106 protein-coding genes and 3 tRNA genes (1 of these 109 running past the window's edge) are annotated in these 111,587 nt (G+C 63.9%); 65 read left to right on the top strand and 44 right to left on the bottom strand.

What is annotated here, in order from left to right; all coding sequences use genetic code 11:
* Window positions 1-2,359 carry the 5' portion of an excinuclease ABC subunit UvrB gene (uvrB, locus tag IVB46_RS26515; protein ID WP_247343797.1) on the bottom strand. Its footprint begins 599 nt before the window's first position, so 2,359 of the gene's 2,958 nt are visible here — the first part of the coding sequence; its start codon is at window positions 2,357-2,359; the stop codon falls past the left edge of the window.
* Between the two features lie 245 nt (window positions 2,360-2,604).
* On the opposite strand from uvrB, the gene IVB46_RS26510 reads away from it, so the two are divergent.
* Entirely contained in the window at window positions 2,605-4,164 is a 1,560-nt protein-coding gene (locus IVB46_RS26510) for a hypothetical protein (RefSeq protein WP_247315410.1), read from the top strand.
* Between the two features lie 15 nt (window positions 4,165-4,179).
* Here the strand turns inward: IVB46_RS26510 and IVB46_RS26505 are convergent, their stop codons facing one another.
* The 4 genes from IVB46_RS26505 to IVB46_RS26490 form a co-directional block, all read right to left on the bottom strand.
* Window positions 4,180-5,076 carry an HAD family hydrolase gene (locus IVB46_RS26505; protein WP_166103461.1) on the bottom strand — a complete coding sequence of 299 codons (897 nt, stop codon included), beginning with the start codon at window positions 5,074-5,076 and terminating at the stop codon, window positions 4,180-4,182.
* Window positions 5,077-5,180: 104 nt separating this feature from the next.
* A complete protein-coding gene (locus tag IVB46_RS26500; protein ID WP_063985544.1) occupies window positions 5,181-5,411 on the bottom strand; it encodes a hypothetical protein in 231 nt (76 codons plus the stop codon).
* 54 nt (window positions 5,412-5,465) lie between these two features.
* On the bottom strand, window positions 5,466-5,693 hold the full coding sequence (locus tag IVB46_RS26495) for a hypothetical protein (RefSeq protein ID WP_071909573.1): 228 nt from the start codon (window positions 5,691-5,693) through the stop codon (window positions 5,466-5,468).
* 124 nt (window positions 5,694-5,817) lie between these two features.
* Window positions 5,818-6,735, bottom strand: coding sequence for a LysR substrate-binding domain-containing protein (locus IVB46_RS26490; RefSeq protein WP_028151584.1), 918 nt, complete (start codon window positions 6,733-6,735; stop codon window positions 5,818-5,820).
* Between the two features lie 306 nt (window positions 6,736-7,041).
* On the opposite strand from IVB46_RS26490, the gene IVB46_RS26485 reads away from it, so the two are divergent.
* The 3 genes from IVB46_RS26485 to IVB46_RS26475 all read left to right on the top strand — a co-directional run bounded on the left by IVB46_RS26485 (window position 7,042) and on the right by IVB46_RS26475 (window position 9,029).
* Window positions 7,042-7,821 carry a sulfite exporter TauE/SafE family protein gene (locus IVB46_RS26485; protein ID WP_247315408.1) on the top strand — a complete coding sequence of 260 codons (780 nt, stop codon included), beginning with the start codon at window positions 7,042-7,044 and terminating at the stop codon, window positions 7,819-7,821.
* Window positions 7,818-8,048: a hypothetical protein gene (locus tag IVB46_RS26480; RefSeq protein ID WP_208084552.1), complete on the top strand. Its 231-nt coding sequence runs from the start codon at window positions 7,818-7,820 to the stop codon at window positions 8,046-8,048. The genes IVB46_RS26485 and IVB46_RS26480 overlap by 4 nt, the downstream gene beginning before the upstream one ends.
* 285 nt (window positions 8,049-8,333) lie before the next feature.
* The gene (locus tag IVB46_RS26475) at window positions 8,334-9,029 is read left to right on the top strand and encodes a glutathione S-transferase family protein (RefSeq protein WP_247315405.1); all 696 of its coding nucleotides are present in this window, start codon (window positions 8,334-8,336) and stop codon (window positions 9,027-9,029) included.
* Between the two features lie 62 nt (window positions 9,030-9,091).
* Here the strand turns inward: IVB46_RS26475 and IVB46_RS26470 are convergent, their stop codons facing one another.
* On the bottom strand, window positions 9,092-9,319 hold the full coding sequence (locus tag IVB46_RS26470) for a cysteine-rich CWC family protein (protein ID WP_247315403.1): 228 nt from the start codon (window positions 9,317-9,319) through the stop codon (window positions 9,092-9,094).
* Window positions 9,320-9,433: 114 nt separating this feature from the next.
* On the opposite strand from IVB46_RS26470, the gene IVB46_RS26465 reads away from it, so the two are divergent.
* From IVB46_RS26465 to IVB46_RS26455, 3 genes are all read left to right on the top strand, one after another.
* The gene (locus tag IVB46_RS26465; protein WP_247315401.1) at window positions 9,434-10,990 is read left to right on the top strand and encodes a DUF1800 family protein; all 1,557 of its coding nucleotides are present in this window, start codon (window positions 9,434-9,436) and stop codon (window positions 10,988-10,990) included.
* A gap of 2 nt (window positions 10,991-10,992) precedes the next feature.
* Window positions 10,993-12,210, top strand: a complete 1,218-nt coding sequence (locus IVB46_RS26460; protein WP_247315876.1) for a DUF1501 domain-containing protein — start codon at window positions 10,993-10,995, stop codon at window positions 12,208-12,210.
* Between the two features lie 77 nt (window positions 12,211-12,287).
* Window positions 12,288-12,611: an antibiotic biosynthesis monooxygenase gene (locus IVB46_RS26455; RefSeq protein WP_247315399.1), complete on the top strand. Its 324-nt coding sequence runs from the start codon at window positions 12,288-12,290 to the stop codon at window positions 12,609-12,611.
* A gap of 18 nt (window positions 12,612-12,629) precedes the next feature.
* On the opposite strand, the gene IVB46_RS26450 is transcribed toward IVB46_RS26455, so the two are convergent.
* From IVB46_RS26450 to IVB46_RS26425, 6 genes are all read right to left on the bottom strand, one after another.
* Window positions 12,630-13,571 (bottom strand): aldo/keto reductase, encoded by a 942-nt coding sequence (locus IVB46_RS26450; RefSeq protein WP_166344623.1) that lies wholly within the window; start codon window positions 13,569-13,571, stop codon window positions 12,630-12,632.
* Between the two features lie 262 nt (window positions 13,572-13,833).
* Window positions 13,834-14,289 carry a GNAT family N-acetyltransferase gene (locus IVB46_RS26445; RefSeq protein WP_014492036.1) on the bottom strand — a complete coding sequence of 152 codons (456 nt, stop codon included), beginning with the start codon at window positions 14,287-14,289 and terminating at the stop codon, window positions 13,834-13,836.
* An 87-nt stretch (window positions 14,290-14,376) separates the two neighbouring features.
* Entirely contained in the window at window positions 14,377-15,189 is an 813-nt protein-coding gene (locus IVB46_RS26440) for a PAS-domain containing protein (RefSeq protein WP_071909582.1), read from the bottom strand.
* Window positions 15,190-15,317: 128 nt separating this feature from the next.
* Window positions 15,318-15,464: a hypothetical protein gene (locus IVB46_RS26435; protein ID WP_162137015.1), complete on the bottom strand. Its 147-nt coding sequence runs from the start codon at window positions 15,462-15,464 to the stop codon at window positions 15,318-15,320.
* A gap of 85 nt (window positions 15,465-15,549) precedes the next feature.
* Window positions 15,550-15,726 carry a hypothetical protein gene (locus tag IVB46_RS26430; RefSeq protein WP_014492039.1) on the bottom strand — a complete coding sequence of 59 codons (177 nt, stop codon included), beginning with the start codon at window positions 15,724-15,726 and terminating at the stop codon, window positions 15,550-15,552.
* Window positions 15,727-15,878: 152 nt separating this feature from the next.
* Window positions 15,879-16,529, bottom strand: coding sequence for a glutathione S-transferase family protein (locus IVB46_RS26425; protein ID WP_166103436.1), 651 nt, complete (start codon window positions 16,527-16,529; stop codon window positions 15,879-15,881).
* Window positions 16,530-17,090: 561 nt separating this feature from the next.
* Here IVB46_RS26425 and IVB46_RS26420 point away from each other — a divergent pair.
* From IVB46_RS26420 to IVB46_RS26380, 9 genes are all read left to right on the top strand, one after another.
* The gene (locus IVB46_RS26420) at window positions 17,091-18,293 is read left to right on the top strand and encodes a pyridoxal phosphate-dependent aminotransferase (RefSeq protein ID WP_039157959.1); all 1,203 of its coding nucleotides are present in this window, start codon (window positions 17,091-17,093) and stop codon (window positions 18,291-18,293) included.
* A gap of 172 nt (window positions 18,294-18,465) precedes the next feature.
* Complete coding sequence (locus tag IVB46_RS26415; RefSeq protein WP_166344613.1) at window positions 18,466-18,948, top strand: DUF992 domain-containing protein; 483 nt, start codon at window positions 18,466-18,468, stop codon at window positions 18,946-18,948.
* Between the two features lie 153 nt (window positions 18,949-19,101).
* The gene (locus tag IVB46_RS26410) at window positions 19,102-21,150 is read left to right on the top strand and encodes an elongation factor G (RefSeq protein WP_063985533.1); all 2,049 of its coding nucleotides are present in this window, start codon (window positions 19,102-19,104) and stop codon (window positions 21,148-21,150) included.
* A 307-nt stretch (window positions 21,151-21,457) separates the two neighbouring features.
* Entirely contained in the window at window positions 21,458-21,730 is a 273-nt protein-coding gene (locus IVB46_RS26405; RefSeq protein ID WP_014492044.1) for a helix-turn-helix transcriptional regulator, read from the top strand.
* A gap of 96 nt (window positions 21,731-21,826) precedes the next feature.
* On the top strand, window positions 21,827-23,581 hold the full coding sequence (locus IVB46_RS26400; protein ID WP_247343793.1) for a SulP family inorganic anion transporter: 1,755 nt from the start codon (window positions 21,827-21,829) through the stop codon (window positions 23,579-23,581).
* Between the two features lie 66 nt (window positions 23,582-23,647).
* Window positions 23,648-24,292 (top strand): YoaK family protein, encoded by a 645-nt coding sequence (locus IVB46_RS26395; RefSeq protein ID WP_247315391.1) that lies wholly within the window; start codon window positions 23,648-23,650, stop codon window positions 24,290-24,292.
* Between the two features lie 52 nt (window positions 24,293-24,344).
* Complete coding sequence (locus IVB46_RS26390) at window positions 24,345-25,184, top strand: shikimate dehydrogenase (RefSeq protein ID WP_247315388.1); 840 nt, start codon at window positions 24,345-24,347, stop codon at window positions 25,182-25,184.
* A gap of 67 nt (window positions 25,185-25,251) precedes the next feature.
* Complete coding sequence (locus IVB46_RS26385; RefSeq protein ID WP_028151813.1) at window positions 25,252-25,878, top strand: hypothetical protein; 627 nt, start codon at window positions 25,252-25,254, stop codon at window positions 25,876-25,878.
* A 14-nt stretch (window positions 25,879-25,892) separates the two neighbouring features.
* Complete coding sequence (locus IVB46_RS26380; protein ID WP_247315386.1) at window positions 25,893-26,513, top strand: hypothetical protein; 621 nt, start codon at window positions 25,893-25,895, stop codon at window positions 26,511-26,513.
* Window positions 26,514-26,672: 159 nt separating this feature from the next.
* Here IVB46_RS26380 and IVB46_RS26375 read toward each other — a convergent pair whose 3' ends face one another.
* Window positions 26,673-27,809: an alpha-hydroxy acid oxidase gene (locus IVB46_RS26375; RefSeq protein ID WP_014492050.1), complete on the bottom strand. Its 1,137-nt coding sequence runs from the start codon at window positions 27,807-27,809 to the stop codon at window positions 26,673-26,675.
* Between the two features lie 119 nt (window positions 27,810-27,928).
* On the opposite strand from IVB46_RS26375, the gene IVB46_RS26370 reads away from it, so the two are divergent.
* The 12 genes from IVB46_RS26370 (at window position 27,929) to IVB46_RS26315 (ending at window position 41,117) form a co-directional block, all read left to right on the top strand.
* On the top strand, window positions 27,929-28,096 hold the full coding sequence (locus IVB46_RS26370) for a hypothetical protein (protein WP_166103414.1): 168 nt from the start codon (window positions 27,929-27,931) through the stop codon (window positions 28,094-28,096).
* A 218-nt stretch (window positions 28,097-28,314) separates the two neighbouring features.
* The gene (gene glmM, locus IVB46_RS26365; RefSeq protein WP_071909589.1) at window positions 28,315-29,658 is read left to right on the top strand and encodes a phosphoglucosamine mutase; all 1,344 of its coding nucleotides are present in this window, start codon (window positions 28,315-28,317) and stop codon (window positions 29,656-29,658) included.
* A 296-nt stretch (window positions 29,659-29,954) separates the two neighbouring features.
* A complete protein-coding gene (locus IVB46_RS26360) occupies window positions 29,955-31,205 on the top strand; it encodes an MFS transporter (RefSeq protein ID WP_247315385.1) in 1,251 nt (416 codons plus the stop codon).
* Window positions 31,206-31,433: 228 nt separating this feature from the next.
* Window positions 31,434-32,264 (top strand): outer membrane beta-barrel protein, encoded by an 831-nt coding sequence (locus IVB46_RS26355; RefSeq protein WP_247315384.1) that lies wholly within the window; start codon window positions 31,434-31,436, stop codon window positions 32,262-32,264.
* A 168-nt stretch (window positions 32,265-32,432) separates the two neighbouring features.
* Complete coding sequence (locus tag IVB46_RS26350; protein WP_208084568.1) at window positions 32,433-33,314, top strand: outer membrane beta-barrel protein; 882 nt, start codon at window positions 32,433-32,435, stop codon at window positions 33,312-33,314.
* A gap of 71 nt (window positions 33,315-33,385) precedes the next feature.
* Window positions 33,386-33,976 (top strand): glutathione S-transferase family protein, encoded by a 591-nt coding sequence (locus IVB46_RS26345; protein WP_247315382.1) that lies wholly within the window; start codon window positions 33,386-33,388, stop codon window positions 33,974-33,976.
* Between the two features lie 30 nt (window positions 33,977-34,006).
* Window positions 34,007-34,471 (top strand): GNAT family N-acetyltransferase, encoded by a 465-nt coding sequence (locus tag IVB46_RS26340; protein WP_063985523.1) that lies wholly within the window; start codon window positions 34,007-34,009, stop codon window positions 34,469-34,471.
* A 173-nt stretch (window positions 34,472-34,644) separates the two neighbouring features.
* Window positions 34,645-34,836: a hypothetical protein gene (locus tag IVB46_RS26335; RefSeq protein WP_014492058.1), complete on the top strand. Its 192-nt coding sequence runs from the start codon at window positions 34,645-34,647 to the stop codon at window positions 34,834-34,836.
* A 79-nt stretch (window positions 34,837-34,915) separates the two neighbouring features.
* Window positions 34,916-36,088, top strand: a complete 1,173-nt coding sequence (locus tag IVB46_RS26330) for a phosphoserine transaminase (protein WP_014492059.1) — start codon at window positions 34,916-34,918, stop codon at window positions 36,086-36,088.
* A gap of 237 nt (window positions 36,089-36,325) precedes the next feature.
* Complete coding sequence (gene serA / locus IVB46_RS26325; protein WP_063985521.1) at window positions 36,326-37,915, top strand: phosphoglycerate dehydrogenase; 1,590 nt, start codon at window positions 36,326-36,328, stop codon at window positions 37,913-37,915.
* Window positions 37,916-38,116: 201 nt separating this feature from the next.
* Window positions 38,117-39,289, top strand: a complete 1,173-nt coding sequence (locus tag IVB46_RS26320; protein WP_247343790.1) for an acetyl-CoA C-acyltransferase — start codon at window positions 38,117-38,119, stop codon at window positions 39,287-39,289.
* Between the two features lie 274 nt (window positions 39,290-39,563).
* The gene (locus tag IVB46_RS26315) at window positions 39,564-41,117 is read left to right on the top strand and encodes an FAD-dependent monooxygenase (protein ID WP_247315379.1); all 1,554 of its coding nucleotides are present in this window, start codon (window positions 39,564-39,566) and stop codon (window positions 41,115-41,117) included.
* A gap of 10 nt (window positions 41,118-41,127) precedes the next feature.
* Here the strand turns inward: IVB46_RS26315 and IVB46_RS26310 are convergent, their stop codons facing one another.
* Window positions 41,128-44,580, bottom strand: coding sequence for a PAS domain-containing protein (locus IVB46_RS26310; RefSeq protein WP_247343787.1), 3,453 nt, complete (start codon window positions 44,578-44,580; stop codon window positions 41,128-41,130).
* A gap of 707 nt (window positions 44,581-45,287) precedes the next feature.
* Between IVB46_RS26310 and IVB46_RS26305 the strand changes: the two genes are divergently transcribed.
* The 7 genes from IVB46_RS26305 to IVB46_RS26275 all read left to right on the top strand — a co-directional run bounded on the left by IVB46_RS26305 (window position 45,288) and on the right by IVB46_RS26275 (window position 53,058).
* Window positions 45,288-45,722, top strand: coding sequence for a phasin (locus IVB46_RS26305; RefSeq protein ID WP_063985516.1), 435 nt, complete (start codon window positions 45,288-45,290; stop codon window positions 45,720-45,722).
* A gap of 191 nt (window positions 45,723-45,913) precedes the next feature.
* Window positions 45,914-45,990, top strand: a tRNA-His gene (locus IVB46_RS26300).
* Window positions 45,991-46,086: 96 nt separating this feature from the next.
* Window positions 46,087-46,896, top strand: a complete 810-nt coding sequence (locus IVB46_RS26295; protein ID WP_247343785.1) for a hypothetical protein — start codon at window positions 46,087-46,089, stop codon at window positions 46,894-46,896.
* Window positions 46,897-47,926: 1,030 nt separating this feature from the next.
* On the top strand, window positions 47,927-49,393 hold the full coding sequence (locus tag IVB46_RS26290; RefSeq protein ID WP_144030685.1) for a hypothetical protein: 1,467 nt from the start codon (window positions 47,927-47,929) through the stop codon (window positions 49,391-49,393).
* A gap of 450 nt (window positions 49,394-49,843) precedes the next feature.
* A complete protein-coding gene (locus IVB46_RS26285; protein WP_247315376.1) occupies window positions 49,844-51,385 on the top strand; it encodes a hypothetical protein in 1,542 nt (513 codons plus the stop codon).
* Between the two features lie 4 nt (window positions 51,386-51,389).
* Window positions 51,390-52,121 (top strand): hypothetical protein, encoded by a 732-nt coding sequence (locus IVB46_RS26280; RefSeq protein ID WP_247343782.1) that lies wholly within the window; start codon window positions 51,390-51,392, stop codon window positions 52,119-52,121.
* Between the two features lie 244 nt (window positions 52,122-52,365).
* The gene (locus IVB46_RS26275) at window positions 52,366-53,058 is read left to right on the top strand and encodes a DUF4126 domain-containing protein (RefSeq protein ID WP_247315372.1); all 693 of its coding nucleotides are present in this window, start codon (window positions 52,366-52,368) and stop codon (window positions 53,056-53,058) included.
* A gap of 20 nt (window positions 53,059-53,078) precedes the next feature.
* Here IVB46_RS26275 and IVB46_RS26270 read toward each other — a convergent pair whose 3' ends face one another.
* A complete protein-coding gene (locus tag IVB46_RS26270; protein ID WP_247315369.1) occupies window positions 53,079-54,023 on the bottom strand; it encodes an AEC family transporter in 945 nt (314 codons plus the stop codon).
* Window positions 54,024-54,495: 472 nt separating this feature from the next.
* On the opposite strand from IVB46_RS26270, the gene IVB46_RS26265 reads away from it, so the two are divergent.
* Together IVB46_RS26265 and IVB46_RS26260 are read left to right on the top strand one after the other, a co-directional pair.
* The gene (locus IVB46_RS26265) at window positions 54,496-54,831 is read left to right on the top strand and encodes a hypothetical protein (protein WP_247315366.1); all 336 of its coding nucleotides are present in this window, start codon (window positions 54,496-54,498) and stop codon (window positions 54,829-54,831) included.
* A gap of 435 nt (window positions 54,832-55,266) precedes the next feature.
* Entirely contained in the window at window positions 55,267-55,944 is a 678-nt protein-coding gene (locus IVB46_RS26260) for a ParA family protein (RefSeq protein WP_028150667.1), read from the top strand.
* Window positions 55,945-56,019: 75 nt separating this feature from the next.
* On the opposite strand, the gene IVB46_RS26255 is transcribed toward IVB46_RS26260, so the two are convergent.
* The 5 genes from IVB46_RS26255 to trxB form a co-directional block, all read right to left on the bottom strand.
* Window positions 56,020-56,166: a hypothetical protein gene (locus tag IVB46_RS26255; protein WP_014492080.1), complete on the bottom strand. Its 147-nt coding sequence runs from the start codon at window positions 56,164-56,166 to the stop codon at window positions 56,020-56,022.
* A 342-nt stretch (window positions 56,167-56,508) separates the two neighbouring features.
* Window positions 56,509-56,679 carry a hypothetical protein gene (locus IVB46_RS26250; protein ID WP_247315363.1) on the bottom strand — a complete coding sequence of 57 codons (171 nt, stop codon included), beginning with the start codon at window positions 56,677-56,679 and terminating at the stop codon, window positions 56,509-56,511.
* A 137-nt stretch (window positions 56,680-56,816) separates the two neighbouring features.
* Entirely contained in the window at window positions 56,817-57,725 is a 909-nt protein-coding gene (locus IVB46_RS26245; RefSeq protein WP_247315362.1) for a 4-hydroxy-tetrahydrodipicolinate synthase, read from the bottom strand.
* Between the two features lie 463 nt (window positions 57,726-58,188).
* Entirely contained in the window at window positions 58,189-59,112 is a 924-nt protein-coding gene (locus tag IVB46_RS26240) for a LysR family transcriptional regulator (protein ID WP_027534296.1), read from the bottom strand.
* Between the two features lie 5 nt (window positions 59,113-59,117).
* Window positions 59,118-60,083 (bottom strand): thioredoxin-disulfide reductase, encoded by a 966-nt coding sequence (gene trxB / locus IVB46_RS26235; protein WP_247315361.1) that lies wholly within the window; start codon window positions 60,081-60,083, stop codon window positions 59,118-59,120.
* Window positions 60,084-60,348: 265 nt separating this feature from the next.
* On the opposite strand from trxB, the gene IVB46_RS26230 reads away from it, so the two are divergent.
* Window positions 60,349-60,828: an Lrp/AsnC family transcriptional regulator gene (locus IVB46_RS26230; RefSeq protein WP_028150670.1), complete on the top strand. Its 480-nt coding sequence runs from the start codon at window positions 60,349-60,351 to the stop codon at window positions 60,826-60,828.
* 120 nt (window positions 60,829-60,948) lie between these two features.
* On the opposite strand, the gene greA is transcribed toward IVB46_RS26230, so the two are convergent.
* From greA to IVB46_RS26215, 3 genes are all read right to left on the bottom strand, one after another.
* Entirely contained in the window at window positions 60,949-61,422 is a 474-nt protein-coding gene (gene greA / locus IVB46_RS26225) for a transcription elongation factor GreA (protein WP_007596674.1), read from the bottom strand.
* A 210-nt stretch (window positions 61,423-61,632) separates the two neighbouring features.
* Window positions 61,633-65,097, bottom strand: coding sequence for a carbamoyl-phosphate synthase large subunit (gene carB / locus IVB46_RS26220; RefSeq protein ID WP_038942752.1), 3,465 nt, complete (start codon window positions 65,095-65,097; stop codon window positions 61,633-61,635).
* A gap of 144 nt (window positions 65,098-65,241) precedes the next feature.
* Window positions 65,242-66,411, bottom strand: coding sequence for an MFS transporter (locus tag IVB46_RS26215; RefSeq protein WP_247315359.1), 1,170 nt, complete (start codon window positions 66,409-66,411; stop codon window positions 65,242-65,244).
* Between the two features lie 112 nt (window positions 66,412-66,523).
* Here IVB46_RS26215 and IVB46_RS26210 point away from each other — a divergent pair, with 112 nt between their 5' ends.
* Window positions 66,524-66,895: a helix-turn-helix transcriptional regulator gene (locus IVB46_RS26210; RefSeq protein WP_071909605.1), complete on the top strand. Its 372-nt coding sequence runs from the start codon at window positions 66,524-66,526 to the stop codon at window positions 66,893-66,895.
* A 132-nt stretch (window positions 66,896-67,027) separates the two neighbouring features.
* Here the strand turns inward: IVB46_RS26210 and IVB46_RS26205 are convergent.
* Both IVB46_RS26205 and IVB46_RS26200 read right to left on the bottom strand, forming a co-directional pair.
* Window positions 67,028-67,103, bottom strand: a tRNA-OTHER gene (locus IVB46_RS26205).
* A 54-nt stretch (window positions 67,104-67,157) separates the two neighbouring features.
* On the bottom strand, window positions 67,158-67,859 hold the full coding sequence (locus IVB46_RS26200; protein WP_208084756.1) for a class I SAM-dependent methyltransferase: 702 nt from the start codon (window positions 67,857-67,859) through the stop codon (window positions 67,158-67,160).
* Window positions 67,860-67,973: 114 nt separating this feature from the next.
* Here IVB46_RS26200 and IVB46_RS26195 point away from each other — a divergent pair, with 114 nt between their 5' ends.
* Window positions 67,974-68,498, top strand: a complete 525-nt coding sequence (locus IVB46_RS26195; RefSeq protein ID WP_063985503.1) for a DNA starvation/stationary phase protection protein — start codon at window positions 67,974-67,976, stop codon at window positions 68,496-68,498.
* A gap of 129 nt (window positions 68,499-68,627) precedes the next feature.
* Here IVB46_RS26195 and IVB46_RS26190 read toward each other — a convergent pair whose 3' ends face one another.
* Window positions 68,628-69,149: a cupin domain-containing protein gene (locus IVB46_RS26190; protein WP_247315357.1), complete on the bottom strand. Its 522-nt coding sequence runs from the start codon at window positions 69,147-69,149 to the stop codon at window positions 68,628-68,630.
* 155 nt (window positions 69,150-69,304) lie between these two features.
* Complete coding sequence (gene carA, locus IVB46_RS26185) at window positions 69,305-70,495, bottom strand: glutamine-hydrolyzing carbamoyl-phosphate synthase small subunit (RefSeq protein WP_063985501.1); 1,191 nt, start codon at window positions 70,493-70,495, stop codon at window positions 69,305-69,307.
* Between the two features lie 146 nt (window positions 70,496-70,641).
* On the opposite strand from carA, the gene IVB46_RS26180 reads away from it, so the two are divergent.
* The 7 genes from IVB46_RS26180 to IVB46_RS26150 all read left to right on the top strand — a co-directional run bounded on the left by IVB46_RS26180 (window position 70,642) and on the right by IVB46_RS26150 (window position 76,327).
* On the top strand, window positions 70,642-71,370 hold the full coding sequence (locus IVB46_RS26180; protein ID WP_247315355.1) for an alpha/beta hydrolase: 729 nt from the start codon (window positions 70,642-70,644) through the stop codon (window positions 71,368-71,370).
* Window positions 71,371-71,403: 33 nt separating this feature from the next.
* Complete coding sequence (locus tag IVB46_RS26175) at window positions 71,404-71,859, top strand: GatB/YqeY domain-containing protein (protein WP_247315353.1); 456 nt, start codon at window positions 71,404-71,406, stop codon at window positions 71,857-71,859.
* 214 nt (window positions 71,860-72,073) lie between these two features.
* Window positions 72,074-73,216 (top strand): epoxide hydrolase family protein, encoded by a 1,143-nt coding sequence (locus IVB46_RS26170; protein ID WP_247315352.1) that lies wholly within the window; start codon window positions 72,074-72,076, stop codon window positions 73,214-73,216.
* 124 nt (window positions 73,217-73,340) lie between these two features.
* A complete protein-coding gene (locus IVB46_RS26165) occupies window positions 73,341-74,951 on the top strand; it encodes an acyl-CoA synthetase (RefSeq protein ID WP_247315349.1) in 1,611 nt (536 codons plus the stop codon).
* 13 nt (window positions 74,952-74,964) lie between these two features.
* Window positions 74,965-75,432 (top strand): MarR family transcriptional regulator, encoded by a 468-nt coding sequence (locus tag IVB46_RS26160; RefSeq protein ID WP_028159428.1) that lies wholly within the window; start codon window positions 74,965-74,967, stop codon window positions 75,430-75,432.
* A gap of 80 nt (window positions 75,433-75,512) precedes the next feature.
* Window positions 75,513-75,881 (top strand): nuclear transport factor 2 family protein, encoded by a 369-nt coding sequence (locus tag IVB46_RS26155; RefSeq protein ID WP_085400432.1) that lies wholly within the window; start codon window positions 75,513-75,515, stop codon window positions 75,879-75,881.
* A gap of 2 nt (window positions 75,882-75,883) precedes the next feature.
* Window positions 75,884-76,327, top strand: coding sequence for a hypothetical protein (locus IVB46_RS26150; protein WP_071917129.1), 444 nt, complete (start codon window positions 75,884-75,886; stop codon window positions 76,325-76,327).
* Between the two features lie 2 nt (window positions 76,328-76,329).
* Here IVB46_RS26150 and IVB46_RS26145 read toward each other — a convergent pair whose 3' ends face one another.
* Entirely contained in the window at window positions 76,330-78,561 is a 2,232-nt protein-coding gene (locus tag IVB46_RS26145; RefSeq protein ID WP_247315347.1) for an ATP-binding protein, read from the bottom strand.
* A 299-nt stretch (window positions 78,562-78,860) separates the two neighbouring features.
* On the opposite strand from IVB46_RS26145, the gene IVB46_RS26140 reads away from it, so the two are divergent.
* Entirely contained in the window at window positions 78,861-79,634 is a 774-nt protein-coding gene (locus IVB46_RS26140; RefSeq protein WP_247315345.1) for a DUF2189 domain-containing protein, read from the top strand.
* A 28-nt stretch (window positions 79,635-79,662) separates the two neighbouring features.
* On the opposite strand, the gene IVB46_RS26135 is transcribed toward IVB46_RS26140, so the two are convergent.
* Both IVB46_RS26135 and IVB46_RS26130 read right to left on the bottom strand, forming a co-directional pair.
* Window positions 79,663-79,848: a hypothetical protein gene (locus tag IVB46_RS26135; RefSeq protein ID WP_208084766.1), complete on the bottom strand. Its 186-nt coding sequence runs from the start codon at window positions 79,846-79,848 to the stop codon at window positions 79,663-79,665.
* Entirely contained in the window at window positions 79,848-80,654 is an 807-nt protein-coding gene (locus IVB46_RS26130; RefSeq protein ID WP_247315343.1) for a transglutaminase family protein, read from the bottom strand. The genes IVB46_RS26135 and IVB46_RS26130 overlap by 1 nt, the downstream gene beginning before the upstream one ends.
* 394 nt (window positions 80,655-81,048) lie before the next feature.
* Between IVB46_RS26130 and IVB46_RS26125 the strand changes: the two genes are divergently transcribed.
* Complete coding sequence (locus IVB46_RS26125; protein WP_063985493.1) at window positions 81,049-81,228, top strand: hypothetical protein; 180 nt, start codon at window positions 81,049-81,051, stop codon at window positions 81,226-81,228.
* 18 nt (window positions 81,229-81,246) lie between these two features.
* Here IVB46_RS26125 and IVB46_RS26120 read toward each other — a convergent pair whose 3' ends face one another.
* From IVB46_RS26120 to IVB46_RS26110, 3 genes are read right to left on the bottom strand one after another with little or no spacing between them, the layout of a single operon-like run.
* Window positions 81,247-81,759: an SRPBCC family protein gene (locus tag IVB46_RS26120; RefSeq protein WP_247315341.1), complete on the bottom strand. Its 513-nt coding sequence runs from the start codon at window positions 81,757-81,759 to the stop codon at window positions 81,247-81,249.
* Window positions 81,756-82,226, bottom strand: a complete 471-nt coding sequence (locus IVB46_RS26115; RefSeq protein WP_014492102.1) for an SRPBCC family protein — start codon at window positions 82,224-82,226, stop codon at window positions 81,756-81,758. The genes IVB46_RS26120 and IVB46_RS26115 overlap by 4 nt, the downstream gene beginning before the upstream one ends.
* Entirely contained in the window at window positions 82,219-82,533 is a 315-nt protein-coding gene (locus IVB46_RS26110) for a helix-turn-helix domain-containing protein (protein WP_247315338.1), read from the bottom strand. The genes IVB46_RS26115 and IVB46_RS26110 overlap by 8 nt, the downstream gene beginning before the upstream one ends.
* Window positions 82,534-82,649: 116 nt before the next feature.
* On the opposite strand from IVB46_RS26110, the gene IVB46_RS26105 reads away from it, so the two are divergent.
* The 4 genes from IVB46_RS26105 to IVB46_RS26090 all read left to right on the top strand — a co-directional run bounded on the left by IVB46_RS26105 (window position 82,650) and on the right by IVB46_RS26090 (window position 86,371).
* Window positions 82,650-84,098: a hypothetical protein gene (locus tag IVB46_RS26105; protein ID WP_247315336.1), complete on the top strand. Its 1,449-nt coding sequence runs from the start codon at window positions 82,650-82,652 to the stop codon at window positions 84,096-84,098.
* 2 nt (window positions 84,099-84,100) lie between these two features.
* Window positions 84,101-84,637, top strand: a complete 537-nt coding sequence (locus tag IVB46_RS26100; protein ID WP_247315333.1) for a hypothetical protein — start codon at window positions 84,101-84,103, stop codon at window positions 84,635-84,637.
* A gap of 45 nt (window positions 84,638-84,682) precedes the next feature.
* Window positions 84,683-85,303, top strand: a complete 621-nt coding sequence (locus IVB46_RS26095) for a LysE family translocator (protein ID WP_080586526.1) — start codon at window positions 84,683-84,685, stop codon at window positions 85,301-85,303.
* Between the two features lie 84 nt (window positions 85,304-85,387).
* Window positions 85,388-86,371, top strand: coding sequence for a DUF3592 domain-containing protein (locus IVB46_RS26090; RefSeq protein ID WP_247315331.1), 984 nt, complete (start codon window positions 85,388-85,390; stop codon window positions 86,369-86,371).
* Here the strand turns inward: IVB46_RS26090 and IVB46_RS26085 are convergent.
* Window positions 86,368-87,174 (bottom strand): N-formylglutamate amidohydrolase, encoded by an 807-nt coding sequence (locus IVB46_RS26085; protein WP_247315328.1) that lies wholly within the window; start codon window positions 87,172-87,174, stop codon window positions 86,368-86,370. The genes IVB46_RS26090 and IVB46_RS26085 overlap by 4 nt on opposite strands.
* 206 nt (window positions 87,175-87,380) lie before the next feature.
* Here IVB46_RS26085 and IVB46_RS26080 point away from each other — a divergent pair, with 206 nt between their 5' ends.
* Window positions 87,381-87,779, top strand: coding sequence for a gamma-glutamylcyclotransferase family protein (locus IVB46_RS26080; RefSeq protein ID WP_247315326.1), 399 nt, complete (start codon window positions 87,381-87,383; stop codon window positions 87,777-87,779).
* 76 nt (window positions 87,780-87,855) lie between these two features.
* Here IVB46_RS26080 and IVB46_RS26075 read toward each other — a convergent pair whose 3' ends face one another.
* Complete coding sequence (locus IVB46_RS26075; protein WP_028150697.1) at window positions 87,856-88,419, bottom strand: chlorite dismutase family protein; 564 nt, start codon at window positions 88,417-88,419, stop codon at window positions 87,856-87,858.
* Between the two features lie 203 nt (window positions 88,420-88,622).
* On the opposite strand from IVB46_RS26075, the gene dnaG reads away from it, so the two are divergent.
* Together dnaG and rpoD are read left to right on the top strand one after the other, a co-directional pair.
* Complete coding sequence (gene dnaG / locus IVB46_RS26070; RefSeq protein ID WP_247315324.1) at window positions 88,623-90,641, top strand: DNA primase; 2,019 nt, start codon at window positions 88,623-88,625, stop codon at window positions 90,639-90,641.
* A 379-nt stretch (window positions 90,642-91,020) separates the two neighbouring features.
* The gene (gene rpoD, locus IVB46_RS26065) at window positions 91,021-93,180 is read left to right on the top strand and encodes an RNA polymerase sigma factor RpoD (protein ID WP_063985486.1); all 2,160 of its coding nucleotides are present in this window, start codon (window positions 91,021-91,023) and stop codon (window positions 93,178-93,180) included.
* A gap of 109 nt (window positions 93,181-93,289) precedes the next feature.
* Here rpoD and IVB46_RS26060 read toward each other — a convergent pair whose 3' ends face one another.
* Window positions 93,290-93,526: a hypothetical protein gene (locus IVB46_RS26060; protein ID WP_028150700.1), complete on the bottom strand. Its 237-nt coding sequence runs from the start codon at window positions 93,524-93,526 to the stop codon at window positions 93,290-93,292.
* Between the two features lie 635 nt (window positions 93,527-94,161).
* Window positions 94,162-95,100, bottom strand: a complete 939-nt coding sequence (locus IVB46_RS26055; protein ID WP_247315323.1) for an OmpA family protein — start codon at window positions 95,098-95,100, stop codon at window positions 94,162-94,164.
* 341 nt (window positions 95,101-95,441) lie between these two features.
* Here IVB46_RS26055 and IVB46_RS26050 point away from each other — a divergent pair, with 341 nt between their 5' ends.
* Window positions 95,442-96,104, top strand: a complete 663-nt coding sequence (locus tag IVB46_RS26050; protein WP_247315321.1) for a hypothetical protein — start codon at window positions 95,442-95,444, stop codon at window positions 96,102-96,104.
* A 69-nt stretch (window positions 96,105-96,173) separates the two neighbouring features.
* A complete protein-coding gene (locus IVB46_RS26045) occupies window positions 96,174-96,980 on the top strand; it encodes a lytic murein transglycosylase (RefSeq protein ID WP_247315320.1) in 807 nt (268 codons plus the stop codon).
* Window positions 96,981-97,091: 111 nt separating this feature from the next.
* Here IVB46_RS26045 and IVB46_RS26040 read toward each other — a convergent pair whose 3' ends face one another.
* Window positions 97,092-97,922 (bottom strand): SDR family NAD(P)-dependent oxidoreductase, encoded by an 831-nt coding sequence (locus IVB46_RS26040; RefSeq protein ID WP_247315319.1) that lies wholly within the window; start codon window positions 97,920-97,922, stop codon window positions 97,092-97,094.
* A 119-nt stretch (window positions 97,923-98,041) separates the two neighbouring features.
* Between IVB46_RS26040 and IVB46_RS26035 the strand changes: the two genes are divergently transcribed.
* The 4 genes from IVB46_RS26035 (at window position 98,042) to IVB46_RS26020 (ending at window position 101,597) form a co-directional block, all read left to right on the top strand.
* Window positions 98,042-98,416 carry a response regulator gene (locus tag IVB46_RS26035; RefSeq protein ID WP_247315317.1) on the top strand — a complete coding sequence of 125 codons (375 nt, stop codon included), beginning with the start codon at window positions 98,042-98,044 and terminating at the stop codon, window positions 98,414-98,416.
* Window positions 98,417-98,471: 55 nt separating this feature from the next.
* Window positions 98,472-99,083, top strand: a complete 612-nt coding sequence (locus IVB46_RS26030) for a LysE family translocator (RefSeq protein ID WP_247315316.1) — start codon at window positions 98,472-98,474, stop codon at window positions 99,081-99,083.
* Window positions 99,084-99,724: 641 nt separating this feature from the next.
* On the top strand, window positions 99,725-100,936 hold the full coding sequence (locus IVB46_RS26025) for a GGDEF domain-containing protein (RefSeq protein ID WP_063985482.1): 1,212 nt from the start codon (window positions 99,725-99,727) through the stop codon (window positions 100,934-100,936).
* Window positions 100,937-100,970: 34 nt separating this feature from the next.
* Entirely contained in the window at window positions 100,971-101,597 is a 627-nt protein-coding gene (locus tag IVB46_RS26020) for a peptidoglycan recognition family protein (RefSeq protein ID WP_247315314.1), read from the top strand.
* Between the two features lie 111 nt (window positions 101,598-101,708).
* Here IVB46_RS26020 and IVB46_RS26015 read toward each other — a convergent pair whose 3' ends face one another.
* The 4 genes from IVB46_RS26015 to IVB46_RS26000 form a co-directional block, all read right to left on the bottom strand.
* Entirely contained in the window at window positions 101,709-102,101 is a 393-nt protein-coding gene (locus IVB46_RS26015) for a hypothetical protein (RefSeq protein ID WP_028150707.1), read from the bottom strand.
* A 288-nt stretch (window positions 102,102-102,389) separates the two neighbouring features.
* The gene (locus IVB46_RS26010) at window positions 102,390-102,731 is read right to left on the bottom strand and encodes a hypothetical protein (protein ID WP_063985480.1); all 342 of its coding nucleotides are present in this window, start codon (window positions 102,729-102,731) and stop codon (window positions 102,390-102,392) included.
* Window positions 102,732-103,068: 337 nt separating this feature from the next.
* On the bottom strand, window positions 103,069-103,968 hold the full coding sequence (rpoH, locus tag IVB46_RS26005) for an RNA polymerase sigma factor RpoH (RefSeq protein WP_014492123.1): 900 nt from the start codon (window positions 103,966-103,968) through the stop codon (window positions 103,069-103,071).
* 216 nt (window positions 103,969-104,184) lie between these two features.
* The gene (locus IVB46_RS26000) at window positions 104,185-105,192 is read right to left on the bottom strand and encodes an RluA family pseudouridine synthase (protein WP_247315311.1); all 1,008 of its coding nucleotides are present in this window, start codon (window positions 105,190-105,192) and stop codon (window positions 104,185-104,187) included.
* Between IVB46_RS26000 and IVB46_RS25995 the strand changes: the two genes are divergently transcribed.
* The 3 genes from IVB46_RS25995 to IVB46_RS25985 all read left to right on the top strand — a co-directional run bounded on the left by IVB46_RS25995 (window position 105,191) and on the right by IVB46_RS25985 (window position 107,616).
* Window positions 105,191-105,535 carry a hypothetical protein gene (locus IVB46_RS25995; RefSeq protein WP_247315309.1) on the top strand — a complete coding sequence of 115 codons (345 nt, stop codon included), beginning with the start codon at window positions 105,191-105,193 and terminating at the stop codon, window positions 105,533-105,535. The genes IVB46_RS26000 and IVB46_RS25995 overlap by 2 nt on opposite strands.
* Window positions 105,536-105,592: 57 nt before the next feature.
* Window positions 105,593-105,667 (top strand) — tRNA-Glu (locus IVB46_RS25990).
* A gap of 107 nt (window positions 105,668-105,774) precedes the next feature.
* Window positions 105,775-107,616 carry a site-specific integrase gene (locus IVB46_RS25985; RefSeq protein ID WP_247343777.1) on the top strand — a complete coding sequence of 614 codons (1,842 nt, stop codon included), beginning with the start codon at window positions 105,775-105,777 and terminating at the stop codon, window positions 107,614-107,616.
* Between the two features lie 130 nt (window positions 107,617-107,746).
* On the opposite strand, the gene IVB46_RS25980 is transcribed toward IVB46_RS25985, so the two are convergent.
* A complete protein-coding gene (locus IVB46_RS25980; protein ID WP_247343774.1) occupies window positions 107,747-109,468 on the bottom strand; it encodes a hypothetical protein in 1,722 nt (573 codons plus the stop codon).
* Between the two features lie 607 nt (window positions 109,469-110,075).
* The gene (locus IVB46_RS25975; RefSeq protein WP_247343770.1) at window positions 110,076-110,621 is read right to left on the bottom strand and encodes a hypothetical protein; all 546 of its coding nucleotides are present in this window, start codon (window positions 110,619-110,621) and stop codon (window positions 110,076-110,078) included.
* Window positions 110,622-111,587: the final 966 nt, after the last annotated feature.

Below are 111,587 nucleotides of genomic sequence, written 5' to 3'. Positions count from 1 at the left end.
CGCTCTCCGGCGTGATGCCGTTGGCGGTGTTGTACTCGACCTGCTTTTCTCGGCGCCGATTGGTTTCCGCGATGGCGCGCTCCATCGAGCCCGTCATCTGGTCGGCGTAGAGGATCACCTTGCCGTCGACGTTGCGCGCGGCGCGGCCGATGGTCTGAATCAAGGACGTTTCACTGCGCAAAAAGCCTTCCTTGTCGGCGTCCAAAATCGCGACCAGCGCGCATTCAGGAATGTCGAGGCCTTCGCGGAGCAGGTTGATGCCGACCAGCGCATCGAAGGCGCCCAGGCGAAGATCCCTGATGATCTCGATACGCTCGATGGTGTCGATATCGGAGTGCATGTAGCGAACGCGAATACCCTGCTCATGCAGATATTCGGTGAGGTCCTCCGCCATGCGCTTTGTCAGCACCGTGATCAGCGAGCGATAGCCTGCCTGGGCGGTGGCGCGGACCTCGCCGACGAGATCGTCGACCTGGGTGCGGGCGGGGCGAATGTTGACGGGCGGATCGATCAGGCCCGTCGGGCGGATGACTTGCTCGACGAATACGCCGCCGCTCTCGTTCAACTCCCAGCCGCTCGGCGTCGCCGACACCGCGACTGTCTGTGGCCGCATCATGTCCCACTCCTCGAAGCGGAGCGGGCGGTTGTCCATGCAGGAGAGCAGGCGGAAGCCGTATTCGGCGAGCGTCGCCTTGCGGCGGAAGTCGCCGCGGAACATGCCGCCGATCTGCGGCACCGTGACGTGGCTCTCGTCGGCGAATACCAGCGCGTTGTCGGGGACGTATTCAAACAGCGTCGGCGGCGGCTCGCCGGGCAGGCGCCCGGTGAGATAGCGCGAATAGTTCTCGATGCCGGCGCAGCTTCCGGTCGCCTCCATCATCTCGAGATCGAAGGTGGTGCGCTGCTCCAGACGCTGCGCTTCCAGCAGGCGGCCCTGGTCGTGCAGCTGGTCGAGCCGCTGCTTCAGCTCCGATTTGATCGACTTGATCGCCTGCACCAGCGTCGGGCGCGGCGTCACGTAGTGCGAGTTGGCGTACATCTTGATGAATTCGAGCTCGTCCTGCTTGTGGCCGGTGAGCGGATCGAACTCCTCGATGGTCTCGATGGTGTCGCCGAACAGGTTTACGCGCCAGGCCCGGTCTTCGTAGTGCGCCGGGAAGATGTCGATGACGTCGCCGCGGACGCGGAAGGTACCGCGGGTAAAATCGGCCTGGGTGCGCTTGTACTGGAGGGCGACGAGGTCGGCGATGAGCTGGCGCTGGTCGATGCGCTCGCCCTTCTTCAGCGCGAAGGTCATCGCGGTGTAGGTCTCGACCGAGCCGATACCGTAGATGCAGGACACCGACGCCACGATGATGACGTCGTCGCGCTCGAGCAGCGCGCGCGTCGCCGAGTGGCGCATGCGGTCGATCTGCTCGTTGATGGAGGAATCCTTTTCAATGTAGGTGTCGGTGCGCGGAACGTAGGCTTCCGGCTGGTAGTAGTCGTAATAGCTGACGAAGTACTCGACCGCGTTGTCGGGGAAGAAACTCCTGAACTCGCCATAGAGCTGGGCGGCGAGCGTTTTGTTCGGCGCCAGGATGATGGCGGGCCGTTGCGTCGCCTCGATCACCTTGGCCATGGTGTAGGTCTTGCCGGAGCCGGTGACGCCGAGCAGCACTTGCGAACGGTCGTTGCGCTGGATGCCCTCGACGAGCTCGGCGATCGCGGTCGGCTGGTCGCCGCGCGGCTCGTACGGCGATTTGATCTCGAAGCGCACGCCGCCTTCGGACTTCTCCGGGCGCGGCGGCCGGTGCGGGGTCCACACCTTGGTGGAGCCGTCGTCCCTGCGGAACTCCGGCCGGCCCTCGCGGATCAGCGATTCCAGCGCGTCGGCGGTCGCCTTGACGCCGAGCGCCTCCATCTTGGTACGTGGCGGACGCGCCAGCGCCTCGGCATCGTCCTCTTCGGTGGGAAGCCCGAGCTGCCGCGCCAGTTCCGGATCGAGCGTCGGGATCGTGGCCGCGGTGCCGTAATTGGCCTGCGGCGCTTCTTCAAAGCCTTCGGTGGTCGCGCGCGCGCCCGGCGGCTGCGGATTCGGCCGCAGCGGCATCGGCTTGGCATTATCCTGCGGAAACTCCTTTGGCGTCGAGGCGCGTGCGCGATGGGCGGCGGCCTCGCCCCCGGCGCGGCGGTCGCGCGAATTGTCCGGCGGCGGCTGCAGCCCGGTGCCCGATCCAAGCCCGGCATCGCCGCGATTGATCGCGGGATTGAGCAACTCGGCCAACGCCGGCCCGATCGGCTGGACGTCAGGCCGATGTGCCTTCGAGTTCGGGGCCTTGGATTTGGGGGATTTCGGGGGAGCAGGTTTCTTCGCCATGCCCCGAATATGGGACGAGTCAGCCCTTCAGAAAAGAGCGAAGGTACGTCCGTGCTCAGGCTGCTGACAGCAGGTTGGCAGCAGGAGCCATGATCGCCCCGACGCGACAAATTTGTCGTTGCGTCGGACGGCGATGGCGCTACTTTAGGTGGTGTTTATTGCGCGATGATCTGACCATTTTCATGCATCTCGGCGGCGCTTTCGGCCGCAGGCGCGGCCAGTCGCCTCAACAGCGGGTAGATTCCATGACAATCAATTTCATCCCGAACGACCCCAATGCCGTGACCGATATGCAGCAACGGCAGCAGGACGCGCGGCCCGACCGTCCGGCCGGGCGTGCAAATTTCAACTATGAGGCTCACGCGGCCGAGGCCCCGTTCGGTGTCAATCAGCGGGACTTTCTGTTCTGGCAGAGCCGGGAAGCGGCGCTCGCCGCTGTGGAGGCCTGGGAGACCTATGCCGGCAACCTCGCCAGATGGTCGCAAGGGCCTCGCATCGACATCAGCCTGACCTACAATGACGGTGAAACGGTCGGCCCCCGGCGGTTGAATGCCTATTACGACACGCAAGGTGTTCGGTTCTTCGACTTCAACGACGGCACCACAACCACCTTCTCCGCGGCCAGCACCGACACGGTCAGCCATGAGGTCGGCCACGCCCTGCTCGATTCCCAGCGGCCGGAGCTGTTCAACAGCCCGCTACCTGAGGTCGGAGCGTTTCACGAAGCGTTCGGCGACGTGGTTGCCCTGCTGACCGCGCTGTCGGACCAGGCGACGCGGATCAAGCTGCTTGAGATCACGCCCGACCTGTCCCTGCCGAATTTCGTCGAGGCGAGTTCCGAATATCTGTCGGCCGCCATTCTCAAGCAGTTCGGCAACGTCAATCCCTCGAAGCCGCGGCGGGCGCTGAATACGTTCAAATGGCAGCTGCCCAGCACCTTGCCGGCCGGCAAGTTCGAAGATCCGCCCGAATTGCTCACGCGCGAGAGCCACAATTTCAGCCGCGTCTTCACCGGCGCATTCTATGACACGCTCCGCGGCGTGTTCGCGGCGAGCGGCGCCGGCAGCGAGGCGGCGCTGCTGACCGCCGCGCAGACCTGCGGCAGGCTGTTGGTCGAAGCGGTGCGGCAGACGCCGGAGACGGCGCGATATTTTCAGTCCGTGGGCCGGGCCATGGTCAAGGCCGACGGCCAGATCAACAACGGCGCCAATCGCGAGATCATCGGCAAGGCGTTCTCCGATCACGACATCATGCTCGGCAGCGCCGCCATGACCGCGCCGACGGCGGCGTTGGCGGGGCCGCCACCCAAGATCCTGAAGGCGAGCGCCACGATCGCGCCGAGCACGCTCTCGGATCTGCGAGAGCGGATCGGCGCCAAGGGCGCCAGATTCGCGATCCGCCCGCTCGCCATGCTCGGGGAGGGCGTGGCGGAAGCGGTGCATCGGCGCGAAGTCCCGCTCGGCGATATCGACACCAGACTTCGCGGCGTGGTCGCCTTCGCGGCGGAGCCGGTTCTGATCGGCCGCTCCGGCGCCCGTGCGGCGGTGCTCGGCGCGTTGCCAGAGCACAACCGCACGGAGGACGAGGTCGGCGCCTTCGTCGAGACGCTGCTCAGGAACGGTCGCATCGAGCTCGACGGCAAGCCGAAGGCGGCCGCAAAGACGGCGAAGAAGAAGAAAGGGCTGGTGGCCGCCGCCGCGGCCGACGATGCGTCGTCGAACAATGTTCGCACCCACGTCATCCGCACGGTCGGCGGCAAAAGGGTGCTGACCCGCATCCGCTTCCTGTGCGGCTGCTGCATTTGAGGCGGCGGTCTGCGGTCAAAAGGCCGTCAAGCGGCGGCGGCGCAGAATGCGCCGCCCCTCAGAATCCGTTTCCACCCGATAGGTCGGCAGCACGGGCGATGCGGGATCGGGCGGACCGTCGGCGATCTGCTTGTTGGCCGCGAGCGACTGCACATTCAGAATGGCCTCGGCCACGTCGTCAGGACGGGGTGTCGAGTGCACCGCGGTGATGCGACCGGCCGAATCGAGGCTCGCCGCGACCTCCACCGGCAACTCAACATGCACGTCGTTGAAGCTGCCGAGGTCGGGCGAATGCAGCTGCACCAGATTGCGTGCAGTGCCGCGGAGCTTGTTCGGGCTGAGGTCCTCGATGGATTGAAGCCTCAGGCCACGGTCGGCCAAAGCGGGTCTGAACACCGCTTCGCTGTTCTTGAAGCCGGCGGCGCCAATGTCCTGCGAGATCAGCAAGGGGGCCTGCGACCAGGATGTGAAATCGGTGCCATATCGCAGGGTCTTCATCCCAAGTTTGCGGCAGGCCGCTATATGCTCGGCATTTTCCGTGATGAACAGCGCCTGATTCAAGCCGCCGTCGACACCGGCGCGCTTAAAGGCTGTCTCGAACACCAAGGCGTCGGGCTTTCTCGCGCCGGCATGGGTCGACAGCGTCACGCGTTCCTCGACCGGTTCGAAGAAGCGCCGCAGGCCGGTCCTGTCGAGCACCTCAAGGTATTCGGCAAAGGTCGCAGCGATCGCCTGTGAAGTCCGCGGTTCAGGCATCGTGTAGTCCGAGACCAGGCACACGACCAGCGGCGCGTGGTCCGCCGTCTCGAAGGTCTCGATCACGCCGAGCGCGTCCTCGACGCCGGGAAACGGTTTTTCGCTGGCGGAGTCGATCAGTGTATCGCCGAGATCGAGCAGCAGAGCCTTGATCATCCGTCATGCCTCGCCTGCGCGCGCGGTTGCTGCGCCAGCATAGCAGTTGCAGGGGCCGGATGGAATTGCGATTGCGAGCGTGCGACCGGATCGCCGGTCGCGCCTTACGCCGCCGGCGGCGGGGCCTCGTCGTCGTTGCTCGCCCGGTGCGGCTCGAGGATGTCGAGATGGATCCCGCCGCAATCGGTGCAGCGCATGGTCCAGTACTCGCATCCGGCGCGGCCGCCGATCACGCGAAGCACTGCGAGATCGCCGTCGCATTCGGGGCATTTCGACAGCACATTGCGGGCGTAGATCCTCGGCCGCGGCGTGTCTTCGAATTCGATGACTGACATGACCGGTTCCCCCTTTATGCTGCGCTGTCCCTTGGTTCGCCTGGAGTCCCGCGCTTATTCGTCGTCGTGGTCGTCGGCCCGCCGGCGGAAGCGGTCGATGTGGTGCTTGGCATCGGCGATCGCCGCGTTCTGATCCGGCCAGGCGAAACCGACTTCCATGGCCGGAAACAGCACGCCGTCGATGGCGAGGGGGCTGAGATCGGCGCGGCGGATGCGGGCATGCCAGAGGCCTTTGCCGGCCTCGAAGGATTCGATGTCAAAGCCGTCGTAGATGGTCGTCATTGTAGTCCCCAAATGTTCCGTAAGTGTCTTGTTGAAGGGTCAGGGGACCACGTTTGGCGGGTTCAGTATGTGAAGCCATTCACAAGCGGCCGGCTTTTTTGCCCAGGGCCTCGTGGAACGGGCGTCAGTTCCGCGGCGCGGCGCGGCCGATCCGCCTGGCGGGGCGTGCGGCGGGCTCCGAGGCCGCCCGCATGATCCAGCGCCGGAACGCTGCGAAGTCGCGCTGCTCGGTCTGAAAACTGCGATACAGCAGGTACCAGCGCATGCCCTTGGGAACCGAGAGATCGAACGGCGCGACCAGCCGGCCGGCGGCGAGATCGTCGTCGATATAGGGCCGGATGCCCATGGCGATGCCGAGGCCGTCGGCGGCGGCCTGGAGCGCCTGGCCGTAGAACTGGAATTCCGGTCCGCGCGCGTTGATGCGGGTGAGGTTCGCCGCCTTGAGCCAGATCGGCCAATCCTCCGGCGAATGCGTGACGCGGATCAGGCCTGGCCCTTTGAGGTCGGCGGGCCGCTTCAGGCCGGTGGCGAGGCGAGGCACGCAGACCGGCGTGAGGTCGCCGGCGAATAGCGGCTCGGCGACCAGGCCGGGCCAGTCGCCGGTGCCGAGCTTGATGCCGCAGCTCCAGTCCTCGCCGAATGGGACCTCGGCACCACCGGTGGTGAAGCGCACCTCGATGTCGGGCTCCTCGCTGCGAAACTCCGACAGGCGCGGGATCAGCCAGCGCATCGCAAACGTATGTCCGACGCCGATGGTGAGCACGCGGACGCTCGAGGGAGCCGTCACCTGCGCGGTGAGGCTTGCCAGCGCATCGAAGATCGGCGTCAGCCCGCTTTGATAGGCGCGGCCTGCCTGCGTTAGCACGAGCTTGTTGGCCTTGCGCTCGAACAGCGCGACGCCGAGACGTTCCTCCAGCAGATGGACCATGCGGCTGACGGCCGCCGCCGACACGCTCAGCTCGAGCCCGGCCGCCGCAAAGCTGCCGGTCCGCGCCGCCGCCTCGAATGCCTTGATGCCGTTGAGAAACAGCAGCCGTCGCAAATGACCCACCCTCAGGAAAGCTGATGCAAGGCCAAGATAACTCAGTTTGCGAAGCCAGGGCAAGCGAGGCACAAGAATGAGAGTAATTCCAAGTTGTGTTTGGGGCCGCCGCCGCGTTCTTCGCCTCTCCCCGCACGCGGGGAGAGGCCGGAGTTTGCGAGAGCAAATTCCGGGTGAGGGGGACTCTCCGCGAGTCCCTCTGCCACCTTCCTTGCGGAGACTCCCCCTCACCCCACCCTCTCCCCGCAAGCGGGGCGAGGGAGCGATGCAGCCTTCGTCCCTTATGCGCTTGCAGGAGAATCTCGCGTGACGCCCATCATGATCGCTGCCCTTGGATTGCTGATGGTCGCCACCGCGTTCCTGTCGGGGCTGTTCGGCATGGCGGGCGGGCTGATCCTGATCGGCGTGCTGCTGGCGCTGATGCCGCTGCCGACGGCGATGGTGCTGCATGCGATCACGCAGATGGCTTCGAACGGCTGGCGCGCGTTCCTCTGGCGGACGCATATCCGCTGGCGGCCGGTCGCGAACTACATGGTCGGCGCTGCCGTCGCGCTCGCGGCCTGGTCGCTCACCCGCTATGTGCCGGACAAGCCGATGGCGCTGCTGCTGCTCGGCATCACCCCGTTCATGGCGCGGCTGCTGCCGTCAAACATCAAGCCGGATCCTGACCGTCTCTGGCAGGGTACCGTCTATGGCACGATCTGCATGGGCCTGATGCTGATGACCGGCGTGTCCGGCCCGTTGCTCGACACCTTCTTCCTCGGCGGCGATTTCGGCCGGCGCGAGAAAGTGGCGACCAAGGCGATGTGCCAGCTCGTCAGCCATTTCACCAAGCTCGTCTATTTCGGCGGCATCATCGACCAGGCCGCGAGCCTCGATCCCGTGCTCGCCGGTGTCGCGATCGCAGCCTCGATGCTCGGCACCACGCTGGCGCGGCGCATCCTCGAAGCCATGACCGACCAGCAATTCGTGGCCTGGTCGAACAAGCTGATCACCACCATCGCCTGCTACTATATGGCCTATGGCGGCTGGCTGCTGGTTCGCACGCCGGTGTTGGCAGCCTTCGACAAGGGAGGTTTGCAATGAGCGAGACGGCCGACCCGCTGGTGCTGGACTTCGTCGAATGGATCGCGCGCGAGCCGCGCGCCTATGCCGAGGTGATCGCGACCTGGAAGACCTCGTGCCCGCGCCTCACCATCTGGGAAGACGCCGCCGAGCGCGGCTACGTCACCCGCGAAACGATTGCAGGCGTGGGGCTGATCATCGCGGTGACGACGGACGGCGAGAGGTTGCTGCGCACGAACGGGCGGTAGTTTCTTCGCCTCTCCCCGCTTGCGGGGAGAGGCCGACACGCGAAGCGTGGCGGGTGAGGGGGACTCTCCGCGAGTCCGTCTCTCAGCGTGATCGCGGAGGCAGCCCCTCACCCCGACCCTCTCAGCGCGAGCGAAGCTCGTCGCGGCCCTGTAAGAACGGGGAGAGGGAGAAGACACAACCTTGTCCCCACAACGTCATTGCGAGCGCAAGCGAAGCAATCCAGAATGTCTCCGCGGCGGCAGTCTGGATTGCTTCGCTGCGCTCGCAATGACGGAACACCAGCCATGTCGCTCAAACTCTTCGAACTCGTCGGCACCGACGCTTCGCGCCCGTTCAGCCCGTATTGCTGGCGCACGCGGATGGCGCTGGCGCACAAGGGCCTGTCGGCGGAATCGCTGCCCTGGCGCTTCACCGAGAAGAGCGCGATTTCGCCGCACGGCTCGGAGAGGGTCCCGGTGCTGCTGCATCATGACAAGCCCGTGATCGATTCCTGGGCGATCGCGAATTATCTCGAAGACAATTTTCCAGACCAGCCGTCGCTGTTCGGCGGCGAGGGCGGCCGCGCCATGGCGCGCATGCTCAATGCCTGGGGCGACATCGCCATCGTCGGCGGCCTCTCTCTGCTGATCGTCGCCGACATCCCGAAAAACCTCGGCGAGGTCGACGCCGCCTATTTCCGCCAGTCGCGCGAGGCGCGGTTCGGCAAGCCCCTGGAAGAGGTCCAGGCGAGCCGCGAGACCGGCGTCGTCGCGTTCCGCAAGTCGCTCGAAGTGATGCGGCAGACGTTCAAGACGCAGGCCTATCTCGGCGGCAGCGCGCCGAACTATGCCGACTATATCGTGTTCGGCGGTTTTCAATGGGCGCGTGTGGTGAGCCCGTTCAGGCTGCTGGAAGCGGATGATCCCGTCTATGCGTGGCGCGAAAAACTGCTCGACGCGTTCGACGGCCTGGCGCGGAAGTCCCCGGGGCACGCGGTGTAGCTTCGTAGCCCGGATGGAGCGCAGCGAAATCCGGGATTGGTGCCCGCGCAAAAATTCCCGGATTACGCTTGCGCTCCATCCGGGCTACGCGCTTCTGCCGCCGCCTTCCTCAGACATTCCCGGCACAAACAATCCTCGCCTTTGACTGGCATCGGCAGCCGCGCCGTTTCCTCCGCGCACCAGCAGCTTCCCGAGAGATCGCAGCCGAACTTGGTGCCGCAACGGGAGCAGGCGAGGCGGCGCGGCTCCGGCAAGGGAAAATCGGAGGGAAATTCTTTCGGATTTGTCATGATTTGCCCAAAGGCTTCGCCGTCATTTTCATGCCGGGTTCATCTCCCGCTACGGTATATTAGGCGCTGCGCTCAGACTCGGAAAGCGGTTGGCAACGCGCGAAGGACACATCGATGGCCCGCGATTCGCAAGCTGCCCTCGTCGCGCTCAACCGCTTCGGTTTCGGAGCGCGCGGCGGGGCGTCCGGCGATCTCATCAACGCGGCCTCCGATCCGCGCGGCTTTGTGAAGGCGGAACTCGCGCGCCCCAACGGCGTGCTGCTGGAAGCACCGGGGCTGCAATCGACGCCTCAACTCGGGCAGGCCGTGTTCGCCTATCAGGACCAGGTCAAGCAGGCGCGCGAGGCGGCGAAGGCCGCTGCGCCCGCTGAAGGGGCGCAGCAGGCGCCGGGCGATCAGAAGCCGGGGCTGCGCCGCAATCTTTCGCTCAATGCGGCCGCGACCGAGATCGCCGGCCAGATGACTGATGCGAAACCGGCAGATAATTCGGCGAAGCCGGATACGATGCAGCCCAACGCTGCCGCGCCTCCAGCCGCCAAGCCCGCGCCGCAGCCGCTCAACGTGATCCAGAAAACCTTTCGCGCCGAGGCGCTGGCGCGCTTGCAGCGCGCGACGCTGGTCGAGTGCGGCTTCACCGAGCGGCTGGTGGTGTTCTGGTCCAACCATTTCTGCATCTCCGCGAGCAAGGGCGAGCTCGCGCGGATCTGGGCCGGCGCGTTCGAGCGCGAGGCGATCCGGCCGCATGTGCTCGGGCGCTTCGCCGACATGCTGAGGGCGGTCGAGCAGCATCCGGCGATGCTGTTCTTCCTCGACAACCAGCAATCGCTCGGGCCGGACTCGCGCGCCGGGCAAAACCGCAAGCGCGGGCTCAACGAAAACCTCGCGCGCGAGATCATGGAGCTTCATACGCTCGGCGTCGGCGGCGGCTACACGCAGGACGACGTCACCTCGCTCGCGCGCATCATCACCGGCTGGACCTTTGCCGGACGGCAAGGGCAGCTGGGAACGCCCGGTTCCTTCGCGTTCAACGCCAACGCGCATCAGCCCGGGCCGCAAATGCTGCTCGGCAAGACCTATGAGCCGACAGGCCTTGCGCAAGGCGAGGCCGCGCTCGCCGACATCGCGCGGCATCCCTCGACCGCCAATTTCATCGCCACCAAATTCGTCCGCCATTTCGTTGCCGACGATCCGCCGCCGGCGCTCGTGGCGCGGTTGCGCGACATCTTCGTCAAGACTGACGGTGATCTCAAGGCAATGGCCGTTGCGCTGGTCGATTCCGACGAGGCCTGGAAGGCGCCGTTGACCAAGATGCGCTCGCCTTACGACTTCGTGGTCGCGAGTGGACGGCTGCTCGCGCGCGTCCCGGAGGATCCCGGCGGCTATCTCAACAATCTCAATCTGCTCGGCCAGCCACTGTGGTCGCCGGCCGGTCCCAATGGCTTCCCGGATACCAGCGCCGCTTGGGCTGCGCCCGAAGGCATCAAGCTCAGGCTCGACATCGCCGCGCAGATGGGCGCGCGGCTTGGGCCCAATATCGATCCGCTCGACTTGCTCGAATTCGCCGCCGCTGATGCGGCCTCGATCGAGACGCGCAAAACCATCGAGCGCGCGGAGTCGCGGCAGCAGGCGCTGGCGCTGCTGCTGATGTCGCCGGAAATGCAGAGGAGATGATGATGATCGACTGCGTCGAGAACCGGCTCCTCACCTCGCGCCGCGGCCTGCTGCTCGGCGGCGCGTCCTTCGCGGCCTGGGCTTATTTGCCGAAATTCGCGCGCGCGGCAGGCGGGCGCGATCCGCGATTGATCGTGGTGATCCTGCGCGGCGCGCTCGACGGGCTCTCGACCGTCGCGCCGCTCGGTGACCCCGATTATGCCGGCCTGCACGGCTCGATCGCGCTTGCCGCCGACGGCGCGCATCCCGCGATCATGCTCGATACTTTCTTCGCGCTGCATCCGGCGATGCCGGAGTTCGCACGCATGTATCGCGACATGCATGCCGCGGTGATCCATGCCGTTGCGACGCCCTATCGCGACCGCTCGCATTTCGATGGCCAGGACGTGCTCGAAAGCGGCTATGCCGGCCCCGGCCGCGTCCAATCCGGCTGGCTCAATCGCGCGCTCGAAGCGCTGCCGCGCGGCGAGCGTGTGTCGAGCGGGCTCGCGGTCGGGCCGACCACGCCACTGGTGCTGCGCGGCAATGCGCCGACCGTCGGCTGGGCGCCGGTGGCGCTGCCGCAGGCCGACGACGACACCGCGATGCGGCTGGTCGATCTCTATCGCCACCGCGATCCCGCGCTGGCATCAGTGCTGTCGCAAGGTCTTCAACTCGACAAGGTCGCGAGCGGCGACGACATGAAGCCAAAGGGTGGCAACCAGGTCGCGCAGATGCGCCAGGTCGCGCGCGGCGCCGCAAAACTGATGGCGGCCGACGACGGCCCGCGCATCGCCGCGCTCGCTTTCGACGGCTGGGATACGCATGCCAATGAAGGCGGTCCGGTCGGGCGTCTGGCCTTCCTGCTCGGCGGCCTCGATGGCGCGCTCGCCGAGTTCGAAAGCGGCCTCGGCGAGCGCTGGCGCGACACCGCAATCGTCGTCGCCACCGAGTTCGGCCGCACCGCGCGCATCAACGGCACCGACGGCACCGATCACGGCACGGGAACGATCGCGCTGCTCGCCGGCGGCGCGGTGAAGGGCGGCCGCGTCATCTCCGACTGGCCCGGCCTCAAGCTCGCAAATCTCTACGAAGGCCGCGACCTCAAGCCGACCACGGATTTGCGCTCCGTGATCAAGGGCGTGCTGCAGGGACAGTTCGGCCTGTCCGATCGCGTGCTGGCGGAGACGGTGTTCCCCGACAGCGCGGGAGCGCGACCAATGCAGGGATTGGTTGCTTAGCCGTCATTCCGGGCCCGCGCCTTGCGGTGCGTCCCGGAATGACGACATGATGAGCCGAGCATCAGGAGATCACCCCCATGTACATCGCCATGAACCGCTTCCGCGTCACCAAGGGCTCTGAAACCGCTTTCGAACAGGTCTGGCTGAAGCGCGACACGTTTCTCGACGGGGTGCCGGGCTTCGTCGAATTCCATCTGCTACGCGGTCCCGAGCTCGAGGATCACACGCTGTACGCCTCGCACACGGTCTGGGCGAACCATGCCGCGTTCGAGGCGTGGACCAAGTCGGAGGCGTTTCGCGCGGCGCATCAGCGCGCTGGCGATAACAAGCCGCTCTATCTCGGTCATCCCCAGTTCGAAGGCTTTGAGGTGATGCAGACGGTGGGACGCGGCGCGAAGTAACGCGGCGCGCTTTAAACATCAGCCCTGGGTGATCTTGTCGATCTCCGCCATCTCATCGGCGCTGAGCTTCCACGCGATCGCCTTGACGTTCTGCTCGATCTGCTCGACGCGGGTGGCGCCCGCGATGACGCTCGAGACCTGCGGGCGGCCGGCGAGCCAGGAGAAGGCGAGCTCGAGCATCGAGTGACCGCGCGCTTGCGCAAAGGCCTGCAGCTTCTCGACGATCGCCTCGTTGCGCGGGGTGACGTAGCGGTCGCGCAGTCGCGGAGTTTGGCCAAAGCGGGTGTCGCCGGGTGCGGACTCACCCTTTTTGTATTTGCCGGTCAGAAGTCCGCTTGCGAGCGGGAAGAACGGCAACAGGCCGAGCTTGTATTCCGTTGCTGCCGGCAGCAGGTCCTTCTCGATGTCGCGCACGACCAGGGAATATTCGTCCTGGCAGGAGACGAAGCGGCTGACATTCATCGCGCGCGCGACATACTCCGCTTCCGCAATCCGCCAGGCCGGAAAGTTCGAATTGCCGATGTAGCGGACCTTGCCCTGGCGGACGAGGTCGTCGAGCGCGCGCAGGCTCTCCTCGATCGGCGTCAGCGGGTCATAGTCGTGCTGCTGGTAGAGATCGATGTAGTCGGTCTTCAGCCGCTTCAGGCTCGCGTCCACTGCCTCCATGATGTAGCGGCGCGAGGCGCCCTGCTTGGTTCCGTCCTCCGCCATCGGCTTGGAGTATTTCGTCGCCAGCACGATGTCCTTGCGGCGATCGCCCAGCACGGCGCCGAGCACGTTTTCCGAGCCGCCCATGGCCGAATAGATGTCGGCAGTGTCGAACAGCGTGATGCCGAGATCGAGCGCGCGGTGGATCACCTTGCGCGAGGCCTCGAGGTCGATGCGCTGGCCGAAATTGTTGCAGCCGAGCCCGACCGCGGACACGCGCAGGCCGGAGGCGCCGAGATTACGAATTTCCATGGGAGGTCCTGTCAGGAGAAAGCGGGCCATTGTGGCCGCGCTGCCCGCTAGCGGCAAGCCGTCGCCTTGCGTTGCTGCCATGCTGCCGGGAACTGAAGCCAAAAAAATGCGGCCCCTGTCAGACGCGGCGACTGACGGGGACCGCTTTGGGGCGCTTGATCGGTGACGGGGGGCCTGATCAGACGCAGGTGCAACGTAGTCCCGCTATGTTACGCGCGGGTGACAGGCAGAGTTATCCACAGGGACTCCGCGGCTGCCGCGATCAGAAGATCTTGCGATAGACGATGAAGCCGGAGCGCTCGGCGACCTTGTCGTACAGGCTCTGCGCCGTGACGTTGGTCTCGTGCGTCTGCCAGTAGACCCGCGGGGACCCCGCGAGCTTTGCGCGCTCGTAGACGCCGTAGATCAGCGCCGAGGCGACGCCCTTGCCGCGCGAGGCCTCCAGCGTGAACAGGTCCTGCAGATAGCAGGACGGTTCGATCGCCGTGGTGCTGCGGTGAAACAGATAGTTCGTCATGCCGAGCAGCTTGCCGTCGCTCTCGGCGACCAGCCCATGCACCGGCTCATAGCCATCGAAGAAGCGCTGCCACGTCATGCGCGTGATTTCGGGCGCCAGCGCGGTCGGGCCGGAGCGGCCGTAGAAAGCGTTATAGCCATCCCACAACGGCAGCCATTGATCGTAGTCCTGCTTCGTGACGGAGCGAATGGTGAGCGACATGTGGGTTTCCGCGATCTCGGAGGACGCAAGGCGATGAAGCGTCTTTCATACGTGATGATCGCACTGCCGATCAATCGCGCCGTCGCATCACTCCGCGACGCGCAAGTACCGCATCAGCCTGCGGCCTGCGGGATCGCGCAGCGAGCGGTAGTACTCGGCGCGCGCGGGCGGGTCGGTGTGGCGCACGAGGTCGGTCACGGGCGTGTAGCCCAGCATGCGCCCGCCATCGGGCAGGACGGCGCAGACGAAGCGCAGCACCTCGCCATTGCGCAAGGCGATGTTGATCGGCGTGGCGTCGCCGATCCGCACCATTTCCATCCGCTGCGCGATGAAGGTGCCGAGCTCATCCTCGGGCAGCTCGAACGCGCCGGTGTCGCGACCGTGATACATCAGCGCAATGAAGGGCGGCTTGCCGTCGGCCACTTCGTCCGGCAGCGCAAAATAGTCGCGAAATGCGCGGTTGATGAATTCGGCACGCGTCTCGGCGTCGAGCAGCACGATGCCGATATCGACCTGGTCGAGCGCGGCCGACAGCCGCGCGGCGGTGGCGTGGCTCTGGCGCTCGGCGGCGAATGTGCCGAGCAGTCGCTCGCGCATCAGGCCGGTGATTGCGGCCGTGCCGGCAGTCGTCACGGCGAGGAGGCCGAGTCGGACCAGATCCGCCGCCGCATAGCCCGGCAGGGCCCGATGGGCCAGAAAGAACAACGCCGCGCCGATCACCGCGACGGCAGCGCTGGTCATGGCGGAAGCGAGGCCCGACAGTGAGCCGGCGAGCGCCACGATGCAGACGAACAGGGGCGCAGGCGAGGGAACATGGATATAGCGATCGAGCAGGATCGCCAGCAGCGCAATTGCCGCTGTGAGCGCCGGACCGGAGATCGCACGCCATCCGAACCGCATGGGCCAGTCTCGCTCCTCCCGAACGAGGTAAGGCCGCAACACTGGCTGATCGTTGCGCCCATGCGATGCGATTTCATGCGGTGCGCTTAAGGGGCACTTGCCGGCAAGGGCAAAGCTTTCGGATGATTTTAGGCCAAATGCGCGTGCCTGAGGCGCTGCTGCTGCGCCGGCGCATTCAGAGTCGACGTCCCCGAGCTCTTGCGCACGCCGGTGAAAATCAACAGCGATGCCGCGACCAGGATGGCCGCAGTCAGGGTGATTGCAACGACTACCACAGGCGATTTCATCGGTGTCCTGTCGCGATGCCGGTCGGCGCGGGCCGCGCGGCACCTTGAAGGCGGGTCCGGGATGAAACGGGGATCAGACCGGCAGGCCCATCGCCATGGTCGCCTTGGTCGACAGCACCGTCAGGGTGACGATCAGGCACAGCGAGAGCGCGGCGACGGCGAGCGAGGCCACGACCGCGTTGGTCAGCCGGGAAGACGAAACGGTAACGGTTGGGCCCCGAAAGCCTGCCGTGCCGGACGCCCGAATCATGGTCTAAATCCTTCAATGTGCGAGCGAATCACCCGCGACTCGAACAATTTCCCTGTTTCAACCGGCAATATTGGGGCGGCCATAGCGGCGAAAATGGCGAGAATGCGGCATAGGCTGCCCTTATGCCCGCTATTCCCGGAGCCAGCGCGCCGTCAGGCGCCCGCCGCGATGCTGGCGGGGTCGTCGACGTCGGCGGGCCGCCAGTCCATCGCCACGAAGCCGGGTGCAGCTTCCACGCGCTTCAGCCAGTCCCGGATCGCCGGGAAGGTCGAGAGGTCGAAGTCGCAGCGCTCGGCGAGGTGGGTGTAGCCGTAGAGCGCGATGTCGGCGACCGTGAGCTGGCGGGCGGCGAAATAGGCGTTGGTCTTGAGGTGGTTTTCCATCACCTGGAGCGCGCCATAGCCGCGCTCCATCCAGTCTTCCAGGGAGTGGGTCTGGAGATCGCGGCCGCCCTTGACCAGCGACAGCCAGAAATAGGCGGCGCCGATGTTCGGCTCGAGCGCGTGCTGCTCGAAGAACATCCATTGCAGCGCCTCGGCGCGGTCGATGCGGTTCTCAGGCGCGAGCGGCGTGCCGACCGCGACGTACCAGAGGATGGCGTTGGACTCGGCGAGATAGCGGTCGTCGCCGACCTCGAGCAGCGGCACCTGGCCCGACGGGTTCTTGGTCAGAAAGTCCGGCGTGCGACTCTCGCCGCGCAGAATGTCCACCTCGACTGCTTCGTAAGGCACGCTCAACAGGGCCAGCGCAAGGCGGACCTTGTAGCTGTTGCCGGAGCGTTGCATCGAATAGAGCTTGTACATTCTGGAGTTCGTTCCGAGGACGGGAAGGTGCGGTGTTCGTTGCCCCGCACCGCGGCTAAACAATGATGCCGTTGCGAATCCGCCGCAAGACCCGCGCCATAGAAAAACTCGAAAACCCTACCGCACCGCAATGCCGCGAAAGATCATTTTCGTGCGACGCTGCAAATCAGATCACGCTTGCGTTAGCGCGCGGCCGCACGTTCGTGCGGGACGGTTGAACGATCGTGATCGCCTCGGCCGCTGACGGCCAAAGTCTTTCAAAGCAAGTCGCTCAAAGGTTGTCTCAAGCGTCCTGTCGAGCGTCAGACTGCCGTCAGCTTCATGGCGGCGCGCAACGCGCAAAATTGCTCCGAGGACAGGCCTTGCCGGATATGAGGGATTCCGGCGGCAAAGTTACGGAAAATTGCGGGAAATCGCGCCTTGAAACGCTCCAGATCCGTAAACTTTTTCGAGATCGGACCGAAGTTTCTTGCAGCGCAGCGGCACACGTTTTAGGGTGGCTCATTCCCACAATCGGAGTCGTGAGGCCAAAGGGTTCACGACGCTTGTCAGGAGATGACGATGTCCTTCCTTGCCGCTGCGCTCGACCGTGTGAAGCCGTCCGCGACCATCGCGGTCACGGATAAAGCACGTGCGCTGAAAGCGGCGGGCCGCAACGTCATCGGCCTCGGTGCCGGCGAGCCCGACTTCGACACGCCCGCCAACATCAAGCTGGCTGCGATCCATGCCATCGAAGCCGGCAAGACCAAGTACACCGCCGTCGACGGCATTCCCGAGTTGAAGGAAGCCATCATCGGCAAGTTTCAGCGCGAGAACGGCGTGGCCTACAAGCCGAACCAGATCATCGTCGGCACCGGCGGCAAGCAGGTGCTGTACAACGCGCTGATGGCGACCATCAATCCGGGCGACGAGGTGATCATCCCCGCGCCGTACTGGGTCAGCTATCCCGAGATGGTGGCGCTCGCCGGCGGCGAGCCGGTGCCGGTGGTCTGCACCGCCGCGACCGGCTTCAAGCTCCAGGCCGAGGCGCTCGAGCGTGCGATCACGCCGAAGACCAAATGGGTGATCCTGTGCTCGCCGTCGAACCCGACCGGCGCGGCCTACACCAGGACCGAGCTGAAGGCGCTCACCGACGTGCTGGTCAGGCATCCGCATGTGTGGGTGATGACCGACGACATGTACGAGCACCTCGTCTATGACGACTTCCAGTTCACCACGGTCGCGCAGGTCGAGCCGAAACTCTACGACCGCACGCTCACCGTGAACGGCGTGTCGAAGGCCTATTGCATGACCGGCTGGCGCATCGGCTACGCCGGCGGTCCGGCGCAGCTCATCAAGGCGATGTCGACGATCCAGTCGCAGTCGACCTCGAACCCGTCGTCGATCGCACAATGGGCCGCGGTCGAAGCGCTGAACGGTCCGCAGGACTTCATCCCCGCCAACAACAAGGTGTTCAAGGAGCGCCGCGACCTCGTGGTCTCCATGCTCAACCAGGCCAAGGGCATCGAGTGCCCGCGTCCCGAAGGTGCGTTCTACGTCTATCCCTCCTGCGCCGGCACCATCGGCAAGACCGCGCCGTCGGGCAAGGTGATCGACAATGACGAGACCTTCGTGACCGAGTTGCTCGAGACCGAAGGCGTCGCCGTGGTGCAGGGTTCGGCCTTCGGCCTCGGCCCGGCGTTCCGCATCTCCTACGCGACCAAGACCTCGGACCTCGAAGACGCCTGCAAGCGCATCCAGCGCTTCTGCGGTAATCTCCGCTGAGCCTGTCGCGAATACCTTTCGAAAAGGCCCGCCTCCGGCGGGCCTTTTTATTGTTTGCACGCTTATCGTCACGCGTGATCTGGCACCACCACGGCTCTTGTGGCATAGACCATCGCGCAACACGGGTGGGGCGCTCTCTCTGCTCGCATCACATTCATCGCCGGAGATATTCATGCGCCGTTCGTTCATCCTCGCCGGGCTCGCCGCGGCCAGCCTCGTTGCCTCCGTCGCAAACAGCAGCGCGCAGCAGCAGCGGATGGTCCGGGTCGGCGTGCTCGAATGCCGCGGCGGCGCCAGCGTTGGCTTCATCGTGGGATCGGTGACCAATCTCGGTTGCGTCCTGCGTGCCGACGGTTTGCCGGAAGATCGCTACGTCGCGACCATTCGTAAAGTGGGCCTCGACATCGGCATCACCCAGGAGACCACGCTTGCCTGGGGCGTGTTCGCGCCGGTCGACCGGCTCGGCCCCGGCGATCTCTCGGGCAATTATGCCGGCGCGCAGGGCAGCGCCTCGGTCGGCGTCGGTATCGGTGGCAACGCGCTGATCGGCGGCTCCAACAATTCGATCGCGCTCCAGCCGCTCAGCGTGCAGGGCCAGGTCGGCCTCAACGTCGCCGCTGGCCTCGAGAGCCTGGAACTCCGTCCGGGTCGTTGACAATTTCGCGTGTGCAGATCGCGTCAGTCCGACGCGATCTCGGCAACGACGCACCGCAGCGATTTTTGATGCTTGCCAAATCTCGGGGACGGGCAGAGCATCGGCGTTTGCCGACCCAATCATGGGCCGAGCTCCACACCAAGGAGGCGGCGAATGGGACAAGACGTCAGAAGTCCCCGAGGTCCACGGTGCATCGCACTGGTGGGCCCATTCCAAAGCGGTAAAACCACACTTCTCGAAGCAATACTGGCGCGAACGGGCGCAATCCCCCGCGTCGGCAGCGTCGACGCCGGAACATCCGTCGGCGACGCCTCCCCGGAGGCCCGTCATCACAAGATGACCGTCGGCCTGACTGCCGCCACCACGAGTTTCATGGGCGACAGCTACACCTTCCTCGATTGTCCCGGTTCCGTTGAGTTCGCCCACGACATGCGTGCAGCGCTTCCCGCTGTCGACGCCGCGGTCGTGGTCTGCGAGGCCGACGAGAAGAAGCTGCCGCAGCTTCAGATCATCCTGCGCGAGCTGGAGGAGCTGAAGATCCCGCGTTTCCTGTTCCTCAACAAGATCGACCGCGCCAACAAGCGCATCCGCGAGACGCTGGCGACACTCCAGCCCGCCTCGCGCGTGCCGCTGGTGCTGCGCCAGATCCCGATCTGGAAGGGCGAGCTGATCGAGGGCTTCGTCGATCTCGCGCTGGAACGTGCGTTCATCTACCGCGAGCACAAGGCCTCCGAGGTGGTCGCGCTCGAAGGCGGAGATCTCGATCGCGAGAAGGAGGCCCGCTTCTCGATGCTGGAGAAGCTCGCCGATCACGACGACGCGCTGATGGAGCAATTGCTCGAGGACATCCAGCCGCCGCGCGATGCGGTGTTCGACGATCTCGCGCGCGAATTGCGCGAGGGGCAGATCTGCCCCGTGCTGCTGGGTGCCGCCGCGCGTGAAAACGGCGTGCTGCGCCTGATGAAGGCCCTGCGCCACGAGGCGCCCGGCATCGAGGAAACTGCAAAGCGTCTCGGTGTGCCGGCCAGCAAGGAGGCGCTCGGCTACGTCTTCAAGACGCTGCATTCGCAGCACGGCGGAAAGCTGTCGCTGACGCGATTGCTCGCCGGCCATCTCGACGACGGAGCGACGCTGCAATCCGCCTCCGGCGGGAGCGGCCGCATCTCCGGCATCCTCGCCGTCAACGGCGCCTACGATACCAAGCGTGCCGCGGCCGAAGCCGGCGACACGGTTGCGCTCGCCAAGGTCGACCCGATCAAGACCGGCGACACGGTCTCGAGCGGCAAGTCCCCGCCGGCTGCGCTGTTCGCCCCGGAGCCGACGCCGCCGGTGCTCGCGATCTCGGTCGCCGCCACCGACCGCAAGGACGACGTCAAGCTCGGCCAGGCCCTTGCCCGGCTGCACGAGGAGGATCCTTCGCTCGGCGTCGTGATGAACGCCCAGACCCACGACACCGTGCTGTGGGGCCAGGGCGAGATGCATCTGCGCGTGGCGAGCGAGCGGCTGCGCGACCGCTTCGGCGTCAAGATCACCTCGCATCCACCCGCGATCGGCTACCAGGAGACCATCCGCAAGCCGATCGTCCAGCGCGGCCGCCACAAGAAGCAATCCGGCGGCCACGGGCAGTTCGGCGATGTCGTGCTCGACATCAAGCCGCTGCCGCGCGGCGAGGGCTTCAAGTTCACCGAGAAAGTGGTCGGCGGCGCGGTGCCGCGCAATTATATCGGCGCGGTGGAAGAGGGTGTTGTCGACGGGCTCACACGCGGCCCGCTCGGTTTCCCCGTCACCGATCTGCAGGTGACGCTGACCGACGGCTCCTATCACAGCGTCGACTCCTCCGACCTCGCCTTCCGCACGGCGGCGCGGGTCGGACTCAACGAAGGCCTGCCGCAATGCCAGTCGGTGCTGCTGGAGCCGATCCACGTGGTCGAGATCGTCTGCCCGACCGACGCCACCGCTAAGATCAACGCGATCCTGTCGGCGCGGCGCGGCCAGATCCTCGGCTTCGACACCCGTGACGGCTGGAGCGGATGGGACTGCGTCCGCGCCATGATGCCGGAAGCGGAGATCGGCGAACTCATCGTCGAGCTGCGTTCGGCCACGGCTGGAGCCGGCAGCTTCACCCGTCAGTTCGACCACATGGCCGAGGTGACCGGCCGCGCCGCCGACCAGATCATCGCCGCGCATCAGCACGCGGCGTGATGTAAGGGAAGCACGGCTCTCTCACTCCCTCTCCCCGTTCTTTACGGGGAGAGGCTGAGGTGAGGGGCTGTTTCCGCGCCCACGGTGTTTCGTTTGGCCGAACCCGCGCCCAACCTCCGTCATTGCGAGCGTAGCGAAGCAATCCAGACTGGCTCTGCCGAGGCGGTCTGGATTGCTTCGTCGCGAGAGTTCCTTGCAATGACGGAGGCAGACGGGGCAGCCCCTTGCGTTCCCCTTACAATGATGTATTTTACATCATTGTACATACTTCAGATATCACTTATAAACTCTGATACGTGAGGCCACGGTGATCACGTCGTTCCAGATGCGGGCAGCCCGCGCGCTGCTTGGCATTGACCAGAAAGCCCTGGCCGAACTCGCCGGCGTTTCGCTGCCGACCATCCAGCGGATGGAGGCCAGCACCGGCAATGTGCGCGGCGTGGTCGAGACCTTGATCAAGGTGGTCGAGGCGTTCGACCGGGCCGGCGTCGAGCTGATCGGCGAGCAGGCCCGCAGCGACAGCGGCGGGCGGGGCGTTCGCCTGAAGGAGCCGGGGCCGCCGCGCCGCGTGGGAGCATGATCGCGTTGATCGTGCTCGGGATGAGCTAGCGCATCGTCGCACGCGCGCGCTGCACGATGCACCGGAGCATTGTGGGCAGCGGAGCACTCTGCGGACATGAGCATCACAGGCCAACACGCAGGCAAGCTGCATCAGCTGCGTCGACCGACCTTTGCCGAACTCTATCTCCCCAAGCTCGTCACCGTCTGGCGCGAAGGCTACGGCCTCGCGGATCTCCGCGCCGATGTGTTCGCGGGCCTGACGGTTGCCATCGTCGCGCTGCCGCTGTCGATGGCGATCGCAATCGCCTCGGGCGTGACGCCGGACCGCGGGCTCTACACCGCTGTCGTCGGTGGCTTCATCGTGTCGCTGCTCGGCGGCAGTCGCTTCCAGATCGGCGGGCCCGCCGGCGCCTTCATCGTGCTGGTCGCGGTGACCGCAGAGCGGCACGGCGTCGACGGAGTCATTCTCGCCACCCTGATGGCGGGCATGATCCTGATCGCCGCGGGCCTGTTGCGGATCGGCACCTACATCAAGTTCATTCCCTACCCCGTCACGGTCGGCTTCACCGCGGGCATCGCCGTGATCATCTTCGCCAGCCAGCTCCGCGATCTTGGCGGGATCACGCTGGCCGGGAAAGAGCCCAGCGAATTCGTGCCGAAACTCGTCGCGCTCGCCGCAGGCCTGCACACGATCAATCCCTCCGCCGTCGCGGTCGCGATCGTCAGCATTGCCGTCATCGCCGGCCTGCGGCGCTGGCGGCCGTCCTGGCCCGGCATCCTGATCGCGGTCGTGCTCGCGGCGGTCGCGACTGCCGTGCTGTCGCTGCCGGTCGAAACCATCGGCAGCCGGTTCGGCGGCATTCCGCGCGAATTGCCGTCGCCGGCGCTGCCTGCGTTCTCGCTTGCGAAGGCGACGGCCGTGCTGCCGGATGCGATCTCGTTCGCGCTGCTGGCCGCGATCGAATCGCTGCTGTCGGCGGTGGTGGCCGACGGCATGACCGGACGCCGTCACCGCTCCAATTGCGAGCTGGTGGCGCAAGGCGCGGCCAACATCGGCTCGGCGTTGTTCGGCGGCATCTGCGTCACCGGCCTGATCGCGCGCACCGCCACCAACATCCGCGCCGGCGGACGCGGGCCGCTCGCGGGCATGCTGCATTCGGTCTTCCTGCTGCTGTTCATGCTGATCGCGGCGCCGCTCGCGAGCTACATCCCGCTGGCCGCGCTCGCCGCCGTGCTCGTCGTCGTCGCCTGGACCATGGCGGAGAAGCACGAATTCGCGACGCTCTTGCGCTCATCCTGGGGCGATGCCGTCGTGCTGCTTGCGACCTTCCTGCTCACCATCTTCCGCGACCTGACCGAAGGCATCCTGGTCGGCTTCGCGCTCGGCGCGGTGCTGTTCATCCACCGCATGGCGGAGATGACGGGCATCGAGGAGCGCTCCCCGCTGGTGGCCGCCGATCGTCCCGATGACGGCAATGGCGAGCGCGTGCCTTACGATCCCGCGCTCGCCATCGATCGCGACGTGCTGGTCTATCGCATCACCGGTGCGTTCTTCTTCGGTGCCGCCTCGGCAATCGGAAACGTGCTCGACGGCATTGCCGACCAGCGCAAGGGTCTTGTGGTCGATTTCGCCGCGGTGCCGTTCCTGGATTCGACGGCCGCCAACGTGCTCGGTCGCGTCGCCGTCAAGGCGCACCGCCACGGCATCCGGCTGTTCATCACGGGGGCGTCGCCCGCGGTTCGCCGCGCGCTGCTCACCCACGGCGTGACGCCGCCCCGTGCGCGCTATCGCGCGACGATCGCGCGTGCCGTCGCCGACATCAAGGGCGGCGCGGCGCAGCGCGCGGCCGATGACGCGGCCGCGACCTGACGGCAGCGCACTTCTCAAGCCGGCCGATTTGATCGACACTGCCGCGTCACGGCGGTGGTGCAGGGAATGCTGGATTCGCGTCGCAATATTGCGCTGGCCTGCGCGCTCAGCCTGCTGGCGGGCTATGTCGACGGCATCGGTTTCCTGCATCTCGGCGGCCTGTTCGTCTCGTTCATGAGCGGCAACTCCACGCGTCTCGGCGTCAGCCTTGCGGAGGCGCAGTGGTGGCAGGCCGCCAGCGCCCTCGGCCTGATCGCGCTGTTCGTGGCCGGAGCCGCGGCCGGCAGCCTCGTCGTGCTCGGCGGCGGGGCCGAGCGGCAGCCCTGGCTGCTTCTCATTGAAACCGGGCTGCTTGTAGGTGCCGGATTTTGCCATGCCTACGGCCTGTCGAACCTCGCGATCGCGGCCATCGTGCTCGCGATGGGCCTGGAGAACGCCGTGTTCCAGATCGACGGCGGCGCGGGCCTCGGCCTCACCTATGTCACGGGCGCGCTGGTCAAGGTCGGCCAGTTCCTCGCGGTGAGCCTCACCGGCGGGCCGCGCTGGAATTGGGCGCCGAACCTGCTGTTGTGGGCGGCGCTCGTTGCGGGCTCGGCGGGCGGCGCGCTCGGCTATGCCCGGATCAACCTCGCCGCGATCTGGTTCGCCGCTGCCGCGGCACTGGCTTTGGCTGCGATCGTGGCCGCGGCGATGCGGCGGCTGCGCGCTTGACAGAGCCGGCGGGACGCGAAATGGATCGCCTCGAACACGACCCGAGGGAAAGATGACCGCGCTCAGGACTCCCGCAGCCTGTTTGATCGGATGGCCGGCCGCGCATTCGCGCTCGCCGCTGATCCATCGTTACTGGCTGCGCACGCTCGGGATCGAGGGTGGTTACGTCATCGAGGCGGTCCCGCCCGACGATCTGCGCGACTTCGTGCTGCGGCTGTCGCTGCGCGGCTTCGTCGGCGCCAACGTCACCATCCCGCACAAGGAAGGCGCGCTGGCGCTGTCCACGCCCGATGCGCGTGCCAGGGCCGTCGGCGCTGCGAACACGCTGTGGTTTGCCGACGGCGAGCTGCGCTCGACCAATACCGATGTCGAAGGCTTCATCGGCAATCTCGATGCCGGAGCGGCCGGTTGGGACAGCGCGGAAGAGGCATTGGTGCTCGGGGCCGGCGGTTCCTCGCGCGCGGTCGTGTTCGGCCTGCTCGAACGCGGCATCAAGCGCATCCACCTCGCTAACCGCACCGTCGCGCGCGCCGAGACGCTGGCAAAGCAATTCGGGCCGAACGTGCATCCGATTCCCTGGGACGGCATCAACGACGCGCTACCGCGCGCAAGACTTCTCGTCAACACGACCTCGCTCGGCATGCACGGCCAGCCTTCACTCGATGTCGACGTGGCGCGCCTGCCGGACGGGGCGGTCGTCGCCGACCTCGTCTATGTTCCCCTGGTGACGCCGCTGCTGGCGGCTGCGAAAGCGCGCGGCCTGAACACCGCCGACGGGCTCGGCATGCTCCTGCACCAGGCGGTGCGCGGCTTCGAGCTGTGGTTCGGCCAAAGGCCTGAAGTCACGGCCGAGCTGCGCGCGCTGGTCGAGGCCGATCTCACAAAGACTTGAAAGGATAACGGCGAATAGCACCCCACCTCCGGAGTTCTATCCCAGTGGGGACAATCCGGAGACCGTCATGCCTGTTCAACGTGCAACTTTCACACGTCCGCTCATCGCCGTCGCGATGGTGGCCGCTTCCACCCTCTATGCCGTCGCGCAGAGGGCGCCGGTGCCGACGCGCGTGCGCGGCACGATCGAGAGCGTCAATGGCGACACCATGCAGGTCAAGTCGCGCAGCGGCGAGGACGTCAAGCTTCGCATCGCCCCTGACGTGAACGTGTCGGGCGTTACCAAAATTTCACTCGCCGACATCAAGGTCGGCTCCTTCGTCGGCGCCACCACGGTGCCGGGTCCGGACGGCGGCCAGAACGCGGTCGAGGTCCACGTGTTTCCGGAGAGCATGCGCGGCACCGGCGAGGGCTCGCGGCCCTATGACCTCAAGCCGAACTCCACCATGACCAACGCCACGGTGTCGGAGAGCGTGGTCGGCAATGACGGCCATACGCTGCTGGTGAAATACAAGGACGGCGAGAAGAAGGTGTTCGTGGCCGACAACACGCCGGTCGTGACCTTCGTGCCCGGCGACAAGTCCGAGCTGAAGGCCGGGGCAAAAGTCGTCGCCTTCATGAAACAGCTGCCGGACGGCTCGTTTGAAACCAACCGCGTCAGTGTCGGCCTCGACGGCCTGACACCGCCGATGTGAAGGAGAATCGCAACATGTCGAAATCAAGCTGGACGCCGCGCCTGTTCGTAGCGGCGTTCGCCGTCGCTTCCATGTTCTCCGCCTCGGCGCAGCAGTCGCCGACGGTCCGCATCCGCGGCACCATCGAGAGCGTCGACGGCAACACGCTCGGCATCAAGACGCGCGAAGGCAGCGACGTCAAGGTGCGCATGACCGACAACGTCGCGGTCTTCGCCGTGGTGAAGACCTCACTGTCGGAGATCAAGGAAGGCTCGTATATCGGCGTCACCGGCATGCCCCAGCCCGACGGCACGCAGAAGGCGATCGCGGTGCACATCTTCCCCGAGAACCAGCGCGGCGCGGCCGAAGGTTTTCGTCCCTGGGATGCGCGCGCCAACTCGACCATGACCAACGCGACCGTGGCGCAGACGGTGGAAGGCACCGACGGCCAGAACATCACCGTCAAGTACAAGGACGGCGAGAAGAAAGTGGTGGTGCCGCCGGATACGCCGATCGTCACCTTCGTCGCCAGCGACAAATCCGAGATCAAGCCCGGCGCCAAGCTGATCATCTTCGGCGCGGCGAAGAAGGAGGACGGCTCGCTGGAAGCCAACCGGGTCAATGTCGGTCGCGACGGGATTACGCCGCCGATGTGAGGGACTGGCGCTGAACTCGTAGGGTGGGCAAAGGCGCACTTGCGCCGTGCCCACCACGCTCCTGTGTTTCGCGAAAGTTGGTGGGCACGCTTCCGCCTTCGCTCTTCGAGCTACGGCGGACAAGTCGCTTTGCCCACCCTACGGCGCTGCCGCTACGCCTCACACCGCAATGATGTGATCGTCGATCTCGTCGATCCGGTTGACGCCGCACAGGCCCATGGTCGTGAGCAGCTCCTTCTGGATGATGTCGATCGCCTTGGCGACGCCGGCCTGGCCGCCGGCACCGAGGCCATGGGCGTACGCGCGGCCGATCATGCAGGACTTTGCGCCGAGCGCGAGCGCGCGCATCACGTCCTGGCCGGAGCGGACACCGCCGTCGAACATGATCTCCATCTGCGAGCCGACCGCGTCGACGATCTCCGGCAGCGCCTCGATCGAGGACGGTGCGCCGTCGAGCTGACGGCCGCCATGGTTGGAGACGACCAGCGCCTGCGCGCCGGTCTTCGCGGCGAGCTCGGCGTCCTCGACGTCGAGGATGCCCTTCAGGATCAGCTTGCCGGGCCAGATGCTGCGGATCCACTCGATGTCGTTCCAGTTCAGCGAGGTGTCGAACTGCGAGTTGATCCAGGTCGACAGCGACGTGATGTCGTCGCTGACCTTCAGATGACCGGCGAGATTGCCGAAGGTGCGGCGCTTGCCCTGCAGCACGCCCGACACCCAGGCCGGCTTGGTGGCGAAATCGATCAGCTTCGACAGCGACCATTCCGGCGGCACCGTCATGCCGTTCTTGATGTCCTGGTGGCGCTGGCCGATCACCTGGAGATCGACGGTCAGCACGAGCGCGCTGCATTTCGCCGCCATCGCGCGCTGGATCAATTCCTTGATGAAGCCGCGGTCCTTCATCACGTAGAGCTGGAACCAGAACGGCTTCTCGACATTGGCGGCGATGTCCTCGATCGAGCAGATCGACATCGTCGACTGCGTGAACGGGATGCCGGCGGCCTGCGCGGCGCGGCAGGCGTGAATCTCGCCGTCGCCATGCTGCATGCCCAGGAGGCCGACGGGCGCCAATATCAACGGCATGGTCGAGGACTCGCCGAGGATCATGGTCGAGGTGTCGCGCCTGGAGACGTCGACCAGGACGCGCTGGCGGAACTTGATCGCCTGCATGTCCTCGCGGTTGGCGCGCAGCGTTTCCTCGGCATAGGAGCCGCGGTCGCAATAGTCGAAGAACGCCTTCGGCACGCGGCGCTGATGCAGCGTGCGAAGATCGTCGATACAGGTGATATGCTTCATGAACGTTTCCCCGGCCCGTCTTGCATCAGAAGTCTTGCTTCAGAAGTCTTGCATCGGAAGATCGAGGGGTCATCTAGCATGGTTGGATGCACAGCCAAATCGTTTGGGAGGAGGGCGTCATGAGCAAACCGCGCGGCCAGCCGACACCGGAAGAGATCAAGGAGAAGCAGGATCTCGACGACGCGCTGGAGGAGGGGCTGGAAGAGACCTTCCCGGGGTCCGATCCCGTCAACGTCACCCAGCCGGCGCCGAGCCGCCAGGACGGCCATGTGAAGCGCTCCGACTAGGGGCGGGTTCCGCTCCGTTCCGCCCTGTCGGCCGGAAATATAGTGCTAACAATAAGTTACCGGGGCGCCTTGGGCCCGGTCCCGTAATGATTAATCACATTTTTTGAAGCCAAGTTAGCCGCGAAGGCATTATAACGTCTCAGCAAATCAGGGATGCGGGTCCCTTTCGGGCATCCCGTAGTTGTAGAGGGGTCCCTGATTGTTGCGTGGGGGACGATATGAGCCGCAAATATTTCGGGACGGACGGGATCCGGGGCCGCGCCAACGGACTGATCACGCCGGAGCTCGCGCTCAAGGTCGGCCAGGCCGCAGGCCTTGCGTTTCAGCGCGGTGACCATCGCCACCGGGTCGTGATCGGCAAGGACACGCGTCTGTCCGGCTACATGATCGAATATGCGATGGTCGCGGGCTTCACCTCGGTCGGCATGGACGTGCTGCTGGTCGGCCCGATGCCGACGCCGGCGGTGGCGATGCTGACCAAGTCGATGCGCGCCGATCTCGGCGTGATGATCTCGGCCTCGCACAATCTGTTCGAGGACAACGGCATCAAGCTGTTCGGCCCGCAGGGCTTCAAGCTGTCCGACGACGTCGAGAAGCAGATCGAGCAGCTGCTCGACGAATCCCTCGACAAGCGGCTCGCTCAGAGCGCGAGCCTCGGCCGCGCCCGCCGTATCGACGGCGTGCATGACCGCTACATCGAATTCGCCAAGCGTACGCTGCCGCGCGATCTCTCGCTCGACGGCCTGCGCGTCGTGGTCGATTGCGCCAATGGCGCCGCCTACAAGGTGGTGCCGGAAGCGCTGTGGGAATTGGGCGCCGACGTCGTGCCGATCGGCGTCGAGCCCGACGGTTTCAACATCAACAAGGAATGCGGCTCGACCTCGCCAGAAACGCTGTCGAAGAAGGTGCGCGAGATGCGCGCCGACATCGGGATCGCGCTCGACGGCGACGCCGATCGCGTCATCCTGGTCGACGAGCGCGGCCACACCGTCGACGGCGACCAGCTGCTCGCGGTGATCGCGCAGAGCTGGAAGGAAGACGGCCGGCTGTCGCGGCCGGGCATCGTCGCCACCGTGATGTCCAATCTCGGCCTCGAACGCTTCCTGAAGGGGCAGGGGCTCGATCTCGTGCGCACGCCGGTCGGCGACCGCTACGTGCTCGAGCAGATGCTGAAAGGCGGCTACAATCTCGGCGGCGAGCAGTCCGGCCACATCATCCTGTCCGACTATGCCACCACCGGCGACGGCTTCGTTGCGGCGCTGCAGGTGCTGGCCGTGGTGCAGAAGCTGCGCCGGCCCGTGTCGGAGGTCTGCCACCGTTTCGACCCGCTGCCGCAGATCCTGAAGAACGTCCGCTACAAGAGCGGCAAGCCGCTCGAGGATTCCGACGTCAAATCCGCGATCTCCGACGGCGAGAAGCGGCTCAACGGCCACGGCCGCCTTCTGATCCGCTCGTCCGGCACCGAGCCCGTGATCCGCGTCATGGGCGAGGGCGAGGACCGCCTGCTGGTCGAGGACGTCGTCGACACCATCGTCTCCGCGCTCGGACAGGCGGCGGCCTGAGGCGCATCGCTACGCGAAGCACGATCGTAGCCCGGATGGAGCGCAGCGAAATCCGGGGATCGCGCCCGCGGACATAGACGTCCCGGATTACGCTTCGCTCCATCCGGGCTACGAAATCCCCGGACCCTCATGGTGAGGAGCCCGCCAACGGCGGGCGTCTGAACCAAGCGGGGCGTGTCGCCTCGCAGTGAAACCGGCACGTGCATTCCAGCCATCGACGATTGGCGGTGGATCGGCCGCAGCCGGCATCGTAGTTAGGCGGTGCGGCAATCTGCCGTGCCCGCCAGGATGCTCCATTGAACAAGCCTGTCGTCGTCTCCGAGGAAACGCTGACCGAGCCGGTCGTCGTCAGCGACGTGGCGCCCGCCGCCCGGGCTGCCGTCGGGCCGGCCTATGTCGTGCTCGCCGGCATCAGCTTCTCGCACTTCCTCAACGACACCATGCAGTCGCTGATCGCCTCGGTGTATCCGATCCTGAAGGACACCTATGCGCTCGACTTCGCGCAGATCGGCATGATCACGCTGGCCTTCCAGTTCACGGCCTCGCTGCTCCAGCCGGTGGTCGGCCATTACACCGACAAGAAGGCGCAGCCCTATTCGCTGTCGATTGGCATGGCCTCGACCTTCTTCGGCCTGCTGCTGCTCAGCGCCGCGCACCAATATCTCGTCATCCTGATTGCTGCCGCGCTGGTCGGCCTCGGCTCGGCGGTGTTTCACCCGGAGTCGGCGCGCATCGCGCGGCTCGCCTCTGGCGGCCGCTATGGTTTCGCGCAATCGGTGTTCCAGCTCGGCGGCAGCTTCGGCACGTCGATGGGACCGTTGCTGGCGGCGCTGATCGTGGTGCCGTTCGGGCAGGGCAGCATCGCATGGTTCTCCTCGATCGCGTTCCTCGCGATCCTCATTCTCTGGCGCATCGGCCGCTGGTACGAGCCGCAGATCAAGGCGAAGAAGACGGCGACGGTTCAGGCCCATCCCGACGCGCCGAGCCCGCGCCGCGTCGCGGTCGCGCTTGCCGTGCTGGTGGCGCTCTTGTTCTCGAAACAGCTCTACGTCTCGAGCCTGTCGAGCTACTACATCTTCTACCTGATCGATCGCTTCGGCGTGTCGACGCAGGCGGCGCAGATCTATCTCTTCATCTTCCTTGCCGCGAATGCGGTCGGCGCGTTCTTCGGCGGTCCGCTGGGCGATCGCTTCGGCCGCAAGATCGTGATCTGGATCTCGATCCTCGGTGCGCTGCCGTTCACGCTGGCGCTGCCCTATGCCGGGCTCTATGCGAGCGCGGTGCTGTCGGTGATCATCGGCTTGATCATCTCCTCGACGACGTCGTCGATCATCGTGTTCGCGCAGGAACTGGTGCCGCACCGCTTCGGCATGATCTCGGGCGTGTTCTTCGGCGTTGCCTTCGGCATCGGCGGTCTGGGTGCCGCCGTGCTCGGCAAGCTCGCCGATCACACCTCGATCGAGTTCGTCTACCAGGTCTGTGCCTGGCTGCCGGCGATCGGCCTGCTTGCGGTGTTCCTGCCCAAGCTGCCGCGGCACCTGCGTTAACAAATCCTGTTTCGCTGCATTGCGGCTTCATCAATCGTTAGCAATTGGCGCGCCGGGGCGCCGCATTTTTGCAACGCTTCTGCTGCATGCGCGCGAGTGGTGAGAAAAAATCAACCTTAAAAATTAGGGTTAAGTGGCGCTTAAACATTTGGTGCCATCGTCCTCCCGTGAGTTTCCAGAACGTGGGGCGTCAGCATTTTGCCTCACCGGCCATAAGGACGAAGCCAAATGCGTAGCGTTAAGTCTCTCCTTGCCGCAGGTGCGGCGACCCTCATCTCGTCGATGGCGTTCGCCGCCGATATGCCGATCGCCGCTCCGCCTCCCATGTACGCGCCGCCGGCTCCGCCCGCCGACTTCGGCGGCTGGTATCTCCGCGGTGACATCGGCATGACCAACCAGAGCGCCAAGCGGATCGACAGCGCGACCGCGCAGACGTTCCCGACGACCACGGTGGGACTCGGCTTCGACTCCTCGCCGCTGTTCGACCTCGGCGTCGGCTATCGCTTCAACAACTGGTTCCGCGCCGACGTGATCGGCCAGTATCGCGGAAGGGCCAATCTGCACGGTGCGGACAACGTCATCGCACCCGGCTTCGTCGGGTCTGACAGCTACTCCGGTAGCAAGTCGGAGTGGGTCGTCATGGCGAATGCCTATGTCGATCTCGGCACCTGGTGGTGTATCACCCCGTTCGTCGGTGCTGGTGTCGGCGGCTCCTACAACAAGCTCAGTGGATTCCGTGACGACGGCATTCAGATCGCTGGCGGCGTGCCGTCCAGCAGCGCAACCTACTTTGCCGACAACGGTAAGTGGAATTTCGCCTGGGCCGCCCACGCCGGTCTTGCCTACAAGGTCAGCCCCGGCTTCACCGTCGAACTCGCCTACAGCTACATGGATCTCGGCGACGCCAATCCCGGCAACTTCCGCGCCTACGACAACAGCATCTCGGGTCCGTCGACAATCAAGATCAAGGATATCACTTCGCATGACGTGAAACTCGGCGTGCGTTGGGATCTGAGCAGCCCGCCGGCCTACATGCCGCCGCTCGTCACCAAAGGCTGATCGTCAGCTCCATCGCTTAACGTCTCTTAACGGCGCGGGATCATCCCGCGCCGTTTTGCTTTGCATTTTTTTCATGGCTCGACGGCGACGAAAGCATCCGACGCAACCATTGGTTAAGGTTAACAGGCGATGATCATCGCAACAGTTCGAGTTCGATGGAGCGTTGTGATGCGTGGGCTGATGTTGTTGGCGGCGGCGATGTTGGGGACGGTGTCTGCTGCGCACGCGGCCGATCTCTCCGATCTTCCCATCTTGCGCGGCAGCTTCACCGACGGCCTGTCGAAGTCATCCCATAATTGGGACGGCTTCTATGTCGGCGGCCAGTTCGGCTTTGCCACGACCGACATCGACTTCAGTCACGCCCCGAAGTCGATGACCGATTTCATGCTTCGCAACAGCATCCTGCAGGCGCCGGTCGGCGGTTGGTCGCTGCTGCCGAAAAACCACGTGCAGTCGACGGGGTTCGGCGCCTATGTGGGCAAGAACTGGCAGCTCTACGACGCCGTGATGGGCGTCGAAGCCAATTACAGCTACATGAGCAGCATATCGAGCACGGCCAGCGACTCCATGGGCCGAATACTTCCCGGCGAAACGGGTCCCGCGGGCCATACCTACACTTACAACACCTCGCTCGGTGGCGGTGCTTCATTGAAGCTCAAGGATTATGCGACTTTCCGGGGTCGGGTCGGCTGGGACGGCGGCGACTTCATGCCGTATGGTTTCGCCGGGCTGGCGGTCGGGCGCGCTGAAGTCTCGCGATTTGCGACCGTGAGTTGGCAGAAATACGACGACTTCGACGAGGCTGTGGTCAGCGGCGGCGTGACTACGACGGTTCATCGCCATCTTCCCGCCGGTTCAGCCACACTGTCCAGCACCGAGCAGCGCACCAACAGCTTTATGTACGGATGGACGGCCGGCATCGGCGTCGAATACGCGATCTGCGGCAACTTCCTCATTCGCGGTGAATGGGAGCATGTCGGCTTCTCAAACGTGAAGGACATTACTGTCGGCCTGAACAACTTCCGCGTCGGCGCCGGCTACCAGTTCTAGACGCGCCGATGCAGCCGGTTGACAGGGCGGCGGCGTCCTGATGCTCTGTCGCTAGACGCGGAGCGGCAGCGATGAAGATCTACGGCGATACCAACTCCGGAAATTGTCTGAAGGTGAAGTGGGTCTGCGACAAGCTCGCGCTGCCTTACCAATGGATCGAGATCGACACCCGCAAGGGCGAGACGCGCACGCCGCAATTCCTGAAAATGAACGGCGCCGGCCAGGTGCCCACCGTCGCCTTCGACGACGGCCGCACGCTGGCGCAGTCCAATGCCATCATCCGCTACCTCGCCCGCGACAGCGCGCTCGTTCCGCGCGATGCCTTCACTGCGGCCAAGATGGACGAATGGCTGTTCTGGGAACAGTACAGCCACGAGCCCTATATCGCGGTGTGCCGCTTCCAGTTGGTCTATCTCGGCAAGGACGTATCCGAGCTCGACCCTGACAAGGTCAAGCGCGGCTATGCGGCGCTCGACCGCATGGAGCAGCATCTTGCGGCAAGCCGCTTCTTCGCCGGCGAGGAAGTTTCGCTCGCCGACGTCTCGCTGCTCGCCTATACCCGCCTCGCGCATGAAGGTGGCTTCGATCTCGGCCGCCATGCCGCCATCTGCCGCTGGATCGGCGAGGCCGAAGCCTGGCTCGGCCTTCCACCGGCGCGCTGAGAGTCGCGCTGATTCTTGGAGTTTCCCGACATGAACGAGAAGTCCGTCTCCATCCGTCCCGCGCGCCGCGAGGACGTTGCGGCGATCGTCGCCATGCTTGCCGACGATCATCTCGGGCGTGCCCGCGAGCGCGTCGAGGATCCGCTGCCTGAGTCCTATTACCAGGCGTTCGAGCGGGTCGCGCGCGATCAAAATCTCACGCTCGTGGTGGCAGAGAGCGAGGGCAGGGTGGTCGGCTGCCTGCAACTCGCGATCTTGCCGGGCATCAGCACGCAAGGCGGCATCCGCGGTCTGCTCGAAGATGTCCGCGTTGCTTCCGATTGTCGCAGCCGCGGCATCGGCGAGCAGCTGGTGCAATGGGCGGTCGCGGAAGCGAAAGCGCGCGGCTGCAATCTGGTCGAACTGCTGACGCATCAGACGCGAACAGATGCGCAGCGCTTCTACAAGCGGCTCGGGTTCGCTGCGAGTCACGTCGGCATGACTGTCCGCTTTTGACGCAGCTCGTCGCGAGCCTTGCACGATCAGCAAATTCGGATCGCGCATTCGTTCATATTAAGAGCCGGTAAACTACCCAGCCGTCGTTCACGTTGAGCTGGGAACGAACGGTGCTACGGCAGCGTCAGACACCGGGCTCGGTCGGTTCGGGGATTTCGATGACAAGCTATTCCATGATCAAGGTCGGCAACGATTACGTCGTGCAGGCCAATGACAAATGCATTTTGAAAGTCGGCAGCCGCCGTCGTGCCGCGCAATTGATCAGCGATGCCACGGACTTGCTGAACGCGCTTGCCGTGGTCGAATCCCCCAAGATTGCGCCGGAAGCGCCTTCACTCCAGCGTGAGACGCCGGAACTTCCTTGACGACTCTTCCCGTTTCCCGTATCAGCCGCGGCGGGACACCTCCCCCCAACGGGAGGCTTACTATCTGGAAGGGTAGATCATGACTGTAGCGAAGCCCGCTTCGCGGCCGAACGTGCCGCATTTCTCCTCCGGCCCCTGCGCCAAGCGCCCCGGCTGGAACGCCCAAAATCTCAAGGACGCAGCGCTCGGCCGTTCGCATCGCGCGAAGGTCGGCAAGACCAAGCTTAAGCTCGCGATCGATCTGACGCGCGAAGTGCTTGAAGTACCCGCCGATTATCGCATCGGCATCGTTCCCGCGTCCGACACCGGCGCGGTCGAGATGGCGCTGTGGTCGCTGCTCGGTGCGCGGCCCGTCACCACGCTCGCCTGGGAATCCTTCGGCGAGGGCTGGGTCAGCGACATCGTCAAGGAATTGAAGCTCAAGGACGTCACCAAGCTCAACGCGGCCTATGGTGAAATCCCCGACCTCTCCAAGGTCGATCCGAAGTCCGACGTCGTCTTCACCTGGAACGGCACCACGTCAGGCGTGCGCGTGCCGAACGCTGACTGGATCAGCGCGACCCGCGAAGGCCTGACCATTTGCGACGCGACCTCGGCCGCGTTCGCGCAGCCGCTCGACTGGGCCAAGCTCGACGTCGTCACCTTCTCCTGGCAGAAGGCGCTCGGCGGTGAAGCCGCGCACGGCATGCTGATCCTGTCGCCCCGCGCGGTGGAGCGGCTCGAGACCTACAAGCCGGCCTGGCCGCTGCCGAAGATCTTCCGCATGACCAAGGGCGGCAAGATCAACGAAGGCATCTTCGTCGGCGAGACCATCAACACGCCGTCGATGCTGTGTGTCGAGGACTATCTCGATGCGCTGAACTGGGCCAAATCGATCGGCGGCCTCAAGGCGCTGATCGCGCGCGCCGACGCCAACACCAAGGTGCTGGCCGACTGGAAGGCGAAGACGCCCTGGATCGACTTCCTGGCCAAGGACGCCGCGATCCGCTCCAACACCTCGGTGTGCCTGAAGTTCACCGATCCCGCGATCACCTCGCTCTCCGAGGACGCGCAGGCCGACTTCTCCAAGAAACTGGTCGCGCTGGTCGAGAAGGAAGGCGCGGGCTACGACTTCGCCTACTACCGCGATGCGCCGGCCGGCCTGCGCATCTGGTGCGGCGCCACCGTCGAGGCCAAGGACGTCGAGCTCTTGACCCAGTGGATCGACTGGGCCTTCGCCGAGACCAAGGCACAGCTCGCCAAGGCAGCTTAGTTTTTTCACCTCTCCCCGTTCTTACGGGGAGAGGTCGGATCGCGCCTGGCGATGCGAAGCATCGTCCAGCAGCAATCCGGGTGAGGGGCTCTCTCCGCTTGCACCTTCGCCTGTGGCTGCCGCTCACCCCAACCCTCGCCCCGTAAGAACGGGGAGAGGGGGAAGACAAAGCTTCTTCACTCAATTCCGGCCGTCGCAGGCCGATCCTCCCGTTAGGGAAGGCGAAGGATCATCCCCATGACCAAACCCAAAGTTCTCATTTCCGACGCGCTCTCTCCCGCTGCCGTGCAGATCTTCAAGGATCGCGGTGTCGAGGTCGACTTCCAGCCCAACCTCGGCAAGGACAAGGACAAGCTTGCCGAGATCATCGGCAATTACGACGGTCTCGCCATCCGCTCCGCGACCAAGGCGACCGCAAAAATCCTCGAGAAGGCGACCAACCTCAAGGTGATCGGCCGCGCCGGTATCGGCGTCGACAATGTCGAGATTCCAGCCGCCACGGCCAAGGGCATCATCGTGATGAACACGCCGTTCGGCAATTCGATCACGACCGCCGAGCACGCCATCACGCTGATGCTGGCGCTCGCCCGCGAGATCCCGCAGGCCGACGCTTCGACCCAGGCCGGCAAGTGGGAGAAGAACCGCTTCATGGGCGTCGAGATCACCGGCAAGGTGCTCGGTGTCGTCGGTTGCGGCAACATCGGCTCGATCGTCGCCGACCGCGCGCTCGGCCTGCGCATGAAGGTCGTCGCCTTCGATCCGTTCCTGTCGCCGGAGCGCGCCAAGGACATCGGTGTCGAGAAGGTCGAGCTCGACGACCTCTTGAAGCGCGCCGACTTCATCACGCTGCACACCCCGCTCACCGAGAAGACCAAGAACATCATCGACGCATCCGCGATCGCCAAGATGAAGAAGGGCGTGCGCCTGATCAACTGCGCCCGCGGCGGCCTCGTCGACGAGCAGGCGGTGGTCGATGCGCTGAATTCCAAGCACATTGCGGGTGCTGCCTTCGACGTCTTCGTCGAGGAGCCCGCGAACGCGAACGTGCTGTTCGGCCATCCCAACGTGATCTGCACGCCGCATCTCGGCGCCTCCACCACGGAAGCGCAGGAGAACGTCGCGCTCCAGGTCGCCGAGCAGATGTCGGATTACCTGCTCACCGGCGCGATCTCGAATGCCGTCAACTTCCCGTCGATCACGGCGGAAGAAGCGCCGAAGCTGAAGCCGTTCATCTCGCTCGCCGAGAAGCTCGGCTCGTTCGCCGGCCAGCTGACTGAATCCGGCATCCTCAAGGTGCAGATCACCTATGAGGGCCACGTCGCCGAGATGAAGATCAAGGCGATCACCTCGGCCGTGCTGTCGGGCCTGCTGCGGCCGATGCTGGGCGAGGTCAACGTGGTGTCCGCCCCCGTCGTCGCCAAGGAGCGCGGCATGGTGGTGGACGAGATCGTGCGCGCCGCCCAGAGCGACTATGAGAGCCTGATTACCGTCACGGTGGCGACGGAGCGCCAGGAGCGCTCGGTCTCCGGCACCGTGTATCATGACGGCAAGCCGCGCCTCGTCGACGTCAAGGGCATCCGCGTCGACGCCGAGTTCGGCAAGTCGATGATCTACGTGACCAACGAGGACAAGCCGGGCTTCATCGGCAAGTTCGCGAGCCTGCTGGGTGACGCCAAGATCAACATCGCGACCTTCCATCTCGGCCGCGTCGCGCCGGGCTCCGATGCCATCGCGCTGATCGAGGTCGACGGCGTCGTGCCGCCCGATCTGCTCGCCAAGGTGCAGGCCCTGCCGCAGGTCAAGCAGGTCAAGGCACTGACGTTCTGAGGCGCTCGCGCGCCACGGAATGACGGCCATCATATATTCCGACCTGCGGAACAAACACGCCGCCCTCCCGAGAGGGCGGCGTTTTTGTTGATGCTGCGGCCCGCTTTATTTCTCCCAAGCCAGTCGAACTTTGTGTACCAATGGCGCCCAAGAACGCCTCGTACCAACGCCTCCGTACCAATGTTCGAAAGGGAGAAAACAATGCGTGAAGCCGTCATCGTTTCCTATGCACGCACGGGCCTCGCCAAGTCCGGCCGCGGCGGGTTCAACATCACGCCGCCGATGTCGCTTGCGGCCCACGCCATCCACCACGCGGTCGACCGCGCCGGCGTCGAGAAGGACTATGTCGAGGACTGCTATCTCGGCAATTGCGCCCATGGCGCGCCGAACATCGGCCGTCAGGCCGCGCTGCTCGCGGGCCTGCCGACGACCACGGCCGGCGTCTCCGTGAACCGCTTCTGCTCCTCGGGCCTGCAGACCATCGCGATGGCCGCCAACTCGATCCGCTCCGACGGCGCCGACTGCATCGTTGCCGGCGGCGCCGAGAGCATCTCGATTCCGGGCGGCGGCTCGCCGAAGGAATCGATCGATCCGGAGCTGCTCAAGGTCGCGCCCGATATCTTCATGGCGATGATCGACACCGCCGACATCGTCGCCGAGCGCTACAAGCTCAGCCGCGAATACCAGGACGAGTTCTCGCTGGAATCGCAGCGCCGCATGGCCGCGGCCCAGCAGGCGAACAAGTTCAAGGACGAGATCGTCCCGATGAAGACTAGGATGAAGGTCGTCGACAAGGCGACCAAGGCGGAATCGATCGTCGACTACGTCGTCGATCGCGATGAATGCAATCGCCCTGAAACCACGCTGGAAGGATTGGCAAAACTCGAGCCGGTGAAGGGCCCTGGTAAGTTCGTCACCGCCGGCAATGCCAGCCAGCTCTCGGACGGCGCCGCCGCGGTGGTGCTGATGGAAGCCAAGGACGCCGAGAAGCGCGGCCTCAAGCCGCTCGGCCGGTTCGTCGCCTGGGCGACGGCCGGCTGCGAGCCCGACGAGATGGGCATCGGCCCGGTGTTCGCGATCCCGAAGCTGCTGAAGCGCACCGGCCTGAAGATCGACGACATCGATATTTGGGAGCTCAACGAGGCCTTCGCCAGCCAGTGCCTCTACTCGCGCGACAAGCTCGGCATCGATCCCGCCAAGTACAACGTCAATGGCGGCTCGATCGCGATCGGCCATCCCTTCGGCATGACCGGCGCGCGTCTCACCGGCCACATCCTCCAGGAAGGTGCGCGCCGCAAGGCCAAGTGGGGCGTCGTGACCATGTGCATCGGCGGCGGCCAGGGCGGCGCCGGCCTGTTCGAGATCTACAGCTGAGCCAAATGCCCGGAATGTGAAAGGCACGGCGCCGCAAGCGCCGTGCCTTTTTCGTTGCGGATAGATTGCCACGAAACTATACAGCTCGTGTCGGAAAAGGCAGATTTGGTCTGGTAAGCCCAAATCCTTTCGGTAACGAAAGCTCTGGTCTTTGGCCTTGTGCACGAGATCCCCGCGACGAACATCGGACGCCACCAGGGCGCCCAATCGTTCGTCCGTGTGATTCTCAAGCCCAGGGAACGCTCCGGTCGAACATCGACCTCAGGAGCGTCCCATGCACGATCAATCTTCGAATCCATACGACGTCGTCATTGCCGGTGCCGGTCCCGTCGGCCTGTTTCTCGCGTGCGAGTTGCGGCTCGCTGGTCTCCAGGTTCTGGTGCTGGAGCAATCGCAAGATTCGCATTCGGCCCTGAAGCAACTCCCGTTTGGCCTGCGCGGTCTTTCGATCCCCACACTCGAGGCCTTTCACCGGCGCGGCCTGCTGGAACAGATCGTGGCCGCGCAGCAGCTTGCCTCAGGCGCGATCAAGAGCTCAGCCCACTGGATGCAGCAGACGCGACGGCCCGCGGGTCATTTCGCCGGCATCCAGTTCTATCAGGACAACATCGATGTCGCGAAGTGGTCCTGGCGTCTGCCAACGTCGGCCGATGCCAACCTCGCCGTCGATATGGAAACGCTCGAATCCGTTCTGGCTGCGCGCGCATGCAGCATGGGCGTCGAGATCCGGCGCGGTTTTGGCGTGAATGCCGTTGTCGCCTCGAGCGAAGACGTGACAGTGCAGGCGGCCGGCGAGACCTTCCGGGCACGCTGGCTTGTCGGATGCGACGGCGCCCGCAGCACGGTACGCAAGACTGGCGGCTTTGACTTCGTCGGCACCGACCCCGAGTTCACGGGCTATTCCATCGATGTCGAGCTGGCCGATCCGGACATGCTTCGTCACGGCCGCAACTACACGCTCGCCGGCATGTATACCTATGCGCAGCCCGGGACGATCGCGATGGTCGATTTCGACGGCGGAGCTTTCCACCGGACCGAGCCGATCACGCGCGAGCATGTGCAGAGCGTCCTGCGTCGCGTCTCCTGCACCGACGTCACCGTCACGACGCTTCGGCTCGCCGCCACCTGGACGGATCGGGCCCATCAGGCAACCACGTATCGCAGAGGGCGGGTGCTCCTCGCGGGCGATGCTGCTCACATCCATTCGCCGCTGGGCGGCCAGGGCCTCAATCTCGGTCTCGGCGATGCGATGAACCTGGGCTGGAAACTGGCGGCGACGATCCGCAGGCAAGCACCGGCCGATCTCCTCGACAGCTATTCGCGCGAGCGGCATCCTGTGGGCGCGCAAATCCTCGACTGGTCGCGCGCGCAGGTCGCGATCATGCGGCCGACACCGAGCACCCGCGCGCTCCAAGCCATCATTCGCGATCTCATCGAGACGCGGGACGGTGCGACCTATTTCGCCGAGCGCGTGCGCGGCGTTTCGCTCCGCTACGATCTCGGTGGCAGCCATCCGCTGATGGGACGGAGCGCGCCGGATTTCGAGTTGCGCGACGGGACGACGGTTGGAGAACGCCTCAGGACAGCAAGGGGGATATTGCTGGACTTCGACGCTCGCGCACCGTTTCAAGCGATTGCAAGCCGCTGGGGTGGCCGGATCGATTATGTCGCGGATGAGCCTAAGGATCGGCTGGGCCTGAGCGCCGTGCTGGTGCGCCCCGATGGCATTGTCGCCTGGGCCAGTGACGGTGTACCCGACCATGAGGAGGCCGCTCAGGCCGCGTCGCGATGGTTCGGCGATTCCACAGCGGCGCGCGAATGTCCCTGAGCGCCGTCGCTTAAGCTTTCGCCACCACCGGCGCGAACACCACCTCGATCAGCGTGCCGGAATTGGCCGCGCTCTTGATGTTGAACCTGGCGCGGTTGGCTTCGACCAGGGCCTTGGTCAATGACAGGCTCAGCGCCGAGCTGTCCGCGGCATCGCCGGGCGGTGGCGTGCGGAACGGCTCCATCGCGGCGGCGACCTCTCGCTCGCTTAGGCCGTGGCCGGTGTCGCGGATGCGCAGGGCGATTTCGCCGCGGTCGGTGAGCGCGGTCGAGACGATGACCTGGCCGCCGGCGCTGGCGAGCCGGATCGAGTTCGAGATCAGGTTCATGGTGATCTGCCGCATCGCGCGCGCGTCCGCGCTCACCTGCGGCAGCGCATGCCCGAGCGAGGTGCGGATGATGATGCGCTCGCGGTTGGCCTGCGGCTGCATCACCGTGACGCAGGCTTCGACGAGATCGTTGAGGTTGAGGTTGGCGAAATTGAGATCGAGCTTGCCGGTCTCGATGCGCGACAGCTCCAGGAGATCGTCGATGATGGTGATGACGCGCTCGCCGGAGGCGCGGATGTCCTTCATGTATTCGCCGTAGCGCTCGTTGCCGAGCGTGCCGAAGCGCTCGGAGATCATCACCTCGGCGAAGCCGATGATGGCGTTGAGCGGCGTGCGGATCTCGTGGCTGATCCGCGCCAGCATGTCGGCCTTGGCATTCGCCGCGCCGTCGGCGAGACGGCGGGCGTTCTTGAGCTCGCTCTCGCCCTTCTTGTTCTGCGAGAGGTCGCGGAACACGGCGAAGAAGTTCGGGCCGTCGGGCCTGGTGCGGCCCATGATCATGGCGAGCGGAATGACGCCGCCCTTCTTCTCGCGCCCCAGCACCTCGCGGCCGTGGTCGAGCAGGCTCGCGATGTCCTGGCTCTTGAGGCTCTCGAGATAGTCGACCACGATTTGCTGGCTCTCCGGCGCGAACAGCGTCACCAGGTTCCGCTGCATCAGCGCTTCGCCGTCATAGCCGAACAGCGCTTCCGCGCTGCGGTTGCAGGCGTGGATGTTGCCTTCGGCATCGAACATGACGATGCCCTCGGCGGTGGTGTCGAGGATCGCGGCGAGATCCTGGGCGTCGGCATCGCCGGCCTCGGGCTCGAGTTCGGGCGCGTAGGGGAAGGATTCCGCGACGACGGATTCGACGACGACAGGCGGCGCGATGACGGGCGCGGCAACGACGGGCGCCGCTTGCGGCAGCGCGCAGATCAGCGCATGCGCGCTCGCGCCGTCCCAGTCGATCGTATGCAGATGCGCCTCGGTGGTCGGAAGCGGCTCTTGGCCGTTCGCCACCGTCGCGCTGATCGTCACCGGCGTGCCTGCTTGCGACGTGCTGCTCGCCGACGATACGCCGGGCTCGACGTAGAGCGCATCGAGCCCGCCGGCATCCTCGAGCGCGCCCAGGCTGGAATAGCCCATGCGCGCGAGGAAGGCGGGGTTGGCGTAGAGCAGCCGATCGAGCCGGTAGATCAAAATGCCCGTCGGCAGCAGATCGAGCAGCGCGCGGTCGCGCATGCTGTGGCCCTGCGCGGGCGGCGCGGGTTCGGTCAGCCATTCGGCCGGCACGTGCGGCGCCTCGGGCTCCGGCATCGGAGGTTCGGGCGTGGTGTCCGTCGGCGGCTCGGCCGTGACGGCAGCGATGGTCTCGCGTTCGCGTTCGAGTCGCTCGGACAATTGTCGGGCAAGCTCGTTGAACGCGCTGTTCTCGACCGGAGTCAGCGTCGGCGATCGCGCATCGCCGGGCGGGCGGAACGGCACGACATTGGGAGGCGTTTCCACTGATGTTTCCGGATCGGTTGGGTGTGAATTCGCGTCGGCTACGGGTTCGGGCAGTTCGGGTTCAGGTGTTGGCTCAGGCTCGGGCTCAGGCTCAGGTGCGGGCGGCTCGCTCGGCGGAGGCGACGCCTCCGCCACGGGCTCCGGCTCGGGATCGAGTTCGACGACGTCGGCGGAGAGGCCGTGCTGTGCGGGCGGCGCGGCGAACAGCTCAAAGCGCCTGAGCGCATCGAGCCGGTTCAGTCCGTCGAGATCGCGACAGACGCCAAAGCCCCTGAAGCCCGCGAAATTGCGTTCGCGGTCGTAGACCGGCAGGCCCGCGAGTTCGACCGGCAGATGCTCGCCGCCATCGGCCGGCCAGTTCACGGTGATCCCGGCCCAGGTGTCGTGGCTTGCAAGCGCCTGCGCCACGCGGCCGTCAGGATCGAGCGCAAATTCATCGGCAATCTCGCGCCAGGGGCGGCCGAAGCCGGCGGCGGTGTGCGCACCGATCAGGTGGATGAACTCGTCTGAGCCGAGCACAAAGCGCCCCTCCGCATCCACCTGCCACAGGAAGCGCAGCGGATGCTGGCGCGGTGCGGACGGCTCCGCTGGCGGCGGTTCGACCATGTGTGAGGTGATCGGCGCGGCCTGCGGCGACACAATGGCCTCTCGCGGGTTTTCAACCGGAGTTTTGGGCGCGGCGTCGACCGCTTCGCTGACAGTTTCCTGGACAGGCGCTTCGGCCACCTCCGGGATCGTGACGACCTCGGGCATCGCGTCGCTCGCGGCGTGCGCGTCCACGATCGTCGCTGATGGCGAGGCGGTCTCAGTCGGAGCCGGCGTTTCGACCGGCTCGGCGAAGGCATCGAACAGCGCGATTCCGGATGCAGCCTGGTTCGACTGCGCAGGCTGCGCATGGTCCGGCGCCGCGGCCGGAGGGACCGGCGGCGGAGCGTCGGGCGCGGGCTGAGCGGCTTGTTCGCGCGCGACGGTCTCTTCGGCAGCGGGCGCCGCCTGCCGGGCGGCCGGCTCGATCAGCGCGACCAGGCCGACATCGGCGCCGACGCCGACCCGTTGCAGCACCATCTGGCCGATGCCGATCGGCGTCTCGGCGCGGCCTTTCGCCAGCGCATCGCTGCGGGCCTGGTCGAGGCCGGCATCGCCGAGATCGCGGAAGCCGAGCAGGGAGCGGGCGGCTTCGCTGGCGCCGACGAACAGGCCGTCGGGCGCGAATGCCGCCATCGGCACCCTGGCGCCCTCGACGAGACGATGCAGGCGCTCGACCAGCGGCATGGAGCGCAGCGTCGGATCCATCGCGGTGACGAGCACGCCGGAGCTTCCATCGGCGAAGTCGAGACGTGTGCAGGCGCAGGTCATCAGCATGCCCAAGCGGGCGCCGAAGCCGTGCAGCCGTTCGAGCCTGATCGCGCCGTTCGGCGCCAGCCGGCGCGCGAGCCGGGCGACCTGGCGGCGATGGCTGTCGGCCGGGCCGAAGGTCCTGTCCGCAAGCGCTGTGGCATTAGCCGCGCCGAACAGCCTTGCGCCGACCGGATTGGCCCAGAGCACGCGCGTGCCGTCGATCGACCAGAGCCAGGCGGGCAACGGAGAGGTCGCGTGCACGGCCAGCCGGGGATCGCCCACGCCTCGCAACTGGAAATCCGAACTCGTCATCCGACCGGCTTCAAGTCTCGCTTGTCAGCATCAGGGTGCAAGGCTGCCGGAATGACAGCCTTAAGAAAGGGTTAGTATCGCGCGCAGGCGCAGGCAGGTCCACGGCTCCGGTCTACACGGGCAAGCCTAAAGCCGCGATAACCTTAATGTAGCCGCCCCCGCAAGCCGCAGCCCGGCGGCATCCGCAGGATTCGCGGGCGGGGCAGCCCAGCGAAATGCGCCAGATCGTCAGCGGCATCACAGCTGCCCATCCTCCCCTGGAGGGGGAGGATCGGTTCGCATGCAGCGAAGCGCAATGCGAACCGAGGTGGGCTGACAGCCTCTCCGCAGATGCGGTGCCCGAGTGGAGAGATCACCCCACCCCGCTCGCGCTGCGCGCGATCGACCCCCGAGCGAGCTCCGCTCGTCTCGACCCCTCCAGGGGAGGGCAGCCGCCGTCACCAAATTTCCGGCACCCGACTACCTCAACCCAGGGTTCCCTCATGCGGAACCCTCATCCTGGCCGCGATTAAATTTCGCGGCGCAGCCCGGATCACGTTTGCGTTGCACAATGTTGACATCTTAGGCAGCGATAGTGATGGGCGCTGGGCGAGCCATCCTTTTGTATCGCGTTCCAGTGTTCGTTCCCGCTGAATTTGAGGCCTAGGTCGGGGCCGGCGGGCGCGCCAGAAGGCTCACTCCATTTTTTCTTTATCGTGAGGGACATCATGACAGGTGCGACTGATCCGTTTTCTGCCTCGATCATTCCGTTCGAGGTTCCCGAGCAGATGCGTGCGTTCGCCGAAAAGGGCGTGTCGCAGGCCCGCGAGAGCTACGCCAAGTTCAAGGACGCGGCCGAGACCCACAACGGCACCGTCGAGGCCGTGTTCACCTCCGCCAACAAGGGCGCGAGCGAGTACACCGCCAAGCTGGTGGAGTTCATGAAGGCCAACACCAGCGCCCAGCTGGACTTCGCCCAGCAGCTGTTCGGCCTCAAGTCGCCGGCGGAAGCGCTGGAGCTGTGGACCGGCCACACCCGCACCCAGCTCGAGACCTTCCAGTCCCAGGCCAAGGAGCTGGCCGAGCTGACCCAGCGCGTCGCGGCCGAGACCGTCGAGCCGATCAAGGCCTCTGCCTCGAAGTTCTACAAGCCCGCCGCCTGATTAGGCCGGCTGGTTTAAATTAAGAAACCTGGGCCTAGAGCCCGGGTTTTGCTTTGGAAATAACCTCGTCCGAAGGGCGATTCTCGGGTTTTGCGGCCTTGCCAAAAACGCCCGTTGCACCTAGTTTCCGCCCCGTCCAGCCCCCCTTAGGTCGACGGCCCGTCCAGGCGCCCAAGGCGGCTCGCAAGGATGCAGTTGTAGCTCAGTTGGTTAGAGCGCCTGTCTGTGGAACAGGAGGTCGGTGGTTCGAGCCCACCCAACTGTACCAAGATTGCGGATAACACCGCGTTCCCAGCATCTTACTGATAGACCAGCAGGATTTGCGCCGCCTAAAATACAAAAGGCTGCACAAATGGCGTTGCGAATGGTCGCGTTGAATCGAGCCGCAGATGGTCGGTGGTTCGCCCGTAAGGGCATCCCCGAGGACGTACGCGAGGACTACCAACGGCTCTATGGGCACAAGCGCGAGGCGCACCTCAAGCTTCCGGCCGGTACGCCTAAGCACGAAGCCAAGGCCCGCCTCGGAGAGTGGGAGGCCGAGGTCGAAACCCGCATCGCGACCCTGCGAGCCCAAAGGAATGGCGAGGGTCAACCACTCACCAAGCTCAACGCAATCGCGCTTGCGGGCCGTTGGTACAACTGGTTCGTGAAGCAGCACGAGGCCGATCCAGGGAAGCCAAAGTACTGGCGGGACTTCAGCGATCACGTCGTGTGGAATGTGATCCGCCCAGAGGCGCCTGACGAGTACGAAGAGGATCCAGGGTCCGACCCTCACGCAGATTGGCAATATGACGCAGAGGTGCGGGAAGCCGTGAGGCCGCAGATTGCCGAATTGGCGCGGGTCGCAACCTTCCTCGCCAACGAGGGGAAGGCGTTGAACCTTACCGCGCATGCGCTGTTCGTGGACGCTGTCAGCGACAATCTGTTGCCCGCAATCCAGCTATTGGAGAAGCGCGCGAATGGCGACTACGCCAGTGACGAGAGGCCCGATACCTTCCCGCCGTTCGCAGACGGGGCGCCGCGCTCGCCCAGTGTGAGTTGCTGGGAGCTTTTTGAGGCTTTCGTGCTTGCAACAAAGCCGGCGCCGAAGACGGTGACCCGTTGGCGGGCCGTTTTCCTTGAGATGCAGCGAGAGTGGTCCCTCCGACCTAGCTCCGAAAGGCCTAGCATGTAGAACGCCGGGCGCACGTTTTAAGGCCGCTAGACCCCTTCCGCCCTCGGCGAAATCATCACCGATACGAGTTTCGAAACGTGTATCCGGGTTGTGGTGGATCAGTTGCTGACCTTGATTGCTGATGATGATCGAAGTGTGCTCAATTGAATACGCGCTTTGCCATTTCATCGAATGGGACAGCAGTGCTCGCTTGAAGAGCATCGCCGCCAGTCACATCTCATAGGAATCGGGGATCGTTGGCCCGGCACACTGGCAACGCACCCACCGGCCCTCATTGAAGGTCGCGTGCGTCCAATAAGAGCGAGTACGGGCTGCGTTCGAGCACCGCTCGACACAGTACCTCTACGCAAACGCAACGGCACGAGCCGTCGAGGGAGACCTTGGCGGCTTTTGCGTGTGGCAGGCCTCCTGTGATTGACAGTTGAGCGAACCCGTGTCGACCCTTCGGCGCTGTCTGTGGGAACAGGAGGTCGGTGGTTCGAGCCCACCCAACTGTACCACCGTTGCGGATAAGTCCGCTTTCCCAGCAACTTACTGATAGGCCTGATGTATTTGCGCCGCCTGAAATACAAAAGGCGCTACAAGTGGCATTGCGGATGGTTGAGTTAGTTCGAGCGAAGGGTGGCGGCTTTATCGCTCGAAAAGGTATCCCGGCCGATGTGCGCGACGACTATGAGCGCTTGTATGGGGTGCGCTGGGAAGCTCAGCTTCGGATACCGAGCGGGACGCCAATCCCCTTTGCGAAGTCACAGCACGGCGAGTGGTTAGCTGAGATTGAGACCCGTATCGCCGCATTACGTGCGCATAGGAATGGCGAAGGCCAGCCTCTCACCCGTCTTAACGCTATAGCGCTCGCTGGGCGCTGGTACGTTTGGTTCGTCAAGCAGCACGAGGCCAATCCCGGTCCCGCGAAGTGTGGAAGGTCATCTACCCCGAGGCGCCCGACAGCTACCACGAAGACCCTTATATGGACAGCTTTGCAACCTGGTTGTAACTTTCCAAAGGTTGACGTTCGGAGGAACGGTGGACGGTGGCAGACACGCCCCTAAACGACGCTCCGAAGTTGAACGATAGCAAATCCGCATCGTTCTCCACTCGCCTGCGTCTTCGCCTTGGGAAACTCGGCGCGATCATTGCGTCCGTTGCTGCGGTTGGTGCTGTGGTCGGCGGGCTCGCGGGCTACTGGCACGCATGGGACATTTTGCACAGCCACGTCGGCAGGGATACGACCACGACCACGACTGCCGCGTCCACCGGTCTGATCGTCTCGAAGGGGCCTTCAGTAGCTGTATTGCCTGTTTCGAGCCCCATTGCCGCGCCGGGGCTTGGTTCGTTTGCCGACAGGGTAACCCAACAACTTGCATCCTCCCTCGGGAGGTTCAGCACTTTGCGAGTGATACCGCGCGCAACCGCTGCAAACTTTCTAAAGGAAGGTGATGATGCCATCAAAGCGGCCCGGAAGGCGCAAGTCGACTATCTGGTGAGCGGTGAGGTTCACCCATTGGGCGGCGGTGCTCGCGCGAATATCCACGTTTCGGACCTGCGCACTGGTACAGAGATTTGGTCGAAGTCCTTCGATGCGAATGCCGAAGGCGTGCAAACGGAAACGTCCGCGTACGAAATTGGCGACGCCGCCGCCGTGCAGATTGGTGGCTACCCCGGCGCAATTATGAACGCAGATTACTCGCAATCCCAGAACAAGCCGGTCTTCGAACTCAGTCCATATGAATGTATTGTTCATGCGGTAGTCGGGTCTGTACGTGGATTGTCATCCGCAATTCTGAAAGCGTTAGAGTGCTCCAAGCGACTTACCGAGCGACAGCCGAATAACGCATTCGCGTGGTCAGCACGCGCCACTGTTCTTTTTAACCAAAGAAGCATGGGGATCGGTCTACCTTCCGACCAAATTCAACACACCGATAAGCGTCTGTATTTGAACGAGGAAATCTTACGGGGCGCGACACGGGCCGTTGAGCTTGCACCCGACGATGCGTTCGCTCAAAGAACCTACGCTCTGGCGATGAGTACCAAATGTCAAATCCACCTGTACCGACAAGAATTGGAAAAGGCCCTCGCGCTCAATTCCAACGATGCGCGAACCCTCTCAGGAGGTATGTGGCTCGCCTTCATGGGGGACTGGGATGACGGGACCGCAATGGCCGAAAAGGCCATTCGCTTGGCGGGTCCCAATGCCTCGTTTGCTTGGTGGTTAGCGCCCGCAAAGCGACACTGGTGGAAAGGCGAATATCAACAGGCGCTTGAGGATTTCCGGCACGCCTACCTTGAGGGTTTTTGGCTCAGTCATCTCGATCAGGCGTACGCGCTGCCGTTTCTCGGTCGGTTCGACGAGGCCAAGGCGGAGGTCGGAAAGCTGCTGAAATTGCGCCCAGATTTCACCATTCGCGAGGCCGACAGTTATTATCGAATGTTCTGCTTTCAGCCCGAATACATCGAGAAGATGAACAGCGCGCTACGGCAGGCAGGGCTGCCAGAATAGAGAAGAAGCTCTGGGAGCCGGCGCACAGCAGGCAAGTGCCTTCCCTATTAGATGGTCGTGAAGCCTCAGTGCCATTCGTGCTCCGGCTACGTCGAGCTTCTCAAGAATACAAAAACACGCTACAAAAGCCGATCTTTGGCGAGCAAAAAAGCTAGGTTTATCAAAGACAAAGTTGAGCGGCGGCAGTACCCACCCAACTGTACCAATAGTCCCTTGGCCGGCCCGACATCGTAACTCAGTGTGGTTCTCGGCCGCGCCCAGTAGGTCGATTTGGCCTCTGGCTCCTTTCGCTACCTTTCCTTGCCAACCAGCCACCCATCAACCAGTATTGCGGTCTTCCTCAATCGAGAGGAAAAAGGCGATCATTCCAAGGTGGCAAGACATTCGGCCGCTCTGAATTTGTTCTCTATGGCCTCAAGCCCCTCGATATCGAAGTAGGGCTTCTTATTGATGCAAGTTTACTTTAGCCACAGCTACCGCGACGTTGCGGTCAACGGGTACTTCATCGACAAGTTCGCGAACGAGGATCTCCCGTTACGAGCGGACCAAAAGACTGACATCTGGTGCGTCGCGAAACTTGAACGCTACCTCTCCGAGATGAGGGGCTTCATCTCGGTCATTCCCTGTCGACCCACCGACGCGGACCTAGGTGGTTACTCACCTTACATCGGTAGGGAGCTGGACCTCGCCCGTCGCGCGCGTGTCCCTCGCCTGCTCTTCGTCGATGAACGGGTCCTTCGTCACCATCAACTCGAATTTCCTGAGGATGCCGTTTCATTCAAGGCTGATGAGCCGGCGGAGGCTGCAGGCCAACATGACGAGGCTATAAGAGCATTTAGGCTTGCGCTTGAAACCACAGTGAGACCTGAGCGGCAATTATCCAAAGAAGCAATTGTGGTTGCGGCGGGCACTGGGACGCTGAGGGACGCGGCTCGAGACGTAGTTGAGATACTCCGGCGACATAATTTCCGCGTTACGCCGTTGATCGGCAAGTTCAATGATCGAGGTCTTGATGACATCCGCCTTCTCGAAGCGATCTGGCGTTCGGAGCTTTGCATATTCCTACTTGGCGAGAGGTTATCCGACACTCACTTGGCGCTGGCACTTGCGCACGCCCATTGCATACCTTCGATTCGCTTGCAGCACTCTCCAACCGCGGATCAATGTGCACCGACCATTTCCGGTACGATTCACTGGCGGGATCGCGGAGAGATGCTGGTAGAACTCGAGCGTCAGGTATCTAGCTATCGCGAGGGGCTCGTGCGGCCTGTCGAGATCGCCCAAGGATTAGGCGCAACCGATGCCGCTCGTGCCATTGGAACGATGCGCTGGCGCCATCGTCCTGAAAACCTCTGGGATGTCGACGACGGTGGGGCGATCTTGTCACATGTCCGTCCGGATCTAGCCTTCATCCAAGACGAGGTAAACCGCGCTCGCCGTGCATATGGAGCTTCCTTTGCCAATGCGCGTGGGCGTGAGGCGATGATGCAAATCTGCCGGCACATATACGATGGAATCCGTCGCCACCGGTTTGGATTTGAACTCGAGCCAAAAGGTCCAGAACCCAGCGTTCAGATCGTGCGAAGTCCTTTGCAGATCGAGACTCACCGCACAGCAAACTGCTTAGACTTGGCATGCCTTTTCGCGAGTTTAATCGAGGCCGCTGGCCAAGCGCCAATCATCGTCATCGTGGACGGTGATGGCTTTGCGCATGCTTTGGTTGGGGCGCGTGGCTTCAGCGAGCCCGCATGGCGCAACTCCCAACTCGGGGATCTCCGCCGTGCGTTGAGCCTTGGAGATGCGTTGTTCTTTGAGCCGACAGGTGCAGTCGAGGCGGACGCTCCTGTGGCAGACGAACTTGAACAAGATCGTTGCGACAAGCTTCTCGACTTTGCAACGGCAAGGCTGGCGGCGGAGCGGACGATTAAGAGAGACGATATCCGCGTTCGGCACGTTGTGGACATTCTGTATCTTAGGCAACGGCAGAGTTAGAAAAATGGCGAGCCCCGTAAAGACGTACCAAACTGAAATGCATACGAATCTCGGGTTCTTCGCGACTTGGTTGCCGGGGGATCCGATTGATATCGGCGATGTAGGCACCATGGTCGACGGACGTTTCCGGCGGCTCTCGTCACTGGCCGAGATCGACGTTGTTTGCGAAGCAAGTGATCCAGGTCCTGCACAAAGCGTGCAATATACCTCGGCAAGAGGCACAAAGGTGGAAACCAAGGCGGCGGCAGACTTGGTAGGCGTTGCCAATGCCGAGGTCGCGATTAATTTCTCGACCGAAGGTGCATTTGTATTTCATGCAAGCGGTTTACGAGCACGCCAACTCAAGAACTTGCCGGCTATAGAGAGAGGCGTTCTCAAGGCCTACGAGAAGGGCAAGTGGCAAAAGGATTGGTTCATCATAGACGCGGGTCAAGAATCAAGCTGCACCACGATCATTGTCTCTCAAGATACGGCGGCGAGCCTTGTGCTTACAGCGAAGCTTGCGGGGGGCTTAGCCGCGCTTTCTCTGGCTGATCCAAAGCTGGGCCTGCGCATCTCCGCAAGTAGCGGCAAGTTACTGCACGTTGTCGGCGGGCGATCTCTCAAACCACTCTATTCTTGTCTGAGAGTTCAGAGTCGTCTTTTTGGACCCGCTTCGCTCAAGCCGGTCCTGGGAGGAACAGATCATTCGTCAGGATTTGAACGTGCGAGTCTAGGTGATCTCGTCGAACACTGAAGGTTAGCGTTCCGCTCATCCTTGTCGAAGGTTGGCGACTCCATGTCCCGTAGCAATGATAGTTCGCGTCGCAGCAGAGGACTCCGGTCGAACGCAACGCGACTGCCGGCGTCGCCAACAGCTTGAGCGTGCCCATCACTGCGATGCTGCGCGCCTTTGAACTCGAAGCGGAAGAAATGCGCAGAGTGATCGGCTGCGGCAACATTTCTGGCTTGGTTTGATCATCCTCGGCGATGTAGCCTGATTGCGCGTTGCGATCTGCGTCGATGGCCGTTCTCATCCAAATGACCTCGGCCGCATCACGTCTAACCTTCGAGGAAATTCGAGCGCAACAATCGTTGGAGATCTCATGTCGAACTCCGATCTCGCGTTGTCGATTGTGCTCGGTGTCGGTCTTGCGGCCGCGACGGGCTTCCGGGTGTTCCTGCCGATGCTGGTTGCCAGCGTGGCCGCTTACTCGGGTTCGCTTCCTTTGGGCGACGGTTTCGCATGGCTTGGAACACCTGCTGCAATGCTCATGCTTGGCGTGGCCTCGCTCCTGGAGGTTGGTGCGTATTTCATTCCCGGCGTGGACAATTTGCTCGATGTCATCGCCGCGCCTGTCGCCGTGATCGCCGGAGCCATCCTGTCGGCGGCGACCATGGCAGATCTTCCACCGATGATGAAATGGACGGCCGCCATCGTCGCGGGTGGCGGCGCGGCCGGCATCGTGCATGGCGTCACCGCGGCCGTGCGGGCCAAATCGACAGTCCTGACGGCTGGCCTCGGCAACTCAACCGTTGCGACCGCCGAACTGGGCGGTGCACTCCTCGTATCGCTTCTTGCCCTGGCTGCGCCGGTTGCCGCCTTCGTGCTCGTCGTTCTGATGCTCTGGCTGGCGATACGTTTGATCCTGCGCTTGCGGAGGTCAGCTCCTCGCACGGATCAACCGGGATGACCGCGTGACTGCTCGTGCGGCTACCTCACCCCCGCCACGATCACCACCACCACCGGCAGCGTCACCGCCGCCAGCAGCGTCCCCAGCGCCACCGCCCCCGACACCGGGTTCACCAGCCGTTGATACTGCGCCGCGAAGATGTAGGCGTTCGCGCCGGTCGGCATCGCCGCGAACAGCACGATCACGCCGGCCGCGACCGGAGGCAAACCGAGCAGCTTTGCCAGCACGAACGCCACCGCCGGCATCGCCAGCAGCTTGAGCGCGCTCATCGCGGCGACGCTCAGCATCTCGCCTTTGACCTCGAACCGAAACAGATTGATGCCGAGCGCGATCAGCGCCGCCGGCGATCCCGCCTGCGCGAGCAACTCGATCGTTCGGTCGACGACGGGATTGAGGCCGAGGCCGGTAAAACGCCAGACCACGCCGAGGCCGATTCCCAGCATGAGCGGATTGCGCGCGAGATCCGCGAGCACTGGGCGGACGACCGACAGAACCGAGCCCGTCCGCTTGCGGCTGACAAGCTCCATCTGGAGGATGCCGCAGAGCCAGAGCAGCGGCGTGTTCACCGACAGGATCAGCGACATCGGGCCTGCGGCTTCGTTGCCGAGCGCTGAGAGCACGAGCGGAATGCCGAGCATCACGATGTTGCCGTAGACCGAGCCGATCGCGAACACGACGCCGTCCTCGCGGTCCTCGCGCCGTTCGCGCAAGCATGCCGAGATCGCCAGCGCCGCGATCCAGGTGATGGCGAGCGCGCCGTAATAGGCGCCCCACATCCGCCAGGGGCTGACATCGGGGAATTCCGACACGACGATGGTGCGGAACAGCAGCGCCGGGATTGCGATGCTGAAGGCGAATTCGGAGATGCCCTTGTGCGCGGTCTCGGAGACGAAGCGAAACAGCACCGACGCGTAGCCAGCCGCGATCAGGGCGAACACCGGCGCGACGATCAACACTGTGGCCATGCGCCCCTCATCTCACGGGGACATCACACGACCACCCCACGTTCTCGATCATGCCATCATGCCGCTGTTTTGCCCGACGAGTCAAATCGATTTCGTAAAATCCGTAGATGGCCGCCGTGGCCTGGCTACTGTGCATGGGGTTGTTTTCGCGTTTTTTTGTTGGACCGAAGCTGAAGCCGCGCGCGGACCCGATCTCGCCAGCCCTGCCAAAGGCTTAGCGGTAGTCTTTCCTCACACACAGCCGTCATCCCCCGCGGAAGCGGGGGATCCAGTACGCCGCAGCTCCTCGAGGGACTTCGGGCGTCTCTGGAATACTGGGTCACCCGCTTTCGCGGGTGACGACAGTGGAGAAGCCGGCAGGCCGACCGGCCTGTTGCCCGGAGCGCACAGGTGGCCGTTTTCGCTTTCGCCTCGTTGCCAACGAACGCCCGTTCACCCACTATTCCCTCTGACTCGACATGTGGGGGGATCGATGCCGGCGTTCCGATTTAAAAAATCCTTGGCTGCTGCGATCTCGGGCATTGCGCTCGCCGTCCTGGTCCATCCCGGCGCCGGCTTCGCCTACACGCAGGAGGAGCAGCAGGCCTGCTCGCCGGACGCGATGCGGCTGTGCGGCGAGTTCGTTCCGAACGTTGATGCCATCACCGCCTGCATGATCCAGAAGAAATCGCAGCTCTCGCCGCAGTGCAAAGTGTTCTTCCGCCAGGGACCCGAGCCCGGCGAGGCCCGCGCCGGCAAGCCGACGGCCAAGAAGAGCACCAAGCCTTCGCAGAAGGCGGCCAAGAAGAAGAAATCCAGCGAAGGCTGAGCGCGGCGGGGACCAGCGTTCTTTCTTTGAAGCTCGTCACGTCAGGGCACAGCGCGAAGCGTCTTCGCGTCGACGTCCCCTGCATGTGCGTTGCCGGCATCAGCTGCGCGCCAGCCTCCGGACTCCTTTTGTTCGCCCCCTCGTGCGGACGCCTGCGACAATTACCAGCGCGTTCGACGGAAAAGAGTCGCGAGAGGGTTTGCGCGGCGAGGTTGCATTCCGTTTTTTCCCGCGTTGCTGCCGAAAAGCGTGGGATTGCCGGCGTGAAGGGCGTTTCGTTGCGATTGGTATCCTGGTCGCGCGAAGCAGTGTGACTCAAAAGCCAACACGTCTTGTTATTTCGTGGCGCCGAGGCAACTGCCGGTAAATTTTTCTTTCCCGAATCAGCGCGGTGATTCATTTTCGTGATCTGGGGTCAATCTGGAGGCCAGAGGTATGAACGTAATTGTTTTTGCATCGCGTAAAGGCGGCTCGGGCAAGAGTACCCTGGCCGCACATCTCGCCGCGCAGATCAAGGCGAGCAAGCAGGTGATGCTCGTGGACGCGGATCCGCAGGGCTCGCTCACGCTGTGGCACAAGCTGCGTGGCACCAACGAGCCGCCGATCAAGGCTGCGGTGAACTCGGTCAGCGGCATCGTCTCTGCTGCCAAGCGCGACGGTTATGAATGGGTGTTGATCGACACGCCGCCGAATCTGTCGGCCGTCGTCGACGACGCGATCAAGAACGCGACCATGGTGGTCATTCCCGCACGTCCCGGCGTGTTCGACGTCAACGCGGTGCAGGAAACCATCCAGATGTGCCGCGCGGCGCGCAAGCCCTACGCGGTCGTGCTCAACGGTGCGCCGGCGCGCCGTGACGAGTCCGAAAGCCCGATCGTTACCATCGCCCGCGAGGCGCTGGCGAAATTCCGCGCGCCGGTGTGGGGCGGCCAGATCACCAACCGTTCGGATTTGCTGATGGCGCTCAGCCACGGCGAAGGCGCGCGCGAGTATCAGGCCGAGAGCCGCGCGGCCCAGGAAATCGCAAGGCTGTGGGCGGCGATCGAGCGTTCAGTGAAGGCTATTCGCGGCACGGCGTCGGCATCCGGCGCAATGCACAAGCAGGCGGCATAATTTTCATAAATCATTCCCCGGACGGAAAGCGCGCGGAAGTCCGCGCGTTTTGCGTTTTGGTCCGGTGGAGACGCGTTACGCCACCATCAGCATGTAGAACACGATGACCGGCGACAGCGTCAGGATCACCGACCAGATGCCGGCGGCCCAGAGAATGTCCTCGGTGGTAAAGCTCTGCTGTCCGGCGTCGTAATGCGACGCCACTTCATTCTGGATATTCACAAAACACCCCCGCGATTTCTTCGCTTATGGGCGCCAGTGATAGCCGCGATGTTTTAACATTCCGGGTCGCAATTTCGGGCGCATTCGAACACAGGTGCTACCACGGATTAACCATGCCGGCGCGGTGCGCGCGTTCGCGCGGGGTTAACTACGGGGCACGTTCTTACCCTCCCCTGGAGGGGGAGGGTCGCTACGCATTGCGCGAAGCGAAATGCGTAGCGGGGCGGGGTGACAGTCGCCCCGCATCGAACAGTGCCCGAGTGGAGAGATCACCCCACCCCGCTCGCGCTGCGCGCGATCGACCCTCCCCCTCCAGGGGAGGGTGAAGGACTCGCGCCGCCGCTAAACCCAGTTGCTGTATTTCCTTCTGATCTCGTCGATGTAGTCCGCGCGCGATTTCACCTCATCCGCGGTCAACCCGATATCGCGCCGCAGCCAGTCGGATAACTCGCTCGCATATGAAACACGTTCCCATGCCGCCTTCAGCGCATCGCGCCACTGACGAATGTCCATAGGTCGATCTCTTTTCAGGATTGAGATGTTGTGCTGCGTGACGAACACGCGTTGCGTTTGGACACGGCTCTGCCTTCCCTCTCCCGCACGGGGAGAAGGGGGTGGCGGCGTGCGTGTGAAGAGAGGAAGCGGAGGCGCTACGCGGCGACTTTCATCCGCCGCTCGATTTCGCGGTCGAGCGCGGCGGCGAGCTCGCTGCTCACTTCCACCATCGGCAGGCGCACTTCGGGGCTGTCGATCAGGCCGCACCGCCACAGCCAGTACTTCGCCGGCGCCGGGCTCGGCTCGGTGAACAACAGGCGCGTCAGCTCGGCGACCTCGTGCCAGCGCGCCTGCGCCGCGTCGTGGTTGCCTCGCTTCACCTCGGCATACACGGCCGCAAACGTCGCGGTCTCGACATGGGCGGACAGCACGATGCCGCCGTCGGCGCCGTCGGTGAGCGCCTCAAGGTAGTTCGCATCCTCGCCGGTGAGCACGCGAAAGTCCTTCGGCCTGTCGCGCAGGAGCGCGATGGATTGCTCCCGGTTCGCGCCGCAATCCTTCAGCCCGACGATGTTCCGATGCTCGGCAAGCCGCAGCAGCGTCTGGTTGGTGATGTTGACCGAGGTGCGATAGGGGATGTTGTAGAGCGCGATCGGCCACGCCGCGTGATCGGCAAGAGCTTCGAAATGAGCCAGGAGCCCGCGCTGCGAGGGCCGCACATAATAGGGGCTCGCGATCAGATAGCCGTCGATCGGCCAGTCCGCGGTCTCGTCGAGGCGTTCCTTCAGCCGCGAAGTGTCTGCGCCCGACAGTCCGAGGCAGATCGGCAGCGTGCGGCGCCCCGCCGCCATCTCGTCGCGCACGATGGCGACGAGGCGCTCGAGCTCAGCCGCGCGCAGCGTCATGCCTTCGCCTGAGGTCGCCCCCAGGATGAAGCCGTCGACGGCCTGCCCGCCATAGTGCCGCGTCAGCCGCCGCAGCGACCTCTCGTCGAGAGCGCCGTCGCGAAACGGCGTCACCAGCGGCAGCCAGAGTCCGTGCAAATGATCTTGTAGACCGGTCATGTTCCATCTCCTTCTCGGGAAAAAAACCTGAGACGGAGGGCACATGAAAAAACCCCGTCCAGGCGGCGGGGTTTCGGGATTTGCTTGCGATGACGAAGCTGTGTTAGCGCGCGCAAAAATCCGAGGTCCCCGGATGGGGGCCTTTTTTCGAGGCGACTGCCTTGAACGAGATTGCGCACGACTTCGTGATCATTCGCAAATGATGCGGGGTGTACGTGGAACTGTCAATACACGCGGAACGTGAAACCCGATGGGACAGAAAAAAAGCCGGGCTCAAGCGAGCCCGGCTTAAGGTATTGGCCACGTGAGGCCGACACAATCACCTTCCAAGAGGGATTACTGAACTCCCGCGCCACTGGAGGAGGGGGACAAATGCGCAACGCGAAAGCTCAGCGTAGAAACATTATGGGCTTGCCAAGCGCCATGCAGCAACCGTTCAGGTCGCATGTCAGACATGCGGAAATCAGGAAGGCCAGCGCTGCGCCTTGCTCACCACGAAGTCGCGGAACACCTGCACGCGCGCGACCGTCTTCAACTCCTCGGGATAGACGAAATAAGTGTCGAGCTGGATCGAATCCGATTCTCCGAACAGCTGCACCAGGCGGCTCTGTTCCTCGATCAGATAGTCCGGCAGCGCCGCGATGCCGAGGCCCTGCTGACAGGCGCGGACAAGGCCGAGGATGTTGTTCACTCTGAAATAGGCCTCGCGCGGACCAGAGCCGTTGCGGCCGGCTTCGACCAGCCAGTTGCGGTTCTGAAGATGCGGCGCGAAGTTGCCGTCGGAGAGCGTGATGATGCGGTGGGAGTCGAGCTCCTCGAGCGTGCGCGGCGTGCCGAAGCGCTTGATGTAATCCGGCGAGCAATAGGCGTGGAAGCCCATCGCGAACAGCTTGCGCTGGATGAGATCCGGCTGCGTCGGCTTGCGGGTGCGGATCGCGACGTCCGCCTCGCGCATCGACAGGTCGAGCTCCTCGTCGGTGACGATCAGCGAGATCCGGATCTCCGGATAGAGCGCAGTGAACTCGCCGAGCCGCGGGATCAGCCAGTTGATGCCGACGCCAGGCGTCGTGGTGATCTTGAGGTCGCCGCTCGGCCGCTCGCGGCTGTCGGTCAGCTTGGCGCGCGCCGCCTGCAGCTGCATGAACACGTCATGGGCGGTGCGGAACAGCAGGTCGCCCTGCTCGGTGAGGATCAGGCCGCGGGCGTGGCGGTGGAACAGCGAGACCGAGAGCTCCTGCTCCAGCGCCGACACTTGGCGGGACACCGCCGATTGCGACAGGCCGAGCTGCTCGCCCGCATGCGTGAAGCTGCCCGCTTCCGCCGCCGCGTGAAACACCTTCAGCTTGTCCCAATCCATATCCGTAAATCCGTCGCGTGTTCGAGGCATGATCTTTATTCCGCTGCAGCGCGCTCGCTGGCGCGCAGGGCCAGGAAACGTTCGGCTTCGAGAGCTGCCATGCAGCCGAGGCCGGCAGCCGTCACGGCCTGACGATAGGTCTCGTCGGCGACGTCGCCGGCGGCGAACAGGCCAGGCACCGAGGTGGCGGTCGAGTTAGGGGCGACCTCGACATAGCCCGACCGTTTCAGCTTGACCTGGTCCTTCACGAGCTCGGTCGCCGGCGCATGGCCGATGGCGATGAAGACACCGTCGGTCTTCACGTCCGTGAGCGCGCCGGTCTTGACGTTCTTGAGGCGGACATGGGTGACCTTGTTCGGGTTTTCGGTGCCGCAGATCTCGTGGACCGCCGAGTCCCAGACCACCTTGATCTTCGGGTGCTTGAACAGACGCTCCTGCAGGATGCGTTCGGCGCGGAAGTGATCGCGGCGATGCACGATGGTGACCTGCGAGGCATGGTTGGTGAGGTACAGGGCTTCTTCGACCGCGGTATTGCCGCCGCCGACCACCACGACTTCCTTGTTGCGGTAGAAGAAGCCGTCGCAGGTGGCGCAGGCCGACACGCCGCCGCCCTGGAATTTCGTTTCCGACGGCAGCCCGAGCCAGCGCGCCTGCGCGCCGGTGGCGAGGATGACGGCGTCGGCGAGATAGACGTCGCCGCTGTCGCAGGTGAGGCGGAACGGCCGCTGCGTCGTCTCCAGCTTGGTGACCAGGTCGGAGACGATCTTGGTGCCGACATGGACCGCCTGCTTCTCCATCTGCTCCATCAGCCAGGGGCCCTGGATCACGTCGGCGAAGCCCGGATAGTTCTCGACGTCGGTGGTGATGGTGAGCTGGCCGCCCGCCTGGATCCCCTGGATCAGGATCGGCTCGAGCATTGCGCGCGCGGCGTAGATCGCCGCCGTGTAGCCGGCGGGGCCGGAGCCAATAATGACGACCTTTGCATGAACAGTGGCAGACATTTTGACGGACGCCTTTCACGGGGGATCTGCAGCGCGGGTGCGGAACGTGCCGGGAGGCCTCGCGGAAGCGCTGAAATATCAGAGCTAATCTAAGCCTTCTGGTGAGCTATGCAAGAATTGCATTCCCTGTCGGCGGATTTTTCCAACAGGGAACAAAAGTCGATTGCGCTGCACGCGCAATAAAATTGCGCAATTGCTGCGGACTGGCTATGAGGATTGCGTCAAATCCACCAATACAGCCGCAAAGGCCAGGAGTTCCAATCACGTGTCGCGGAACCTAGACGAGATCGACCTGAAAATTCTCACCGAGGTCCAGGCCGACGGTCGAATCACGAATGTCGAGCTGGCCAAGCGCGTCGGCATCTCGCCGCCACCTTGCCTCCGCCGCGTCCGCGCGCTGGAGGAGGAGGGCTATATCCACGGCTATCGCGGCCTGCTCGACGCCCGCAAGCTCGGCTTCGACGTCACCGTGTTCGCCGCGGTGCACCTGTCCAGCCAGGCCGAGGCGGATTTGCGCGCCTTCGAGGAGTTCGTCCGCGCCGAGCCCCTGGTGCGGGAATGCTGGATGCTGTCGGGCGAGGTCGATTTCATCCTGAAATGCGTCGCTCCGGACATGGCCACCTTCCAGGATTTCGTCACCCACCTGACCGCGGCGCCGCATGTCCGCAACGTGCGGACGTCGTTGGTGTTGCACAACTCGAAATACGAGGCGGCGGTGCCGCTGGACGTGAAGGGAAGAAGGTAGGTCTTCTGCCTCTCCCCGTTCTTACGGGGAGAGGCACACAGCACTCGGCAATACCCCGAAACAAAAAGGCCGCGCAGGGCGCGGCCTTCTCGAAACATCATCACGCCTGGCGGCAAATCCTTACCGCCACTCTACCTTGGTGATCTCATACGCCTTGGCGCCGCCGGGGGCGTTGACCTCGACGGTCGAACCCTTCTTCTTGCCGATCAGCGCGCGCGCGAGCGGCGAGGTGATGGAGATCCGGCCCTTCTTGGCGTCGGCCTCGACCTCGCCGACGATCTGCCACACCGTCTTCTTCTCGGTGTCCTCGTCGACCAGCGTCACAGTGGCGCCGAACTTGATGGTGTCGCCGGACAGCTTGGAAATATCGATGATGTCGGCGCGCGCGAGCTTGTCCTCGAGCTCCGCGATGCGGCCCTCATTGTGGGACTGCTCTTCCTTCGCGGCATGATATTCCGCGTTCTCCGACAGGTCGCCGTGCGAGCGCGCTTCCGCAATATGCTCGATGATGCGCGGACGGTCCTCGGACTGGCGCTTCTTCAATTCTTCCCCGAGCGCGGCAAAGCCGCCCGCTGTCATCGGAACCTTTTCCATCTCTTCTCTCGTCCTTCGGCCGCGCGCCCCGGCAAGACACAGGGCGCGGCAACCTTGATTCGTCAGTACTTCCGGGGCTGAATATACGGCCACCGGAACGGTTATGTGGGTCTGGCGCCGGAACAGAACAACCACAACGGCCGGACAGTTCCTCCGGCCATTGTGGCTTCATTGCCAGTCACTTAGCGGAAGCGTCGCCGTTGCTAGCGATCAGGTTTCCGAAAAGTAGCTCTGCAGGGTACGAACCTCAAGGTCCCCGCCCAGATAGGCGCGGATGCCCTGCGCGGCCGCCACGGCCCCGGAAAGAGTGGTGTAATACGGCACTTTATGCAAGAGGGCCGCGCGCCGCAGCGAACGGCTGTCGGCGAGCGCCTGCGGGCCCTCGGTGGTGTTGAGGACGAGCTGGACGTCGCCATTGGTGATGGCATCGACGATGTGCGGCCGTCCCTCAAGCACCTTGTTGACCCTCTCGGTCGGGATGCCCTGATCGGTCAGGAAGCGCGCCGTGCCCGATGTCGCCAGCACCTTGAAGCCGAGCGAATGCAATTCGCGAACGGCCTCGGCGATGCGCGTCTTGTCGCTCTCGCGAACCGAGACGAACACCGTGCCCTTGCGCGGCACCCGCGTGCCGCCGCCGAGCTGACTCTTGGCAAAGGCTATCGCGAAGGAGCTGTCGATGCCCATGACCTCGCCGGTCGAACGCATCTCGGGGCCGAGCACCGTGTCGACGCCGGGGAAGCGGGCGAACGGAAACACCGATTCCTTCACGCCGACATGCTTGAAGTCCGCCTTCTTCAGCTTGAAGTCGGCGAGCTTCTCGCCGGCCATGATGCGCGCTGCGATCTTGGCGACCGGCGTGCCGACCACCTTGGCGACGAAGGGCACCGTGCGCGAGGCGCGCGGATTGACTTCGAGCACATAGATCTCGCCGTCCTTGATCGCGTACTGCACATTCATCAGGCCGACGACGTCGAGGCCGAGCGCCAGCTCACGCGTCTGCCGCTCCAGCTCCTCGATCATCCTGGCATCGAGCGAGTGCGGCGGCAGCGAGCAGGCGCTGTCGCCGGAATGGATGCCGGCTTCCTCGATGTGCTCCATGATGCCGACGATGAAGGTGTCCTTGCCGTCGCAGAGGCAGTCGACGTCGATCTCCGTTGCATCTGAGAGATAGCGGTCGAACAGCAGCGGGTTCTTGCCGAGCACGGTGTTGATCTGCCCGGTCTTGTCGTTCGGGTAGCGTGCCTTGACGTCGGCCGGCACCAGCTCCGGCAGCGTGCCGAGCAAATAGTCGCTGAGCTGGTTCTCCTCGCGGATGATCTGCATCGCGCGGCCGCCGAGCACGTAGGACGGGCGCACCACCAGCGGCAGGCCGAGATCGGTTGCGACCAGGCGCGCCTGCTCGACCGAATAGGCGATGCCGTTCTTCGGCTGCTTCAGCCGGAGCTTGTCGAGCACGCGCTTGAAGCGATCGCGGTCTTCGGCAAGGTCGATGGCGTCGGGCGAGGTGCCGAGGATCGGCACTTCGGCAGCTTCCAGCGCACGCGCCAGCTTCAGCGGGGTCTGGCCGCCGAACTGCACGATCACGCCGTGCAGCGTGCCGTTGGTGCGCTCCTTCGCGATGATCTCCAGCACGTCCTCGGCGGTGAGCGGCTCGAAATAGAGCCGGTCGGCGGTGTCGTAGTCGGTCGACACCGTCTCGGGATTGCAGTTGACCATGATGGATTCGTAGCCGGCGTCATGCAGTGCGAAGCAGGCGTGACAGCAGCAATAGTCGAACTCGATGCCCTGGCCGATACGATTGGGCCCGCCGCCGAGGATGATGACCTTCTTCTTGTCGGACGGCGAGCTCTCGTCCGCGGGCGCGCCCGCAAACAGCGCCTCATAGGTCGAATACATGTAGGCGGTCGGCGACGCGAACTCGGCCGCGCAGGTGTCGATGCGCTTGTAGACGGGGCGGACACCGAGCGCGTGGCGCTTCGCCGTCACGTCAGCTTCCGTCGTCTCGGCGAGCACAGCGAGCCGCGCATCGGAGAAGCCCATGGCCTTGAGCGTTCGCATGCCGAAGGCGTTGCCCGGCAGGCCGTTCTTCCGGACCTTCTCCTCCATGTCGACGATGCCGCGCATCTCGCTGAGGAACCACGGATCGATCTTGCAGGAGTTGAAGATATCTTCGTTCGACCAGCCGAGCCGCATGGCCTGGGCGACCTGGAGCAGCCGGTTCGGCGTCGGCGTGCCGAGCGCGGCGCGGATCGCGTTCTTGTCGTCGTGCTGGCCTAGCCCCTCGATCTCGATTTCGTCGAGCCCGGTGAGGCCGGTCTCGAGTCCGCGCAGCGCCTTCTGCAGGCTCTCCTGGAAGGTACGGCCGATCGCCATCACTTCGCCGACCGACTTCATCGACGTGGTCAGCGTGGTCGACGCGCCCGGGAATTTCTCGAAGGCGAAGCGCGGAATCTTGGTGACGACGTAGTCGATGGTCGGCTCGAACGAGGCCGGCGTCGCGCCGCCGGTGATGTCGTTGGCGATTTCATCCAGCGTGTAGCCGACCGCGAGCTTGGCGGCGACCTTTGCGATCGGAAAGCCGGTGGCCTTCGAGGCCAATGCGGACGACCGCGACACGCGCGGGTTCATCTCGATCACGACCATGCGGCCGTCTTCGGGATTGACGCCGAACTGCACGTTGGAGCCGCCGGTCTCGACGCCGATCTCGCGCAGCACCGCGAGTGAGGCGTCGCGCATGATCTGGTATTCCTTGTCGGTCAGCGTCAGCGCCGGCGCGACCGTGATGGAGTCGCCCGTGTGCACGCCCATCGGATCGAGGTTCTCGATCGAGCAGACGATGATGCAATTGTCTTTCTTGTCGCGCACGACCTCCATCTCGTACTCTTTCCAGCCGAGCACGGATTCTTCGATCAGCACTTCGTTGGTCGGAGACGCATCCAGGCCGCGCTCGATGATGTCGAGGAACTCTTCCTTGTTGTAGGCAATGCCGCCGCCGGTGCCGCCCATCGTGAAGGAGGGACGGATGATCGCGGGCAGGCCGATCTCGGACAGCGCCATCAGCGCCTGGCCGAGCGCATACTCCTGGTAGCGCTTGCGGCGGTCGCTTTCGCCGAGCACCCATTGCCGTTCGTGTTCCTCGAGGGCGGCACCCGACAGCTTCTCGCGTTCGGCCCGGTGCTTGTCGCGGAAGGACTTCTTCAACTCGGACGCGTTGGCGAGCCGCGACTTTGGCGTCTCAAGCCCGATCTTGGTCATGGCCTCGCGGAACAGCTGACGGTCTTCCGCCTTGTCGATCGCATCCGCGGTCGCGCCGATCATCTCGACATCGAACTTTTCCAGCGTGCCCTGCCGGCGCAGCGACAGCGCGCAGTTCAGCGCGGTCTGTCCGCCCATGGTCGGCAGCAGCGCGAAGCCGCCGGGAATGACGTGACGTTCCTTCTCGATGATTTTTGCGACGATCTCGGGCGTGATCGGCTCGATATAGGTCGCATCGGCCAATTCCGGATCGGTCATGATGGTGGCCGGATTGGAATTGACGAGGACGATGCGATAGCCCTCCTCCTTCAACGTCTTCACCGCTTGCGTGCCCGAATAGTCGAACTCGCAGGCCTGGCCGATCACGATGGGGCCGGCGCCGATGATCAGGATGGTGGTGATGTCTGTACGTTTGGGCATCAACTCTCGCCGAAGTGGATTTTGGGCACAAAAAAAGGGCGCGCTTGCCGCGCGTCCCCTTGAGCCGAGAGCGCGGGGTCTCCCCTCGCGCGCGGGTGGGTCTTAGACCAGTTTTCGGGGCGGCGAAACCCCGAAAAACGCCCATCAACCGGCAATTTTGACGGGTTTTGGCCGTGCCTGCCAGCCACGGGCGAGATGCACCAGCAGCGAGGCCGCAACGCTCGATCCGCCGATCCAGCCAAGATCAGTAGGCGAAAGGGTGGCCAGCACCGCGCCACCCAGGGCCCCGCCGATGGCAAAGCCGAGATACATGGCGGAGGCGTTGAGCGAGAGTGCGATCATCGAGGCCTGCGGCTCGATCCGGATGATGCTAGCGACCTGGGCCGGATAGAACGCCCAGCCCGAGATGCCCCAGAGGAAGATCGCGCCCAGCACCGCATAATGCGCCTGTCCAGGCATCAACTTCAGGACCAGCGAATGCAGGATCAGGGCGCTCGCCATGCCGGCGAGCCCGAGGCCTGCGGTGGCGAGAGTCCCGAGCCGGTCGGCCAGGACACCGCCCAGCATGTTCCCGATGGCGGCGGCGCCGCCGAACACCAGCAGCGCGAGGCTGATCTGCGCGGCGTCGAAGCCGAGGCCGCGCAGTGGGACCGCGAAATAGGTGAACACGGTGAAGCCGCCGAGCGCCCATAAGATGGTGATCAGAAGCGCGATCACGACATTGCTGTGACGCGCCACCGCCAGCCGTTCGCTGAGCGAGGCGGTGTTGCGCGGCAGGCCGCGGGGCAAGCCAAGCAGCAGGCCGGCAAGCGCAACCGCGCCGATCAAGGCCACCATGGCAAAGGTCGCGCGCCAGCCGAGCAGGCTGCCGACGAGATTGCCGAGCGGGACGCCGATCACGGTCGCAACCGTGAGGCCCGAGGTGACCAGCGCCACCGCGCGGCCGCGCCGTTCGGGCGCGGCGACGGCCACTGATACGGCGAGCGCCGTCGGCATGCATAGTCCGGAGCCCAGCGCCATCAGCATGCGCGAGGCCAGCAGCAGGGCGTAGCTGGAAGCCGCCGTCGCGACGAGATTGCCGGCGATGAAGGTCGATAGCGCCACGGCCAGCACGGTGCGGCGGTCGATATTGTTCAGCGTCACCGCCAGGATCGGCGAACCCACCGCATAGGTGAGGGCGTAGGCGGTGACCAATTGGCCGGCGGCCGGGACGGAAATCGAAAGATCGGCGGCGATCGACGGCAAAAGCCCTGCAATGACAAAGCCTTCGGTACCAATCGCGAAGGCCGCGAGAGCCAGCCAGAACACGCTCATTGGACGATATCCCTATGTTCAACGTTTATTGAACTATTGAATGCGAGGGTCGAGAAGTCAATTGGTTCAAGAACTATTGAACATCGCGGCCAGTTTGCTATGATTCCGGACCATGAGCCGCACGCCCCTTCATCCCACCCGCGAGCAGATCGAGCTGCCGATGGTTCTGGATTGCCTCAGCGATCCGATCCGGTTGGCCATCGTCTATCAGCTCGCCCAGCAGGAACGTGTCAGCAGCGAGCTCTGCTGTGGCGACTTCAGCGGCCTTTCCGGCAAATCCAACCTCGCCTACCACTTCGCCAAGCTGCGCGAGTGCGGCCTGATGCTGACGCGCGTGGCGGGGACCAACCGCTTCATGCGGCTCCGCCGCGAGGATCTGGACGCACGCTTTCCGGGGCTGCTCGATGCTGTCCTCAGCTCCGCAGCCAAGGATGCCGACCGGCTACAGCTGCTGTCGGAGTGCGAAACGGCCGAAGTGGATTGAAGTTTGCGAGTTTTCGAGAATTCGCTTTGGGCGGTCCGTCGAAGCGTGCCCGTCTTCGCCCTTCGGGCTTCGCCGAGGCAGCCTTCGCACGATACGGCTTGCCTAGCCGAAGCTGGCGGAGCCAGCGAAGGCTGGAGACCCGGCCTGGATTTGAACCAGGATGAAGAGCGTTGCACCGCCCTCGCGTAGACGCTTCCGCCACCGGGCCGCGACGATCTTTACCTATCGGCGTGTGACAAGCCACCTCGGGCAGTCATTATGCTTAACGGACCAGAGGCGGCCGCGCGATGAAGGTCATGCGCCAGCGATTATGGCCGATATTGGTGTGGGCGCGCTGGACAGCGAAGCCCGCCGCGGTCAGCTTGGCGACGATCTCGTCCTCGCCATAGCGCTGAAGCCCGATGCGCGTGCGCAGATGACGGTAATCTGACAGCGCGGTGCTGATCAGCCCGATCAGCGCGTCCTTCAGGAAGCCGTGACGCAGGCCGAAGCTGAGCAGCGCCATCACATCCCTGAACATGCCGACATTGGGCTGCAAGATATCTCCGAGCACGAGCTTGCCGGACGGGGTCAGCAATCGCCGGATGTTGACAAGCGCGGCATCGAGCTCGTCCGGCGTCATGTATTGCGCGACCGAGTTCATCACCGCGAGGTCGATCGACTGGTCCTGCATTTTGCGGACGTCGTCGAGGGAGCGGACGCGGATCTTGGTGTTCGGGGCAAATCGCGCGATCAGCCGGCCACGCACGCCGGGGGCGGGCTCGGCGAGAATCAGCTTGCCGCAGGCCGCGGCCACCTGGCTCGCCGACAGCGCCTCGCCGCAGGCATAGTCGAGCACGGTCGCCTCGGGCGACGAGATGTAGCCGATGATGTCCCGCGCGATGATCTGGAAGTGCAAGTCGCGATGCAGCTTGCTGACATAGATCGTATGCGTGGAGTCGTAATAATCGATCCAATCGTCCATGGTATTCGTAGGTCCCGGCCAAACGGTTCCTGTCAAGGAACTGGCGCTGCCCGCCTTGCGTTAGGGGTGCGACGGCGCGCCGTCAATGTCCGCGTCCTAACAGGAAGGTTTCCCGTGAGCAAAGCCCCCACCAAGGTCTCGCCCGATCTCGATACCCCCACCGATCTGTCGCCCGATGGGGTCAAGAAGGTCTCTGAGGCGCTCAACGTGCTTCTGGCCGATGCGTTCGCGCTCTATCTGAAGACCAAGAATTTCCACTGGCACATCAGCGGCCGGCATTTCCGCGACTATCATCTGCTGCTCGACGAGCAGTCCGACCAGATCTTCGCCACCACCGACCAGCTCGCCGAACGCGTCCGCAAGATCGGCGGCACCACGCTGAAGTCGATCGGCCAGGTCGCCAAGCTCCAGACCATCAAGGACAACAACGAGGACTACGTCCCGCCGCGCGAGATGCTGCGCGAGCTGATGCAGGACAACAAGCACGTCGCGAGCGCGATGCGCAAGGCGCACGAGGTCTGCGACGACGCCGGCGATGTCGCCAGCGCCAGCATCCTCGAAAACTTCATCGACGAGACCGAGCGCCGGACATGGTTCCTGTTCGAGGCCACCCGCCAGGAGGGCGGCAACGAGGCGTAGGGGGTACGCGACTGCGTAGGGTGGGCAAAGGCGCGCTTCTTGCGCGCCGTGCCCACCATCTATCCTTGCGGCTTGAACTGATCGGTGGGCACGCTCCGCTTTGCCCACCCTACGGCACCTTGCTTGCGACTACCGCCACAGCCGCATCAACGCCCCATCCTTGCCCGTCACCGGATCGGCCGGCGGCAGCGCGACCTCGGGAATCGTCTTCAGTGCTTTGGCGTGGTTTTCCGGCGTTGCCCGCGTCACCACCATGTTCGATCCCGGCGGATAGGCGCCGATGATGCAGAAATCGTCGCTCGCCCTGATGCACTGATGCCCCGTGCCGGCCGGCAGGATCGCAATGTCGCCCGCCTTGATCTCCAGCTCCTGGCCATGATCGCCGCCGAAGCGCACGCGGGCACTGCCGCGCGCGACGCCGAGCACCTCATGCACCGTCGCGTGATAGTGCAGATAGTCGTAGACGCCGTTGCGCCACGTGCCGCCCCAGTTGTTCGCTTCGAACAGATTTTCGATGGTCGCCTCGGGACGCCTGGAATCGAGCTTCACCGCACCCTGATAGACCAGGAAGGGAAGGTTGTTGTTCGGCACGAGCCCGTCATCTTCGAACACGATGGCGAGTGGCTCGGCATTGTCGCGGACAGCGGACATGGCAGGGCTCCTGCGTGAGCGTAGCAGGAATCAACGAGGGGCGTGAGACGACGTACCTTGTGTCCGGGCGAACCGCAGCGTCGAGCCCGGAATGACAAGAGCCCGGGTCAAGGCCCGGGCTCGATGTCGTCAAGGCAATTGCAGGAGAGCCGGCGTTACGCGCTCTTCTTCTGCCGCATCAGATCCGCGAAGCGCTGGAACAGATAGTGCGAGTCGCGCGGGCCGGGAGAGGCCTCGGGGTGGTACTGCACCGAGAACACCGGCTTGCCGTCGAGCTGGATGCCGCAATTGGAGCCGTCGAACAGCGAGATGTGGGTCTGCGTCGCGCCCTTCGGCAGCGTCGCCTCGTCCACCGCAAAACCGTGGTTCATCGAGGTGATCTCGACCTTGCCGGTGGTCTCGTCCTTCACGGGATGATTGGCGCCGTGATGGCCCTGATGCATCTTCTTGGTCTTGGCGCCGACGGCGAGGCCGAGCATCTGGTGACCGAGGCAGATGCCGAAGGTCGGTGTGCCCGACTTGATCACGTCCCGGATCACCGGCACCGCGTATTTGCCCGTCGCGGCCGGATCGCCGGGGCCGTTGGACAGGAACACGCCGTCCGGCTTCATCGCCAGAATGTCTTCCGATGAGGTCGTCGCCGGCACCACCGTCACCTTGCAGCCGACGCCGGCGAGCAGGCGCAGGATGTTGCGCTTGATGCCGTAGTCGATGGCGACGACGTTGAACTCGGGCTTGTCCTGGCGGCCAAAACCCTTGTCCCACAGCCAGGGCGTCTCGTCCCAGGTGAAGCGCTGGCCCGAGGTGACCATCGGCACCAGGTCCATGCCCTCGAGGCCCGGCCATTCGCGCGCTTCTTCCTTCATGCCATGCAGGTCGAACTCGCCGTTCCTGGCATGCGCGATCACGGCGTTGGGCATGCCCTTGCTGCGGATCAGCGCGGTCAATGCGCGGGTGTCGATGCCGGACAGGCCGATGATGCCGCGGGCCTTGAGCCAGGCGTCGAGATGCTTGGTGGCGCGGTAGTTCGAGGGATCGGTGATCGCGGTGCGCAGGATCACGCCGCGCGCGCCCGGCGTCGCGGCCATGTTCACCGTCTCGATGTCTTCCTCGTTGGTACCGACATTGCCGATATGCGGGAAGGTGAAGGTGATGAGCTGGCCGGCGTAGGAGGGATCGGTGAGGATCTCCTCATAGCCGGTCATCGCGGTGTTGAAGCAGACCTCACCGACGGCATGGCCTTCTGCGCCGAGACCGAAGCCTTCGAGCACCGTGCCATCGGCGAGCACGAGGAGCGCGGTCGGTTTGTGGTCCGGCCAGGCGGTATCGTTGTCATGTTGTGTCATGAGCCCGGTTCATAGTCCGGGCCGGCGCCGCCGTCAAAGCGGACGAGCGCCGATTCACATGCGTTTTTGCATATTTGACAGGTCTCCTCAGGCACTTAAGCTTGGCAGGATAATTTCCGCCAATTTCCTGGGCTCGCGAGGCAATAATGGACCAGACCACCCCGCTTCTGCTGGTTCCGGGGTTGGCCTCCTCGGCCCGGATCTACGCCCCGGTGGTCCCCGCGCTCTGGCGGTTCGGCCCGGTGATGATTGCCAACCATATCCGCGACGACAGCATGGCGGCGATCGCCCGGCGCGTGCTGGGCGAGGCCCCGCCGCGCTTCGCGCTCGCCGGCCATTCCATGGGCGGCTATATCGCGCTCGAGATCATGCGCCAGGCGCCCGAGCGGGTTTTGAAGCTCGCGCTGATCAACACCCAGGCCCGGCCCGATACACCGGAAGCGACCGCGCGCCGCCGTGGCCTGATGGAACGGGCGAGGCGCGGCGAGCTGAGCGCGGCGCGCGAGGAGATGTTTCCCGAGCTGGTGCATCCCTCGCGCCACGACGATGCCGGCATTCGGAAGCTCGTGCACGAGCAGGGCGAGGACGTCGGCGTCGAAGGCTATCTGCGGCAGCAGACCGCGATCATTGCGCGGGTGGATTCACGGCCGACGCTGGCGACGATCAAATGCCCGACGCTGGTGCTGACAGGCGATCAGGACAACACGATTCCGAACGCGTTCTCCAAGGAGATGGCTGAGGGCATAGCGGGCGCGAGACTGGTGATCCTCGAGCGTTGCGGGCATCTGCCGCAGCCGGAGCAGCCCGAGGCGACGACGCGGGCGCTGGTCGAATGGCTGGGAGCCCCGGTTGTCTCGGGGCCGCGAACGGCCTAGATCAGGCGTCGGATATTCGAAGGGATCACGATCATGCTGCGCGACGACATCAACAACGCGGTCAAGGAGGCCATGAAGGCCAAGGACGAGCGCAAGCTGTCCACCCTGCGCATGGTCAACTCGACCATCAAGAACGCCGACATCGAGGCGCGCGGCAACGGCAAGCCGCCGCTGTCGGACGCTGACCTGCTCGGCGTCTTTCAGAAGATGATCAAGCAGCGCCAGGAGTCGGTCGAGCTCTACGACAAGGGCGGCCGTGCCGAGCTCGCCGCCCAGGAGCGCGAGGAGATCGCGGTGATCTCGGCCTATCTGCCGAAGCAGATGTCGGACGACGAGGTGAAGAAGGCGATCGCGGACGCCATCGCCGAGACGGGCGCTGCCGGCATGAAGGACATGGGCAAGGTGATCGCGGTGTTGCGCGCGAAGTACGCCGGTCAGATGGATTTCGGCAAGGCCAGCGGCGTGGTGAAGGCCGCGCTGACGGGCTAGCTTCTTCCCTCTCCCCTTGCGGGAGAGAGTGCCTCGCGAAGCGAGGCGGGTGAGGGGGCTCTCCCCGCGGGCGACCCTCTCGCAGTAGTTTCCGCGGAGCGAAACCCCTCATCCGGCGCTTCGCGCCACCTTCTCCCGCAAGGGGAGAAGGGGCACCTTTGATGGCGCTGCAATCCGGTCTACTCTCTCCCGCAGAAACAATCGGGGGCAACCGATGACCGGCGCCATCAAACCGTTTCGCATCGCCATCAGCGACGACATTCTCACAGACCTCAAATCCCGCCTCGCCCGCACGCGCTGGCCGGAGGCGGAGCTGGTCGAGGACTGGAGCCAGGGCGTGCCGCTGAAATGGATTCAGGAGATCTGCGCCTACTGGGCCAACAGCTATGACTGGCGCGCCCGTGAGGCGAAGCTCAACCGCTTCGAGCAGTTCACCACCGAGATCGACGGGCTCGACGTCCACTTCATCCACGCGCGCTCGAAGGAGCCGTCGGCGCTGCCGCTGATCATCACCCATGGCTGGCCCGGCTCCATCGTCGAATTCCAGAAGGTGATCGCGCCGCTGGTCGATCCTGCCGCGCATGGCGGCAATCCTGCGGATGCATTTCATGTGGTGTGTCCGTCGCTGCCGGGCTTTGGCTTCTCCGCCAAGCCAAAGACCACCGGCTGGGGCGTTGACCGTATCGCCGCGACCTGGGCGAAGCTGATGGATCGGCTCGGTTACGCGCGCTACGGCGCGCAGGGCGGCGATTGGGGCTCGGCGGTGACGACATCGCTGGGCGCGCAGGACGCCGAGCATTGCGCCGGCATCCACATCACGCTCGCCTTCAACGCGGCGCCGAAGGTCGAGGGCGAGCCGACGGCGGAAGAGAAGCGCGCGCTCGCCGGCCTGAAGCATTATGTCGATCTCGATTCAGGCTATTCCAAGCAGCAATCGACGCGGCCGCAGACGCTCGGCTATGGCCTGACGGATTCGCCGAGCGGGCAGGCGGCCTGGATTTTGGAAAAATTCTGGGCCTGGACCGATTGCGACGGCCATCCCGAAAACATTTTTGACAAGGACGAGCTGCTCGACAACGTCATGCTCTATTGGGCAACGGAGACGGCGACCTCCTCCGCACGGCTCTACTGGGAGAGTTTTGGCAAGCGCCGCACCACGCCCAAAGTCAACGTGCCGACCGGCGTGGCCGTGTTCCCCAAGGAGATCATCACGCCGGTCAGGCGCTGGATGGAGCCGAACTTTCCCAACATCACGCACTGGAGCGAGATGGAGAAGGGCGGGCATTTCGCCGCATTCGAGCAGCCGGAGCTGTATGTTGGCGACGTCAGGAAATTCTTCCAGACGGTGCGCCGTTAGGGGATGCCTCCGCATCGTCATGCCCGGGCTTGTCCCGGGCTCCCACGCGCTTAAACTCAGGTCGAAACAAGAACGTGGATGGCCGGGACACGCCCGGCTGTGACGACGCTGCCGGGAAACGACCATGCTGACCGAAGCCGCAACCTACGACGAGCTCTATCGTAACTTCCGCTGGGACGTCCCGGCGCGCTTCAACATGGCGGAAGCGTGCTGCGACCGCCATGCCGACGGCACGGGCCGCCTCGCGCTGCTCTATGTCGACGAGAACGGCGCAACCACGCGCACCTCGTTCGACGAGGTCGCGGAGATGTCGCGCCGCTTCGCCAATGTGCTGAAGGCCGATGGGCTCGTGCGCGGCGACCGTGTCGCGGTGTTCCTGTCGCAGTCGCTGGAACTGCCGATCGCGCATATGGCCGCGTTCCGATCCGGGCTGATCTCGATCCCGCTGTTCGCGCTGTTCGGCGAGGACGCGCTGGAATTCCGCCTGTCGAATTCGCAAGCAAGAGCCATCATCACTGATGAGGCGGGCTGGGAGAAGCTCACGAAGGTCCGCGATCGGCTGCCCTATCTGCAGGACATCTATGTCACGAGCGGCGCCGTCCATGCCGGCGCAAAGCCGTTCTGGTCGGCGATCGAAACCGCGTCCGAGGACTTTGCGACCGTCGACACCTCCGCCGATGACCCCGCCCTGATCATCTACACGTCAGGCACGACAGGCAATCCGAAGGGCGCGCTGCATGCGCATCGCGTCGTGCTTGGCCACTTGCCGAATGTCGAGATGTGCCACAACTTCCTGCCGCGCCCCGGCGATCTGATGTGGACGCCGGCGGACTGGGCGTGGATCGGCGGCCTCGTCAACGGCCTGTTCGCGTTCTGGTATCACGGCATCCCCCTGGTCGGTCACCGCGCGCGAAAGTTTGAGCCGCAGGCGGCAATGGAGATGATGGCCGACCTCGGTGTCCGCAACGTCTTCCTGCCGCCGACGGCGCTGAAGCTGATGCGGCAGGCCGGCGTGAAGCATCCGGGCGTCAAGCTGCGCAGCATTTTCACTGGCGGTGAATCGCTCGGCGGCGAGCTGCTCGGCTGGGTGCGCGAGACGTTCGGCATCGATGCGCATGAGGTGTTCGGCCAAACCGAGTGCAACCTCGTGATCGGCAGCAACTCCAACCTGTTTCCGATCCGCCCGGGTTCGATGGGCAAGGCGACGCCGGGCTTCGACGTCCGCATCGTCAACGACAAGGGCGAGGAACTGCCCACGGGGCAGCGCGGCATCATCGGCGTGCGCCAGCCATGCCCGTGCACGATGCTCGAATACTGGCGCAATCCGGATGCGACGGCGAAGAAATATGCCGGCGAATTCCTGCTGACCGGCGATCTCGGTACCCGGGATGAGGACGGCTATTTCTGGTATGTCAGCCGCGAGGACGACGTCATCACCACCGCCGGCTATCGCGTCGGCCCGTCCGAGATCGAGCACACGCTGATGAAGCATCCGTCGGTGGCGATGGCGGCGGTGGTCGGCATCCCCGATCCGATCCGCACCGAATCGATCAAGGCCTGGATCGTGCTGCGTCCCGGCTTCGCGGCAAGCGACACGCTCGCGCGCGAGATCCAGGAGTTCGTGAAGGTGCAACTCGCCGCGCACGAATATCCGCGCTTCGTCGAGTTCGCGGAGACACTGCCGATGACGGCCACGGGCAAGGTGCTGCGGCGCGAGCTGCGGGCGCGAGGTTAGGCTCTTTCAGACAATGGCAAAGACGTCTCAAGCTGCGGGGCTTCACCGCGCCTCACTTCCGAAACTGCACGATCTCGATGCGGCGCTGGAGCTGATGTATTACGGCTGGCGCGGGATGACGCTGGAGGCCGATGAATATCTTGCGAAGCAGGGCCTGTCGCGTCCACACCACCGCATCCTCTACGTGGTGGCGCGCCGTCCCGATATCGCGATCGGCTCGCTGATCGAGATCCTCGGCATCTCCAAGCAAGCCCTGAACCGGCCGCTCAACCTGCTGCTGGAGCGCAAGCTCCTGACGTCGAAGCGGGCACCCGAGCAGCATCGCTCCAAGCTGCTGCGCCTGACGGAGGCCGGGCGACGCATCGAGCAAAAGGCATCGGATCACGAGCGCAAGGTCCTGCGCGAAGCGTTCGACCGTGCCGGGGCTTCGGGTGCGGCGGCATGGATGGCCGTCATGGGGGCGATCGCCGACAACAACTGACGATTCTTGAAGTCAACATAGTTGACATGAGGTGCGAGCTTTGCCACTTTCCCGGCAACGAGCCAGGGGAGGGCTCCGCCATGAGCGGACGGACAATGGATCGCGCAGCCGCCGAGCGCTTCGTCGCGGCATGGTGTGCGAGCTGGTGCCGGGTCGATATCGACGCGGTCGTCGCGCATTTCGCTGACGATGCGCAGATGCGCAGCCCTCTGGCACTATCACTGACCGGTTCTCCGGTCGTCACCGGCGCCGAGAACATCCGCGCTTATTGGCGCGAGGCTTATGGCCACATCGAAAGCGCCGACCTCAAGATCCTGAGCTGGAGCTGGGACGAGGCGATCGCGCGCGTGACGGTGTGGTGGCAGCTCGGCGACACGCGCGCCAGCGAGTTCATGGATTTCGACGATGCGGGCCGTGTGGTGCGCAGCGAAGCCTTCTACGGAAAATGATCATGCACCTTTCGGATTTCGTCCTGCTCCTCAACACACTCTGGTTCGGCGGCGCGTTCATCCAGTTCAGCGTCGCGCAGGGCAATACGCTGAAGATACTCCTGCCGCGCGAAGAGCGCAGCAATCCGATCGCGCCGACGCTGGCGGCCAGCGTGGCGTTCCTAGGCGGGATGAATCTGCCGATCGGGCTTTTATCGTTCTACCTTCTGGCCGCTCGTCCGGCTTTCTTCCAGCCGATCGAGGCGCAGCTCGCGCTGTTCCTGTTCTTTGCCGCCTGCCACTTCAGCCAGTTCGCCTATAACCTTCCGGTCCTGATGCGCGGAGGGCGCGTCGGGGTGGCCTACTGGCCCGTGCTGAAAGGTCCGATGCTCAGGATCTTCGTCATCGACGCGGCTCTGTTCGCGGCCAATCTCGGCGTGGCGCTCCGGCTGGCGTTCTCTTCCTGATTTCAGCGCGGCGACGCCGACAGGGCGGACCGCAGCATCGCGGCAAGATCCTTCCGCCGGAACGGTTTTGTCAGGATGCGGGCGTCGCCGACCCCGTCGGGCGTCTTGACGGGATTTTGGGTGTAGCCCGAGGTGAAGAGCACCTTGAGCCCGGGCCGCAAGCCGGTCGCTTGCCTGGCAAGCTCCGGTCCGAACATGCCGCCCGGCATCACGACGTCGGTGAGCAGCAGGTCGATGTCACCGGGGTGGCGCAACAATTCGAGAGCCGCGGGACCGTTCGACGCCGCGATGACGCGATAGCCGAGGGTCTTCAGCTCGCTCTCGACATAGGCCCGAACCATGTCGTCGTCCTCGACGACAAGAATGGTCTCGCTTCCGTCGGGGGCGACGATCCGTTCCGCGGGCGACGGCTGCTCGTTTAGTGGCGTCGCAAGGCGGGGAAAGAATAGCCTGACGACGCTGCCTTGTCCCGGTTCGGACTGCATCTGCACAACGCCGCCGGATTGCCGCACAAAGCCGTAGACCATGCTCAGGCCGAGACCGGTGCCCTTGCCGACCTCCTTGGTGGTGAAGAACGGCTCGAACGCCCGGCTCGCCACCTCGGCGGTCATGCCGCTGCCGGTGTCGGTCACGGCCACCATGACGTAGTCGCCCGGCCGCGGCTCGCCATTGACGTCCAGGTCGGATTCACTGAGCGAGGTGTTGCGCGCCTCGATCGTCAGCTTGCCGCCGAGCGGCATGACGTCGCGCGCGTTGAGCACGAGATTGAGCAGCGCAGTTGTCAGCTCGCCGGGATCGACGCTGGTCAGCCACACATCCGGTTCGAGCGCGAAGGTGCATTCGATGTGCTCGCCCAGGGGCCGTCGCAACAGCTGCTCCATCTCGTGAATCTTCGCGGCGATATCGATGTCTCGCGGCCTCAGGGGCTGCTTGCGCGCGAAGGCGAGCAGGCTCCGCGTCAGGTCGGAGCCGCGCTCGGCGGCGGTCGCGATGTCGTTGGCGATCCGGTGCAATTCCTTGTTGCCGGCCAGCCTGTCGGCAAGATGCTCGGAGTTGCCGAGAATGACGGTCAAGAGGTTGTTGAAATCGTGCGCCACGCCGCCGGTGAGCTGGCCCATGGCTTCCATCTTCTGGGATTGGCTGAGCTTGTGGCTGAGGTCGGCGATGGCGGCGCGTTGCTGCTCGAGCGACTCGGCGGTGCCGTTGAGCAGGGTCATCAATCCGCCCAGCTCGCCGCCCGGGTGGGGAGGCGGAATTCGCGCGCTGAGATCTCCGAGCCCAAGCTTCTTCGCCATGGTGGCGAGACGTCCGACCTGACGCCCGACGCTCACGGTGGCAAGGATCCAGACGGCCGCGAGCAGCAGCAGCGAGGCCACCGCGAGTATCGCCACATCCTCGTAGAGCCGGCGATTCGCCGCCGCGACAAGTCCGTCCTTGGACCGTCCAACCATGATGTAGAGGCCGGCATCGCGGGTCGAAGGCGAGCGCGCGGCGACAGCCCAGACCTGCGTCCTGCCGTCGCGATCGGTCACCTCCTGATACGCCTTCCGGTCGGGCGTTGCGGCGAAGCGGAGCAGGTCGGATCCCGCGATCGAGGTGCCGACCGGCTCGGTCCAGCCTCCGCGGGAGGGGGCGACCAGAACCGTTCCCTTGCTGTCGAGCAGCAGGATCTCCTTCTGGCCGAGCAGCCGCTTGTCGTGAAACTCCGCGAATTTGCGCAGGTTGAAGGAGGCGAGCAGGACCAGCTTCAGGGCGCCCGTCTCCGATCGTACCGGATAGGCGATCTGGAGCACCGATAGCCCGGTCAGCCGGCCGAATACCGGCTCGAGCGCGATGCCGCGCGACACCAGGGCCTGCTTGAAATAGGCGCGATCCCGGAGGTCGAGGGTGCGGTTGGTCCGCAGCGAATCGCAGAACAGGCTGCCGTCGGGATCGATGGTCAATATCCCGGTGAACTGTGGGTATTCCTCGCGCACTTCCGACAGGAACGCCGAGCACGCCGCCTTGTCGCGCGTGTCGAGGTCGCGTGCACGGGCGAGACCATAGTGAAGCTGGGCGGTGCCCTGAATCTTCTCGTCCAGGTCGCTCGCAATGTCGTCGGCTGTCGCGGTCAGATTGGCCAGGGCCGCGTTGATTTCGCTGCTGCGATTTTGCACGAAACGTAAGCCGACGAGGATGGCCGGCACCAGCATGGCCGCAATGACGAGTATCAGTAGCCGGGTACGCAAGCTCATCGGTCGGGCGGTCCAATTTGGTCGTCGCGCGTGCTGGTTCGAAGATGCAATCTGCGGCACCACCCTCCGCTCAGTCCATAGGCATCGCCCCGAAAAAGCCCCCGCGGGGAAAATTTCGGCCGCGCACATCACGGGTGAGGCCCCGGAAAGTACGCCCGCGAGGCTCTGTTGGGCGCGTGTCGGGCCTCCCGGGATACCGTCATCCCGCAATCAACGCGCGCGTGCGCGCAGGTCGCGAGGGCGCTAATATCGGGATCGCGCGCGACGGAGATCGTGCCGGTGACGAGGAGAGGAGCCGCATGTCGATCTCGGGCAAAGTCGATCCAGTGGTGCGTCCCGTGGTGGCGACCGACATCGCCGAGGCGCTGGTCGAGGGTTTGCGCGATTTCCAGGCGCTGCCGCTCTACGGGCTCTGCTTCGGCGCGCTCTACGCAGGCGGCGGTATCGCCATCATGCTCTGCCTCACGGCCTTCGGCATGGTCTATCTCGTCTATCCCCTTGCGGCCGGCTTTGCGCTGATCGGGCCGTTCGTGGCGATCGGTCTGTACGAGGTCAGCCGCCGCCGCGAGTGCGGCGAGCCGGTCTCCTTCGGCGCCATCTGGTCGGCGATACGCGCGCGCAGCGAGATCGGCTGGATGGCCTTCGTCACGCTGTTCGTGTTCGTGATCTGGATGTACCAGGTGCGGCTGCTCATCGCGCTGCTGCTCGGCCTGCACGCCTCGTTCTCGAGCTTGCAGGAATTCATGACGGTGGTGCTGACGACGAATGAGGGCCTGCTGTTCCTCGTCATCGGCAACGCGGTCGGTGCCGCGCTGTCGCTGATTTTGTTCTCGCTGACGGTGGTGTCGTTTCCGCTGCTGCTCGACCGCGAGGTCGATTTCGTCACCGCCATGGTGACGAGCGTACGCGCGGTGGTGACCAGCCCGCTGCCGATGATCTCGTGGGCCGCGGTGATCGTGATGCTGCTGATCGTCTCGGCGCTGCCGTACTTTCTCGGACTGGTCGTGACGCTGCCCGTGCTCGGACATGCGACATGGCACCTTTACCGGCGGTTGGTGGTGCCGGTGACGTAAAGGGGAAGCCGGACGCAACGGAAGCGAGCTATTCGCCCGTTGCCAGGCGGCGAGCGCCGGATGAGGTCAGCTCGAGTTCGCCGAGCCGCCTGATCGCATAACCCAAATTGGCCAGACGTTCGCCGTGCGCGTGCGGAATGTCGTCTTGACCCTTGCCGACCAGGGCCAAGGACGCAAACTCATCGGCGGTGAGTGCAGGGGTGCTGTCTGTCATCAGGCAACCTCGTCGGTCCATACCTTGAAATTGAGCAGGGTATTCGGACCGAAGGTCTGGACGATCGGGACGTCTGCGGCATCGCGCCCCTGCGCGATCAGCACGCGACCGATCCGCGGCGTGTTGTTGCGCGGATCGAACATGTGCCAGCTTCCACCGACGAAAGCCTCGAACCAGGCGGCGAAATCTCCAGCAGGCCACGGCTGTGGGGTGCCGATGTCGCTGAGATAGCCGGTGCAGTAACGCGCCGGAATGTTCATGCTGCGGCAGAACGCGATGGCGAGATGGGCATAGTCACGGCACACACCCTTGCCTTCGTCGTAGGCTTCCCGGGCCGTCTTGGTCGCGCGTGCGTGCTCATGGCCGAACGTGATGTGGCGATGAACAAAATCGCAGATGGCCTGGACCCGCGCCCAGCCCGGCGGCGTCTGTTCGAACAACTTCCATGCGATATCCGACAGGCGATCGGTCTCGCAGTAGCGACTGCCGAGCAGATAGACGAGCGTGTCGGCCGGCAGCGCTTCGACGGCGTGCTGAAACGCGTTCGGAAACACCGGGTCGGGCAGGCCGCTGTCGCGAACGACGCCATCGCCGGCAAGACGGAAGGCGCCGGCCGGCGCAACGATGCGGCTGCACCAATTGCCGAAGAGGTCGCGATAGGGATTGATCGCCACCGAAGGTCGGGTGGTCAGCAGGTCGGGCACGACGATATCTGAGGCGCGCGTGAAGTGCGTGCCCAACACCATGATCATAGGCGTCGGCTGCGGGAACTCGTACAGCATCTCGAACCCGACGCGGAGCTTCATACGAACTTCTTTCTCTTGGCTAAGCTCCCAACATGGCTACGAAGCGATCGAACACAAGGCATTCACGGCCTTATTCGATCGAGAGCGGCATTTGGCGCTTCAAAAGCGCGGCGCGGGCGAGAAAACGATAGCTAATTGCGGCGATTGCGCGCACGGTGCGCCAATGTCGGAAAGAGCGGTCGTCTCTGCGCACACGCTGCGTCACGACGATCCACGCGCGACTTGAAACGATTCATTCTTCGCACCGGCGGAGCCTTTTCATCGCGACGTCGTAACGGCGATCGTCGCGCCTATTGCCACTTCCCGCGGGCGAGCCGGACGCAGCAGGCGTGCCGCGGACGCCTGAAAAATTCCACAGCGATTCGATACGAGATCGAACGCCAACCGAAAGCACATGATGCAAACTCTCTCCCCACGGCACGTCAAGACAGACGAAGCGCTCCGGCTCGGCGTGGAGTCAGGCTGGTACGCGATCAAGGTCAGCGGGACCTTCGTCTCGGGCCCGCACGACTCGGAAGGGGATTGCCGTCGCAAGATCGACGAGATTCAACCGCCGGTGAAGAAGAAGCGATAACAGCGCCGATTTCGGCCGCTACGGCGTCTTGATCCCCATCGCCTTCAACGCCGCCAGCATCTGCGCTGGCGGTGTCATTTTGATCTGCGGCGCCTTGCCGGTTTCCAGCAAACTCTTCAGTCCCGACAGGATCGCGGGCCAGCCGGTGCGGCCGCCGGAGAGGATGTCGTCGCTGAGCGCGCGGTCGTGGCGTTCGCTCATGGTGAGGCGGACGGCCTCGCCGGCTTGCTCGATCTCGTAGGTGACGAGCGTGGTGCCGAGCTTTGCGACGAGGTCGGGCCAGTTGACGTTCCATGTCACCGTCAGCTTGTTCGGCGGATCGTATTCGAAGACTTCACCGGAGATGTGCTCGGAACCGTCAGGCGCGCGCACGGTGAAACTGCCGCCGAGTCTCCGTTCCATCTCCACAGCAAAGCCGAAAAAGTACTTCCTGCTGAACTCGGCCGAGGTCAGCGCTTCCCACACCTTCTCCGGCGTGGAGACGATGTAGATAGTGTAGACCGTCAGCGGTTTGAACTGATCGAGGTTCATTTTGCGTCGAATCCCTTGTTGAGGGCCGCGCGTGGAATGCCGAGCAGCTTGCCGGTCTCGAGCAGGCTCTTGAGCTGGGACAGGATCGCCGGCCAGCCGTTGGAGACGGCGCCGAGATATTTGCCGCCCTCGACGAAGCCGTCATGCAACACGGTCAAACGCACGAGCGAGCCGAACGGTTCGATCGTGAAGACGACGCGCGATATCGGCTCGCCGCGCAGCTCTTCGAACTTCTGGTGCTTGAAGCTGTAGGACAGGCGGCGCGGCGGATCGGCCTCCAGTATCTCGCCGGAATCGGTGACCTCGCCGTCGAGCGTGAGCGCGAAGGGTGAGCCGACCTTCCAGTCCGACCTGACCTCGGCGCCGAACCAGTATTGCCTGGTGAATTCGCTCGACGTCAGCGCCTCCCACAGCTTTTCCGGCGTGGTCTCGATATAGCTCACATAGACGAATTGGGGCTTACTCATCGCGCTTCTCCAACTGACGTTTCAACTCGCCGAGCGCGACGAGCTTGCCGCGCTCGAATTTCCTGATCCAGCGTTCGCCGATCTGATGGATCGGCACCGGATTGAGGTAATGCAGCTTCTCGCGGCCATGTCTGATGGTCGTGACCAGATTGGCCTCTTCGAGAATGACAAGATGCTTGGTCACGGCCTGGCGCGTCATCGCGAGGCCCTCGCAGAGTTCGTTCAGCGTCTGGCCGTTCTTGGCGTGAAGCCTGTCCAGCAGCGACCGTCGTGACGCATCGGCGAGCGCTTTGAAGACCTCATCCATGGCGGCGATAATAGGCAACCAAATGGTTGCATGTCAAGATGGTGTCTTTGGCGCCCGGAAATGGCTGTGCTAGCCTTGAAGCTCAGCCAACGCAGATTGGTTCCGGGAGAGCTTTGATGTTCCGTTGCTTCTCACTCGCTGCAGGTCTTGTCCTTTTCGCCTGCAGCACCACGGCCCAGGCACAACAGAAGCAGACCATCGGCGCGCCGCCGGAAGCGTCCAATATGAAGCTGGTCGGCACCAACGACCTGCAGGCGCGCAGCGCGTACCAGCCGACCATCCACCACCAGGGCGATCGCTGGATTGCCTATATCGGCCATCACGGCGGGACCGACGACGTGCCCGCGCCCGTCAACCCGATGACGGGGCAGGCCGAACCGAACGGAACGTCCATCGTCGACGTCACCGATCCCGCGCGTCCAAAATATCTGCGGCATCTGCCGGGCCAGGAAGGCAAGTACGAATCCGGCGGCGCGCAGATGGTACGGGTTTGCGACGGCAAGTCGCTGCCGAAGGGCGATCCCAATGCGGTCTATATGCTCCGCACCTTCGGCAGCGAGGCGCATGAGATCTGGAACGTCGCCGACACCGTAAATCCCGTGCTCGTTACCCGCATCGGCGGGCTGAAGGACACCCACAAGAGCTGGTGGGAGTGCGACACCGGCATCGCCTTTCTCGTCTCCGGCGCGCCGGACTGGCGCACGCGGCGCATGACGCAGGTCTACGACCTGAGCGATCCCGCGCATCCGCAGAAAATCCGCGACTTTGGCCTGCCCGGCCAGGAGCCCGGCTCGACCGGCGCCGTGCCGACCGAATTGCACGGGCCGATCTCGACCGGACCCGACGGCAATCGCGTGTTCTTCGGCTATGGCACCAACAAGGGCGGCATTTTGCAGATCGTCGATCGCGACAAGTTGCTGAACGGGCCGAAGGAGCCGACGCCGGACAATCTGCGCTATCCCGAGATTTCGCGCATGCCGATGTCCGCCTTCAACGGCGCGCATACGACGTTCCCGATGCTCGACATGCCGGTCACCGAATTCGCCGAGGACAAGGACGGCAAGACCCGCGACATCGTCATGATCGTCGACGAGGCGATCTTGAACGAATGCGGCGAGGCGCGGCAGATGGTGTGGTTTGCCGACGTCACCACCGAGACGCGGCCGATGATGATCTCGAGCTACACCGTGCCGGAAGCGGGCGGACAGTTCTGCCAGCGCGGCGGCCGCTTCGGCTCGCACTCCTCGAACGAGAGCATGGCGCCGGTCTATTACAAGAAGATGGCCTTCATCGCCTTCTTCAATGCCGGCGTGCGCGCGCTCGACATCCGCGATCCCTATCATCCGAAGGAGGTCGGCTATTTCATCCCCGCGATCACGCAGGCCACCGACAAGCGCTGCATTCCCGTCGAGGGCGGCGAGCGCTGCAAGGTCGCGATCCAGACCAACAATGTCGAGACGGACGATCGCGGCTACATCTACATCGTCGACCGCGCCAACACCGGCCTGCATATCCTCGAGCTGACCGGACCGGCGCGCGTGGCAGCCGGCCTGCCGAGGAACTGACGATGCGGCGCGGGGCGGCAATTGCAGCTGTGGCCATCGCGCTCGGTGTGTCCGGCGTCGGGGCCTATCGGCTGGCGCCGGCGGCGGAATCGGCGGGCTGGCGCGAAATCGCATGGCCGTTCCCGCGCGACGGCTGGCCCGCCGGCCGCGCGTTCCGCTGCGACGGGGCCTGCGCGGGCACTGAGCTTTACGTGCGCGCCAAGCGTGGCTTCTGCAATTGCGACCGCGGCGTCGCCGACGATGATGAGGTCGATCGCGTCGCCGACATCGATCTGATCAGCCCGCGCTTTGCCGCCGTCGCACCGGGCGAGGAGATGGGACTTGGCGAGATGCGCGGCCGTGCCAGGCGCTATGATCTCGATATGGCCGACGGCGTCCATCATGCCGCGATCGGCATCGCCGTCTCGCGCCGCTGCGATCTCTTCGTCGCTGCGGCCCAGGGGCGTGGCGAAGCAGGCGCCGTGCAGCGCGCCGTGCTGGCGTTCCTGGAGAGGCCGGAGATGAAGCTATGGGCGACCGCGGCGCTGGACGGACAGTGAGTGTCATGCATTAATGCGCCAAACCGCTCTCAGCGAGTCCTCCCCATGATGTCCATGCAAGCCTATTTCGCCTTCGTCGCCGCCTGCATTGCGCTGGCCTTGCTGCCGGGGCCGATCGTCACCCTCGTCGTCGCCAACGGCCTGCGTCACGGCACGCGCGCGGCGTTGACCAATGTCGCGGGGGCGCAGGCCGGGCTTGCCATCGTCATCGGCATCGTCGCAGTCGGCCTGACCTCGCTGATGGCGACCATGGGTTACTGGTTCGACTGGGTGCGCTTTGCCGGCGCCGCCTATCTGATCTGGCTCGGCATCAAGCTGATCTGGGCACCGGTTGAAGGCCTCAATGTCGACGAGCCGCCGGCGCCGCCGCGCGGCGGGTTCTTCCTGCAAGGTTTCCTTGTGCTGCTGTCGAACCCGAAAGTGCTGATCTTCTTCGGCGCCTTCATTCCGCAGTTCATGGACATGAACCGCGACCACTTCCCGCAAGTCGCGGTGCTGGGCGCAACCTTCATGGTCACCGCGGCGATGACGGATGCGCTCTACGCTCTCGCCGCGGGGCGCGCCCGAAAGTTCTTCTCGGCCCGCCGGACGCGGCTGATGTCGCGCATCTCCGGCGGCTTCATGATCGGCGGCGGTATCTGGCTGGCGCTGACACGGGCAAAATAACCTCACTCGTACCGGTTCGCGCTTGAACCCTTCGCGGCGGCGATGCGTCCAATCGGGCATTGCCGCTGACGAAGGAATTTGGCCGTGCCCGATCTGCCCTGGTTCGTCTATGCGATGCTGTTCGCACCGCTCGGGCTGTTACTGGTCGCCTCCGTTGTGAAGACCTGGCAGGTGCGCGAGGCGCGAAGCTGGCCGCAGGCATCGGGCAAGGTCGTCCGCTCGGTCGCCGAGGTGCGCGAGGTCAGGGTGTCCGACAGCGACCGCGAGGAAGGCTATCGGCTCGAGAGCCGCAATTTTGCGAACGTGACTTACGAATATCCGGTCGGCAGCCGCAAGCTGAGCTGTAACCGCATCTCGATCGGCGAGGACCTCGGCAATTTCGAGGTCGCCGAGAAGCTCGCAAAATATCCCGCCGGCAGTGTCGTCACCGTCTATTACAATCCGCGCCATCCCGATCAGGCCGTGCTCGAGCGCGACCTGCCCAAGGGATTGTGGGGCTGCCTCGGCATCGGCACGGCGATCGCGTTTGGCATCGTGTTCGGCTCGGCGTTCGGTCTCAACCAGACTTATGCCTACCTTGCGCACCACATCGGGCGGCCCGATCTCGCCGGCCTCGTCGTCGGCTTCGGCGCGTTCGGCCTCGTCATCGCGCTGATGGGGTATGGGGTGCGGCGGCAGGCGTTGAAGGCGGCGCGCTGGCCGGTGGTGCCGGGCACGATCAAGCTGTCGGGGATCGAGCAATATCACGAGGCCAGCGAGCCGGGCGAGCGCCGCGGCACCGAGATGTTCGGCAAGCGCGTGACCTACACCTATCGCTATCAGAATATCAGCTACACCAATGAATGCGCGCGCGTCGCGGCCGGGACGCAGTCCGGGTCCGACGAGATGTTGAAGAAGCTGATGTCGCGCTACAAGCACGGCGCGACCGTCGAGGTGCGCGTCAATCCCGACAACCCGGCCGAGGCAACGCTCGATACAAGCGGCCCCGTCCGCATCGCCTGGCTGCTGTGGGGTATCGCTGCGATTTTTGCTGCGCTCGCGGTGTTTGTCGCGACGCGGGGCAGCTAGTCGACCAGCCTCTCCCTGCGCAACTCCAGCTCGATCTCCGCAAAAATCCTCGCCAGCCGCTCTGCCCATTGCTGCTGGCCGGACTGATCCGCGATCAGATCCTGGCGGATCTCGATGCCGGTGTTGACGAGGCCGCGGGCTTCGCCGTGGACGGGGATAGTGTAGTCGCTGAGGTCGCTCACAGCATAGGGCTCGTTGTCGCCGACGACGAGATCGCCTTCAGTGCGCAAATGTTTCAGCAGCAGCTGCGGCAGCACGGTGTCGCGGTTATACAGCGCGGCGATGTGCCAGGGCCGGGCGACGCCGGCATAAACCGGCGTGAAGCTGTGCAGCGACACCAGCACCGTCGGCCGCGTGTCGTGCAGGCGGCGGTCGATCGCCGCATCGATGCGGCGGTGATAGGGCTCGAAGATCTCGCGCCGCCGCGCCGCGCGCTCGCCCTCGGTGATACCCTCGTTGCACGGGATCGCGGTCGCCTCGGATATCACGGGGATCGAGCTTGCAACGCCGGGTGAGCGGTTGCAGTCGATCACGAGCCGCGAATAGCGCTGCGCGATCAGATGCGCATCGAGCATTTTTGCCAGCCGCTCGGCGACGCCGGCAATGCCGATGTCCCAAGCGATGTGTCGCGTCAGCTCGCTTTCCGCGACGCCGAGGTCGCCGAGCGCGCGCGGCAAAATCCGTCCGTAATGATCCGAGGTGAGCAGGAAAGGCGATGCCCCATCCGCATTGACCTCATGCACCGGCGGAATGTCCACCGCGCCGAGCAGTTGATCGGTCGCGTCGGCCGTGTTCAAGTCCATCCTGATTGCCTATGGAAAAAGCAGCTACCGTCTGAATTGGGCAGCAATCGCTTGTAGGTCGGTCCACCCAAAATCATCATGATCGCCAGACGATGCCGTTGCCGGCGATTCATCACAAGACCAAATCTCGCTTGCCCCCGGGGACTTCGCTGGGACGAGGAAACGTGCGGCTGTCGTTTCGCTCGATTGACGGCTATAGACACCCCATGACCTCCGGTCGTCTTTTCGTCTACGGCACCCTGATGCGCGGCTTCGACCATCCGATGGCGCGGCTGCTTGCAGGACATGCGGACTTTTTGGGTGACGCGACGTGTCGCGGGCGGCTCGTTCTCGTGAAGCATTATCCCGGATTGCTGCTGTCGAACGCGGCCTCCGATGTCGTCCATGGTGAGCTTTTTCAATTGCGCGTGCCCGACGAGCTCCTGCGCGAGCTCGACATGTACGAGGCCTGCGGCGAGGGCTTTCCGGAGCCGACCGAATATCTGCGCAAGCTGATCGACGTGACGCTGCCTGATGGCACCACGGAGAAGGCCTGGACTTACGTCTACAATTGGCCCGTCATCGATCTGCCGCGCATCGAGTCCGGGCGCTTTCTCGAGCACTAGGCGCGGATGCGGACTTCACCTCTCCCGCGCAAGCGGAGCGAGGGATCGCACCTTCATCGTGGCCGGCGTTCGATCACTACGCCGACAGCACTTCCTTCACCAGGCGCACGTCGATCTCGTGCTCGACGTAGCTCCACTCCTCGGTCTGCCTCAGCATCGCCACCAGCTCCTCGAACAGCGAGGCATCGGGGGGCGCGAACTCGAACCATGTCAGGAAGTCGAAGGGACCGCCGAGATCGCGGCTGTGATAGAGCTGCCGCGCGATGGCGGGCAGGAAACGAAGAGTGCTGGCGATGTGGTGCGACTTGTCCTCGAAGATCTTGCGGCGCTCTTCCTGCGTCAGCTCCCACCACGCCTCCGATTTGCGGATCGGAATCAGCGCCGCGGAAGTGGCCTCTAACCGGCCGAGCTCGGCCTGCACCGCGGTGAGCTGCTGCTTCTCGGCGCGCTCAGTGTAGCGCGGCGTGCTCGCAACGCCGACCAGCCGCCACGCATTGCGAGAGGGCACCAGGGGCAATGAAATCGCCTCGCTGTCGGTCACCGACAGCGCCGGCACGAAGGGCAGGGGCTCGCCCACCACGGGTGAAATCGAGGTCACACGCCAGCCCCCGCTGTGGCCGCCGCGAAACATCCTGAACATGGCCTATGGAAGCGCGGAACCGGCCCGGGTTCAAGTCTTTCCGCGGTCATTCCGGGCTCGATGCTTCGCATCGCCCCGGAATGACGCCTGTGCATAGGTCGAATAACCCGGATAAGCCGGACAAACCTGACTTTTGGGCAGGCCGCGCCTATATCCGTAACCCTTCGCCCGACTCACGTTGATTCGCGCCAGACCCAGAGCCCATGCGCTTCACGCCCCAATTCCTCGACGAGCTGCGTGCCCGGCTTTCGGTATCCGAAGTCGTGGGCAAGCGCGTGAAACTGAAGAAGGCGGGGCGCGAGTGGAAGGGGCTGTCGCCGTTCCAGCAGGAGAAGACGCCGTCCTTCTACGTCAACGACCAGAAGGGCTTTTACCACGACTTCTCCTCCGGCAAGCACGGCGACATCATCACCTTCGTGATGGAAACCGACGGCCTGCCGTTCGCGGAGGCTGTGGAGCGGCTCGCCAACATGGCGGGCCTGCCGCTGCCGGCGGTGACGCCGGATGCGGCGCGGCACGAGCAGCGGCGCCGCACGCTGCATGACGTCATGGAGCTCGCCGCAAAATTCTTCGCCGAGACGCTGGCCTCGCGCGTCGGCGCCAAGGCGCGCGGCTATCTCGCCGATCGCGCGATCTCGCCGGCGACGCAGGTGCAGTTCCGCCTCGGCTATGCGCCGCCGCCACCCGAGCGCTTCGCGCTGAAAGAGCATCTCGGCAAGCTCGGCGTTTCCGTCGAGGACATGATCGAGACCGGGCTGCTCGTTGCCGGCAACGACATTCCCGTGCCCTACGATCGCTTCCGCGACCGCGTGATGTTTCCGATCACGGATCTGCGTGGCCGCGTCATCGCCTTCGGCGGGCGCGCGCTGGAGAAGGACGTTCCGGCAAAATACCTGAACTCGCCGGAGACGCCGCTCTTCCACAAGGGCGACAATCTCTACAATCACCAGACCGCGCGCAAAGCTACCCATGATGGCAGCGCGCTGATCGTGGTTGAAGGCTATGTCGACGTCATCGCCATGGTGACGGCAGGCTTTGCAGGTGCCGTGGCGCCGCTCGGCACTGCGCTGACCGAAAACCAGCTCGCGCTGCTCTGGAAGATGGCGGACGAACCGATCCTCTGCTTTGACGGCGACAGGGCCGGGCAGAAGGCGGCTTATCGTGCCGCCGACCTTGCCTTGCCATTTCTTGCGCCGGGCAAGAGCCTGCGCTTTGCGCTGCTGCCGGAAGGGCAGGACCCCGACGATCTCGCCCGCTCGGGCGGCCGCGGCGCGATCGAGGATGTCATCGCGGCGGCGAAGCCGCTTGCCGAGATGATCTGGTCGCGCGAGCTCGAAGGCGGCAACTTTGCCACGCCCGAACGCCGTGCTGCGCTCGAAGCGCGCGTCAAGGAGCTGTCCAACGGCATCCGCGACGAGGTGGTGCGGCGCTATTATCGCGACGATTTTGCCGAGCGGCTTCGGCGTACCTTCGCGCCTGAAGGCGGCCGCGGCGGCTTTGCCGGCCGGGGCAATTTCCAAGGCAATTCCGGCCGCTCCTTCCAACCCCGCAACGGGGGACAGGCGAATCGATTCGGGGGTCAGGGATTCGGCAGCCAGGGGCGGCGTGGGGCCCCCGGTCCCGCCTTTATTCCCTCCGGTCCCTACCAGGCGGCGAGCCCCCAGCTGGCGGCCAGCCCGATCATGAAGGGCCAGCGCAGCGCCATATCCCGGCGCGAAGCCCTGATCCTGCAAATCCTGATCAACCACCCCTGGCTGCTGCACGACCACCTTGAGGAGGTCGCCGCCCTGGAGCTGGCCCATCCCGAGGCCCATAAGCTCCGGGCCGGCATCATCGCCGCCTTCGCCAACGACCACCACCACTCGCCGGACCCCGGCGAGCTGGCCGAGAAGATGCGAGCCGACATCGAAAAGGGCGGATTTTCACAGCTTCTTCAAAGGGTTGAGAACGGCATCACGACCGCGGCGGTGTGGGGTGCCCGCGAGGGCGCCGCCCGGGACGACGTTCTCTCCACCTGGCACCAGCTCGTTGCCTTGCATCGGCAATACCATTCACTACTTAGAGAACTGAAGGACGCCGAGCTGGCCTTGGGGGAGGACCCCAGCGAGGCCAATTTGGCGTGGCTGCGTGACGTCAAGGCTCGGATAGGAGAAGTCGACGGTACCGAGGCCCTGATCGAGGGTTTTGGCGAGCTGTCGGGCCGGTTCCAGAAGAGCGTGTGATGAAAGAATCATGCGGACGGCCGGGACCGGAACCGCTAAAAGACTCGCCAAATCCAAGGTTTGGCGGCAAAAACAGGGTTAATCGAGGCTTAACGGTCTTGTAGCACTTTGGCCACCAGGCGGCCGCAGGCAGAACAGACGCGTCAGGAATGAATCCGCGCAATCGCTGTTGGCACTACACCTGCATCCGCTGCGACAAAGAGGCTCACGAAGCGTTAGGCAAATCCGGCGAGAGAAAAGGTCGGGGTGGCGAGAGATATCCGCGCCGCCCTTTCCGTGTCGCGATCTGACGAAGCGAGAGCGTCGAACAACAGGTTCAAGTGAATTCAGGCGGGCGGGCCGTTCGGCCTTCTGCATGAAGCGCGTTTAGGAGCAATGGATGGCCACCAAGGCAAAGACGCTGCAGGCGAAGGACAAAGAAAAGGACGACAAGGCAGCGGACGCGCCGGAGAAGGACTCCCAGGACGCGCCGTCGCCGTTGCTCGATCTGTCCGACGCGGCCGTGAAGAAGATGATCAAGCAGGCCAAGAAGCGCGGCTTCGTGACCTTCGATCAGCTCAACGAAGTTTTGCCGTCCGACCAGACCTCCCCCGAGCAGATCGAGGACATCATGTCCATGCTCTCGGACATGGGCATCAACGTCACCGAAGCCGACGATAGCGACGGCGAGGAGGACAAGGACGAGGGCGGCGAGGACGAGACCGACAACGAGCTCGTCGAGGTCACCCAGAAGGCCGTCACCGAGGTCAAGAAGAGCGAGCCGGGCGAACGCACCGACGACCCCGTGCGCATGTATCTGCGCGAGATGGGCACGGTCGAGCTGTTGTCGCGCGAAGGCGAAATCGCGATTGCGAAGCGCATCGAGGCCGGCCGCGAGGCCATGATCGCAGGCCTCTGCGAAAGCCCGCTGACCTTCCAGGCCATCATCATCTGGCGCGACGAGCTCAACGAAGGCAAGATCTTCCTTCGCGACATCATCGATCTCGAAGCGACCTATGCCGGGCCCGACGCCAAGGGCGGCATGAACACCGCGATGATCGGTGGTCCGACCGGCGAGAACGGCGAAGCGTCCGCCGAAGGCGGCGAAGCCGCTGTCGTGAACGGAGCTGCGCCGGCGCATGTCGCGCCGCCCGCCGCGCCGCCGTCACCGACCCCGTTCCGCGCCGCGCCTGCGCCCGGCAATGCCGGCGAAGGCGAGAAGGATCCGGGCGAAGCCGCCGCCGAAGCCGACATGGACGAGGACGACGAGTTCGAGAACCAGATGTCGCTCGCGGCCATCGAGGCCGAGCTGAAGCCGAAGGTCGTCGAGATCTTCGACAAGATCGCCGACAGCTACAAGAAGCTGCGCAAGCTTCAGGAGCAGGACATCCAGAACCAGCTCGAGAGCACCTCGCACGGGCCCTCGCTGTCGCCGCACCAGGAGCGCAAATACCGCAAGCTCAAGGACGAGATCATCGTCGAGGTGAAGTCGCTGCGCCTGAACCAGGCGCGTATCGACTCACTGGTCGAGCAGCTCTACGACATCAACAAGCGCCTCGTGTCGCACGAGGGTCGCCTGATGCGCCTTGCCGACAGCCATGGCGTCGCGCGTGAGGACTTCCTGCGCAACTACACCGGCTCGGAGCTCGATCCGCGCTGGCTCAACCGCGTCTCGAAGCTCTCGGCCAAGGGTTGGAAGAACTTCGTCCATATCGAGAAGGACCGGATCAAGGACCTGCGTCACGAGGTGCACCAGCTCGCCGCGCTCACCGGCCTCGAGATCGTCGAGTTCCGCAAGATCGTGCACTCCGTGCAGAAGGGCGAGCGCGAGGCACGCCAGGCCAAGAAGGAGATGGTGGAAGCCAACCTCCGTCTCGTGATCTCGATCGCCAAGAAGTACACCAACCGCGGCCTGCAGTTCCTCGACCTGATCCAGGAAGGCAACATCGGCCTGATGAAGGCGGTCGACAAGTTCGAGTACCGCCGCGGCTACAAATTCTCGACCTACGCCACGTGGTGGATCCGGCAGGCGATCACCCGCTCGATCGCCGACCAGGCGCGCACCATCCGCATCCCCGTGCACATGATCGAGACGATCAACAAGATCGTGCGCACCTCGCGCCAGATGCTCAACGAGATCGGCCGCGAGCCGACCCCGGAAGAGCTCGCCGAGAAGCTCGGCATGCCCCTGGAGAAGGTCCGCAAGGTCCTCAAGATCGCCAAGGAGCCGCTGTCGCTCGAAACCCCGGTCGGTGACGAAGAGGATTCACATCTCGGCGATTTCATCGAGGACAAGAACGCGATCCTCCCGATCGACGCCGCGATCCAGTCGAACCTGCGCGAAACCACAACGCGCGTGCTCGCCTCGCTCACCCCGCGCGAAGAGCGCGTGCTGCGCATGCGCTTCGGCATCGGCATGAACACCGACCACACGCTGGAAGAAGTCGGCCAGCAGTTCTCGGTCACCCGCGAACGTATCCGCCAGATCGAAGCGAAGGCGCTGCGCAAGCTGAAGCATCCGTCGCGGAGCCGGAAGCTGCGGTCGTTCCTGGACAACTAATTCGGATCGTCATGCCCGGGCCTGACCCGGGCATTCATCCAAACAAAAACGGCGGGCCGAAAGCCCGCCGTTTTCTATTTGTGCCGACGCTTCGCGAGTCGGGCGGAGCCTACTTCTTCTTCGCGCCGACCCGGTCGAGGGTCTTGATTGCCAGCGGCGGGCGGCCGGACTTTTCCGCGATCTCGCGGTCCTGCTCCATGATGAAACCGCGCGCGGGCTCGTCGCCGTCCAGGCCTCCGAGCAGCTCCGCAGGCACGCGCCGGTTGGAGCGTTGGGAGCCGTCTTCGTAGAAGACGTTGAAAAAGGCGAACTCGCCCTTGGGATTGGTTCCAGGTTTTTTGGCCATGGCGGGCTTGTCGTCGATCAGGGCGCTATAGTCAAATGACTTTGGCGGGTTTTCCGGTGGTCACACGGACCTGTCGCGGCGGTATCGGCTGCGCAATCGATCGATGAAGTCCGTTTGCTGGATGTTCGGATGCGTCCGGCGCTTCGTAAAATCCGATGCAACCCTTCGCTCAACAAACGGCGGGCCGCAAAGCCCGCCGTTTATTTTTGGTCTTCAGCGTCGCCCGGGGCTGGCGGGGCGACAACCTAGAATAGAATACTATAACTTGCGCCATAGCGTGGCAAGGCAAATCGTTGACGCTGTGATGTCGCATCGAGCGCGTCAGATATGCGCTGGTCGCGACGTCTGGTTTTGATGCGCATCAAAGCAATTGTTTGGATGGCCAAATCACTTTGTTCATATTTCCCGCTCTCGCAACGCAACGAGAGGTGCGCGCTTTGTAAAAAAGCGCGTTCGCCTGCACGTCTTCCGTCCGGGTGCACAGGTTGTGTTCCATTGTGCGAACGAGTTCCATATCCGCGGTTGCACATCTCAATGCGTACACGTGACGAGTTCCGCTACGACGAGCCACTTCTCCACCGACAACGCCATTCAAGAGATACTCGGAGCGCAGGTGGGAAAGATGAGTGCGGCCGTCACGGCGCCACCAGCTCCACGCGCCGGTTGAGCGCGCGGCCGGCGTCGGTGGCGTTCGAGCCGACTGGTGCCAGCAATCCCACGCCGGCAGTGCGGAGCCGCGTCTGCGCGATCCGAAAGTTTTTTACGAGCTCGGCTGCGACCGCTTCGGCGCGGCGCTTCGAGAGATCGAGATTGTATTCGTAAGCGCCCTGGCCGTCGGTGTGGCCGACGATGAAGACGTTGAGCTGCGGCTGACTCGCCAGCAGCTTTGCGATCTGCTCCAGCGTCGGGCGGCTCTCCGGCTTCAGCACGGCCTTGTCGGTATCGAAATAGATGCCGTAGAGCGCGATGTGGCCGGTCTCGCCAAGGCCCTTCGCCATCGCGGCAGCATCGACCATCTTGTTCGCGATGGCGCCGAGCTCGGCGACCGTGACTTGCGCGGTGATGTCCTGATTGTTCTGGCTGACAATGACGCTGGCATAGGTCTCGCGCCCGCCTTCGGTCTTGCGGCCGGAAAAATAATGGTAGTTGAAACCGTCGACCCACATCTGCGGGACCGGCAGCGTGTCGATGCTTTCCGTGAAGGGAATGGCGCCGCAGGCGTCGGTGTCGCAGGCGAGCAAGGTCTCGAAGCCCGCTTTCGCAAGCTGCGTCTCGAAATTGCGCGACACTTCCAGGATCGAGGGGCCGGGATTGGTGCGATAGGCGATGCGGAAGATGCGGCCTTCGAGCCGCCGCGCATCGGCCGGCTGGCCGTCCCTAAAGGCGGCCGCCTGCATCCGTGCGGCGTCAAAATCCTTCGTCACGTAGCCGGTGATGACGCTGCCGGTGAAGCGGCCGATGCCGGGATAGTCGCGGCTGCCTGCGACATCGCGGGTCTGCGCGGCGGCGGCGGTGGCGGTGAAGGAGAGCAGGGCGAGGACAGCGAGCATCCGGTGCGGAATGGGCATGGTCATCTCGATCGGTTGGGGACGGGGCGCTGCTCCTTAGTCGCGCGCACGGCTCTGTCGGTTCTAGCTTGACGTCGAGCATTTGACGTTGTGCGCTCGCGTATCGCACGATACTGGGCCAAGCGGGGAAGCAGGTCATCCGCCGTTTGCATAGCTCGCTGGCATCTCCGATGCCCAACGACTACAATGGTCTTCTCATTTCTTCACGGCCTGAGATGACGCGATGACGATAACCCAGCCTAGGCGGAGACATTGTCGTGAGGAAATGGCTTCTTTGGGATACATGCCGTTCTTCTAGTTGTTACCCACTCATCCGGGCGTTTCCCTTTTCAGTCTAGGAACATCTGATGCTTGAACTTTTGGGAGCCTTGGTCGTCAAGGCGCTGGAAAAGATAATGGGTGAGGCGATCGATGTGGGTGCCAAATCTCTTCTAGATCGTCGAAAGCTATTCAAGAAGTTCTTCGAACTATACGAAGCGGCTGCAGACTTGGAAGCGCAATCGAAGGCGGCGTACATTGAATTTGCAGGATACGCAGGCGGTACGGAAATTCTAACGAAGACCGTTCCAGCGAAGAAGCTCGACAAATTGAATCAGGCCTTAGACCTGTTCATGTCGCGTGTGTCTGCTATCAGGTCTGTTATTGATCTGTACGAGGGAAGCCTACTAATATCACTGAATGACGTCGCGGCAATGAAGGGAATGAATCTCCGACACTTGCGTATGGTGTTGCCCGAAGCGGTTGGCTACGATCTTTTTGTGCCCACCAAGCGCTCGCCGAATCAACCTCGCCTCGACTTATCCAGCCGTGAGTACGATGCTAAGAAGTATCTGAAGAGTAGAGAAGCGATGACCGAGTTTGGCCTTGTTCGCATAGATCTTCGGGAGCGTGAAAGCATCGAGAGAATTCTTGGTCACAGTGAGGCAGCAGTCCAAGAGATTGCAAAGGTCAAGGAAGCCCTTGGCGCATTCATTCGGAAGAATTTTCCTCTTGATAAGGTGATAATCTAGCTCTTCCGGGTTCGTTCGCGGATAGGGTTGCAAATGTTGAGCACGAGCTGATTTAAAGGATTTTCCCGCATGTCGAGACACGCCCTGGCCACCGCCTTCATCCTCTGTCTGGCCGGCGGATCGGCGCAGGCCGCGCGCTGCGGCGGCGACTTCAACAGCTTCGTCGCCAGCATGACCTCGGAGGCGCAAGGAGCCGGCGTCTCGGCGAGCGTGACCAGCGCGGCCTTCAGCGGCATCGCCCAGGACGGCGCCGTGCTCGCGTTCGACCGGCGCCAGCGCTACACCTTCAACAAGAGCTTTGAGCAGTATGTCTCGACCCGCGTCGGTCCCGGCCGCATCAATGGCGGCAAGGCACTGTTGCAGCGCCACGCGGCGCTGCTCTCGCGGATCGAGCAGCAGTTCGGCGTGCCCCGCTACATCCTGGTCGCGATCTGGGGGCTGGAAAGCGATTTCGGCAAGGGCGACATCGGCAAGCTGCCCGTGATCCGTACGCTCGCCACGCTCGCGCATGATTGCCGCCGCACCGAGCTGTTCCAGGGCGAGCTGCTCGCCGCGCTCAAGATCGTGCAGCGCGGCGACCTGCCGCTGCGCGACCTCATTGGCGCCTATGCCGGCGAGATCGGCCAGACCCAGTTCTTGCCGTCGTCCTACATCAAATACGGCGTCGATTTCGACGGCGACGGCCACGTCGATCTGCGCCACAGCGTGCCCGACGTGCTCGCCTCGACCGCGAACCTGCTTCACACCAGCGGCTTCAAGATGGGCCAGCCCTACGGCGAAGGCACCGCCAATTTCGAGGCCATGCGGGAGTGGAACAGGGCGGTGATCTACCGCAAGACGATCGGCTATTTTGCGGACCGGCTGGCGGGGCAGTGAGGCGGGCTGGCACATAGTTTGTAGGGTGGGCAAAGGCGCGAAGCGCCGTGCCCACCATCCTTCGTGTCGTCGGAAGTGGTGGGCACGCTTCGCTTTGCCCACCCTACGGACTTACGTCCCCTTCGCCATCTTCTCCAGCTTCCGCTGCAACGGCGCCCAATAGGTGCCCGGGCGGAAGCGCTGCAACAAGTCCATGAAGCGGGCGTCGTTGCCGATCAGGATGCGGGGCTGGTTGTTCTCGATGCCCTTGATGATGCGCAGCGCGGCGTCTTTCGGCGTGGTCTTTGCCGCGTTCTCGAACCGCTCGATCGATTGCGCGCGGCGCGCATTGTCGGTGACGCCGACCCCGGTGCGCGAATTGCGCGCGATGGCGGTAGCGACGCCGCCGGGATGCACCACCGACAGTTTTACGGGGCTGCCCGCGACCGCAAGCTCGTGCCGCACGCTCTCGGAAAAGCCGCGCACCGCGAACTTGGCGGCGGCATAGGCCGACTGTCCCGGCGGCGCGATGATGCCGAAGATCGAGGAGACGTTGACGATGTGCGCCTCTGCCAGCGTCTTCAGGTGTGGCAGGAAAGCGCGCGTGCCGTGCACCACGCCCCAGAAATTGATGTCGAACAGCCACTCCATCTGCGCCTGGTCGATCTCCTCGAACGATCCCATCAACGCCACGCCGGCATTGTTGATGACGATGCCGAGCGCGGGATGCGCCGCGATCGCATCACGCGCGAACTCCGCGATGTCGCCGGGCTCGCTGACGTCGACGCGATGCACGCTGACCTTGCGTGCGGCTCCGATCTCGGCGGCGAGCGTCTTCAATCCGGCCTCGTCGCGATCGGCGAGCGCGAGATCGCAGCCTCGGTTGCCGAGCTCGATCGCCAGCGCGCGGCCGATGCCGCTCGCCGCTCCCGTGATGGCGGCGGCGCCGCGAATGGCAGTCATGATGTCCCCCCGTCAAGCCGGTCGTGTGGAACTATGATCTACATTTTTCCTGATGGAACTGAACCACCGGCGAACTGGCTCCTTAACATAGGTTACGCAAGCAAGCACTGGAGTGGCCCATGGGACAGGCAGCACCATTTCGCGCGACGGCGCTGATCGTCGAAGACGACGTCATGCAACGGGAGATGCTCAGTCTTCTGCTGGAGGAGAGCGGCTACCAGGTCATCCAGTGCGATAGCGCCGAGGCTGCCCAACGGGTGCTCGACAGAAGCGCCGGCGCGCTCTGTCTGATGCTGACGGACGTTCAGCTTGCGGGGCGCATGACCGGGGTCGAGCTCGCGCACGTCGCCAAGGACCGCAATCCAAAGCTCGACATCGTCGTCACCTCCGGCCGCCCCTTGGCGCAGCCCTTGCCCGATGGCGCGAAATTCTGGGCCAAGCCATGGGCGCCGCTCGACGTGCTCCGCGAAGCCGAGCTCGCGCAGCCGTCCTGATGGTCGATGCGGGGGCTCGCTTTCTTGCCGTGAGGCACGGTGATAGGGTCTGCCCATGACCTTTTCCTTCCTGCTCACCTCGCTCATCGTCGTCGCCTCGCCCGGCACCGGCGTGCTCTACACCTTGGCTGCGGCGCTGACACGCGGCTCGCGCGCGAGCATCGCTGCCGCCTTCGGCTGCACGCTCGGGATCGTGCCGCACATGATAGCTGCGATGCTCGGGCTTGCCGCGGTGCTGCACACCAGCGCGCTCGCCTTTGCCGCGCTGAAATGGGGCGGCGTCGCCTATCTGCTCTACATGTCCTGGCAGGCGCTGCGTGAGACCGGAGCGCTCGCGGTCGATGGCGAGATCAAGGAGCGGTCGAGCCGCCGCGTCATCGTCACCGGCTTCCTGATCAACATCCTCAATCCGAAACTGTCGATCTTCTTCCTGGCCTTTCTGCCGCAGTTCATCGCGGTGGATGAAGTCCACGTGCTGGCGCGGATGCTGGAATTGAGCGGCACCTTCATGGCGATGACCTTTGCGGTGTTCGTCCTCTACGGCCTCTGTGCGGCGTCGGTACGCGAGCGCGTCATCTCCCGCCCGCGTGTCATGGCCTGGCTGCGTCGCAGCTTTGCCGCCGGCTTTGCCGCGCTTGGTGCCAAGCTGGCGTTTGCGGAGCGGTAGGCTTCGCCTTCATCTCTCCCCGCTTGCGGGGAGACGCCGCAGCTGAGTGCGGCCAATAAAAAAGCGGGCCTTGCGCCCGCCATCCTCAAACTCTCTCGACCTTACCCGACGCCCGGGCGGAGCGAGGCTCCACCCGGGCAAAGAACATGCTGGCTACTTCTTCTTGGCGGCCTTCTTGGCCTTTTTCTTCGTCGCCTTCTTCGCCTTCTTCGCTTTCTTAGCCATAGTATCCTCTCAAGGGTTCATGGTTAAACGCGACACGAGGGATGCTCGGCGGAGGGCCAGCCTCGCAACATCCTCGACCACAAACTCAGCAGATTCGCGGGCGGCTGCCCCGTGCTGTCACATCTGTGTCATTACGTTATCCACAGCTCAGATGCGTTTTCGGGTGATTTTTGCCCACGAATCCGCATCGCGATGCGCATCGGCGTGGCCGCGCAGGGAGACCGCGACATGCCTAATGATCCGATAATCGCGGCGCACTGTTCATGAATCCAAAACCAAGGGCGAGCTTTCGCAGATCGCAGTGAGGTTCCGTTAAGTGCAATCCGCGCATTCTTCTCCGCAAGAACGCGGGGAAGGGTCATGGACGAACGGCTGCCAGAGATGGGGGGTGCGACGCTGCGCGTGCCGCACGCGCCATGCTGAACGTACCGACACTCTGGACGGTCTTCGTCGTCAACTTCCTGGCGCTTGGCCTGATCTGGGCCTACGTGACGCGCTCCTATCCGAAATTTGCGGCCGCGCGGTTCTGGATGGCATCGTCGTTCGTCGGCGCCGCCGGCGCGATGACGGCCCTGGTCCGCCTGTTCGTCGCCTCTCCCCTGCCGCTTCTTGTCGGCGCTGCCGGTATCATCGCGGCGAGCTGCCTCGCCGCCATGGGCATTCAGCGCTTCTATGACCGGCCGGTCTCATGGCGCGTCATGGCCGCAACGGGGGTGCTAAGCCTCGCCGGCGTCGTGTTCTTCATGGTCGGCTTCGAGCACATGCAGCTGCGCATGCTCAGCTACACGCTCGGCCAGGCCTTGCCGCTGGTGCTGGCGCTGCGTCTGCTCCTTGCGCCGCCGGAGGGCCGCGTCAGCCCGGGCGCGCGGCTGTCCGGCATCGTCATCCTCACCATCATCGGGATCTTTGCGGTTCGCACGCTGGGTAATCTGCTCGGCCACGATTTCTCGGCGCGCGCCGGCGGTCAGGCTCATGGCGTCATGGTGCTGGGCCTCCTGTTCCTGTCGATGACGCTCAATTTCGGCTTCCTGCTGATGGCGATGGATCGCCTGCGCAACGAGGTCGCCGACCTCGCGCTGCTCGACGATCTCACCGGCGTCGCCAACCGGCGCCATTTGTTGCAGCGCCTGTCCGAGGAATGCGCCCGGTCTGAGCGCAGCGGCGAGCCGTTCTCGCTGCTGGTGATCGATCTCGACGGCTTCAAGGCCATCAATGACTCCCATGGTCACGCCGCGGGCGATGCCTGCTTGCGGCACTTCACCCTGATGGCGCAAACGCGGCTGCGGCCGGGCGACATGCTGGCCCGCACCGGCGGCGACGAGTTCTGCGTCGTGCTGCCGTCCTCGTCCCTGCGCGAGGCTGCCGCGATCGCCCGCCGCGTGCTTGAGGTCTGCCGCCAGGACGCCGCGGCCTGTACAACCAGGGACATCCCGATCGCGATCTCGATCGGCGTTGCCGAATGGGACCGCGGCATCGGCCAGTTTCCGGACCGCCTCATCGCCCATGCCGACCACGCCCTCTATGACGCCAAGAAAAACGGCAAGAACGACTTTGCCGTCTACGATCCGGCTCCGCCGCTCTCGCCTGAGCGGCCCGGGCTCGGCGAGGCCACGCGCAAATTCGCATGAAGCCTGCTAGGATTTGGGCCCGCCTTGGACCCGTATGATGATCCTCCGCCTGCCCGCGGCTTTTTTCGCCGCCCTTCTTCTGTTGACCCCAGCCGCTGCGACGGATGCCGGGCTCGCAAAGATCGCGCGCGTCTCCGGCACGCCTGACATTCCCGGCCTGAAAATGGTCTGGCTCGCGCCATGGGGCGATGTCCGCGACGCCCATCCCTGGCGCAACATCATCGTGCACCAGACCGAGGGGCCGGCAGGCTCGGCGCGCGGTGGCGCGGCGGAGCAATCGAAGAACCCGACGCGCCGCGGCGTCACCGTGTGGGTCGAGACCGACGGCACGGTTTATTGGGCGGTTGCGGAGAATCTCGTGCCGACCCATGGCGACGGCGCCAACCGCAACGACAACAAGTATATCGACAACAGATCGACCTATCGCCAGGTGGTGCGCGACAACTCGATCGGCGTCGAGTTCGCCGGCAACTATCCGGATGTCACCGCGGGCCCGACCGAGGCGCAGGTCGCGGCCTGGAAGATCCTCGTGAAGGTGCTGCGCGCGCGCTACGGCATCCCGCTCGACCACGTCTATGCGCACAACTGGATCGACTACAAGGACGCCCGCTATTGCGAAGGCTGCTGGCTCGCGACGCTGGCGCGGATTTGGGGGGAGTGACGAGCAGGCGCGTCCGGCAACCAAAGGCCGAAACCTCCGGTGCCGGACGGCCATCGAGAGCGATCGCTATCGGCTCTCATCGCCATCCCAAGTCCACCGGTCTTCCCAGGCTCAGGGGAATGCCTTGGGAAGATCGGCGGAAGGCTTCGTGACGATCTGGTGCGCGTCGCGCCAGATCACTTCGCGCTGGCGCGAGGTTGTAATCGTGCGCACCGGCAGGCCACCCTCCTCGAGCAGCCAAGCGCAGTAGCGCGCGCGGCTGACAGCCTCGCGGGCTTGAGGATCGAACCAGCAAATGCCCCAGATCGAATCGCGCCGCTTGAAGTGACGCGCGATGCGTCCAGGAAGCGGCAGATGCTGCGCGAACCAATTGAACTGGTCCGAGAGCTCATGCCGGATCCAGTCCGGACAGTTGTTTCGCTGGACATACCAGGACGCACGAAAGAAGCCGCTCTCCACGCGACTGTGCGGGTGGATGAGCGGTGTAACGAACCGCAAATACATGACGACACGGCGCGACGCCTTGTTGCGTCGCGCCCCTCGCAGCCAGATGCAATGAATGGAGAACAGCCGCGAAGCGGCGTTCAGCTTATGACCGATTGCCGATCAAAGAGGTCGGCGGTCAGAACGTATCGATCTACTTTTCATGCCGCCTCCCTTGGTTGCGCTGAACAACAAAGGCGCGATAGCGCGCCGGGCGGCAGCACATACACCAGCAAGCGTCCTGCGGCAAGCGTGATCGACAAGGACGATTGAGCGGGAACCATTCATGACGCGCTCCGGAATGACGAGCTAAACCGGCTGCGCCATCCATCCGAACAGCCGTCGCATCAATCCCGGCCGCCGTGGCAATTCCGGCGGACCGTCCGACGCCAGCACGCGTTTGAAGAAGTAGTCCAGGAACACCATGTCGTTCGGCTCGGTGACGGTGAATTGTTCGTCGCCGAAGAACACGCTGTAATTATAGAAGAACGGGCCCATGAGCGGGATCGTCGCGGTCGAGGCATAGTCCTTGGAGATGACGAACTCCGCAGGATCGAGCCCGTGCTCGCGCATCGCCTGCTCGACCAGCGGCAGCTTGCGCATGAACTGGGCGGAGAAGCCGCCGACGGTGGATTGCAGGATGATCGACACGGTTGGTGTCCGTTCAGTTGAGGCCGCCGGCCCAATCATTCTGGGTCGGTCGACCGGACGCGCGGGTTCAAGGCAAGCCCGGTTCTAGGTCGGCCAGGAGAAGGAGACTGTGATGGCGGTCTCACTTGGCAGGGCTCTCCGCCACAACCCCCGCTGTCATCGCCCGGTTCAAGCCGGGGCATGACAGCGAGTGTGGAGGTACGGCGCGCGTCGCATCGCGCAGAGAAAGCACGGCGGATCACTCAAACAGAGCATCGCCACAAACAAAAAAGCCGGCGTTGCCGCCGGCTTTCTGTCTCTTGTCGATCCGCCAATATCTACCGCGAGAAAAGCCCGCTTAATGCGCGGCTTCCAGCGCGGCCTGTTCCGCCCGAGCGATCGTGCCCTTGACCGCGGCCTGCACCTTTTCAAAGGCGCGGACTTCGATCTGGCGCACGCGCTCGCGCGACACGCCGAACTCGGCGGCAAGGTCTTCCAGCGTCATCGGCTCATCGGCGAGGCGGCGAGCCTCGAAGATGCGGCGTTCGCGCGGGTTGAGCACGCCCATGGCGCCGTTCAGCGCGTCACGGCGTTCGTCATACTCCTCGTGCTCCGCCAGCATGGCTTCCTGGTTGGGCGTGTTGTCGACCAGCCAGTCCTGCCATTCGCCGGCTTCGCCGTCATCGCGGATCGGAGCGTTGAGCGACGCGTCGCCACCGAGGCGGCGGTTCATGTCGATCACGTCCTGATCGGTGACACCGAGGCGCTTGGCAATGATCTTCACCTGGTCGGGGCGGAGATCGCCCTCGTCCAGCGCGTTGATCTTGCTCTTCGCCTTGCGCAGGTTGAAGAACAGCTTCTTCTGGTTCGCGGTGGTGCCCATCTTCACGAGCGACCAGGAACGCAGGATGTACTCTTGAATCGACGCCTTGATCCACCACATCGCGTAGGTGGCGAGACGGAACCCCTTTTCGGGTTCGAAACGCTTCACCGCCTGCATGAGGCCGACATTGCCTTCCGAGACGACCTCGGAGATCGGCAGGCCGTAGCCGCGATAGCCCATGGCGATCTTGGCCACGAGGCGGAGATGGCTGGTGACGAGTTGGTGCGCCGCGTCGCGATCGTCATGCTCACGCCAACGCTTGGCGAGCATGTATTCCTGCTGGGGTTCCAGCATCGGGAACTTGCGGATCTCGGCGAGGTAGCGAGAAAGGCCGGATTCTCCATTGAGGACCGGCAAAGCAGCGGTACGGGCCATGATGAAGCCCTCCAAGGTTCAGGCCCCCGATAGCGGCGGGCCAGGCAGACGACCGCTGTGTTAAAGCCGGCCGTAGCTGCGATGTTCCGTTGGTCATTTCCAACGCAAGCGCAATATACCCCAAGGGGGGTCAAAAAGGGAAGGATTGCTGACGTCACGTCCCCGTGTGGCAGCTATAACTTTTTGTAATGTAACGCTTTTCCAAGGCGGCCTGCGTCATAGCGCCGCTTTCAGGGCACCCTGAAGGAGAAGCAAATCCTTCGGCAGCGGCGCTTCCCAGTGGAGTAATTCTCCGGTTCTCGGGTGCTCCAATACCAGCAAATAGGCATGCAGGGCCTGCCGCCCAAGCGTGGCGAGAGTCGCCTGCGACTCGGGGCCGAGGTGGTTCGCCTTGGTCTTGAAGTGCGGGCCATAGACGGCGTCGCCCATCAGGGGATGGCCGATATGGGCGAGGTGGACGCGGATCTGGTGGGTGCGTCCGGTCTCGAGCTCGCAGGCGAGCAGGGAGGCGATCGGCTTGCCGTCACGCCCCGCAAAACTCTCCAGAAGCTCCCAATGCGTCACCGCCTCGCGGCCGCCCTGGCGCACCGCCATCTTCTCGCGCGCATACGGGTGGCGGTCGATCGGCGCATCGACGGTGCCGCGGTGGCGTCCTGGCAGCCCCCAGGCGAAGGCCATGTAGCCGCGGCGCATCGCACCCGTCCGGCCGTGGTCGGCGAATTGCGCGGTGAGCGAGGCATGGGCGAGGTCGTTCTTGGCGACCACCATCAGCCCGGTCGTGTCCTTGTCGAGCCGATGCACGATGCCGGGCCGGCGTACCCCGCCGATGCCGGAGAGCGAGCCGCCGCAATGGGCGATCAGCGCATTGACCAGCGTGCCGGTCTCGTGGCCGGCCGCGGGGTGGACGACGAGGCCCTTCGGCTTATTCAGGACGACGATGTCGTCGTCCTCGAACACGATATCGAGGGCGATATCCTCGCCCTTGGGCTCGGGCGGGGCCGCCTCCGGCACGTCGATTGTGATCGTATCGCCGGATGCGACGTGATAAGCGGGGTCGCGGATCGCGGCGTCCTTGAGGCTCACCGCGCCCGCCAAAATCAGGGCTTTCAGCCTTGATCGCGACAGGTCGGTGAGGTGCGCCGCCAGCACGCGGTCGAGCCGGGTCGAGCCCTCGTCGCCGGCGACCACAACCTCCAACCTTTGCGCAGAGCCAGAATTTTCCATGACGACGTCTGATACCGCTGTTCCCGAACCGAGCCCCGAGCAGGCCGCGCTGTTCGCGCGGGTGCGGCGGATGATGCTGATCGCGGGGTTGACCACGGCGCTGGCAATCTGCGCCGTCCTGATCGCGGTGGGCTACCGCCTTTTCAAGTCGGAGGGAAGGGCGTCCGACGTGGCCGGCGACGTCACCGCCGCCCTGCCCAAGGGCGCCAAGATCGTCTCGACCGGGGTCGCCGGCGACCGCCTCGTGGTCACGCTGGACGTGGGCGGCCTCATCGAGATCCGCACCTTCGACGCCCACACCCTGAAGCCGGCCGGAAAGCTGAAATTTGCCAATGAGCCGTAAAAGGCTCGTTCGGGTCCTTGCGGCGGACAAATTTCGAGGTTATTGGCTAGCCCTCACGCTCCCTTCGTCTAGCGGTTAGGACGCGGCCCTCTCAAGGCTGAAACAGGGGTTCGATTCCCCTAGGGAGCGCCAGCAGCTTCAGAAGCTCTGAAAATTCAAGAACATCGCACAAATCAATAGCTTGTCTGCCCTTGACTGGTAGCAACTGTTGGTAGCTTCTGATGCACGCGATGCCACACTTGATCAAGAATAGCGCCGGCACTTGGTGCGTCCAAAAGAAGGTGCCAGAAAAGCTGCAGGCCGCTGTGGCGCGCGTGCTCGGAAGCAAGAAACAGACGCAGGTCTATCTCAAGAAATCCCTCGGTACCAAAGACCGCCGCGAGGCTACACGCCGAGCAACGCACGCGCTTGCCGATCTGGACCGCACGTTGCGTGAGGCTGAGGCGCTCTCAAAGCAAAAACTCCCTGAGCGCAAGGCGCAGCAACGCGCCACCGTCAACGATGCCGAAGTCAAACGGATGGGCGAGTATGTCTATGCCAAGGCGTTAGCTTGGGACGAGCGCACCAGATACGGACGCGACGAGTTCAAGAGGATTCAAGCCGAGCACGAGCGACTAGAGGGGCCATTGAGCGCCCCTTGGGCAATTCCGTATGAAAGTTTGCCTTCACATGGTTGGTCTCCGGCGCAACTCGCCGAGCAACGTCAGCAACTTAACGAGGACCTGAGCGCCATGCGGGAGAGCCTAGCACTGGGCGATACCTCAGCAGTGCAGGATCACGTTGATGACGCCTTATCGGCCTTCAACATTGATCTGGATCGACAGAGCCCCGCGTATCCGAAGCTGGGCATGGAAATCCTTAGGGCATACGTGCGCGCCCTTCAGGCCATAGAAAAGCGAAATGCAGGTGAGCCTATCGAGACGCCAAAGCTCACTGTGGGCGCCACGAGCGCACTTGAGACCGGGGGTACGCTTCGCGTTGCATTTGAAGGTTGGGAGAAGGAGCGCGAGCGACCAACCGGTTCCATATCCGAATACAGACGCGCGGTGGAACTGTTCATTCAACTTCATGGTGATTTGACCGTCGCAGCGATCAAGAAGTCTCATGCGCGGCAATACCGCGAGGCGCTGCAGGATGTACCACGTAAGCGCACAGGTTCATTGCTGAAAGCGTCCTTGCCTGAACTAGTTGAGTGGAGCCGCAAGCATCCGGATGCTGCGAAGGTCACCCAGAGCACGGTCAATAAACAGGTTGGTGCACTGCAGACCATTGCGGAGTGGGCATATGCAAATGGTGTGGTCCCGGAAGACACGCCGTGGAGCAATCCGTTCGCGAAGATGCGTGTGCAAGGAGAGCAGTCTGAACGAACGTCGTTTGAGAGCACTGAGCTTGAAACACTCTTCGCTGCTCCCGTGTTCACTAAGCACGAATATCCGGAAGGTGGGCGTGGTCCATCTGCTTTCTGGTTGCCGTTGTTGGCGCTGTTCAATGGTGCACGTCAGGCTGAACTAGCCGGAGTCACCGTAGCCGATGTGCGAGTGGAGCCGGAGACGCTGACGCCGCTGTTCTATGTCACCACACAAATCTCACGAGGCAAACACCTCAAGACTAAGGGTTCGCAAAGAGTCATTCCCATTCATCCCCAACTCGTGAAGCTCGGTTTCCTCCGGTACGTTGATAACGTACGGCATCAACATGGCGAGCAAGCATTTCTATTCCCGTTGATCGCGCCGAAGCATAAGTGGGATCGGGCAGGCGTCTCTGCTTATTCCAAGTGGTTCGGACGATACCTGCGCGCTCAGGGCGTCACCGATACTGCCAAGGTGTTTCACTCGTTTCGACACGGTTTCAAAGACGCGCTCCGCAAGACCACACCCGACGAGGAACTGCGGGACGCGCTCACGGGCCACAGGGGTCCGAAGTCGGTCGGCAGAGGCTACGGCGCAAAGGAAATGCTTGCGCGTTTCGGCCTAACGAATTTGAAGAACGCTGTTGAAAAGGTCGAATACGTAGGGCTGGACCTGACGGGTGTTCAGCCGTTCGTTGTGCAAACTCAGGCCCGCGAGGTTCGCAAACGCTAGCGAATTTAGTCGATTGCGTATCACCGGAAGGGCGCGGCGCTCACGGCTAGTCTCAACTCGTTGACGCAAAGAAAGGCCGCACACCCGGACTCCCGAGGGAAGCTGTGTGCGGCCATTGTTTTGTGAGAAACTAAGCTGCTGACTTCATGAGGAAGCTCTTCGCTCCTCGCCCCTTGCCTTCTGACCCGTAGATCACGCCAGCCGTCTTGAGTGCAAGCGTAGTTGGATTGTTCTCGTCGCGAAGTATCTTTTGCAGATCCTTTCGTTGCTGGGGCTTCAGCCCGAACTCTCGGCCAATCACGCTCATCGATGTGCGCCCGGGATTACGATTGCCCATGAATGTGATCAGACGCTCTTGTGGGAGCTCCGACAGTTTCACGCGGACCTTTGGGCCGTCCGGCTCGAAATCCCAACTCTGCACTGACACGTTTGGAAGTTCTTGCCGGATGTATTGCAGTATCTCAGTTCCACGCTGACCTTTCGGCAAGACTATGAATACCTCCGTAGGAGCACAGCGGCCGTGCTCGTCAATCACCCTACGAAGACGTACGCGACCAACCGCTTGGATTATGGACGCTGCCAAGTGGCGGCGCTGCAAAAGTTCGCGGACGTTCTCGTGCTGTTTCCAGGTTGGGTTGTCGTGCCACTCGTCGCATTGAACACCCTGAAGCGCGAAGAAGACGCCCGTTCCCCATACGTGATCCCGAAACGGAAGCCCAAAGACAACGGTGGTGTCGAAGTCCTTGAACGCATTGCTTCCGTCCACCGCACCCCAATGGACTGCTTTGGCCTCGGCAACCCCAAGGTCGGCCGGAGTAGGCACAAGGTGCTCCACATTCTTGTGCACGCAGAACAACACCTTCCGTTCGGGGAGTAGACGTTGCGATAGGTCTGCCTGCAATGCCGCGAAGCGAGGGCCCGCAAGCTCTTCCATAGCGGTCTTCCCGATACGCTCGGTACGTGCCACGTGGAGTGTCACGTTGCTGTAGTCACGAACTCCGCGCGGGGTCGGAATGATGTCTGCTCGGTCCTCCATCAAGTCGTACATGAGGTCAACGCCCGCCGTCGCATCAAGGACGACTGGGCCCGGGAGCTCCAAGGGTACGGTTAGGGCTGACGAGTTGAGAGAGTGCTCGGCACCCCGCAAGGTCATGAAGGCGTACTGATCCAGCAGGGCCTCGGCCGACGCCAAGGTCTTGTCGAAGCGGTTCGCCAACCTCTGACGCTCTTTCTCGTCGTCCTTACCTATCAGCTTGTCATACGGAAGTCGGCGCATGTCTGCGCGCAAACCAGCAAGCTCCGCTGTGACCGGGGACTCGCCTTCTTCCCATGCGAGCGAGGTGCCCACACCGAAGCCATCGTTCTCACCGGCTTGCGAAAGCATACACTCAAGAAGCGTCTCCAATGCTGCGACCTCAGACGAGTGAGACTTACGCATTTCATGGGTGATATGGCCTATGACACGGCTCAGTTCGTCCAATTTTAGCTGGATGTGTTCCACGACGTTAGCCAAAGCCTCGTCCACGATGGTGAGAAGCCGTCTTCCGCCTCGCCAGTGCGTCAGGCGGTGCCATCGTCCAGCACTTACACCAGACAGGGTCTCCTTGGCGCTCGTGTAAGCCGCGTGAGTGATGACAACAACGTCGCTCGCGTGCAGTTGCTCTGGAGAAGCCCTATGGTCCGTGTGGTCCGCAATGGCAACTTGCCGACCCACGTAAGCATTGATTTCTGACACCACCTCGTCAGCCTGAGCCTTGAGGCGTGTTACAATCATGATGCCGATAGGCTTCACGCAGGGTGCAGCGGTGACGTTCTGTTCGGCCTGAAGGCCTGAGTACACCACAGCTCCCATGGTCTTCCCTGAGCCGGTAGGCGGTTGGAGAACACGCCATCGGCTTGGCTGACCTTGAGCGGTAGATATAATTGATTGTTGGTAGGTGTTAGCCATAGTGCGCCATAGTTTCCTTAGGGGCTCACTGGCAGGCATGCCAAATTCTTCGGTCCACCGGAGAGTGAACCTGTCGACGAACGTCTGCGGCGACACGAGGGCGTATTGCTCGTGCAGGCCGATATGGTCTGTCATAAGTTGGGAGTTCCAAGAATTAACGGGGGTGAAACTCCTAAAGATAGTTCTTTAGAAGTCTGGCCCCCATTGTTGGAAAGTCGGCACAAGGATCGTTAATGGATCGTGCCAGCGTTGGGATGTGTCATCTAATTTCACATCTACGGATAGATATAAGTTGATGTCGATATTGGGTGTTGGTCTCCGGCCCCACCAGCAAAGGACTCCTAAGGCCTTCTCTGGGGGCTCTGGTGCGAGCGCTGGGTCGAGCCTATAGAACGCACCGATGACCCCCAGAAGGACTCCTAGGCCTCTTGGCGCTGTCTGGCGGTGTTACGCAGTTACTGAGGTGACCCTCGGTTCTTGGCGAAGGTTTCCTCAGGTGACAGCGCGGTATTCATTGCCGTTCGCTAATCTCGTCGAGGAAGTCGGTCACCTCTCCCAAGAGCAGCTTGGCCCTACTGGCTGGTTTTGCCTTGGTGTACGTGAGCACGGTGTTGATAGCCTGAGTTTTCACCTGAGGCGTCGATGGTCCCACCGCGAGCACAAAGGCTTCCCTTAGTGCCACTTCAGCCAGCCCGTCGTCTGTCGTAGGGATTAAGAAGTTCGAGCCAGCCTTAGCAACGACCGTGAAGCTCTCTTCAGGTATCTGGCCGTTCTGTTTGAGGGCTGCGATGAACCTGTCGGCGTGTTCGTTTGCTTGTGCCCACGCCAACGTTGCCTCTGCACGACGCATTCCATCAGGGACGCCGTATCGAGAGAACTTCGTCGGGTCCCGCTTGGCGGACTTGATCCGCATTTGGTCACGTTGCTTCATCCTCTCGCGAAACTCGGGTGTGGCCCAAAGTTCCTTGAGGCGTGATGATGTTGCCTGAGTTGCCCGAGGGGCGCCTTTGCTTCGCGGAGACTTATTACGGGGCCGCGATTTGTTGATGATGGTCATTGTTCTCTTGGGTTCGATATCGTTCTGCAAGCGTGTGTGTCTCATTGAAGTTAGGGAGGTGGTGAGCGAGAGCTTCGGTGCCTCTGTGGCCGGTTCTTTCGAAGCGCTTCTCCTGAGTGTGGGGGAGTACATCGGCTAAGCCATTGATCGTCCGGCAAAGAGACCCTAGAAAGCCGAGGACTTGTGTGGAGCTGACAAAACAGGGCGGGACGTGCCCGACCGGCCGCCGGAGCATTGGCGCGTCCTTGGTGTGAGCGTACGCTACCTCGTCGGCTAAGTACTTGATTTCACGCCATAACACCCCTGACAGCAGGTGGCCTTGTGTGGAGCTAACAAAACAAGGGCTCTCGTTCCCGAGGGAAACCGGATGTCTTCCTTGTTCGATGATGATGGGGTGGCGCGGCAAGCCCTTGAGGCCCTACGGTGGCCCCAAGGCCCCCGATGCACCCATTGTGACGCATGTGGTGCCGACGTATTCGTGATTGGCGGACCGAAGCAGAGCCACCGAGACGGCCTCTATCACTGCAAACTTTGCCGCAAGCAGTTCACTGTGACCTTGGGTACCGTTTTCGAGCGCTCTAGGATCAGGTTGAGCACGTGGATGCGTGCGGCTCACGCGTTTAGCGTGGAGGCTCAGCCCTTGCCGACGCTTTCGGACTTAGGTCTTGAAATCGGCATCTCCTACAAGACCGTGCTGCGAATACGGGACATAATCAAACAGGCCGCCAAGCGCTACAAAGGACACAAAACCGGTTTCGGCGCGTGGCCCCGTAGCTTCATGAAAAGCAGGGCACCTCGCCTACAGAACTATCGCGAACGTAAGATTGCGCTAATGACATCTGGAAAGCACCCATCGCAGCATACAATGTATCCCTCCATTGAAGGCCGCCTTGTTTGACGAACGTTATAGCTGCAGGTCCTAGGGGTAATCCTAGGAGAAGTGGTATGACGATTTCGAGGACGGAG

This window comes from Bradyrhizobium sp. 61 (assembly GCF_023073075.1).
GTDB lineage: Bacteria > Pseudomonadota > Alphaproteobacteria > Rhizobiales > Xanthobacteraceae > Bradyrhizobium > Bradyrhizobium barranii.
This window is presented reverse-complemented; position numbering and strand designations above follow the sequence as displayed.

What these genes read in the sequence shown, in the direction of transcription:
- IVB46_RS26250 (WP_247315363.1), bottom strand. Translation starts at nt 56,679, where the DNA reads ATGGACATTCGTCAGTGGCGCGATGCGCTGAAGGCGGCATGGGAACGT.
- IVB46_RS26425 (WP_166103436.1), bottom strand. Translation starts at nt 16,529, where the DNA reads ATGTACAAGCTCTATTCGATGCAACGCTCCGGCAACAGCTACAAGGTC.
- IVB46_RS26270 (WP_247315369.1), bottom strand. Translation starts at nt 54,023, where the DNA reads ATGGCCACAGTGTTGATCGTCGCGCCGGTGTTCGCCCTGATCGCGGCT.
- carA (WP_063985501.1), bottom strand. Translation starts at nt 70,495, where the DNA reads ATGACACAACATGACAACGATACCGCCTGGCCGGACCACAAACCGACC.
- IVB46_RS26460 (WP_247315876.1), top strand. Translation starts at nt 10,993, where the DNA reads ATGATCGACTGCGTCGAGAACCGGCTCCTCACCTCGCGCCGCGGCCTG.
- trxB (WP_247315361.1), bottom strand. Translation starts at nt 60,083, where the DNA reads ATGTCTGCCACTGTTCATGCAAAGGTCGTCATTATTGGCTCCGGCCCC.
- IVB46_RS26285 (WP_247315376.1), top strand. Translation starts at nt 49,844, where the DNA reads ATGCAAGTTTACTTTAGCCACAGCTACCGCGACGTTGCGGTCAACGGG.
- IVB46_RS26480 (WP_208084552.1), top strand. Translation starts at nt 7,818, where the DNA reads ATGAGCGAGACGGCCGACCCGCTGGTGCTGGACTTCGTCGAATGGATC.
- IVB46_RS26160 (WP_028159428.1), top strand. Translation starts at nt 74,965, where the DNA reads ATGGCAAAGACGTCTCAAGCTGCGGGGCTTCACCGCGCCTCACTTCCG.
- IVB46_RS26445 (WP_014492036.1), bottom strand. Translation starts at nt 14,289, where the DNA reads ATGTCGCTCACCATTCGCTCCGTCACGAAGCAGGACTACGATCAATGG.
- IVB46_RS26410 (WP_063985533.1), top strand. Translation starts at nt 19,102, where the DNA reads ATGGGACAAGACGTCAGAAGTCCCCGAGGTCCACGGTGCATCGCACTG.
- IVB46_RS26315 (WP_247315379.1), top strand. Translation starts at nt 39,564, where the DNA reads ATGCACGATCAATCTTCGAATCCATACGACGTCGTCATTGCCGGTGCC.
- IVB46_RS26050 (WP_247315321.1), top strand. Translation starts at nt 95,442, where the DNA reads ATGCTTGAACTTTTGGGAGCCTTGGTCGTCAAGGCGCTGGAAAAGATA.
- IVB46_RS26085 (WP_247315328.1), bottom strand. Translation starts at nt 87,174, where the DNA reads ATGGACTTGAACACGGCCGACGCGACCGATCAACTGCTCGGCGCGGTG.
- IVB46_RS26395 (WP_247315391.1), top strand. Translation starts at nt 23,648, where the DNA reads ATGCTGGATTCGCGTCGCAATATTGCGCTGGCCTGCGCGCTCAGCCTG.
- IVB46_RS26215 (WP_247315359.1), bottom strand. Translation starts at nt 66,411, where the DNA reads ATGAGCGTGTTCTGGCTGGCTCTCGCGGCCTTCGCGATTGGTACCGAA.
- IVB46_RS26135 (WP_208084766.1), bottom strand. Translation starts at nt 79,848, where the DNA reads ATGACAGACAGCACCCCTGCACTCACCGCCGATGAGTTTGCGTCCTTG.
- IVB46_RS26130 (WP_247315343.1), bottom strand. Translation starts at nt 80,654, where the DNA reads ATGAAGCTCCGCGTCGGGTTCGAGATGCTGTACGAGTTCCCGCAGCCG.
- IVB46_RS26075 (WP_028150697.1), bottom strand. Translation starts at nt 88,419, where the DNA reads ATGTTCAGGATGTTTCGCGGCGGCCACAGCGGGGGCTGGCGTGTGACC.
- IVB46_RS26420 (WP_039157959.1), top strand. Translation starts at nt 17,091, where the DNA reads ATGTCCTTCCTTGCCGCTGCGCTCGACCGTGTGAAGCCGTCCGCGACC.
- IVB46_RS26080 (WP_247315326.1), top strand. Translation starts at nt 87,381, where the DNA reads ATGACCTCCGGTCGTCTTTTCGTCTACGGCACCCTGATGCGCGGCTTC.
- IVB46_RS26140 (WP_247315345.1), top strand. Translation starts at nt 78,861, where the DNA reads ATGTCGATCTCGGGCAAAGTCGATCCAGTGGTGCGTCCCGTGGTGGCG.
- IVB46_RS26040 (WP_247315319.1), bottom strand. Translation starts at nt 97,922, where the DNA reads ATGACTGCCATTCGCGGCGCCGCCGCCATCACGGGAGCGGCGAGCGGC.
- IVB46_RS26330 (WP_014492059.1), top strand. Translation starts at nt 34,916, where the DNA reads ATGACTGTAGCGAAGCCCGCTTCGCGGCCGAACGTGCCGCATTTCTCC.
- IVB46_RS26385 (WP_028151813.1), top strand. Translation starts at nt 25,252, where the DNA reads ATGCCTGTTCAACGTGCAACTTTCACACGTCCGCTCATCGCCGTCGCG.
- rpoD (WP_063985486.1), top strand. Translation starts at nt 91,021, where the DNA reads ATGGCCACCAAGGCAAAGACGCTGCAGGCGAAGGACAAAGAAAAGGAC.
- dnaG (WP_247315324.1), top strand. Translation starts at nt 88,623, where the DNA reads ATGCGCTTCACGCCCCAATTCCTCGACGAGCTGCGTGCCCGGCTTTCG.
- IVB46_RS26125 (WP_063985493.1), top strand. Translation starts at nt 81,049, where the DNA reads ATGATGCAAACTCTCTCCCCACGGCACGTCAAGACAGACGAAGCGCTC.
- IVB46_RS26430 (WP_014492039.1), bottom strand. Translation starts at nt 15,726, where the DNA reads ATGATTCGGGCGTCCGGCACGGCAGGCTTTCGGGGCCCAACCGTTACC.
- IVB46_RS26370 (WP_166103414.1), top strand. Translation starts at nt 27,929, where the DNA reads ATGAGCAAACCGCGCGGCCAGCCGACACCGGAAGAGATCAAGGAGAAG.
- IVB46_RS26095 (WP_080586526.1), top strand. Translation starts at nt 84,683, where the DNA reads ATGATGTCCATGCAAGCCTATTTCGCCTTCGTCGCCGCCTGCATTGCG.
- IVB46_RS26245 (WP_247315362.1), bottom strand. Translation starts at nt 57,725, where the DNA reads ATGACCGGTCTACAAGATCATTTGCACGGACTCTGGCTGCCGCTGGTG.
- IVB46_RS26355 (WP_247315384.1), top strand. Translation starts at nt 31,434, where the DNA reads ATGCGTAGCGTTAAGTCTCTCCTTGCCGCAGGTGCGGCGACCCTCATC.
- IVB46_RS26400 (WP_247343793.1), top strand. Translation starts at nt 21,827, where the DNA reads ATGAGCATCACAGGCCAACACGCAGGCAAGCTGCATCAGCTGCGTCGA.
- IVB46_RS25995 (WP_247315309.1), top strand. Translation starts at nt 105,191, where the DNA reads ATGACGACGTCTGATACCGCTGTTCCCGAACCGAGCCCCGAGCAGGCC.
- IVB46_RS26260 (WP_028150667.1), top strand. Translation starts at nt 55,267, where the DNA reads ATGAACGTAATTGTTTTTGCATCGCGTAAAGGCGGCTCGGGCAAGAGT.
- IVB46_RS26190 (WP_247315357.1), bottom strand. Translation starts at nt 69,149, where the DNA reads ATGTCCGCTGTCCGCGACAATGCCGAGCCACTCGCCATCGTGTTCGAA.
- IVB46_RS26170 (WP_247315352.1), top strand. Translation starts at nt 72,074, where the DNA reads ATGACCGGCGCCATCAAACCGTTTCGCATCGCCATCAGCGACGACATT.
- IVB46_RS26500 (WP_063985544.1), bottom strand. Translation starts at nt 5,411, where the DNA reads ATGTCAGTCATCGAATTCGAAGACACGCCGCGGCCGAGGATCTACGCC.
- IVB46_RS25975 (WP_247343770.1), bottom strand. Translation starts at nt 110,621, where the DNA reads ATGACCATCATCAACAAATCGCGGCCCCGTAATAAGTCTCCGCGAAGC.
- IVB46_RS26505 (WP_166103461.1), bottom strand. Translation starts at nt 5,076, where the DNA reads ATGATCAAGGCTCTGCTGCTCGATCTCGGCGATACACTGATCGACTCC.
- IVB46_RS26025 (WP_063985482.1), top strand. Translation starts at nt 99,725, where the DNA reads ATGCTGAACGTACCGACACTCTGGACGGTCTTCGTCGTCAACTTCCTG.
- IVB46_RS26060 (WP_028150700.1), bottom strand. Translation starts at nt 93,526, where the DNA reads ATGGCCAAAAAACCTGGAACCAATCCCAAGGGCGAGTTCGCCTTTTTC.
- IVB46_RS26055 (WP_247315323.1), bottom strand. Translation starts at nt 95,100, where the DNA reads ATGACCATGCCCATTCCGCACCGGATGCTCGCTGTCCTCGCCCTGCTC.
- IVB46_RS26200 (WP_208084756.1), bottom strand. Translation starts at nt 67,859, where the DNA reads ATGGACGATTGGATCGATTATTACGACTCCACGCATACGATCTATGTC.
- IVB46_RS26310 (WP_247343787.1), bottom strand. Translation starts at nt 44,580, where the DNA reads ATGACGAGTTCGGATTTCCAGTTGCGAGGCGTGGGCGATCCCCGGCTG.
- IVB46_RS26175 (WP_247315353.1), top strand. Translation starts at nt 71,404, where the DNA reads ATGCTGCGCGACGACATCAACAACGCGGTCAAGGAGGCCATGAAGGCC.
- IVB46_RS26265 (WP_247315366.1), top strand. Translation starts at nt 54,496, where the DNA reads ATGCCGGCGTTCCGATTTAAAAAATCCTTGGCTGCTGCGATCTCGGGC.
- IVB46_RS26165 (WP_247315349.1), top strand. Translation starts at nt 73,341, where the DNA reads ATGCTGACCGAAGCCGCAACCTACGACGAGCTCTATCGTAACTTCCGC.
- IVB46_RS26335 (WP_014492058.1), top strand. Translation starts at nt 34,645, where the DNA reads ATGATCAAGGTCGGCAACGATTACGTCGTGCAGGCCAATGACAAATGC.
- IVB46_RS26030 (WP_247315316.1), top strand. Translation starts at nt 98,472, where the DNA reads ATGACCTTTTCCTTCCTGCTCACCTCGCTCATCGTCGTCGCCTCGCCC.
- IVB46_RS26000 (WP_247315311.1), bottom strand. Translation starts at nt 105,192, where the DNA reads ATGGAAAATTCTGGCTCTGCGCAAAGGTTGGAGGTTGTGGTCGCCGGC.
- rpoH (WP_014492123.1), bottom strand. Translation starts at nt 103,968, where the DNA reads ATGGCCCGTACCGCTGCTTTGCCGGTCCTCAATGGAGAATCCGGCCTT.
- IVB46_RS26495 (WP_071909573.1), bottom strand. Translation starts at nt 5,693, where the DNA reads ATGACGACCATCTACGACGGCTTTGACATCGAATCCTTCGAGGCCGGC.
- IVB46_RS26280 (WP_247343782.1), top strand. Translation starts at nt 51,390, where the DNA reads ATGGCGAGCCCCGTAAAGACGTACCAAACTGAAATGCATACGAATCTC.
- IVB46_RS26155 (WP_085400432.1), top strand. Translation starts at nt 75,513, where the DNA reads ATGAGCGGACGGACAATGGATCGCGCAGCCGCCGAGCGCTTCGTCGCG.
- IVB46_RS26020 (WP_247315314.1), top strand. Translation starts at nt 100,971, where the DNA reads ATGATGATCCTCCGCCTGCCCGCGGCTTTTTTCGCCGCCCTTCTTCTG.
- IVB46_RS26295 (WP_247343785.1), top strand. Translation starts at nt 46,087, where the DNA reads ATGGTCGCGTTGAATCGAGCCGCAGATGGTCGGTGGTTCGCCCGTAAG.
- IVB46_RS26380 (WP_247315386.1), top strand. Translation starts at nt 25,893, where the DNA reads ATGTCGAAATCAAGCTGGACGCCGCGCCTGTTCGTAGCGGCGTTCGCC.
- IVB46_RS26475 (WP_247315405.1), top strand. Translation starts at nt 8,334, where the DNA reads ATGTCGCTCAAACTCTTCGAACTCGTCGGCACCGACGCTTCGCGCCCG.
- IVB46_RS26105 (WP_247315336.1), top strand. Translation starts at nt 82,650, where the DNA reads ATGTTCCGTTGCTTCTCACTCGCTGCAGGTCTTGTCCTTTTCGCCTGC.
- IVB46_RS26375 (WP_014492050.1), bottom strand. Translation starts at nt 27,809, where the DNA reads ATGAAGCATATCACCTGTATCGACGATCTTCGCACGCTGCATCAGCGC.
- IVB46_RS26455 (WP_247315399.1), top strand. Translation starts at nt 12,288, where the DNA reads ATGTACATCGCCATGAACCGCTTCCGCGTCACCAAGGGCTCTGAAACC.
- IVB46_RS26470 (WP_247315403.1), bottom strand. Translation starts at nt 9,319, where the DNA reads ATGACAAATCCGAAAGAATTTCCCTCCGATTTTCCCTTGCCGGAGCCG.
- IVB46_RS26450 (WP_166344623.1), bottom strand. Translation starts at nt 13,571, where the DNA reads ATGGAAATTCGTAATCTCGGCGCCTCCGGCCTGCGCGTGTCCGCGGTC.
- IVB46_RS26465 (WP_247315401.1), top strand. Translation starts at nt 9,434, where the DNA reads ATGGCCCGCGATTCGCAAGCTGCCCTCGTCGCGCTCAACCGCTTCGGT.
- IVB46_RS26045 (WP_247315320.1), top strand. Translation starts at nt 96,174, where the DNA reads ATGTCGAGACACGCCCTGGCCACCGCCTTCATCCTCTGTCTGGCCGGC.
- IVB46_RS26110 (WP_247315338.1), bottom strand. Translation starts at nt 82,533, where the DNA reads ATGGATGAGGTCTTCAAAGCGCTCGCCGATGCGTCACGACGGTCGCTG.
- IVB46_RS26240 (WP_027534296.1), bottom strand. Translation starts at nt 59,112, where the DNA reads ATGCCTCGAACACGCGACGGATTTACGGATATGGATTGGGACAAGCTG.
- IVB46_RS26120 (WP_247315341.1), bottom strand. Translation starts at nt 81,759, where the DNA reads ATGAACCTCGATCAGTTCAAACCGCTGACGGTCTACACTATCTACATC.
- IVB46_RS26440 (WP_071909582.1), bottom strand. Translation starts at nt 15,189, where the DNA reads ATGCGGTTCGGATGGCGTGCGATCTCCGGTCCGGCGCTCACAGCGGCA.
- serA (WP_063985521.1), top strand. Translation starts at nt 36,326, where the DNA reads ATGACCAAACCCAAAGTTCTCATTTCCGACGCGCTCTCTCCCGCTGCC.
- IVB46_RS26320 (WP_247343790.1), top strand. Translation starts at nt 38,117, where the DNA reads ATGCGTGAAGCCGTCATCGTTTCCTATGCACGCACGGGCCTCGCCAAG.
- IVB46_RS26415 (WP_166344613.1), top strand. Translation starts at nt 18,466, where the DNA reads ATGCGCCGTTCGTTCATCCTCGCCGGGCTCGCCGCGGCCAGCCTCGTT.
- IVB46_RS26210 (WP_071909605.1), top strand. Translation starts at nt 66,524, where the DNA reads ATGAGCCGCACGCCCCTTCATCCCACCCGCGAGCAGATCGAGCTGCCG.
- glmM (WP_071909589.1), top strand. Translation starts at nt 28,315, where the DNA reads ATGAGCCGCAAATATTTCGGGACGGACGGGATCCGGGGCCGCGCCAAC.
- IVB46_RS26115 (WP_014492102.1), bottom strand. Translation starts at nt 82,226, where the DNA reads ATGAGTAAGCCCCAATTCGTCTATGTGAGCTATATCGAGACCACGCCG.
- IVB46_RS26350 (WP_208084568.1), top strand. Translation starts at nt 32,433, where the DNA reads ATGCGTGGGCTGATGTTGTTGGCGGCGGCGATGTTGGGGACGGTGTCT.
- greA (WP_007596674.1), bottom strand. Translation starts at nt 61,422, where the DNA reads ATGGAAAAGGTTCCGATGACAGCGGGCGGCTTTGCCGCGCTCGGGGAA.
- IVB46_RS26510 (WP_247315410.1), top strand. Translation starts at nt 2,605, where the DNA reads ATGACAATCAATTTCATCCCGAACGACCCCAATGCCGTGACCGATATG.
- IVB46_RS26340 (WP_063985523.1), top strand. Translation starts at nt 34,007, where the DNA reads ATGAACGAGAAGTCCGTCTCCATCCGTCCCGCGCGCCGCGAGGACGTT.
- IVB46_RS26305 (WP_063985516.1), top strand. Translation starts at nt 45,288, where the DNA reads ATGACAGGTGCGACTGATCCGTTTTCTGCCTCGATCATTCCGTTCGAG.
- IVB46_RS25980 (WP_247343774.1), bottom strand. Translation starts at nt 109,468, where the DNA reads ATGGGAGCTGTGGTGTACTCAGGCCTTCAGGCCGAACAGAACGTCACC.
- IVB46_RS26150 (WP_071917129.1), top strand. Translation starts at nt 75,884, where the DNA reads ATGCACCTTTCGGATTTCGTCCTGCTCCTCAACACACTCTGGTTCGGC.
- IVB46_RS26345 (WP_247315382.1), top strand. Translation starts at nt 33,386, where the DNA reads ATGAAGATCTACGGCGATACCAACTCCGGAAATTGTCTGAAGGTGAAG.
- IVB46_RS26035 (WP_247315317.1), top strand. Translation starts at nt 98,042, where the DNA reads ATGGGACAGGCAGCACCATTTCGCGCGACGGCGCTGATCGTCGAAGAC.
- IVB46_RS26180 (WP_247315355.1), top strand. Translation starts at nt 70,642, where the DNA reads ATGGACCAGACCACCCCGCTTCTGCTGGTTCCGGGGTTGGCCTCCTCG.
- IVB46_RS26100 (WP_247315333.1), top strand. Translation starts at nt 84,101, where the DNA reads ATGCGGCGCGGGGCGGCAATTGCAGCTGTGGCCATCGCGCTCGGTGTG.
- IVB46_RS26015 (WP_028150707.1), bottom strand. Translation starts at nt 102,101, where the DNA reads ATGTATTTGCGGTTCGTTACACCGCTCATCCACCCGCACAGTCGCGTG.
- IVB46_RS26145 (WP_247315347.1), bottom strand. Translation starts at nt 78,561, where the DNA reads ATGAGCTTGCGTACCCGGCTACTGATACTCGTCATTGCGGCCATGCTG.
- IVB46_RS26390 (WP_247315388.1), top strand. Translation starts at nt 24,345, where the DNA reads ATGACCGCGCTCAGGACTCCCGCAGCCTGTTTGATCGGATGGCCGGCC.
- carB (WP_038942752.1), bottom strand. Translation starts at nt 65,097, where the DNA reads ATGCCCAAACGTACAGACATCACCACCATCCTGATCATCGGCGCCGGC.